This is a genomic window from Pseudoalteromonas sp. NS-SX12 (genome assembly GCF_057367955.1).
Window position 1 is genome coordinate 882672 of the sequence record NZ_CM170634.1, and the last position, 115343, is coordinate 998014.

113 protein-coding genes and 2 tRNA genes (2 of these 115 cut by a window edge) are annotated in these 115343 nt (G+C 40.9%); 60 read left to right on the plus strand and 55 right to left on the minus strand.

The features are described 5' to 3' along the window. The 3 genes from AC2IOM_RS04245 to AC2IOM_RS04255 form a co-directional block, all read right to left on the minus strand. Positions 1–122, minus strand: the beginning of a protein-coding gene (locus AC2IOM_RS04245; protein WP_486359210.1) for a YigZ family protein. 496 nt of this gene lie to the left of the window's left edge; the window shows 122 of its 618 coding nt (coding positions 1–122); the start codon lies at positions 120–122; the stop codon falls past the left edge of the window. A gap of 59 nt (positions 123–181) precedes the next feature. Then, positions 182–1504, minus strand: a complete 1323-nt coding sequence (gene pepQ, locus AC2IOM_RS04250; protein ID WP_105173022.1) for a Xaa-Pro dipeptidase — start codon at positions 1502–1504, stop codon at positions 182–184. 121 nt (positions 1505–1625) lie between these two features. Continuing rightward, complete coding sequence (locus tag AC2IOM_RS04255) at positions 1626–3518, minus strand: transglycosylase SLT domain-containing protein (RefSeq protein ID WP_486359211.1); 1893 nt, start codon at positions 3516–3518, stop codon at positions 1626–1628. 326 nt (positions 3519–3844) lie between these two features. Here AC2IOM_RS04255 and fadB point away from each other — a divergent pair, with 326 nt between their 5' ends. From fadB to tusA, 3 genes are all read left to right on the plus strand, one after another. Next, positions 3845–6007, plus strand: coding sequence for a fatty acid oxidation complex subunit alpha FadB (gene fadB / locus AC2IOM_RS04260; protein WP_486359212.1), 2163 nt, complete (start codon positions 3845–3847; stop codon positions 6005–6007). Between the two features lies 1 nt (position 6008). Then, positions 6009–7172 carry an acetyl-CoA C-acyltransferase FadA gene (gene fadA, locus AC2IOM_RS04265; RefSeq protein ID WP_105173025.1) on the plus strand — a complete coding sequence of 388 codons (1164 nt, stop codon included), beginning with the start codon at positions 6009–6011 and terminating at the stop codon, positions 7170–7172. Between the two features lie 140 nt (positions 7173–7312). After that, the gene (gene tusA, locus AC2IOM_RS04270; RefSeq protein ID WP_010561303.1) at positions 7313–7555 is read left to right on the plus strand and encodes a sulfurtransferase TusA; all 243 of its coding nucleotides are present in this window, start codon (positions 7313–7315) and stop codon (positions 7553–7555) included. A 58-nt stretch (positions 7556–7613) separates the two neighbouring features. Here the strand turns inward: tusA and AC2IOM_RS04275 are convergent, their stop codons facing one another. The 7 genes from AC2IOM_RS04275 to dnaA all read right to left on the minus strand — a co-directional run bounded on the left by AC2IOM_RS04275 (position 7614) and on the right by dnaA (position 17420). Next, positions 7614–8072, minus strand: coding sequence for an early set domain-containing protein (locus tag AC2IOM_RS04275; protein ID WP_021033062.1), 459 nt, complete (start codon positions 8070–8072; stop codon positions 7614–7616). A 174-nt stretch (positions 8073–8246) separates the two neighbouring features. Further along, positions 8247–10313: a glycine--tRNA ligase subunit beta gene (gene glyS, locus AC2IOM_RS04280; RefSeq protein WP_486359213.1), complete on the minus strand. Its 2067-nt coding sequence runs from the start codon at positions 10311–10313 to the stop codon at positions 8247–8249. Between the two features lie 2 nt (positions 10314–10315). Beyond that, positions 10316–11239, minus strand: coding sequence for a glycine--tRNA ligase subunit alpha (glyQ, locus tag AC2IOM_RS04285; RefSeq protein ID WP_010561306.1), 924 nt, complete (start codon positions 11237–11239; stop codon positions 10316–10318). 138 nt (positions 11240–11377) lie between these two features. After that, on the minus strand, positions 11378–13795 hold the full coding sequence (gene gyrB, locus AC2IOM_RS04290; RefSeq protein WP_138630195.1) for a DNA topoisomerase (ATP-hydrolyzing) subunit B: 2418 nt from the start codon (positions 13793–13795) through the stop codon (positions 11378–11380). 12 nt (positions 13796–13807) lie between these two features. Then, positions 13808–14902, minus strand: coding sequence for a DNA replication/repair protein RecF (gene recF, locus AC2IOM_RS04295; protein ID WP_100912348.1), 1095 nt, complete (start codon positions 14900–14902; stop codon positions 13808–13810). Between the two features lie 22 nt (positions 14903–14924). Then, positions 14925–16028 (minus strand): DNA polymerase III subunit beta, encoded by a 1104-nt coding sequence (dnaN, locus tag AC2IOM_RS04300; protein ID WP_486359214.1) that lies wholly within the window; start codon positions 16026–16028, stop codon positions 14925–14927. 12 nt (positions 16029–16040) lie between these two features. Beyond that, on the minus strand, positions 16041–17420 hold the full coding sequence (gene dnaA, locus AC2IOM_RS04305) for a chromosomal replication initiator protein DnaA (protein WP_040642370.1): 1380 nt from the start codon (positions 17418–17420) through the stop codon (positions 16041–16043). A gap of 546 nt (positions 17421–17966) precedes the next feature. Here dnaA and rpmH point away from each other — a divergent pair. The 5 genes from rpmH (at position 17967) to mnmE (ending at position 21975) form a co-directional block, all read left to right on the plus strand. Continuing rightward, on the plus strand, positions 17967–18101 hold the full coding sequence (rpmH, locus tag AC2IOM_RS04310) for a 50S ribosomal protein L34 (protein WP_010376846.1): 135 nt from the start codon (positions 17967–17969) through the stop codon (positions 18099–18101). 4 nt (positions 18102–18105) lie between these two features. Continuing rightward, on the plus strand, positions 18106–18534 hold the full coding sequence (gene rnpA / locus AC2IOM_RS04315; RefSeq protein ID WP_010561311.1) for a ribonuclease P protein component: 429 nt from the start codon (positions 18106–18108) through the stop codon (positions 18532–18534). 79 nt (positions 18535–18613) lie between these two features. Continuing rightward, the gene (yidD, locus tag AC2IOM_RS04320; protein ID WP_010561312.1) at positions 18614–18880 is read left to right on the plus strand and encodes a membrane protein insertion efficiency factor YidD; all 267 of its coding nucleotides are present in this window, start codon (positions 18614–18616) and stop codon (positions 18878–18880) included. Positions 18881–18888: 8 nt separating this feature from the next. Continuing rightward, positions 18889–20517 (plus strand): membrane protein insertase YidC, encoded by a 1629-nt coding sequence (gene yidC / locus AC2IOM_RS04325; protein WP_100914466.1) that lies wholly within the window; start codon positions 18889–18891, stop codon positions 20515–20517. A gap of 93 nt (positions 20518–20610) precedes the next feature. Further along, complete coding sequence (gene mnmE, locus AC2IOM_RS04330; RefSeq protein WP_010561314.1) at positions 20611–21975, plus strand: tRNA uridine-5-carboxymethylaminomethyl(34) synthesis GTPase MnmE; 1365 nt, start codon at positions 20611–20613, stop codon at positions 21973–21975. A gap of 49 nt (positions 21976–22024) precedes the next feature. Here mnmE and AC2IOM_RS04335 read toward each other — a convergent pair whose 3' ends face one another. From AC2IOM_RS04335 to AC2IOM_RS04370, 8 genes are all read right to left on the minus strand, one after another. Then, the gene (locus tag AC2IOM_RS04335) at positions 22025–22759 is read right to left on the minus strand and encodes a siderophore-interacting protein (protein ID WP_486359215.1); all 735 of its coding nucleotides are present in this window, start codon (positions 22757–22759) and stop codon (positions 22025–22027) included. Between the two features lie 13 nt (positions 22760–22772). Continuing rightward, positions 22773–24077, minus strand: a complete 1305-nt coding sequence (locus AC2IOM_RS04340; protein ID WP_486359216.1) for an NtaA/DmoA family FMN-dependent monooxygenase — start codon at positions 24075–24077, stop codon at positions 22773–22775. Beyond that, a complete protein-coding gene (locus tag AC2IOM_RS04345) occupies positions 24070–24900 on the minus strand; it encodes an ABC transporter ATP-binding protein (RefSeq protein ID WP_486359217.1) in 831 nt (276 codons plus the stop codon). Before AC2IOM_RS04345 ends, AC2IOM_RS04340 begins: the two co-directional genes overlap by 8 nt. A 20-nt stretch (positions 24901–24920) precedes the next feature. Further along, on the minus strand, positions 24921–25961 hold the full coding sequence (locus tag AC2IOM_RS04350) for a FecCD family ABC transporter permease (protein WP_486359218.1): 1041 nt from the start codon (positions 25959–25961) through the stop codon (positions 24921–24923). Continuing rightward, complete coding sequence (locus tag AC2IOM_RS04355) at positions 25958–26950, minus strand: FecCD family ABC transporter permease (protein ID WP_486359219.1); 993 nt, start codon at positions 26948–26950, stop codon at positions 25958–25960. Before AC2IOM_RS04355 ends, AC2IOM_RS04350 begins: the two co-directional genes overlap by 4 nt. Positions 26951–26963: 13 nt before the next feature. Next, the gene (fepB, locus tag AC2IOM_RS04360) at positions 26964–27920 is read right to left on the minus strand and encodes a Fe2+-enterobactin ABC transporter substrate-binding protein (RefSeq protein WP_486359220.1); all 957 of its coding nucleotides are present in this window, start codon (positions 27918–27920) and stop codon (positions 26964–26966) included. Between the two features lie 96 nt (positions 27921–28016). Further along, positions 28017–28907, minus strand: coding sequence for a helix-turn-helix transcriptional regulator (locus AC2IOM_RS04365; RefSeq protein ID WP_486359221.1), 891 nt, complete (start codon positions 28905–28907; stop codon positions 28017–28019). 3 nt (positions 28908–28910) lie between these two features. Continuing rightward, positions 28911–29168 (minus strand): hypothetical protein, encoded by a 258-nt coding sequence (locus AC2IOM_RS04370; protein WP_100914457.1) that lies wholly within the window; start codon positions 29166–29168, stop codon positions 28911–28913. A gap of 448 nt (positions 29169–29616) precedes the next feature. Here AC2IOM_RS04370 and AC2IOM_RS04375 point away from each other — a divergent pair, with 448 nt between their 5' ends. From AC2IOM_RS04375 to nadE, 16 genes are all read left to right on the plus strand, one after another. Further along, positions 29617–30051 (plus strand): flavodoxin domain-containing protein, encoded by a 435-nt coding sequence (locus AC2IOM_RS04375; RefSeq protein ID WP_105173034.1) that lies wholly within the window; start codon positions 29617–29619, stop codon positions 30049–30051. Positions 30052–30479: 428 nt separating this feature from the next. Next, positions 30480–32369 carry a tRNA uridine-5-carboxymethylaminomethyl(34) synthesis enzyme MnmG gene (gene mnmG / locus AC2IOM_RS04380; protein WP_486359222.1) on the plus strand — a complete coding sequence of 630 codons (1890 nt, stop codon included), beginning with the start codon at positions 30480–30482 and terminating at the stop codon, positions 32367–32369. Positions 32370–32399: 30 nt separating this feature from the next. Then, complete coding sequence (gene rsmG / locus AC2IOM_RS04385) at positions 32400–33020, plus strand: 16S rRNA (guanine(527)-N(7))-methyltransferase RsmG (protein ID WP_486359223.1); 621 nt, start codon at positions 32400–32402, stop codon at positions 33018–33020. A 16-nt stretch (positions 33021–33036) separates the two neighbouring features. Further along, positions 33037–33822, plus strand: a complete 786-nt coding sequence (locus AC2IOM_RS04390; protein ID WP_010561326.1) for a ParA family protein — start codon at positions 33037–33039, stop codon at positions 33820–33822. A gap of 16 nt (positions 33823–33838) precedes the next feature. Further along, a complete protein-coding gene (locus AC2IOM_RS04395; protein WP_486359224.1) occupies positions 33839–34747 on the plus strand; it encodes a ParB/RepB/Spo0J family partition protein in 909 nt (302 codons plus the stop codon). Positions 34748–34965: 218 nt separating this feature from the next. Then, positions 34966–35343, plus strand: a complete 378-nt coding sequence (locus AC2IOM_RS04400) for an ATP synthase subunit I (protein WP_010561328.1) — start codon at positions 34966–34968, stop codon at positions 35341–35343. 15 nt (positions 35344–35358) lie between these two features. Further along, positions 35359–36213 carry a F0F1 ATP synthase subunit A gene (atpB, locus tag AC2IOM_RS04405; RefSeq protein ID WP_486359225.1) on the plus strand — a complete coding sequence of 285 codons (855 nt, stop codon included), beginning with the start codon at positions 35359–35361 and terminating at the stop codon, positions 36211–36213. 49 nt (positions 36214–36262) lie between these two features. Next, positions 36263–36496 (plus strand): F0F1 ATP synthase subunit C, encoded by a 234-nt coding sequence (gene atpE, locus AC2IOM_RS04410; protein WP_010561330.1) that lies wholly within the window; start codon positions 36263–36265, stop codon positions 36494–36496. Between the two features lie 44 nt (positions 36497–36540). After that, the gene (gene atpF / locus AC2IOM_RS04415; protein ID WP_010561331.1) at positions 36541–37011 is read left to right on the plus strand and encodes a F0F1 ATP synthase subunit B; all 471 of its coding nucleotides are present in this window, start codon (positions 36541–36543) and stop codon (positions 37009–37011) included. Positions 37012–37026: 15 nt separating this feature from the next. Next, positions 37027–37560 (plus strand): F0F1 ATP synthase subunit delta, encoded by a 534-nt coding sequence (atpH, locus tag AC2IOM_RS04420; protein WP_010561332.1) that lies wholly within the window; start codon positions 37027–37029, stop codon positions 37558–37560. 14 nt (positions 37561–37574) lie between these two features. After that, positions 37575–39116, plus strand: coding sequence for a F0F1 ATP synthase subunit alpha (atpA, locus tag AC2IOM_RS04425; RefSeq protein ID WP_010561333.1), 1542 nt, complete (start codon positions 37575–37577; stop codon positions 39114–39116). 44 nt (positions 39117–39160) lie between these two features. Continuing rightward, complete coding sequence (atpG, locus tag AC2IOM_RS04430; RefSeq protein WP_010561334.1) at positions 39161–40021, plus strand: F0F1 ATP synthase subunit gamma; 861 nt, start codon at positions 39161–39163, stop codon at positions 40019–40021. Between the two features lie 30 nt (positions 40022–40051). Beyond that, on the plus strand, positions 40052–41437 hold the full coding sequence (atpD, locus tag AC2IOM_RS04435) for a F0F1 ATP synthase subunit beta (protein ID WP_105173039.1): 1386 nt from the start codon (positions 40052–40054) through the stop codon (positions 41435–41437). Positions 41438–41450: 13 nt separating this feature from the next. Next, positions 41451–41870 carry a F0F1 ATP synthase subunit epsilon gene (locus AC2IOM_RS04440; protein ID WP_105173040.1) on the plus strand — a complete coding sequence of 140 codons (420 nt, stop codon included), beginning with the start codon at positions 41451–41453 and terminating at the stop codon, positions 41868–41870. Between the two features lie 111 nt (positions 41871–41981). Next, positions 41982–42629: a YceH family protein gene (locus AC2IOM_RS04445; protein ID WP_486359226.1), complete on the plus strand. Its 648-nt coding sequence runs from the start codon at positions 41982–41984 to the stop codon at positions 42627–42629. Between the two features lie 15 nt (positions 42630–42644). After that, positions 42645–43475, plus strand: coding sequence for an ammonia-dependent NAD(+) synthetase (gene nadE, locus AC2IOM_RS04450; protein ID WP_486359227.1), 831 nt, complete (start codon positions 42645–42647; stop codon positions 43473–43475). 63 nt (positions 43476–43538) lie between these two features. Here nadE and AC2IOM_RS04455 read toward each other — a convergent pair whose 3' ends face one another. Further along, on the minus strand, positions 43539–46058 hold the full coding sequence (locus tag AC2IOM_RS04455) for a zinc-dependent metalloprotease (protein WP_486359228.1): 2520 nt from the start codon (positions 46056–46058) through the stop codon (positions 43539–43541). Between the two features lie 172 nt (positions 46059–46230). Here AC2IOM_RS04455 and AC2IOM_RS04460 point away from each other — a divergent pair, with 172 nt between their 5' ends. The 4 genes from AC2IOM_RS04460 (at position 46231) to AC2IOM_RS04475 (ending at position 51542) form a co-directional block, all read left to right on the plus strand. Further along, on the plus strand, positions 46231–48306 hold the full coding sequence (locus AC2IOM_RS04460) for a S9 family peptidase (protein WP_486359229.1): 2076 nt from the start codon (positions 46231–46233) through the stop codon (positions 48304–48306). A gap of 1 nt (position 48307) precedes the next feature. Then, on the plus strand, positions 48308–48898 hold the full coding sequence (locus AC2IOM_RS04465; RefSeq protein ID WP_486359230.1) for a DUF938 domain-containing protein: 591 nt from the start codon (positions 48308–48310) through the stop codon (positions 48896–48898). Positions 48899–49027: 129 nt separating this feature from the next. Then, on the plus strand, positions 49028–50332 hold the full coding sequence (locus tag AC2IOM_RS04470; protein ID WP_486359231.1) for an alpha/beta hydrolase: 1305 nt from the start codon (positions 49028–49030) through the stop codon (positions 50330–50332). Between the two features lie 124 nt (positions 50333–50456). Then, entirely contained in the window at positions 50457–51542 is a 1086-nt protein-coding gene (locus AC2IOM_RS04475) for a GGDEF domain-containing protein (RefSeq protein ID WP_486359232.1), read from the plus strand. Positions 51543–51571: 29 nt separating this feature from the next. Here AC2IOM_RS04475 and AC2IOM_RS04480 read toward each other — a convergent pair whose 3' ends face one another. The 6 genes from AC2IOM_RS04480 to AC2IOM_RS04505 all read right to left on the minus strand — a co-directional run bounded on the left by AC2IOM_RS04480 (position 51572) and on the right by AC2IOM_RS04505 (position 56386). Further along, the gene (locus AC2IOM_RS04480) at positions 51572–52066 is read right to left on the minus strand and encodes a YcxB family protein (protein ID WP_486359233.1); all 495 of its coding nucleotides are present in this window, start codon (positions 52064–52066) and stop codon (positions 51572–51574) included. Positions 52067–52072: 6 nt separating this feature from the next. Next, a complete protein-coding gene (locus AC2IOM_RS04485; protein WP_486359234.1) occupies positions 52073–52972 on the minus strand; it encodes a prenyltransferase in 900 nt (299 codons plus the stop codon). Positions 52973–52982: 10 nt separating this feature from the next. Then, positions 52983–53690, minus strand: a complete 708-nt coding sequence (locus AC2IOM_RS04490) for a substrate-binding periplasmic protein (RefSeq protein ID WP_486359235.1) — start codon at positions 53688–53690, stop codon at positions 52983–52985. A 149-nt stretch (positions 53691–53839) separates the two neighbouring features. Continuing rightward, on the minus strand, positions 53840–55111 hold the full coding sequence (locus AC2IOM_RS04495) for a hypothetical protein (protein WP_486359236.1): 1272 nt from the start codon (positions 55109–55111) through the stop codon (positions 53840–53842). Continuing rightward, a complete protein-coding gene (locus AC2IOM_RS04500; RefSeq protein ID WP_486359237.1) occupies positions 55098–55985 on the minus strand; it encodes an ABC transporter ATP-binding protein in 888 nt (295 codons plus the stop codon). The genes AC2IOM_RS04495 and AC2IOM_RS04500 overlap by 14 nt, the downstream gene beginning before the upstream one ends. Positions 55986–55987: 2 nt before the next feature. After that, positions 55988–56386 carry a GntR family transcriptional regulator gene (locus AC2IOM_RS04505; protein ID WP_100914439.1) on the minus strand — a complete coding sequence of 133 codons (399 nt, stop codon included), beginning with the start codon at positions 56384–56386 and terminating at the stop codon, positions 55988–55990. Between the two features lie 66 nt (positions 56387–56452). Here AC2IOM_RS04505 and AC2IOM_RS04510 point away from each other — a divergent pair, with 66 nt between their 5' ends. Beyond that, entirely contained in the window at positions 56453–56770 is a 318-nt protein-coding gene (locus tag AC2IOM_RS04510; protein ID WP_138630137.1) for a DUF4144 family protein, read from the plus strand. Positions 56771–56792: 22 nt separating this feature from the next. On the opposite strand, the gene AC2IOM_RS04515 is transcribed toward AC2IOM_RS04510, so the two are convergent. Further along, positions 56793–58781, minus strand: coding sequence for a winged helix-turn-helix domain-containing protein (locus AC2IOM_RS04515; protein ID WP_486359238.1), 1989 nt, complete (start codon positions 58779–58781; stop codon positions 56793–56795). Positions 58782–58945: 164 nt separating this feature from the next. On the opposite strand from AC2IOM_RS04515, the gene AC2IOM_RS04520 reads away from it, so the two are divergent. Next, complete coding sequence (locus AC2IOM_RS04520; RefSeq protein ID WP_486359239.1) at positions 58946–61180, plus strand: DUF5916 domain-containing protein; 2235 nt, start codon at positions 58946–58948, stop codon at positions 61178–61180. Positions 61181–61208: 28 nt separating this feature from the next. Here the strand turns inward: AC2IOM_RS04520 and AC2IOM_RS04525 are convergent, their stop codons facing one another. The 4 genes from AC2IOM_RS04525 to AC2IOM_RS04540 all read right to left on the minus strand — a co-directional run bounded on the left by AC2IOM_RS04525 (position 61209) and on the right by AC2IOM_RS04540 (position 64608). Then, complete coding sequence (locus AC2IOM_RS04525) at positions 61209–61382, minus strand: hypothetical protein (protein WP_010561356.1); 174 nt, start codon at positions 61380–61382, stop codon at positions 61209–61211. A 22-nt stretch (positions 61383–61404) separates the two neighbouring features. After that, positions 61405–61668, minus strand: a complete 264-nt coding sequence (locus AC2IOM_RS04530; RefSeq protein WP_010561357.1) for a hypothetical protein — start codon at positions 61666–61668, stop codon at positions 61405–61407. 107 nt (positions 61669–61775) lie between these two features. Beyond that, positions 61776–63656, minus strand: coding sequence for an ATP-binding protein (locus AC2IOM_RS04535; protein WP_486359240.1), 1881 nt, complete (start codon positions 63654–63656; stop codon positions 61776–61778). Beyond that, positions 63649–64608 carry an ABC transporter substrate-binding protein gene (locus AC2IOM_RS04540; RefSeq protein ID WP_486359241.1) on the minus strand — a complete coding sequence of 320 codons (960 nt, stop codon included), beginning with the start codon at positions 64606–64608 and terminating at the stop codon, positions 63649–63651. The genes AC2IOM_RS04535 and AC2IOM_RS04540 overlap by 8 nt, the downstream gene beginning before the upstream one ends. A 187-nt stretch (positions 64609–64795) precedes the next feature. On the opposite strand from AC2IOM_RS04540, the gene AC2IOM_RS04545 reads away from it, so the two are divergent. Further along, a complete protein-coding gene (locus AC2IOM_RS04545; protein WP_486359242.1) occupies positions 64796–65539 on the plus strand; it encodes a helix-turn-helix domain-containing protein in 744 nt (247 codons plus the stop codon). Positions 65540–65619: 80 nt separating this feature from the next. Here AC2IOM_RS04545 and AC2IOM_RS04550 read toward each other — a convergent pair whose 3' ends face one another. Beyond that, positions 65620–66033, minus strand: coding sequence for an MAPEG family protein (locus AC2IOM_RS04550; protein ID WP_486359243.1), 414 nt, complete (start codon positions 66031–66033; stop codon positions 65620–65622). Between the two features lie 99 nt (positions 66034–66132). Here AC2IOM_RS04550 and AC2IOM_RS04555 point away from each other — a divergent pair, with 99 nt between their 5' ends. After that, positions 66133–67125: a GlxA family transcriptional regulator gene (locus AC2IOM_RS04555; RefSeq protein ID WP_010561362.1), complete on the plus strand. Its 993-nt coding sequence runs from the start codon at positions 66133–66135 to the stop codon at positions 67123–67125. A 23-nt stretch (positions 67126–67148) separates the two neighbouring features. Here the strand turns inward: AC2IOM_RS04555 and AC2IOM_RS04560 are convergent, their stop codons facing one another. Continuing rightward, positions 67149–68423, minus strand: coding sequence for a Xaa-Pro dipeptidase (locus AC2IOM_RS04560; RefSeq protein ID WP_486359244.1), 1275 nt, complete (start codon positions 68421–68423; stop codon positions 67149–67151). A gap of 187 nt (positions 68424–68610) precedes the next feature. Here AC2IOM_RS04560 and AC2IOM_RS04565 point away from each other — a divergent pair, with 187 nt between their 5' ends. From AC2IOM_RS04565 to AC2IOM_RS04580, 4 genes are all read left to right on the plus strand, one after another. Beyond that, a complete protein-coding gene (locus AC2IOM_RS04565) occupies positions 68611–69759 on the plus strand; it encodes an efflux RND transporter periplasmic adaptor subunit (RefSeq protein WP_100914431.1) in 1149 nt (382 codons plus the stop codon). A gap of 9 nt (positions 69760–69768) precedes the next feature. Continuing rightward, complete coding sequence (locus tag AC2IOM_RS04570; protein WP_486359245.1) at positions 69769–72897, plus strand: efflux RND transporter permease subunit; 3129 nt, start codon at positions 69769–69771, stop codon at positions 72895–72897. Positions 72898–73075: 178 nt separating this feature from the next. Continuing rightward, positions 73076–74095 carry a GGDEF domain-containing protein gene (locus tag AC2IOM_RS04575; protein WP_486359246.1) on the plus strand — a complete coding sequence of 340 codons (1020 nt, stop codon included), beginning with the start codon at positions 73076–73078 and terminating at the stop codon, positions 74093–74095. A gap of 9 nt (positions 74096–74104) precedes the next feature. Beyond that, positions 74105–74305 (plus strand): hypothetical protein, encoded by a 201-nt coding sequence (locus AC2IOM_RS04580; RefSeq protein ID WP_010561367.1) that lies wholly within the window; start codon positions 74105–74107, stop codon positions 74303–74305. Between the two features lie 11 nt (positions 74306–74316). Here AC2IOM_RS04580 and AC2IOM_RS04585 read toward each other — a convergent pair whose 3' ends face one another. Continuing rightward, entirely contained in the window at positions 74317–75210 is an 894-nt protein-coding gene (locus AC2IOM_RS04585) for a sulfite exporter TauE/SafE family protein (protein WP_486359247.1), read from the minus strand. Positions 75211–75552: 342 nt separating this feature from the next. On the opposite strand from AC2IOM_RS04585, the gene folM reads away from it, so the two are divergent. From folM to folX, 3 genes are read left to right on the plus strand one after another with little or no spacing between them, the layout of a single operon-like run. After that, the gene (gene folM, locus AC2IOM_RS04590; protein ID WP_100914428.1) at positions 75553–76260 is read left to right on the plus strand and encodes a dihydromonapterin reductase; all 708 of its coding nucleotides are present in this window, start codon (positions 75553–75555) and stop codon (positions 76258–76260) included. A gap of 9 nt (positions 76261–76269) precedes the next feature. Continuing rightward, positions 76270–76824: a GTP cyclohydrolase I FolE gene (folE, locus tag AC2IOM_RS04595; RefSeq protein ID WP_010561370.1), complete on the plus strand. Its 555-nt coding sequence runs from the start codon at positions 76270–76272 to the stop codon at positions 76822–76824. Between the two features lie 2 nt (positions 76825–76826). Next, positions 76827–77189, plus strand: coding sequence for a dihydroneopterin triphosphate 2'-epimerase (folX, locus tag AC2IOM_RS04600; RefSeq protein ID WP_010561371.1), 363 nt, complete (start codon positions 76827–76829; stop codon positions 77187–77189). Here folX and AC2IOM_RS04605 read toward each other — a convergent pair. Beyond that, entirely contained in the window at positions 77186–77608 is a 423-nt protein-coding gene (locus AC2IOM_RS04605) for a YqaA family protein (RefSeq protein ID WP_010561372.1), read from the minus strand. The genes folX and AC2IOM_RS04605 overlap by 4 nt on opposite strands. A gap of 91 nt (positions 77609–77699) precedes the next feature. On the opposite strand from AC2IOM_RS04605, the gene AC2IOM_RS04610 reads away from it, so the two are divergent. Further along, positions 77700–78197: a TlpA family protein disulfide reductase gene (locus AC2IOM_RS04610; protein WP_486359248.1), complete on the plus strand. Its 498-nt coding sequence runs from the start codon at positions 77700–77702 to the stop codon at positions 78195–78197. Positions 78198–78315: 118 nt separating this feature from the next. Then, a complete protein-coding gene (locus tag AC2IOM_RS04615; RefSeq protein WP_010561374.1) occupies positions 78316–78765 on the plus strand; it encodes a c-type cytochrome in 450 nt (149 codons plus the stop codon). A 70-nt stretch (positions 78766–78835) separates the two neighbouring features. On the opposite strand, the gene AC2IOM_RS04620 is transcribed toward AC2IOM_RS04615, so the two are convergent. Continuing rightward, entirely contained in the window at positions 78836–79489 is a 654-nt protein-coding gene (locus AC2IOM_RS04620) for a cytochrome b/b6 domain-containing protein (protein ID WP_486359249.1), read from the minus strand. 219 nt (positions 79490–79708) lie between these two features. Between AC2IOM_RS04620 and AC2IOM_RS04625 the strand changes: the two genes are divergently transcribed. The 3 genes from AC2IOM_RS04625 to AC2IOM_RS04635 are packed head-to-tail and all read left to right on the plus strand — an operon-like array spanning position 79709 to position 81542. Further along, on the plus strand, positions 79709–80533 hold the full coding sequence (locus tag AC2IOM_RS04625) for a helix-turn-helix domain-containing protein (RefSeq protein ID WP_486359250.1): 825 nt from the start codon (positions 79709–79711) through the stop codon (positions 80531–80533). Positions 80534–80559: 26 nt separating this feature from the next. After that, positions 80560–81246 (plus strand): AzlC family ABC transporter permease, encoded by a 687-nt coding sequence (locus AC2IOM_RS04630; RefSeq protein ID WP_486359251.1) that lies wholly within the window; start codon positions 80560–80562, stop codon positions 81244–81246. Then, positions 81240–81542, plus strand: a complete 303-nt coding sequence (locus AC2IOM_RS04635) for an AzlD domain-containing protein (protein WP_010561378.1) — start codon at positions 81240–81242, stop codon at positions 81540–81542. The genes AC2IOM_RS04630 and AC2IOM_RS04635 overlap by 7 nt, the downstream gene beginning before the upstream one ends. 35 nt (positions 81543–81577) lie before the next feature. Here the strand turns inward: AC2IOM_RS04635 and AC2IOM_RS04640 are convergent, their stop codons facing one another. Next, on the minus strand, positions 81578–82729 hold the full coding sequence (locus tag AC2IOM_RS04640) for an iron-containing alcohol dehydrogenase (protein WP_486359252.1): 1152 nt from the start codon (positions 82727–82729) through the stop codon (positions 81578–81580). Positions 82730–82871: 142 nt separating this feature from the next. Here AC2IOM_RS04640 and AC2IOM_RS04645 point away from each other — a divergent pair, with 142 nt between their 5' ends. The 3 genes from AC2IOM_RS04645 to AC2IOM_RS04655 all read left to right on the plus strand — a co-directional run bounded on the left by AC2IOM_RS04645 (position 82872) and on the right by AC2IOM_RS04655 (position 84752). Continuing rightward, entirely contained in the window at positions 82872–83744 is an 873-nt protein-coding gene (locus AC2IOM_RS04645; protein ID WP_486359253.1) for a LysR family transcriptional regulator, read from the plus strand. Positions 83745–83827: 83 nt separating this feature from the next. Further along, positions 83828–84310, plus strand: a complete 483-nt coding sequence (locus tag AC2IOM_RS04650) for a glutathione peroxidase (RefSeq protein ID WP_054979349.1) — start codon at positions 83828–83830, stop codon at positions 84308–84310. 1 nt (position 84311) lies between these two features. Then, positions 84312–84752 carry a MarR family winged helix-turn-helix transcriptional regulator gene (locus AC2IOM_RS04655; RefSeq protein ID WP_486359254.1) on the plus strand — a complete coding sequence of 147 codons (441 nt, stop codon included), beginning with the start codon at positions 84312–84314 and terminating at the stop codon, positions 84750–84752. Positions 84753–85032: 280 nt separating this feature from the next. Here AC2IOM_RS04655 and AC2IOM_RS04660 read toward each other — a convergent pair whose 3' ends face one another. Next, positions 85033–85212 (minus strand): PA3496 family putative envelope integrity protein, encoded by a 180-nt coding sequence (locus tag AC2IOM_RS04660; protein ID WP_040641207.1) that lies wholly within the window; start codon positions 85210–85212, stop codon positions 85033–85035. Positions 85213–85490: 278 nt separating this feature from the next. Here AC2IOM_RS04660 and AC2IOM_RS04665 point away from each other — a divergent pair, with 278 nt between their 5' ends. Further along, a complete protein-coding gene (locus AC2IOM_RS04665) occupies positions 85491–86309 on the plus strand; it encodes a YggN family protein (protein WP_100914420.1) in 819 nt (272 codons plus the stop codon). Positions 86310–86381: 72 nt separating this feature from the next. On the opposite strand, the gene AC2IOM_RS04670 is transcribed toward AC2IOM_RS04665, so the two are convergent. Continuing rightward, positions 86382–87245 (minus strand): diacylglycerol/lipid kinase family protein, encoded by an 864-nt coding sequence (locus AC2IOM_RS04670; RefSeq protein ID WP_486359255.1) that lies wholly within the window; start codon positions 87243–87245, stop codon positions 86382–86384. Between the two features lie 221 nt (positions 87246–87466). Here AC2IOM_RS04670 and AC2IOM_RS04675 point away from each other — a divergent pair, with 221 nt between their 5' ends. The 3 genes from AC2IOM_RS04675 to AC2IOM_RS04685 all read left to right on the plus strand — a co-directional run bounded on the left by AC2IOM_RS04675 (position 87467) and on the right by AC2IOM_RS04685 (position 90297). Continuing rightward, positions 87467–87607, plus strand: coding sequence for a hypothetical protein (locus AC2IOM_RS04675; RefSeq protein WP_486359256.1), 141 nt, complete (start codon positions 87467–87469; stop codon positions 87605–87607). A 400-nt stretch (positions 87608–88007) separates the two neighbouring features. After that, positions 88008–89636, plus strand: a complete 1629-nt coding sequence (locus AC2IOM_RS04680) for a sensor histidine kinase (protein WP_010561386.1) — start codon at positions 88008–88010, stop codon at positions 89634–89636. After that, positions 89617–90297 carry a response regulator transcription factor gene (locus tag AC2IOM_RS04685; RefSeq protein ID WP_010561387.1) on the plus strand — a complete coding sequence of 227 codons (681 nt, stop codon included), beginning with the start codon at positions 89617–89619 and terminating at the stop codon, positions 90295–90297. The genes AC2IOM_RS04680 and AC2IOM_RS04685 overlap by 20 nt, the downstream gene beginning before the upstream one ends. Positions 90298–90382: 85 nt before the next feature. Here the strand turns inward: AC2IOM_RS04685 and AC2IOM_RS04690 are convergent, their stop codons facing one another. After that, on the minus strand, positions 90383–90676 hold the full coding sequence (locus AC2IOM_RS04690) for a DUF3718 domain-containing protein (RefSeq protein WP_486359257.1): 294 nt from the start codon (positions 90674–90676) through the stop codon (positions 90383–90385). A 292-nt stretch (positions 90677–90968) separates the two neighbouring features. Beyond that, on the minus strand, positions 90969–91262 hold the full coding sequence (locus AC2IOM_RS04695) for a DUF3718 domain-containing protein (protein WP_096035297.1): 294 nt from the start codon (positions 91260–91262) through the stop codon (positions 90969–90971). Between the two features lie 240 nt (positions 91263–91502). Between AC2IOM_RS04695 and AC2IOM_RS04700 the strand changes: the two genes are divergently transcribed. Then, positions 91503–91593 (plus strand) — tRNA-Ser (locus AC2IOM_RS04700). Positions 91594–91612: 19 nt separating this feature from the next. Next, positions 91613–91705, plus strand: a tRNA-Ser gene (locus AC2IOM_RS04705). A 291-nt stretch (positions 91706–91996) separates the two neighbouring features. Here AC2IOM_RS04705 and rraA read toward each other — a convergent pair. The 4 genes from rraA to AC2IOM_RS04725 all read right to left on the minus strand — a co-directional run bounded on the left by rraA (position 91997) and on the right by AC2IOM_RS04725 (position 94707). Next, positions 91997–92488: a ribonuclease E activity regulator RraA gene (gene rraA, locus AC2IOM_RS04710; protein WP_486359258.1), complete on the minus strand. Its 492-nt coding sequence runs from the start codon at positions 92486–92488 to the stop codon at positions 91997–91999. Positions 92489–92590: 102 nt separating this feature from the next. Continuing rightward, the gene (locus tag AC2IOM_RS04715; RefSeq protein ID WP_010561391.1) at positions 92591–92908 is read right to left on the minus strand and encodes a YbjQ family protein; all 318 of its coding nucleotides are present in this window, start codon (positions 92906–92908) and stop codon (positions 92591–92593) included. A gap of 144 nt (positions 92909–93052) precedes the next feature. Further along, a complete protein-coding gene (locus tag AC2IOM_RS04720; RefSeq protein WP_010561392.1) occupies positions 93053–93730 on the minus strand; it encodes a LipL32 family surface lipoprotein in 678 nt (225 codons plus the stop codon). Between the two features lie 98 nt (positions 93731–93828). Beyond that, entirely contained in the window at positions 93829–94707 is an 879-nt protein-coding gene (locus tag AC2IOM_RS04725) for a helix-turn-helix domain-containing protein (RefSeq protein WP_486359259.1), read from the minus strand. Positions 94708–94874: 167 nt separating this feature from the next. On the opposite strand from AC2IOM_RS04725, the gene exaC reads away from it, so the two are divergent. Continuing rightward, positions 94875–96395 (plus strand): acetaldehyde dehydrogenase ExaC, encoded by a 1521-nt coding sequence (gene exaC / locus AC2IOM_RS04730; protein ID WP_100914415.1) that lies wholly within the window; start codon positions 94875–94877, stop codon positions 96393–96395. A 210-nt stretch (positions 96396–96605) separates the two neighbouring features. After that, the gene (locus AC2IOM_RS04735; RefSeq protein WP_486359260.1) at positions 96606–97538 is read left to right on the plus strand and encodes a tetratricopeptide repeat protein; all 933 of its coding nucleotides are present in this window, start codon (positions 96606–96608) and stop codon (positions 97536–97538) included. A 9-nt stretch (positions 97539–97547) separates the two neighbouring features. Here the strand turns inward: AC2IOM_RS04735 and AC2IOM_RS04740 are convergent, their stop codons facing one another. The 5 genes from AC2IOM_RS04740 to AC2IOM_RS04760 form a co-directional block, all read right to left on the minus strand. After that, complete coding sequence (locus AC2IOM_RS04740; RefSeq protein WP_395389440.1) at positions 97548–98033, minus strand: hypothetical protein; 486 nt, start codon at positions 98031–98033, stop codon at positions 97548–97550. 185 nt (positions 98034–98218) lie between these two features. Then, positions 98219–100393: a cation:dicarboxylate symporter family transporter gene (locus AC2IOM_RS04745; RefSeq protein ID WP_486359261.1), complete on the minus strand. Its 2175-nt coding sequence runs from the start codon at positions 100391–100393 to the stop codon at positions 98219–98221. Between the two features lie 58 nt (positions 100394–100451). Further along, the gene (gene deoD, locus AC2IOM_RS04750) at positions 100452–101189 is read right to left on the minus strand and encodes a purine-nucleoside phosphorylase (RefSeq protein WP_010561398.1); all 738 of its coding nucleotides are present in this window, start codon (positions 101187–101189) and stop codon (positions 100452–100454) included. Continuing rightward, complete coding sequence (gene deoC / locus AC2IOM_RS04755) at positions 101189–101968, minus strand: deoxyribose-phosphate aldolase (protein WP_486359262.1); 780 nt, start codon at positions 101966–101968, stop codon at positions 101189–101191. Before deoC ends, deoD begins: the two co-directional genes overlap by 1 nt. A 405-nt stretch (positions 101969–102373) precedes the next feature. Then, positions 102374–103282, minus strand: a complete 909-nt coding sequence (locus tag AC2IOM_RS04760) for a DUF808 domain-containing protein (protein ID WP_486359263.1) — start codon at positions 103280–103282, stop codon at positions 102374–102376. 224 nt (positions 103283–103506) lie between these two features. Here AC2IOM_RS04760 and AC2IOM_RS04765 point away from each other — a divergent pair, with 224 nt between their 5' ends. After that, entirely contained in the window at positions 103507–104052 is a 546-nt protein-coding gene (locus AC2IOM_RS04765) for a COG3650 family protein (RefSeq protein ID WP_158683603.1), read from the plus strand. On the opposite strand, the gene AC2IOM_RS04770 is transcribed toward AC2IOM_RS04765, so the two are convergent. Next, on the minus strand, positions 104049–104396 hold the full coding sequence (locus AC2IOM_RS04770) for a thiol-disulfide oxidoreductase DCC family protein (RefSeq protein ID WP_100914407.1): 348 nt from the start codon (positions 104394–104396) through the stop codon (positions 104049–104051). The two genes, AC2IOM_RS04765 and AC2IOM_RS04770, sit on opposite strands and share 4 nt — an antisense overlap. A 128-nt stretch (positions 104397–104524) precedes the next feature. Between AC2IOM_RS04770 and AC2IOM_RS04775 the strand changes: the two genes are divergently transcribed. Next, complete coding sequence (locus AC2IOM_RS04775) at positions 104525–104824, plus strand: DUF6482 family protein (RefSeq protein WP_100914406.1); 300 nt, start codon at positions 104525–104527, stop codon at positions 104822–104824. Here AC2IOM_RS04775 and AC2IOM_RS04780 read toward each other — a convergent pair. Beyond that, positions 104805–105503: an acyl carrier protein phosphodiesterase gene (locus tag AC2IOM_RS04780; protein ID WP_442792817.1), complete on the minus strand. Its 699-nt coding sequence runs from the start codon at positions 105501–105503 to the stop codon at positions 104805–104807. The two genes, AC2IOM_RS04775 and AC2IOM_RS04780, sit on opposite strands and share 20 nt — an antisense overlap. A 123-nt stretch (positions 105504–105626) precedes the next feature. Here AC2IOM_RS04780 and AC2IOM_RS04785 point away from each other — a divergent pair, with 123 nt between their 5' ends. Together AC2IOM_RS04785 and AC2IOM_RS04790 are read left to right on the plus strand one after the other, a co-directional pair. Next, positions 105627–106172, plus strand: a complete 546-nt coding sequence (locus tag AC2IOM_RS04785; RefSeq protein ID WP_100914404.1) for a glutathione peroxidase — start codon at positions 105627–105629, stop codon at positions 106170–106172. Between the two features lie 179 nt (positions 106173–106351). Further along, positions 106352–109096, plus strand: a complete 2745-nt coding sequence (locus tag AC2IOM_RS04790) for a PKD domain-containing protein (RefSeq protein WP_486359264.1) — start codon at positions 106352–106354, stop codon at positions 109094–109096. 53 nt (positions 109097–109149) lie between these two features. Here AC2IOM_RS04790 and AC2IOM_RS04795 read toward each other — a convergent pair whose 3' ends face one another. From AC2IOM_RS04795 to AC2IOM_RS04810, 4 genes are all read right to left on the minus strand, one after another. After that, positions 109150–111966, minus strand: coding sequence for a TolB family protein (locus AC2IOM_RS04795; RefSeq protein WP_486359265.1), 2817 nt, complete (start codon positions 111964–111966; stop codon positions 109150–109152). A gap of 96 nt (positions 111967–112062) precedes the next feature. Beyond that, positions 112063–113571: a PH domain-containing protein gene (locus tag AC2IOM_RS04800; protein WP_486359266.1), complete on the minus strand. Its 1509-nt coding sequence runs from the start codon at positions 113569–113571 to the stop codon at positions 112063–112065. Continuing rightward, positions 113564–114088, minus strand: coding sequence for a PH domain-containing protein (locus AC2IOM_RS04805; protein ID WP_486359267.1), 525 nt, complete (start codon positions 114086–114088; stop codon positions 113564–113566). The genes AC2IOM_RS04800 and AC2IOM_RS04805 overlap by 8 nt, the downstream gene beginning before the upstream one ends. A 91-nt stretch (positions 114089–114179) precedes the next feature. After that, positions 114180–115031, minus strand: coding sequence for a D-hexose-6-phosphate mutarotase (locus tag AC2IOM_RS04810; protein WP_486359268.1), 852 nt, complete (start codon positions 115029–115031; stop codon positions 114180–114182). 186 nt (positions 115032–115217) lie between these two features. On the opposite strand from AC2IOM_RS04810, the gene AC2IOM_RS04815 reads away from it, so the two are divergent. Then, positions 115218–115343: the beginning of an endonuclease/exonuclease/phosphatase family protein gene (locus tag AC2IOM_RS04815; RefSeq protein ID WP_486359269.1), read on the plus strand. It continues 801 nt past the right edge of the window; the window shows 126 of its 927 coding nt (coding positions 1–126); its start codon is at positions 115218–115220; the stop codon falls past the right edge of the window.

Consider the following 115343-nt stretch of genomic DNA (forward strand, 5'->3'; position numbering starts at 1 on the left):
TTTATGAACGCTTTCGCATCTGCAATGCTTGGCGTATGCGCAATGTGCACAATAAACGTGCTTTTTTTTATTTCTTCACGATACAAGGTTCGTGTCGCTGGGTACTGGTATTCTTGAGTCATAATTTACAAAATAAAAAGGAGCCGAATGGCTCCTTAAAGTGTATCACTTGCTAATTAGATTAAGCTAAACCTAAATCGCGTGTCATATTTTCATTGCGGTCTTGGTGCACAATCACATTATCTTCAATGCGGATTCCACCAAATGGTTTAAATGCTTCAACTGTTTGCCAATTGATATACTGATTGTTATCTGTTTGCGCCAAATCTGCTAACAATGAATCAATAAAGTAAAGCCCAGGCTCAATGGTAAACACTTGGTTTGCTTCAATTAAGCGCGTACAACGTAAGAACGGATGACCTTCAGGTGGCGCTTGATGCGTACCGCGAGCATCTGCCATAAAACCACCCATATCATGAACTTGTAAACCTAAATGATGGCCTAAACCATGTGGGAAGAAGGTTTTCGTGATGCCTTTTTCAACAATAGCATCAGCCGATAAGTTAACAATATTAAAGTCACTTAGAACTTGCGCTACTCGCTGATGGCAGTCTAAATGAAGCTCACCATACTTGATGCCTGGCTTTAACCCTTCACATAAAGCTTGTTGATGCGCATTCATCGCACTCACTAACTCTGCAAACTGACCTTGCTGTTTAAAGTCATAAGTACGCGTAATATCAGCCGCATAACCGTTGAAGTTTGCACCTGCATCAATCAAAAATGATAAATGTTGATCGGGCTTCGCAATATCTAAGTGAGTGTAATGTAAAATCGCGCAGTTTTTGTTAAGGGCAACGATATTGCCATAAGGCATTTGGTTTTCAGTATGTTGCGTTGCAACAAGATACGCATGCTGAATATCGTACTCCGAACCACCTGCAAAAAATGCGTCGCGCGCCGCTGTATGGCCAAGTACTGCTAAACGGTTTGCTTCGCGTAAACATACTAGCTCGTAATCTGTTTTATAAGCACGGTGGTAGTGTAAGTAGTTTAAAACACCTTCAGGATTAATTGCGTTAAACCCTAATGCTTTCGCTACTTCAATGTATTCACCAATATAAGCAAACCTTTCTTTATCATAAGGCAGTAATTGCTCAACTTGTTCTGGAGATTTTAATAAACAAATATCAAAGTATTCAGCCCAGAAGTCACTTGGCTCATCTGGCACTTTATGCCAGAAATCTACAGGACGATAGAAAATCAATTTTGGCTTATCAACGCCGTTTACCACTAACCAGCAATGAGGATTATCAATCACAGGTAGCCAAGCTTTAAACTGCGGATTTACTTTAAATGGGTAATCCATATCATCTAAGAATTGGCGTTTTGCTTGACCTGAGTGAATGATCAGACCATCAAGTCCTTCACGCGCTAAAACATCTTTTGTACGTGACTGTAAGGTTGCAATATGCGCTGCATAAGTTGTTGAAAGTTTATCCATTATTAATCCAGTTCAGTGTGTTCTAAAAACAAGTGTATCATCTTGGCCCACCATTCTTAAGGGGTAGACAAAAATCGAAAACACTTACTCTGTAAATTAATTAGCAATATATTTGCCAAAACTACCTTTTAATTTTCATTGAAATGAGTTCATCAAATAGGTTTTCTTTATTGCCTGAGCGCGTTGCATACACTTGACGATAAGCGTACACATTTTTTACGTACTCACGTGTTTCACGATACGGTATTGCTTCAACCCATAGATCAAAATCTACCGCTTCTTGAGGTAACCAGCGTTTCACTTTGTGATAACCCGCGTTATACGAGGCTGTCGCAATCACCTCGTTACCTTTACTTTTTTTCTTTAAATACTTGAGATACTGCGTGCCCAAGCGAATATTAATATGAGGCTTTTTAAGTTGATTACGGCTGACGCTGCCTTTATTTACGTAGCGTGCGGTGCTTGGCAATAACTGCATTAAACCAATTGCCCCCGCGCTTGAATGAGCATCTGAGGCAAATGAGCTTTCACGTCGTGAAATCGCATAAGCCCATGTTTTATCAACCTTACTACGGCTACTAAAACGCTCAAACTGATCGCTGTAAGGCGTAGGAAAACGGTAATCAAGCATATTGTAAGCCTTTAGTTGGCTCATCACGCGAATAACACTATCATGCCACCCCATATCATTCGCTAAACTGGCTGCCGCTAGCTTTTCATCATCGGTAGAGCCTGCAATTAGCGAATTCCATTCACGGCGCGCTGAATAAAAACGATCTAATTCATACAATGCTTTTGCTCGTTTAAAACCAGGGCTTTCACTAACAAGTTTTTGCTTTTGAGGATCAACAACCACAGGTTGGTATTCAAGCGAAACCGCTAAATCTAACCGTGATGCCGCTAAAAAGCCGTAGTAATCGCGCTTTTGGGCCAACTCTTTCCACAACTGACTAGCTCGCTGTGCGTCACCAATCTTATGATATGCATATGCCAACCAGTAGCGATAACCGTTATTCAGTGTTTTACCCGTTGAATAGGCAATAACCCCTTGCCAGTCTTGCTCGCGCAACATATTACTAAGCTGCCATTGCATTAGCTTGCTATCGTGTCTTTCTGGCGCCACTTTATTTAAGTAAAACTTTGCTTCTTTATGTTTTCCCGACGCCAACGAAAGCGCAAAAATATAATACAACGACTGTTTTTGTTGCTCGGTATAATCGAACATGGCTTCAAGCTTTTGCCATGCACGAATAGCTAAATCACGGTCGCGCCACACCAAACGCTTAACGCCATAAAGTGCTATTTGGCCTTCCTTGTCGGTACGTTTTTTAAAGCGATAAAGCCCGGCGGCGGCGGATGGATCTCGTCTTACTGTTTTATACAAATCTGCCAAGTAACGCTCGTTCTTCGGCAGCAAACGACTCAGGTAAGCCAGCAAACTAGTATTGCCTTTCTCCGATACTTTGGTAATACGTTGCCACACCAGTTCTTGATTTAAATGCCCTGCTTTTTTCCATTTTGAAAAAAGTACATCACATTCTTTAGGCTGTGATTTAGCAACGCTCCAAAGCTCATCCACTTGGTTAAAAATGGCCTCTTTGGGTGCACCAAGTTGTAACTGATAGTTTAGGTAGGTGCATTGATACTCCGCTTTTCTGGTCGGACGGTAAGCGTCGATATAAAGTGCTTTTTTATTGCTTTTCTTTAAATTATCTAACCATGCGTAACGCACTTTCCACTCAAGTGGAGTGCCTTGATAGGTATCTAAAAACTTTTTAATTTCTTGCTGGTTAGCAAGCCATGGGGAATTAGCAAGATAAGTGGCCTCAGCATAAGGCGCTAGCGGATGTGACGACTGTTTTAACGCGCGATAAAAATCGCGCTTATCATTTTTCTTGGCGAGCTTTTCAAGTGCCAAGAAGTCTTTGTGCGCGGCTTTATCCGCGCTTGCGTTCAACGCTGAAGAAGAAAGTACCAAGCTAACAAGCGCTGTTAAAATCACCGATTTTTTCACTGTTTTGCTCTCTTTACCACAGAAATAAAAGGCGCTGTGGTTATCTATTTAAATAAATTTAAAAATGCGCTGCATAATTCTAGCGTTTACACTAACTGCAGTAATGCCATCTTAATCAATGCAAACCTAAACGTCAGCCTTTTAAGCTTAATCCCCTTATTGATACGACCACTGACAACACTTACGTTAATTTTTTTGTCCAGTTTTTAATCTTATGTAAAAAGCCAACTAAAATTTTAATTGCAATTTAATCGCAAAGAAGCGACACTGCGTAAAAACCAAACTCATCGTACCAGTTGTGGTGCGAGAAATTAGGGAGCAATAATATGCTATTTCAAAGCGAATCTTTTCAGGTTGCTTTTGTTAAAGACAACATTGCTGAGTTTAAGTTCTGTGTTCCAGGCTCAGTAAATAAGCTTTCTCAGCAAACTCTTAGCGACTGTGGCGCTGCATTAAAAGAGCTAGCTGCTAACAAAGACATTAAAGGTATGATTTTCACCAGTGACAAAGATCACTTTATTGTTGGTGCTGACATTTTTGAATTTTTACCTACCTTTAAAAAATCTGAAGAAGAACTAACTCAGTGGATTAAAAATGCTACTGACGTTTTCGACCTACTCGAAGATTTACCTTTCCCAACGATTTCAGCAATCAATGGCATGGCCCTTGGTGGTGGTTGTGAATGGGTACTTGCTACTGACTTCCGCGTAGCAAGTGAAGAATTAAAAATGGGCTTACCAGAGGTTAAACTAGGCATTATGCCAGGCTTTGGTGGTACTGTTCGCCTACCACGTATTATCGGTGCAGATAATGCGATGACGTGGATTACAACAGGTAAAGAACACCGTGCTAAACAAGCGCTTGCTGTGGGTGCTGTTGATGCCGTTGTAGCAAAAGACAAACTGATTGATTCAGCTATCAAAATGGTTGAACTAGCTGCAAACGGTAAACTTGATTGGCAAGCAAAACGCCAAGCGAAATTAGACCCGCTAGCAATGAACCAAATGGAGCAAGGCATGAGCTTTGCAACAGCGCAAGGCATGGTATTTGGTAAAACTAAAGGCCATTACCCTTCTCCGCTGATGGCTGTTGCAACAATTAAAGCTGCTGCAAACCATGGCCGCACTGAAGCAATGGCAATTGAGAATATGAACTTTGCTAAGCTGGCTAAAACCGATGAAGCAGCTGCGCAAGTGGGTATTTTCCTAGCAGACCAATTTATTAAGTCTAAAGCACGCAAACTTGCTAAAAACAGTTCAACTGATATCAAGCAAGCTGCTGTATTGGGTGCAGGTATTATGGGTGGTGGTATTGCATACCAGTCTGCTTATAAAGGCACACCAATCATTATGAAAGACATCAACCAAGCTGCCCTTGATCTTGGTATGCAAGAAGCATCAAAACTACTTGGCAATAAAGTTCAACGCGGTCATATGAAGCTTGAGCAAATGGTTGCAACTTTAGGCGCAATCAAACCAACGTTAAGCGATGACGATGTTAAAAAAGCCGACATCATTGTTGAAGCTGTTGTTGAAAATCCAAAGATTAAACAAGCGGTACTTTCTCAACTAGAAAAAGACATGCCAGAAGGCACAGTATTAACATCAAATACTTCAACAATTCGTATTGATGAATTAGCAAGTGCACTTGAAAAACCAGAAAACTTCTGTGGTATGCACTTCTTTAACCCTGTGCACCGTATGCCACTAGTTGAAATTATTCGCGGTGAAAAAACATCTGACGAAACCATCAATGCCGTTGTTGATTACGCATTAAAATTAGGAAAGTCGCCAATTGTTGTAAATGACTGCCCTGGTTTCTTTGTGAACCGTGTACTTTTCCCTTACTTTGCAGGCTTTAACCAATTAGTGGTTGAAGGTGCTGATTTTGCCAAAGCTGATAAAGTAATGGAAAACGTGTTTGGTTGGCCAATGGGCCCTGCTTACCTGCTTGATGTTGTTGGTCTTGATACAGCAAATCACTGTACAGGTGTGATGGCGGACGGTTTCCCTGAACGTATGGCTGAACAAGAAAAAGATCCTGTTGCTCTGCTTGTTAAAGAAGGTCGTTTTGGTCAGAAGAATGGTAAAGGTTTCTACCAATACGCACCAGACCGTAAAGGTAAGCCAAAGAAAGCAAAAGATGCGGATGCAATTGAGCTACTAAGCGCTATTTGCGATGCACCAAAAGAATTTAGCAAAGAAGAAATCATCGACCGTTGTATGATCCCAATGTTGAACGAAGTGCTTCTTTGTTTACAAGAAAACATTGTTGCTTCACCACAAGAAGCTGATATGGCGCTTATTTACGGCTTAGGTTTCCCTCCGTTCAGAGGTGGTGCTTTCCGTTATTTAGACCAAATTGGTTTAGCTAACTTTGTAGCAAAAGCAGACCAATACGCACACTTAGGTGCGATTTACCAAGTTTCTGATATCACGCGTCAGTGGGCAGAAGAAGGTCGTCAATTTTATTCAGTAGAGGGTGCATAATATGAAAACACCAGTAATTGTTGATTGTATTCGTACCCCTATGGGTCGTTCTAAAAACGGTGTTTTTAGAAACGTACGTGCCGAAGATTTAAGTGCACAATTAATGAAAGGGTTAGTTGAACGTAACCCTGCTTTAAATCCAGCTGATATTAATGATATCTATTGGGGTTGTGTACAACAAACGCTAGAACAAGGCTTTAACGTTGCACGTAACGCGCAGCTGTTAGCAGGTATTCCTCACAGCGTACCAGCTACTACGGTTAACCGTTTATGTGGTTCATCAATGCAAGCATTACATGATGCAGCACGCGCAATTATGACTGGCTGTGGTGATGTTTACCTAGTTGGTGGTGTTGAGCATATGGGTCACGTACCAATGAACCATGGCGTTGACTTTCATCCAGGTTTATCAAAGTCAGTAGCACAAGCAGCAGGCATGATGGGTTTAACTGCTGAATACTTAGGTAAGCAGCACGGCATCTCTCGTCAGCAACAAGATGAGTTTGCAGCACGCTCGCATGCACGCGCTCACGCAGCAACCGTTGAAGGTCGTTTCAAAAATGAAATCTACCCAATCACTGGCCACGATGCTGACGGTGCAATGATTTTAGTTGAAGACGATGAAGTTATTCGTCCTGAAACAACTGTAGAAGGCCTGTCACAGCTTCGCCCTGTGTTTGACCCAGCAAATGGTACTGTAACAGCTGGTACATCATCAGCGCTTTCAGATGGCGCATCTGCAATGCTTATTATGAGCGAAGAAAAAGCTAACGAACTTGGCTTAACTATTCGTGCAAAAGTAAAAGCCATGGGTGTTGCGGGTTGCGATCCATCAATTATGGGTTATGGCCCTGTTCCTGCTTCTAAAAAGGCATTAAAAGCAGCTGGCTTAACCATTGATGATATTGATGTAGCAGAACTTAACGAAGCATTTGCAGCACAAGCGTTACCTGTACTGAAAGACTTAGGTTTAACCGATGTGGTTGACGAAAAAGTTAACCTAAACGGTGGTGCTATTTCACTTGGTCACCCACTTGGTTGTTCAGGTACACGTATCAGCACAACGCTTATTAATCTTATGGAAGACAAAGACGCAAAATATGGTCTTGCAACCATGTGTATTGGTTTAGGCCAAGGCATCGCAACTATTTTTGAACGCCCGTAAGATTTAAACAAGAACCGATTTATTCTTGGTGATAAGGCGCTGTCTCGAAAGAGCAGCGCCTTTTTTATGCGGGACGGTTTACATCACACGCTTAGCCACCTACAATTCCGCCTCTACTTTTTAACAGGGCTAAATTTTCCATGACTGACTTTTCAAATGCAGATCACACGCTTGATGCAATTGGCTTACGTTGCCCTGAACCGGTGATGATGGTGCGTGGTGCAATTCGAAAAATGCAGCACGGTGAAACCTTAGTAGTGATTGCAGATGATCCATCAACAACTCGCGATATCCCGTCTTTTTGTCGCTTTATGGATCACACCTTATTGGCACAAGAAGTAGAAAATGAACCGTATAAATATTTAATAAAAAAAGGGCTTTAAACGCCCTTTTTTATTGCTCATAGGTAAGATGAGAGCTTGTTTAATTTAGCTCAGTCGCCTATTCGAAAATTTGGTTAATTGTCACCAGCGGCGTACTTTTGTTGCGGAAGTTTATTGATACTTCATACCAGCCAGCCTCATAAGGCGTAAAACTAAAATAGTTATACACACTGTCGCAGTTTGCTTGTACTGGAATACCAACTTCTAAAAACTTATCTAAGTCTTCATTTTTAAAGCCACAGTTATACCCTTGCGTCCAATTAGCGTCAGCTACTTTAAATTCGTATGCTTTACCAATTGAGCCAAACTTAACTTTTGTGCTGTAAACATTGGCTGTTTGCTGTGTTAATTGATAGGCTTTTTGCGCTTCCCATAAAGTAAAGTCACCACGTAGATATAGTGTGGTATCAACATTCCCCACATTACTTGTTTGATCTAATAGGCTATCGTCTGTGCTTGAGCAACCAACTAGTACTAAGCTAGCAAGTGCCATAATTGAAAGTGATGCTCTTTTCATTGTTGTTATCCGCGATTTTCTAAGCTTAATTACTATACTAAATATCGTATAATTTTATGCAAGCGGCTTTTGTACCTGTTGCGAATATTTCCGCTATAACTAAGCTAAATACAGAATAAGTAGCTTTAAAATAAAAAAGCCGGTGATTACACCGGCTTTTTCTGTGCGTTTTGCTTATTTTTGTAACAGTGAAATATCCGCTACTTGTAAGAATAAACTTCTTAACTGACTCAGCATTGTTAAACGATTTAGTTTCACAGCTTCGTCGTCAGCCATTACCATTACGTTATCAAAGAAGGTATCAACTACTTCACGTAAATCTGCAAGACTTGCCAAAATAGTTTGGTAATCATGTGCTGCAAATGCCGGAGCTAGTTCCACTTGGTAGTGCGCAATTTTCTCTGCTAATTGCTTTTCAGCGTCTTCAGCTAATAGGCTCTCATTAACAGTCTCTGCAAGTTCTGCTTCATTCTTAGCCAAGATATTCCCTACACGCTTATTAGCCGCTGCAAGCGCTTCTGCTGCGTCTAATTCACGGAAGTGAGATACCGCTTTAACGCGTTGATCAAAGTCCGCTGGCTTAGTTGGGCGACGAGCCAATACTGCTTGAATAATGTCAACACTAAAGCCTTCGTCTTGATACCAAGCACGGAAACGACCAAGCATAAAATCAATTACATCAGATTCAACATTGTCGTTGCTAAGCTTATCGCCAAATAGCGATTTTGCTTTTGCAATTAAATCTACTAAGTCTAGGTTATAGCCCTTTTCAACAATAATACGCAATACACCTAGTGATGCACGGCGTAGCGCAAATGGGTCTGAACCTTTTGGAGCTTGACCAATACCGAAGATACCCACAATCGTATCGAGCTTATCAGCCATTGCTACAGCAGCGGATACACCTGTGCTTGGTAACTCGTCACCTGCAAAACGCGGCATGTATTGCTCGTAAAGTGCTTTCGCCACTTCCGCATCTTCACCGTCGTGCGTTGCATAGTGCATACCCATAACACCTTGTGTATCGGTAAATTCAAATACCATAGATGTCATAAGGTCACATTTTGCCAGTAAACCTGCACGCTTAGATTTTTCTACGTCTGCTTCGATTTGCTCAGCAATGTAACCAGCAAGCTCAGTAATGCGGTCAGTTTTATCTTTAATGGTACCAAGCTGTTTTTGGAAAATAGCTTGGTCTAACTCTGGTAAACGATCGATTAGCGGACGCTTACGGTCAGTATTAAAGAAAAACTCAGCATCCGCTAAACGAGGACGAACAACCTTTTCATTACCTTCAATTACGTAACGAGGCTCTTTTGACTCAATGTTCGAAACAAAGATAAAGTTAGGCAATAACTTTTTGTTTTCGTCGTAAACTGGGAAGTATTTCTGGTCACCTTTCATGGTGTACACAAGTGCTTCTGAAGGTACTTTTAAGAACTCTTCTTCAAACTTAGCGGTCAGTACAACTGGCCATTCAACCAGCGAAGTTACTTCTTCAACTAAGTCATCTTCTAGGTCCGCAATACCACCTACAGCTTGCGCAGCTTTTTGTGCGTCGGCAAGAATAATCGCTTTACGTGCTTCGTAATCAGCCATTACTTTACCGCGCTCTTCTAAAATCGCAGGATATTGCTCGGCAGATTCAATGGTGAACTCTTGTTCACCCATAAAGCGGTGACCACGAATAGTTCTATCTGATGCGACACCTAAAATCTCACCCGCAACTAACTCGTTACCCATTAACATTGTTAATGTTTTAACTGGGCGAATAAATTGCGTTGTTTTATTACCCCAACGCATTGGCTTGGCGATCGGTAATTTAGCAAGCGCTTGCGCTGCAAGCTCAACGATAATTTCGCTAGTCGCTTTACCTTTTACTTCTTGTTTGAATAAAAGCCACTCGCCTTTTTCTGTTTTTAAACGGTCAGCTTGCTCAACGGTAATACCATTACCGCGCGCCCAACCTTGGGCTGCTTTTGTCGCATTTCCGTCTTCATCGAATGCAACTGAAATTGCTGGGCCACGTTTTTCAACTACTTTGTCAGATTGAGACTCAGCAAGTGCCGCTACTTTTAGCGCTAAACGACGCGGTGCAGCGAACCACTTTACGCCTGCATGACTTAACTCAGCAGCTTTTAATTCTGCTTCAAAATTTGATGCAAAGCTTTCAGCTAGCGTACGAAGCTGTGTTGGTGGTAGTTCTTCAGTGCCTAATTCAATTAAAAATTCTTTTGCCATGATTACTTTTCCTCACCACTTTTTTTACACATTGGGAAACCTAACGCTTCACGCGATGCGTAATACGCTTCAGCAGTTGCTTTAGTAAGGTTGCGAATACGAAGAATATAGCGTTGACGTTCTGTCACTGAAATTGCTTTACGTGCATCTAATAAGTTAAATGCGTGCGCCGCTTTCAAGATGCGCTCGTATGCCGGAAGTGGTAACGGTGTTTCTAGCGCTAATAATTCTTGTGATTCTTTTTCACATTGATCAAAGAAACTAAACAAGAAATCAACGTCAGCGTGTTCAAAATTATAAGTCGATTGTTCAACTTCGTTTTGATGGAAAATATCACCATAAGTAACCTTGCTACCATCTGGCGCATGGTTCCAAACTAGGTCATATACTGAATCTACTTCTTGAATGTACATCGCTAAGCGCTCAATGCCGTAAGTGATTTCACCTGTTACAGGCTTACACTCAAGGCCACCTACTTGCTGGAAATAAGTAAACTGAGTCACTTCCATACCATTTAACCACACTTCCCAACCAAGACCCCAAGCACCTAGCGTTGGGTTTTCCCAGTTGTCTTCTACGAAGCGAATATCGTGAACTAATGGGTCAACACCTAATACTTCTAAAGAGCCTAAATAAAGCTCCTGAATGTTATCTGGCGACGGTTTTAACGCTACTTGAAACTGGTAGTAATGTTGAAGGCGGTTCGGGTTTTCACCATAGCGACCATCAGTTGGACGACGTGACGGTTGAACGTATGCGGTAGACATTGGCTCTGGGCCAAGTGCACGCAAACATGTCATTGGATGCGATGTACCCGCACCTACTTCCATATCGAGTGGCTGAACGATAGTACAGCCGTTTTGTGCCCAGTAATCCTGTAATGCTAGGATCATTCCCTGGAAGGTTTTGATATCGTATTTTTGCATTGGCTTTAGCTGATATTTTAATCTGAAAAATTACGCCACAGTATACCGCGGCAGCAAACAGGTTTTAAGCGATTTGTTGATTTACGGCCAATAAAAAAGGGCCATTTAGGCCCTTTTATGAAAAATATTCACTATATTCTAAACATCTAAGTTCACAACTTTAAGCGCGTTTTGTTCGATAAACTCACGACGCGGCTCAACTTGGTCACCCATTAACGTCGAGAATAATTGGTCAGCTGCAATCGCATCTTCAATAGTTACTTTCAACATACGGCGTACTTCAGGGTCCATTGTAGTTTCCCAAAGCTGATCTGGGTTCATCTCACCAAGACCTTTGTATCGTTGAATGTATAAACCACGTTTAGATTCAGCAATTAACCAGTTAAGCGCTTCAACAAAGCTTGAAACCTGTAAGGTCTTTTCGCCGCGTTGAATATAGCCACCTTCTTCAATTAGGTTGCCAATTTGCTCACCCGTTTTCGCAATTGCTAAATAATCGCGAGACGTTAGGAATTCGTAATTCAGTACATGCTCACGGTCTACACCGTGCTGACGAATTACAATATTTGGATAGAACAAGTTACGCTCTTCATCTTTCTTCACTTGTGCCGTGAATAAAGTAGCGTCGGTATCTTTTTCCGTTAAGTAAGCAACAAGATTATCCGTCCACTCACGCACGTGCGCTTCGTTCGCTAAATCTGCTTCATTAATTTTAGCTGAGTAAACTAATGAGTTAAGCACACTTAATGGATACTTACGTGTTAGACGCGTGATAATTGTTTCGGTCGCTTGATAATCTTTAACTAACGACTCTAACGCCGTATCTTTAATTGCAGGCGCATCTTCATTAACGTATAGCGAAGAGTTATCTAACGCCAATGTTGTTAAGTATTCAATCAACGCTGGATCATCTTTGATGTAACGCTCTTGCTTGCCTTTTTTCACTTTATAAAGTGGTGGCTGAGCAATATATACGTAACCACGCTCAACAATTTCAGGCATTTGACGATAGAAGAAGGTCAATAGTAACGTACGAATGTGCGAACCATCGACGTCGGCATCGGTCATGATAATAATACTGTGATAACGTAGTTTTTCAGGGTTATATTCATCGCGGCCAATACCACAACCTAATGCTGTGATTAGCGTTGCAACTTCCTGCGAAGATAGCATTTTATCAAAACGTGCTTTTTCAACGTTTAGAATTTTACCTTTCAGCGGTAGAATCGCCTGATTCTTACGGTTACGACCTTGCTTAGCCGAACCGCCCGCTGAATCACCCTCCACTATATATAGTTCAGAAAGTGCTGGGTCTTTTTCTTGACAGTCCGCTAATTTACCTGGTAAACCTGCTAGGTCCATTGCACCTTTACGACGTGTCATTTCACGCGCTTTACGTGCCGCTTCACGCGCACGTGCCGCATCAATAATCTTAGTAACTACAATTTTCGCATCTTGTGGGTTTTCTAATAAGTATTCACTTAATTTTTCACCCATAGCTTGCTCTACAGCCGATTTAACTTCACTTGATACAAGCTTGTCTTTCGTCTGAGATGAGAATTTTGGATCAGGTACTTTAACAGAGATAACCGCAGTTAAACCTTCACGGGCATCGTCACCTGAAGCACTGCTTTTCTCTTTCTTATTAAAGCCTTCTTTTTCCATATACGTATTTAATGTACGCGTTAAGGCGCTTCTAAAGCCCGCTAAGTGCGTACCACCATCACGTTGTGGAATGTTATTTGTGAAGCAGTAAATACCTTCTTGGAAACCATCGTTCCACTGCATTGCTACTTCTACACTAATACCGTCTTCTTCACGTGTTGAAGTGAAGTGGAAAACATTTTGGTTAACCGGTGTTTTATTGGTATTTAGAAATTCAACAAACGCTTGAATACCACCTTCATATTTAAAGTGGTCTTTCTTCTCATCACGCTCATCAGCAAGAATGATACTTACACCTGAGTTTAGGAATGAAAGTTCACGTAAACGCTTTGCAAGAATATCGTAATGGAAGTTTACATCACTGAATGTTTCTGAGCTTGGCCAAAAACGAATTTCAGTACCATTGGTCTCTGATTCACCCACTACTGCTAATGGCGCAGCAGGTTCACCCATATTATAAATTTGCTCGTGAATTTTACCTTCACGGCGAATGGTTAGTTTTAGCTTTTCAGAAAGTGCATTTACTACTGAAACACCTACACCGTGTAAACCACCCGATACTTTATATGAGTTGTCATCGAATTTACCACCAGCGTGAAGTACCGTCATAATAACTTCAGCTGCAGATACACCTTCTTCTTCGTGAATTTCTGTCGGAATACCACGACCATTATCGCGTACCGATACAGAACCATCAGAGTGGATAGTTACATAAACATCATCACAGAAGCCTGCTAATGCTTCATCAATTGAGTTATCAACGACTTCAAACACCATATGATGAAGACCCGTTCCATCATCCGTGTCACCTATGTACATCCCAGGACGCTTTCTTACTGCATCCAGTCCTTTTAGTACTTTAATACTCGACGAATCGTAATTTTCAGACATGGTTTCTTCCAATTAACTTGTTATTAGTTTGCCATGTTTCACGTGGAACACTTTCATATTTTTATTTAGAGGTTCCACCACAGCTGAAATACTGTCGTAATCAATAGCGCTTATAAACAGCTGTGAATTTGAATGAGCGAGTAACTCACTTACAGCTTGTTTTGTTTCACTGCTTAATTCAGACGGTAAATCATCAATTAAAAAAAGTGATTGTTTATCTGTTTCACTTTCAATCAGGCTATTTTGACAAATCTTTAGCGCATACATTAAAAGCTTCAACTGCCCCCGTGACAAAAAATTATCAACTGCGATACCGTCAATTAAAAAGTTGATATCGGCTTTATGAGGGCCTTTACTGGTGTAACCCAGCTTTGCATCTCTTTCGAAGTTTTTACTCAGTTGCTCAGCTAAATCATCTTCAGCTTTCCAACCTGGAGAAAAATCAAAAGTAAGACTTTTAAATAATTCAATCTGACTAGCTATCTTATCAAAAAACAGGTTAGATAACCTAGTTATATATGTGGTTCTAAGTGTATTTATCTTTGTCGCGATTGTTACAAATTCTTTATCCCAGAACTGAATTTGTTGCTCAAATCCATGTGGTTTTTGCTTTAACAGCGCATTGCGTTGTTTCAATAATTTATTAAAACGATACCAATGATAATAAAACTCTTGTTCCACGTGGAACAATCCTAAATCTAAAAAGCGGCGACGCTCTTTTGGACCACCAAAAAACAGCTCAAAACTTTCTGGGGTAATCACTTGCACAGGAAGCACCTCTGCAAGCTGTGCCATACGTTCACAGCGCTTTCCATGCACTTTTGCCAGCGTATCACCAGAGCGTTCTTTTTGCAGCCCCACAGGGATTTGTAGGCTGTTAAATTGCTTTTTACCATGCAGTACCATGGCATTTTTTTGATGTTGAATTACAGCTTTAAATTTAGAAGTGCGGAAGGATTTACCGTGAGACAGAAAATAAATGGCTTCAAGTAAACTACTTTTACCGCTGCCATTCTCTCCAATAATCACATTAACTTCAGGAGAGGGTTCAAAGCTTAGCGCTTCAATATTACGAAAATTTGAAACATTAAAGGTAACTAAGCTCATTTAATTATACTTACTACAACCACTATAAACGCATCGGCATTACAACGTACATGGCGCCTTCGTCGCCCTGTCCTTCAATTAATGCACTGCTGTTTGAATCAAGTAAGGTAAATAAAACGTCGTCGGTTTTAATGGTATTTAATACTTCTAATAAGTACGACACATTAAAACCAATTTCTAAATCAGGGCCTTGGTACATTACTTCTACGGTTTCTTCCGCCTGTTCTTGCTCAGGGTTATTGGCAGAAATCGTTAACTCGCCTGAAGTAAGGTTTAACCTTACACCGCGGAATTTTTCGTTTGAAAGAATCGATACTCGGGCAAATGCGCTGCGTAACCACTCACGATTAGCAACAATTTGTTTGTCGCCGCCACGTGGTAATACGCGACGATAATCAGGGAAACGGCCATCAACTAATTTAGATGTAAAGATAAATGCTTGGTCGATAATACGAACATGATTAGCGCCTAACTGAATTTCAACAACTTCATCGTCAGCAACCAATAAGCGCATAATTTCTTGTACGCCTTTACGTGGAATAATCACCTGACGTTGCGTATTAAGTGATGCTTCTAATGGTTTTTGCGCTAATGCTAAACGGTGACCATCGGTTGCAACCGTTTTAACTACATCATTTTCGATTTCCAGTGACATACCATTCAGATAATACCTAACATCTTGATTTGCCATAGAAAAACTTGTACTTTCAAGTAGCTTTCTAAGTTCTAAACGCGTTAGGTTAAGGGTTACTTCGCTGTCCCAGTTTTCTAAATTAGGAAAGTCTTCCGCCGCTAATGTCGCTAATGAAAAACGACTTTTGCCAGACGTAAGTAACACTTGTGCATCTTGAATCGTTAGCGTGATATCAGAACCATCAGGCAAGCTCTTACAAATGTCCAATAGCTTTTTAGCCGGTAATGTAAGCTTACAGTCTGCTACTGGTTCAGCTAATACCACACTTGCTACAAGTTCTATTTCAAGATCGGTACCTGTGAAATAAAGCACACCTTCTTTTACCTCTAACAACACATTAGATAGAATCGGTAACGTATGTTTGCGCTCAATCGCCCCTGAAACCTGCATTAAAGGTTGTAAAAATTGCTCGCGCGAAATAGTAATTTTCATGCTGTACTCGTCCTAAGATGACAAAGTTCTAATCAAGTTTTGATAATCTTCTTTTACTTCGTGAGATTCTTCACGAAGTGACTTCACTTTTCTACATGCATGTAGCACGGTTGTATGATCTCGTCCGCCAAACGCATCGCCGATTTCAGGCAAACTGTGATTGGTTAATTCTTTTGATAATGCCATTGCGACTTGGCGTGGCCTTGCAACTGAACGACTGCGACGTTTTGATAATAAGTCAGAAACGCGAATACGGTAGTACTCTGCTACTGTTCTTTGAATATTATCGATCGTTACTAGTTTATCTTGTAACGCTAGTAAATCACGCAGCGCTTCTTTTACAAAGTCGATAGTAATTGGCCTACCGGTAAAGTTAGCATTGGCAATTACGCGGTTTAATGCCCCTTCTAGTTCACGTACGTTAGAACGCAAACGCTTGGCAATAAAAAATGCTACTTCTTCAGGTAATTTAATTTGGCTTTGCTGCGCCTTCTTCATCAAGATGGCAACGCGCGTTTCAAGCTCTGGCGGCTCAATCGCAATGGTTAAACCCCAGCCAAATCGCGATTTAAGGCGATCCTCTACCCCTTCAATTTCTTTTGGATAGCGGTCTGAGGTTAAAATAATTTGTTGGTTACCTTCTAATAATGCATTAAAGGTATGAAAGAATTCTTCTTGTGAACGTTCTTTATTAGCAAAAAACTGAATATCATCGATAAGTAATGCATCAACGCTACGGTAGTAACGTTTAAATTCTTCAATCGCATTATTTTGCAGCGCTTTTACCATATCTTGTACAAAACGCTCAGAATGCATATAAACAATTTTTGCATTCTCTTTTTTATCTAAGATGCCATTACCCACAGCATGTAATAAGTGGGTTTTACCTAAACCTGTGCCACCATATATAAAAACAGGGTTAAAAGCCGAACCAGGGTTATCTGCAACCTGTGTAGCCGCAGCTTTTGCTAGTTGGTTCGATTTACCTTCAACAAAGCTATCAAAGGTATAGTTTTCTTTGATATTTGATTTAGGCATGTTTTTAGGTGCAGGCTCAACAGGCGCTTTGTTTTCTTTTTTAACGGGCGCTTCAACTGCTGCTTTTTCTTGCGCTGGTGTTTGTGGTGCTGCGGGTTTGCTAATATTAACCGTACTGCCAACTTCAAAACGCAATTCCGGCGCTTCGTCACCACAAATCTCAATTAATAACTCGTTAATACGGTTTAGGTATTTTTCACGCACCCAATCAAGCACAAAGCGGTTAGGCGCATAAATAGTGAGGGTATCTTCAGTGCTTTCTGCCTGTAGCGGACGCACCCACATACTAAATTGTTGTGATGGCAGTTCATCTTGTAAAACGTAAAGACAGCTTTGCCAAACCGACAAATACACGGCAACCCCCAATAATATTCCCGCTCACCAAAATAGGGCAGAAATTAAGCATCAAATCCAAGTTAAGACTGCCATTATGAAGCTAGTTTATCCACAACATCAACATTGATTTTTATATTTTTTATGATCTGACACAGGTAAATATATAACTTATTATTTTTAAATGCTTTTTAGTTAAAAAATAATGTGGATAAATTATTAATAAAAAGCTTGATCAAAATGATTAAAGTAGATCTATAAAAGTTTTCCAAAGAAAAGTCGCAATTTTTACACTATCATTGTGGAAAACTTTATTTTAAAATTGATCCTCGCTGGATCAACAGAGAAATACAGTACGATCTCTCCTTATATAAAGGTAAATGTAACTACCTTGTTAAGATTAGAACGGCTTTTATTCAATGCCTATAATTAACGCGACTATTGTGTGTTTTTTATTGACTTTGTGTATGCTTCTCTATAACATCTCGCGCTCGCAATGGCACCTGTGCCAGGATCGCGACCTGCATAGGATGTTTTAACTTTTAACCGATCGGATGGAATATAGTTATGAAAAGAACTTTTCAACCTAGCGTTCTTAAGCGTAAACGTACTCACGGTTTCCGTGCACGTATGGCGACTAAAAATGGTCGTAAAGTTTTAGCACGTCGTCGTGCTAAGGGCCGTAAGGTTCTTTCTGCTTAATATAGTGGAAGACTTTCGCTTTGGTAGGGAGTTACGTCTGTTAACTCCCTCACACTACTCCCGCATCTTCAATGAGCCTGCACGCGCAGCAAATCAACACTTTACTCTTTTAGCAAAACGAAATGATTTAGACCATCCACGTCTTGGTTTAACCATAGCTAAAAAACGCGTTAAAAAAGCGGTACAACGTAATCGCATTAAACGCCTTGCCCGTGAAAATTTCCGCTTAAACCGCCATCAACTCGACAATATTGATATTGTTTTAATGGTTAAAACTGGCGTTGATGAATTATCTAACGAAGAGTTACATAAGCAATTAACTAAGCTTTGGCGTAAAATTAATGAGCGTTGCCAACCTGGCTATAAGCCAAAACCACGCCCTAATCACTGGCAAAAAAACAAAAACGCAAAAAAACCGAATAACAAAGCCTAATAAACCTGTTGTTGCATAGCAAAACTAGGCAAATTTAGGTAAAGTTAGCTCACCTTTTAATCAGGCACTTTTTCATTAAATGCACTTTTTATTTGCTCTGCCGAGTAATCTGATGATCTTAATTATTAAGGTGTATCAAAAACTACTCAGTCCACTGCTTGGCCAAAACTGTCGTTTTACCCCGACATGCTCAAGTTATGCGATAGATGCAATAAAAATACATGGATTTGTAAAAGGGAGTTGGTTCGCAGCGAAACGCATTATAAAATGTCACCCTTTGCATCCAGGTGGGGATGATCCCGTGCCTGATAAACAAAATTCACTTAAACAACACCGCGAGAAATAAGAGCTGTTATGGAATCACAACGCACGTTTTTATTTATCGGTTTTCTTTTGGTAAGTTTTCTTTTATTCCAACAATGGAATATGGATAACAACCCACAAGTAAATACCGAGACAAGTGCTACAACGCAAACATCTACAAACCAGTCTGCCAACAATGACTTTGTTCCACAGTCATCAACTGGCGACTTACCTGTAGCGAACGTCGCAAACTCACGTCAAATTATTGATGTAACAACCGATGTATTTTCTGTAAAACTTGATACCTTTGGTGGCGATATCATCGAAACCAAGCTATTAAACTTCAAAGAAAAAATCGATAGCGATAACCCATTTATGTTGCTTGGCGTGTTAGACGGCAATCAATATTTCTCACAAAGTGGCTTAATTGGTTTACACGGACCAGATGCATCATCTGACGGTCGCCCAACATACCAAGCAGCACAAACAAGTTACCAGTTAAAAGGTGATGAGCTACGTGTACCACTTACATTTGTTAAAGACGGTGTTAGCTATACCAAAACATATATTTTCACAGCGGGTCGTTACGATGTTGCCGTTGAATATCAAATTGCTAACAACACAGCTGAAACAAAGCAAGTTCAGTTATTTACGCAAATTAAGCGTTCGATCACCGAAAAAGGTGGCATGATTGACCAAACATATTTAGGTACAGCTTACGGTACAGCAGAAGAGCCTTACGAAAAGTACAGCTTTGATGACATTAAAGAGCGTGACCTAAATATTAACACTACAGCGGGTTATATCAGCTTTATCCAGCACTACTTTGTAAGTGCATGGGTGCCAAACCAAGAGCAACAAAACAACATCTACACTAAGGCTCGCAGCGATAATTCAGTTATTATCGGTTTAAAAGGCCCACTAGAAAACGTTGCAGCAAATAGCACGCATACAATTAGCTCTACTTATTATATGGGTCCTAAAGATTCTGCTACGCTTGAAGCGTTACAAACAGACTTAGACCTAACCGTAGACTACGGCTGGTTGTGGTTTATTTCACAACCTCTACACTCATTACTAATGTGGTTATACGGCTTAATTGGTAGCCTTGGTTTAGCAATCATCGCGATTACAGTTATCGTGAAAATGGTGCTTTACCCACTTACTAAAGCCCAGTACACCTCAATGGCTAAAATGCGTAACCTTCAGCCAAAAATTATGGCGCTGAAAGATCGTTACGGCGATGACCGTCAGAAGATGGGTCAAGCAATGATGGAAATGTACCGCAAAGAAAAAGTTAACCCTATGGGCGGCTGTTTCCCACTATTGCTACAAATGCCAATCTTCCTAGGTTTATTCTATGTTTTCATGGAATCGGTAGAAATTCGTCACACTGAATTCTTATACCTAAATGACTTAGCAGCGATGGACCCATACTTCATCTTACCAATTCTATTTGGTGCAAGTATGTTCCTTATGCAAAAGCTACAGCCAATGACGGTTACAGATCCAATGCAGCAGAAAATGATGACTTGGATGCCGGTAATGTTCTCAGTATTCTTTATCTGGTTCCCATCAGGTCTTGTAATGTACTGGTTAGTATCTAACTTAATTTCAATTGCTCAGATGCTATACATCTACAAAGGCATGGAAAAGAAAGGTATCTCGGTTAAATCATAAACCGAACTAAATAAATGAAAGGCGACACAGTGTGTCGCCTTTTTTATGCGTGCCAGTTACAATATAAATAACTAAAGCTATCAACTCATCTCTATGTTCAATCAAGATACCATCGTTGCTCAAGCAACGGCGCCCGGCAAAGGCGGTGTAGGCATTATTCGCGTTTCTGGCAAATTATCACAACAGGTTGCCGAAAAAGTCTTAGGCAAATGCCCAAAACCTCGCTATGCCGATTATCTATCATTTAATACCTTGCAAGGCGAACAACTCGATCAAGGTATTGCGCTGTACTTTAAAGGCCCTAATTCTTTTACTGGTGAAGACGTACTTGAGCTTCAAGGTCATGGTGGCCCAGTAATTATTGATATGCTGCTGCGCGAAATCACGCAAATTGACGGTGTGCGTTTAGCTAAACCCGGTGAATTCAGTGAGCGTGCATTTTTAAACGACAAGATGGATTTAACCCAAGCTGAGGCGATTGCTGATTTAATTAATGCAAACTCAGAGCAAGCAGCTAAAAGTGCCCTACACTCGCTTCAAGGTCAATTTTCTAAACATATCGACACGCTAGTAGAACAAGTTATTCACCTGCGTATGTATGTTGAAGCTGCCATTGATTTTCCCGATGAAGAAATCGACTTTTTATCTGATGGTAAAGTAGCGAACGATCTAAATGCGATTATTGAACAACTTGATAACGTAACCGCACAAGCCAAACAAGGTGCGATTATGCGTGAAGGTATGCGCGTAGTAATTGCTGGCCGCCCTAACGCTGGTAAATCAAGCCTGCTTAATGCCCTTGCTGGCCGTGAAGCAGCCATTGTTACAGATATTGCCGGTACTACCCGTGACGTACTACGTGAACACATCGATATTGACGGTATGCCACTGCATATTATCGACACTGCAGGTCTGCGTGAAAGCCCAGATGTAGTTGAACAAATTGGTATTGAGCGCGCTTGGCAAGAAATTAATCAAGCCGATCGCGTATTGTTTATGGTTGATAGCACCGAAACAAACGAAACCGATCCTGCAAAAATTTGGCCTGAATTTGCTGAGAAATTACCACAAGGTATGGGCATTAGCGTTATTCGAAATAAAGCCGATCTATCCGGTGAAAACATCAAAATTGATGACTCTGCTAACACGCCAGTGCTGAGCGTGAGCGCTAACAGTGGCGAAGGCGTTGAACTGGTTAAATCACACCTTAAACAAATCATGGGTTTCCAAGGCGCTACTGAAGGCAGCTTTATGGCACGCCGCCGTCACCTTGATGCATTAGAAAGTGCAGCGTATCACCTAGCAACAGGCAAAGATCAGTTAGAAATGCATATTGCCGGTGAAATATTGGCAGAAGAGCTGCGTTTAACCCAACAATATCTCAACGAGATCACCGGTGAATTTACCTCAGATGACTTGCTTGGCAAAATCTTCAGCTCGTTCTGTATTGGTAAATAAATAGCGTCAAAATGTTAAAAGGCCAGCAATTGCTGGCCTTTATATTGTTCTAACTAAGCTCTTGGTGCGCTGCCACTTCACCTTTTTGCCAATAAACACTAAAACGCTGATCGTACTTATTAAATTGAGCACTTTGCTTAATACATTTACGCACAATTTTAATCATGCTTCCCTCACCTGCAACCCACATAAGCCCGTCTCGCATCATGGTTTGCTGTGCTTGCAATGCGATTACTAACTTATGTATTAAATCAAAGTTAAACACATCAACTTTTGCAGTTAAATGGTTGTTTAAGTACTCGGTGCTGCCATTAAGCAAATAAACATGTGTTTTAACAATGCTAGCAGACTCTTCTATTCGCCTTGCAATAGCGGGCAACGCTGTATTATCACCAATCAATATTTGATGCGCGTAGCTGTTATCGGTGGTAATCGATGATCTGGGTCCAGCAACAATTAAGCTATCTCCCAACTTTGTATTGCAAGCCCAATTACTTGCAACACCGCCAGAATGCTTTTCAAAATCTATGGTTAACCGGTTAGTAATATGAGAGAAATAACGCGGCGTGTAATTTCGCATAATGGTTTCACCGTTAATCTCGTCAAAAACAAGCTTTACATGATCATCAAAGTTAGGTGACACAAAATTATTTAGTGATTCTCCACTAAATACAATTCGTATAAATTGCTCACCAATATGCTGAATATCCTCTACAAAAACATCGCGAAAAAGCACGTCAAGAAATACCCGCTCACCATTACTTACAACGTCTTCCAACTGCATTACTACTCCTTAATTATTTTGCACGTAGATGAGATAAAAAAGTGTCGCTGTCATAACTGTTATGAAAGACACCTCGATTAATAAGCTCTGGTACCAATTTATCGAGCGCTAAATTTAACGAACTGGTAGCGCCTCCGGGTAATAAAATAACGCCATCTATCGCGCCATCATTAAACCAATCCGCTATTTCGTCTGCTGCTTGTGATACGGTACCGATAATTTGCCAATGAGATGATGCAGCCACTTCAGGCGATTTAAGCAGTTCATCTACCGTGATCGGTTGCTGCTCTATTTTGTTACGTAACAACTGTGCATGTGTACGACTGCGAGGTGCAACTGATACTGGCTGTAACATTGCTGCACTTATCACGGCATCGCTCGCCAGTGTCGATACATCAATTCCTGTTGCTTGCTTAATAAAACCAATACGTTTACTTAAGCTTTTACTTGATTGTGTCTCGCTATAAAGCTGTTTAGCCTGAGCCTCAGATTCTGCTAAAAACAAACTTACTCCCGATAGCACACGAATATCTGACTCATCACGTCCAAGCTTGTTCGCTCTTTGCCTTAGCTCATTCCTGAGCGAAATAGCGACTTGTTTATTTGGTGTTGCAGCGAATATGGCATGAGCCACTGTTGCAGCAAATTCTTTACCTGTATCCGATGCGCCCGCTTGTACAATAGGCAAGGTTTCATCTTTAAATGCAGGTATTGAAAGCGGTCCCGCCACCTTAAAGTAATTACCATTGTGGTTTATCGGCTGAATTTGCCTACTGTTCGCGTACTGGCCTGTATCACGATTGAAACACAGTGAATGATTGGGAAAGCTTTGCCATAATGATTTTACAATTTCTGTGAATTCTGCCGCTTGTGTATACTTTTCGTCTGCTGGTGGCATCACCTCAAGACCAAAGTTTTGCTGACCATCCAATGCAGTAACAATATTCCACGCGATGCGCCCTTTGCTGATCCAATTTAAAGACTGTAGTTGACGAGCAACATGAAATGGCTGATTAAATGTAGTGGAAGCGGTCGTTATCAGACCAATGCGCTGCGTATGAGTCGCAACCGCGGTTAATAATAACGTCGGATCAAGGCCACTAAATCCCGGTGAGTTTTCTAGCTCAGCATAATCAACAAATAACGAATCTGGTCGAAACACAAAATCGAGTTTGAGTGCTTCTGCACGCTTTGCTAAATCAATGTAATAGTCGATATCGTAAAAGGCTTCGATTTGTGAATCGGATTGCCGCCAACTTGAACCAGAAACCCAAGTAGGCGCCAATGACAGCCCGATGATCATTGATTTATTAGTCATTTCCCAACTCCATACTAAGTTTTGATGTACTGTGTAACGGCACGATCAAAGGGGATTGTGTAGTTTTATCAAAATGCACATGAGCTTTAATGCCGAATACGTCTTGCAACAGCTCGCTTGTAATAACGTCTGTTGGCGACCCAGTTACAACTATTTTTCCGGCTTTCATCACAATTAAATGCTCAGCAAAGCGCGCAGCCTGATTTAAATCGTGCAGCACCATTACTATGGTGTGCTTATGCATATGATTAAGGGTTTGGCACAGCGCTAACACATCTAGCTGATGTGAAATATCAAGAAAAGAGGTAGGCTCATCCATCAAAATAGTCGCCGCAGATTGCGCTAATACCATTGCAATCCATGCACGCTGGCGCTGACCACCAGAAACACTATTGAGCTGTTTATCAGCAATATCGAGTAAATCGGTTTGCCGCAGCGCATGAGTAATAGCTAATTGGTCTTGCTCACTGTTGTTCTGAAACCAGTTTTGATAGGCATAACGCCCCCGTGATACAAGCTCTTTAATTGTTATCCCTGCGGGCGAATGCGGGTTTTGTGGTAAAAAAGCAAGTCGCTTCGCCCGTGTTTTAGGCTTTAATTGCGCCAAGTTTTCTTCTTCAAAAATCACCATGCCGTTATGCGGTGTGGTTACATTTGCCAGTAAGTTAAGTAATGTCGACTTACCACACCCATTTGGGCCAACAATCATAGTAACTTTGCTGGCGGGAATGGTGATATTTAAGTTTTTAATAATAGGTGTATTGCCGTAGTTAAACGACAAGTTAGCCGCTACAAATTTATCTGCTAAGTTAAAATCGATCATCTCGCTAACACTTCTCTTAATTAATGCTGTTTGCGCGTTAGCAACATCAGTAAGTACACCCCACCAAATACACCAACAACCCGACCAACAGGTAAAACATAAAAATCCGCTAGCAATAAGCCAATTAAATCGGATAACACAAGTAACAAAGCACCAATCAGTGCACTGGTAAAAATGGGTAGCGTGCGTTTAGCAAGCAACAGACGTTTTGCAATATGAGCAGAAGCTAAGGCAATAAATGCAATTGGCCCGACAGAGCCAGTCGCTAGCGCAGCTAAAATAATCGCGATCAGCAATAAACAGTTATTGGTAACACGTACGTTTACACCCAAACAATGAGCGGTTTGCATGCCCATTTCAATCAAGCTTGCTGCACGGGAAAAATACACCGCAATCGGAAGTAATATAAACACCGCGAACATCGGCATTAAGGCGTGAAACCAAGTACGTGCAGAGAGTGAGCCAGCTAACCAAATATTTGCATGAGCGGTATTGTCTAAATTCCCTTTAACCAATAACAAACCATTAATTGCGCTTAATGTTGCACCAACACCAATACCAATTAACACCAACTGATTGCGATCAAAACCATGATCTTTTTTTGCCAATAGAAAAACCAATAACGCAACGCTCAACCCACCCAAAACAGAAAACAGAGCAATACCAAGTAAGTTATGTTCAAAGAAAACAAAGTGAGTAATCGCGCCAGTCGCGGCCCCAGTGGTGAACCCAATAATATCAGGTGAGCCAAGCGGATTTTTTGATAACGATTGAAAAATAGCGCCCGAAATAGCGAGTGCGCCGCCGGCGAAACATGCTGTTAAAGCGCGGGGTAAGCGAATATCGAACACTATTTTCTCAACAAAAGGAGAATTAGATTGATTCAACAGCACCTGCAAAAGAGTTGCAAAATCAAGTGTCATTTTGCCTTGCATCAAATGCAGCAGCATGGCGCAACATAACAAAACGATTAACCCAAAACACAATAGCCAATCGCGTGGCACAATTAGCCAAGACATGTTTGCTAACTTAAAAGTAAGCTCTTTATTAATCGCTGTCATAGCTTAGCCAAAGTGCGATTGCGCACCAATAAAACGAAGAATGGGCCACCAATTAGCGATAACATAATACCCACGCTTACTTCAGCAGGGTAAACAAGCACACGTCCAAGAATATCGGCGAGCAACGTTAACAATGCTCCCAGTATTATTGTTACCAAAAGCAGTTTATTAATATTGTTGCCGACAAAATATCGCGCTATATGAGGCGCACATAAGCCAATAAATGACAAGGGGCCAGCGGCTGCCGTTGCAGAGCCGCTAAGTAATACAATCACTGCAAAAGTTGCTAACACGGTTTGTTTAACGTCAACACCATTGGCAACAGCTGTTTCGTTACCCAACATCAACATATCAATGTCTTTTGCAATGCGAAACGCAATTACTAAACAGACTAACGTGAGTATTAAAGTAAGCACTAAGGTGCTGTAACCACGCCCAGCTAACGAACCAACTACCCAATGACGATACTGATCAAAAACAGATAAATCGCTATTTACAGTGATGATTTGTGTTACTGAAAAAAACATCGCTGTGAGTGCAACACCAGCCAAAATCAATTTAAGTTTATCGCCATTGGTTTGCTGCCTGATGGCAAATATATACACTAGGTATGACGCCACGCCTGCACCTAGCATTGCCGCAATGTAACGAATAAAAATTGAGTGACTTTGTAACACCGCAATAACCAGTGCAACCGCTAAACTGGCACCAGCATTTATGCCTAGTAATCCAGGTTCTGCTAATGGATTACGCGTAAGTACCTGAATGAATAATCCGGCAACCGCAAGTCCTGCCCCTACCGTTAATGCCAGGAAAGTGCGTGGAATACGCAAGTGGAAAACCAATAAATGATCGGTATTTGATGCATCAAAGGCTAACAAGGTATTCACCATATTTGCGATCGTAACGGTCTGATTGCCAACACATAAGCTGATCACAACAAGCAACAAGGCTGGCATCAGCCAAACAACTGATAACTTAATTTTCATAACCGTTTTTTAATCAGAGAGGTTTAGTCGCAAAGTCGCGTTTAATTTGCTGTATAACTTCAAGTGCACTGTAATAGTCGATGCGAAAAGAGTTCGCGCCTAATGCATATACTTGTTTGTTTTTAATTGAATTGAGGTTTTGTAACACGGGATCATTCAATACTCGTGGTACCGCGGAAGAATCGACTCGTAGTAAAAAGGTGGTATCACCCTTTAATTGACTCAATTTTTCATACTCTGCGCGAACAAAATCACCTGTGGCTTTTGTTCCTGAGTGCCAATGTGCATTAGGCTCTTCCAGTTTAAAACCAAGAGATGCTAAAAGCTGACCGTGTGCACTTTTTACCGTCGCAATGGGATTGGTAATACCCGGCCCGTTGTAGCTAATGATATTGGCCTGCCCTGATGGGATCGTTATTTCATTCTTTGCTTGAGTTAATACACGTTCAAACTGCTGTATTACAGCATAGGTTTGAGATTCTACTCCTAACCCTTGTGCTAATTGCTGCGCCAATTGTTGCCAAGTAAGCACGCCATAATCTACCGTTATTACTGGCGCAATCATTTTAAGTTCATCAATATGAGCGAGCGCTGAGTCAGCGCCATTTACTGATACAATAATTAGGTCGGGTTGCTGTAAAAATGCGGCTTCTAAGTCAACTTGTCCTGCGGGCCAAAGTGGCGCTACTTTCTTTGCTTGAGCAACATTTTGCCATTGCACAAAGAAATTGGCCGTTGCAGTTTGAGCACTCGCAATCACTGGTGCATCCATCGCTAATAAAGTGCCGGTAACAGTAACCGAAGTGGATAAAATACGTTTTGGCTTTGCAACTATCTCAGTTGTTGAGCCATCCGCATTAACAAAATAGCGAGGAAATTCAGCTGCAAATACAATATTACAAAACTGACCAAAGACTAGAGAACCAATAAAAAGATAACGGAATAAACGTACACAACGACTGAGAAACATAGCATTATTTTAAATGATAATTATTCTCATATTTTTACAAATAATTCTGCTTACAACATTCTTTTAAATGGCAAAAACATTCGTAAGTGTGCCAACTTATACTTTCTTTTTAACCGATTTAGGTGAAACACCAAAATAACGTTTAAACGCTGTTGAAAAGCTATTAGGTGTTGAATAACCTGCAACTTCAGAGGCTTTACTCACATTTCCTTGCCCATTTTTAAGCATTTCATAGGCCATTTCGAGTTTAGCCTGCACAACAAAGTCTGAAATTGTAACGCCAAAGGCTAACTTAAAATGTCTTTGCAAGGTTGTTTTAGATAAATGAAATTGCGCTGCGATAAGATCGTTAGTAAGTGGTGTTGCTAAGTTTTCAAATACCCAGCGCTTTACTTGTTGCATTTTAAGGTAGCTATCACTTGAAAGAGTACGATGCATCGCTTCATTATGATTATTACGCTTCAAGTAAGATAAGCCTTCTAATAGCAGCTCAATAGCGCGACTTTCTAAATAAAGCCCCGTTAGATCCGCGCTAATCGCTGGTGGGTCGATCATTTGATTCACTATGGCAATAGCATGATCGGATAACGGCCAATGACAATGAGCTAAATGCGGTAAATAGTCGTTTAATGCCAACCCTGAATGATCAAGCCATGCGGCACTAAAACCAATAGTTATACGCTTGGTGTAACAGTTTAAATGAGAATTCCGTGTAAATTGATCTGCTTGATTTAGGTAAACAGCCGCAGCACACACTTTAGCGTTATCTCGATTATCAAGTTCTAGATGATGAGGACCAAAATGTAGCGACAAACGCCCTTCTAATACAATAAACAATCGCAATCCAGCATCAATCGATGCAAACCAGGTGCAATCATGTTGCTCATGTTGTGCACCAAAATGAAAACTTAAACCAGGCCGTAAGTTATAGTTTTCATAAGGCCTCATAACCAATGGCTTTGCTGCGCTGGATTTAAAATGACCCATACTTTACTTATTATTCCGTACTTGAAAACTACTTTGACCTAGCTTTTTTAATAATAATGCAAGGCGATCTAAGCGCCATGATCTTAGCTCATCTACTCTTGCCTGACGAATGGTATAGCCCTTTCCTGTTTGCGTATTAATCGCAAATAAGTGATACTTATTGGCCTCCAGGTTTGATTCTTGCGCTATAAAATCTGTCATAGAGCCAGTTTCAACCAAACGAACAAACTCACCTTCTTTGATCCGATAAAAATCAATCACTACATACCACCAATATAGATATTACATATTGCCATTTTGTCACAAAGCGATCGAAAAAACAGATCAAACTCCGTATAGCCATGCTAAAAGATCGACATTTTTTAGAATATTTGGATCTTAAAACCAATTAGTTAGATCTAATAAAAAAGCCGATCTCGCGCTGCATTGGATAGATCTATCCACAACGTGATTAAACTTGATGTTTTAATCAATGCTAAATGAATTTATATAGCCTTTACTAAAGAGTAATAAAGAGGTTAGCAACGAGTTTTACACAGATTGATCGCAAATTTATCAAAACATTCTAAATAATAAAAAACATTAAATAACAATAACCTAAAAAAATACGCTGATTAAACAAACAAACTATTTCTATCCACTGTGAATAAGATCTTTTAACCAAGCTATTTATACCTTAAGATCGAGAAAAATACCTGATCAACTCATCATGAAAAATCTAAGCATTATTGTTGGTAGCCAAATGGGTTCGGCGGAATATGTCGCTGAACAGATCCAAGAGGCGTTAGTAGAACATGACATTCATGCCACTGTGCACGAGCATCCTGTGCTTTCAGAGATCAAAGATAATGCTTGGTTAATATGCACTTCAACCCATGGTGCTGGTGAGTTACCAGATAACATTCAAAGCTTTGCGTCTGATTTAGCTGAAGTAGAACAACTTACACATCTAACATATGCGGTGATAGGTTTAGGCGATTCTAGCTATGATCAGTTTAATCAGGCAGCGAAAGACCTAGATCAACACCTTGCTAGTAAAGGCGCTGTAAAGCTTGTTGATCGCTTAGAAGTTGACGCCCAATCGGAAGAATTACCTGAAGATATTGCACTGGCCTGGCTTCCACAGTTGTTAGCCAAGTTATAATCACCGCACTAGGCAATTGATCATATAAAAAGGTTATTCACAATTTTTAATATATTTAGATCGAAATGTGGATAACCCTTGATCTAACCTTGTATTTATAGATGATTATGCATTGGATAGAATTTTCACTTGATCGAGATGTTGATAACTAGGCAAGTTGATCAGTGCTTTTAAAGTACTTGATCCGATCATATCAACACCAATTGATCTAACTTAACTTACTGAAAGTAAAGTTTTAGTTAGAGTTATCAACAGAAACAGGGCTACTATATAATAGAAATAACAAGATCTTTCTAAAGATCATTTATTTTATATTAGATCAGTTCTTTAGATCGTGTTCATTATTTAATCGTTTCACTTCTTAGAATTTCTAGGTAGAATACGCATCCTTTCAAAATCTAACTCGGATATTACGCAGGATCCTTTACATGCTATTTCATGAACAATTTGACGTTATTGTTGTTGGTGGTGGACATGCTGGTACAGAAGCAGCACTCGCTTCTTCACGCATGGGAATGAAAACATTACTGTTGACTCATAATATTGATACTTTAGGTCAAATGTCATGTAATCCTGCGATCGGTGGGATCGGTAAAGGCCATTTGGTTAAAGAAATCGATGCACTTGGTGGCGCTATGGCACAAGCGATCGATAAAGGTGGCATTCAATTTAGAACGCTTAATTCTTCTAAAGGCCCAGCGGTACGTGCTACACGAGCACAAGCTGACAGAAAGCTTTACAAAGAAGCAATTCAGCAAACCTTGCAAAACCAAGAAAACCTCACCATTTTCCAACAATCGTGCGATGATCTCATCGTTGATGGCGATACCGTAAAAGGTGTTGTGACACAAATGGGGCTTAAATTTGAAGCGCCAAGCGTGGTTTTAACTGTTGGCACTTTCTTAGGTGGTACAATTCACATTGGTATGGAAAACTTTAGCGGTGGTCGTGCAGGTGATCCACCCTCAATTGCCCTTGCTAAACGCTTACGTGAATTGCCATTCCGTGTTGATCGTTTAAAAACAGGTACGCCGCCACGTATTGATGCACGTACTGTTGATTTTTCAGTAATGCAGCCTCAACCAGGTGATACGCCAACACCTGTATTCTCATTTATGGGTAAACAATCGGATCACCCAACGCAGATCCCGTGCTATATCACTTACACTAATGAAAAAACGCATGACGTTATTCGCAATAATCTTGATCGTTCACCAATGTATGCTGGTGTAATTGAAGGCATCGGCCCACGTTATTGCCCATCGATTGAGGATAAGATCATGCGTTTTGCAGACAAAGACAAGCACCAGATCTTTGTTGAGCCTGAAGGCCTTACTACACATGAATTATATCCAAATGGCATTTCGACAAGTTTACCGTTTGATGTGCAAATGCAGATCGTAAGATCGATTAAAGGCTTTGAAAATGCCCATATTTGCCGCCCAGGTTATGCAATTGAATATGATTTCTTCGATCCACGTGATTTAAAGCAGTCTTTAGAAACTAAGTTTATCAGCGGCTTATTCTTTGCTGGTCAAATTAACGGTACTACTGGTTATGAAGAAGCAGGTGCTCAGGGCTTAATTGCAGGTATGAATGCTGCGTTACAAGTACAAGGCAAAGATGCTTGGACACCACGCCGTGATGAAGCATACACAGGTGTACTGATTGATGACTTAGCAACGCTTGGTACAAAAGAACCGTACCGCATGTTCACAAGCCGTGCTGAATACCGTTTATTATTACGTGAAGACAATGCCGATCTACGCTTAACAGCGAAAGGCCGTGAACTTGGTTTAGTTGACGATGCTCGTTGGCAGGCATTCAACGAAAAGATCGAAGTGATGGAGCTTGAGTCTCAACGCTTAAAAGATACGTGGATCCATAAAGATCACCCGGCACTTGAAAATGTTAATGCCTTACTGAAAATGCCATTAACGCGTGAAGCAAGTCTTGCTGATCTGGTTAAGCGCCCTGAAGTAAATTACAACGATCTGGTTGCGATTGACGGCTTAGCACCTGAAACAAATAATGCACAAGCTCACGAACAAGTTGAGATTCAAATTAAGTACGCAGGTTATATTGCACGTCAGCAAGACGAAATTGATAAGCAATTGCGCCATGAAAATACCTTATTGCCAGCTGATTTTGATTACAGCAAGGTATCGGGTTTATCAAATGAGGTTGTTGCCAAGTTAACTGATGTACGTCCAACCACTATCGGCCAAGCATCACGAATTTCAGGTATAACACCTGCGGCAATTTCGCTATTATTAGTGTACTTAAAAAAACAAGGTTTATTACGCAAATCAGCTTAGTGCTGATTTGCTGCTTTCTGGGTTCATTACGTGATTCGCAATAAATTAGATGCCTTATTGGCAAAAACATCCATTTCATTATCTGAAACGCAAAAACTGCAACTGGTTAGTTATGTTGAAATGCTTGATAAGTGGAATAAAGCTTACAACTTAACTTCTGTTCGTGATCCACAAGAAATGGTGGTTAAACACATTCTTGATTCACTGGTTGTGGCACCGCATTTAGACGGCAATCACTATATTGATGTTGGTACGGGCCCTGGCTTACCTGGTGTAGTATTAGCAATTGCTCATCCTGATAAACAATTTGTGTTATTAGATAGCCTTGGCAAACGCATTCGTTTTTTAAATCAAGTTAAGCTAAATTTAAAGCTTAAAAATATTACTCCGGTGCAATCTCGCGTTGAAGAATATCAACCAGAACAACCATTTGATGGCGTTTTAAGTCGTGCCTTTGCATCTTTGCAAGATATGGTAGACTGGTGTCAGCACTTAGTGGATCACTCTGGTCGTTTTATTGCGCTAAAAGGGCAATTTCCTGAACAAGAAATTGACCAATTACCGGCCTCGATTGAATACCAAGATAAAGTAGTATTAACAGTGCCTGAGCTGGATGCCGAAAGGCATTTAATAATTCTAAAAAAGAACTAATTTGTTAGGGGACACCGTGGCTAGAATCATTGCAATTGCAAACCAAAAAGGTGGGGTTGGCAAAACCACCACTGCGGTAAATTTAGCAGCGTCAATGGCTGCTACTAAGCGTAAAGTGCTGTTAATCGACCTCGATCCACAAGGTAATGCGACTATGGGTAGCGGCGTCGACAAATACGATGAAATTGCCACTACTTACGATCTGCTTGTTGAAGAAAAACCTTTCGATGAAGTTGTTATTAAAGAAACCTCTGGCGAATATCACTTAATCGCAGCAAACGGCGACGTAACTGCTGCTGAAGTGAAGCTTATGGAGATGTATGCGCGAGAAATTCGCTTGCGCAACGCGCTTGAAAAAATAGCCGACCAGTACGAGTTTATCTTTATTGACTGCCCTCCTTCGTTAAACATGTTAACGGTAAATGCAATGGCCGCAGCAGACTCGGTACTTGTGCCGATGCAATGCGAGTATTTTGCATTAGAAGGTTTAACTGCGCTGATGGATACCATTACGCAGCTTGCTAAATTAGTAAATCCAAAATTAGAAATTGAAGGCATCTTGCGAACCATGTACGATCCGCGTAATCGTCTAGCAAATGACGTGTCTGACCAATTAAAACAACATTTTGGTGAAAAAGTATACCGCACGGTAATCCCTCGTAATGTACGCTTAGCTGAAGCGCCAAGTTTTGGTGCGCCTGCAATGTACTACGATCGCGCATCAAGTGGTGCTAAAGCATATCTTGCATTAGCCGGCGAAATGCTGCGTCGTAAAGAGAAAAAAAGTCAGGCCGTTGCTTAATTTCTGAGGAATATGAATGTCTCCTAAAAAACGTGGTTTAGGGCGCGGCTTGGATGCCCTGTTAACATCTGCAAAACCAAAAGCGCAAGATGTTCAAGATCAATCAGTCGCGCAAACTGACGGTGTTAATGAATCTGCAAAAGCGACGCCGCCAAGTGAGCTACAAAAACTTCCGATTGAATTCTTACATCCAGGAAAATATCAGCCGCGTAAAGACATGTCAGAAGAGGCACTTGAAGAGCTGGCCTCTTCAATCCGCGCACAAGGGGTGATTCAGCCAATTGTGGTGCGTCCAATTGCACATAATAGCTACGAGATTATTGCCGGTGAACGTCGCTGGCGTGCGGCGCAACTTGCTAAATTAGAAGTTGTTCCTTGTTTAATCAAAGAAGTGCCTGACGAAGCGGCTGTTGCCATTGCATTAATTGAAAATATTCAACGTGAAGACTTAAATGCGATGGAAGAAGCGGTTGCTCTTGACCGTTTATTGAACGAATTTGAACTGACACATCAACAAGTTGCTGATGCTGTTGGTAAATCACGTACAACCGTAACTAATTTGCTGCGTTTAAATAATCTCAATGAAGATGTTAAACGTTTACTCGAGCACGGCGACATTGAAATGGGTCATGCCCGCTGTTTATTAGCACTTGATGGTGAAGACCAGTCAGCCACAGCGCGTATCGTAGTTGCAAAAGGGCTTACCGTGCGTGAAACGGAAAAACTAGTGCGTTCAGTGCTTGAACCAAAACCAGAAGCACAGCCTAAAGAAAAAGATCCAGATGTATTGCAGTTAGAACAGCAACTTGCTCAAAACTTAGGGGCTAAAGTTGAAATTAACTACAATCAGAAAGGAAAAGGTAAACTGGTTATTTCGTATACCTCTCTTGATGAACTTGACGGTATTTTAGAGAAAATTAATTAACGTTATATTAATTTTCGATATACATTTCATTAATATTAACTAATAGTCTAAAAATACCTTAAATTTTGCATAAAAATCACGGTTTAAAGCCTGTTTATGCACCTTCCAAAAGCCTATAAATAAACGGCTTTCAAGTTGCAAATCTGGCAAAAATAAGTATAATTTTGCCAGTTTTTTGTACCCTGTTTCATTGTGCATCGTGAAGGTTGATTATTTTTGTGGCAAATTCTTTAGCAAAACCTTTACGAACCAAAGCACTGAAGTTTATTTATTTGCAGGGCGTAGTAGCACTTGTGAGTGCGTTAGTAGTTTGGCTTGGTTGGGGAGTGTTAGCGGGTAAATCGGCGTTAATTGGCGGATTTGTCGCGTTGCTTCCCAATTTTGTATATACCCTTTATGCGTTTCGCTTTGCAGGGGCCAGACAAGTACAACAAGTATATTCCTCGATTAAACGAGGAGCTGGATTAAAGTATTTATTAACCATTTTGCTATTCGCACTGGTACTTAAGTCGTCAACAGTGGTGTTGTTACCATTTTTCTCGGTTTATGTGTTGGTGATGATTGTGAGCTGGTTTGCACCGATTTTTTTTCATTAACTTTTGGGATAAAACATGGCTGAAGAAGTAACTCTATCGAGTCACATTCAGCACCACTTAACAAATGCTAAGATGTGTTCGACCGAATCTGGTCTTGCCTTCAACAAAGCATGTGCTGACAGTGGTTTCTGGACGTGGCATATCGATACCCTTGCTTGGTCTATCGGATTAGGGATCTTATTTTTATGGATCTTCCGAAGCGCAGCAAACAAAGCAACTACCGGTGTACCGGGTAAGTTTCAATGTTTCATTGAGATGATTGTGGAGTTTGTTGGTGACAATGTACGTGATACTTACCACGGTAAGAGCGCGTTAATTGCACCACTTGCACTGACCATCTTTGTTTGGGTTTTCTTAATGAACCTAATGGACTTAATTCCTGTTGACTTCTTACCTGCGTTTGCTGGCTTTGTTGGCGAATCAGCGTTTGGTATGGATCCACACGATGTCTACATGAAGATAGTACCAACCACAGATATCAACCTAACTGCTGCATTAGCGCTAGGTGTATTCTTGCTGATGATTGGTTACTCAGTAAAAATTAAAGGCATCAAAGGTTTCCTTGCTGAACTTACGCTTCACCCATTCAGCACTAAGAACAAAATCGGTATGTTGTTCTTAATTCCGTGTAACCTTCTTTTAGAAACAATTGCGTTAGTTGCTAAGCCGTTTTCACTAGCACTACGTTTATTCGGTAACCTGTATGCAGGTGAGCTTATCTTCATCCTAATCGGTGCAGTTGGCTTAATGCAGTTACCATTACACTTTATTTGGGCAGTTTTCCATATCTTAGTTATCGTTCTTCAAGCATTCGTATTTATGATGCTGACGATTGTTTACCTAAGCATGGCAAGCTCAGACAACCACTAATTTATACACTTTTTTAATTTAACTTTTAATTTACATTTTGGAGATAAAAATGGAACTAATGATTGGTCTTAAGTACATCGCTGTGGCTCTACTTATCGGTTTCGGTGCTATCGGTACTGCAATCGGCTTCGGTAACATGGGTGGTAAATTCCTAGAAGCATGTGCACGTCAGCCTGAACTAGCGCCTTCACTACAAGTTAAAATGTTCATCCTAGCTGGTCTTATCGATGCGGTAGCAATGATCGGTGTAGGTATCGCAATGGTATTGTTGTTCGTACTTTAATTTTATTAATCGTTGAACAGCAAACTATTTAAGGAGGAGCGGTCGTGAACTTAACTGCCACTCTAATTGGTGAATTAATTGCGTTTACGGTTTTCGTACTTTTCTGTATGAAATATGTATGGCCACCGCTAAACGGCGCAATTGAAGCTCGCCAGAAAAAAATTGAAGAAGGTTTAGCTGCTACAGACAGAGCTGAAAAAGACTTAGAGCTTGCTCAGCAGAAAGCAGCTGACCAGCTTAAAGAAGCGAAAGCGCAAGCAGCTGACATTATTGAACAAGCTAAAAAGCGTGCGACACAAATCGTTGATGACGAGACATCTCGTGGTCAAGAGGAGCGTCAAGCTATCATTGCTCAAGGTCACTCAGAAGTAGAAGCTGAGCGTAACCGTGCTAAAGAAGAACTACGTAAACAAGTTGCTACTCTAGCAGTTGTTGGCGCAGAGAAAATTTTAGAGCGCGAGATCAATGAAGCGGCACATAGCGACATCGTTGAAAAACTTGTTGCGCAGCTTTAATAGGAGGGTATGAGCATGTCTGAATTGACTACCATCGCTCGCCCATACGCGAAAGCGGCTTTTGACCTAGCGGTTGAAAAAGGTGCTGTAGAAAGTTGGAATGAAATGCTGTTCTTCGCTGGCGCATTAGCTAGCGATGAGCAGGTTAAAGCCTTACTTTCAAGCATCCCATCTGCAAAAGAGCAAGCTGATGTAATCATCAAGCTTGGTGCTGAGCAGATCAACGAACTGGGTCAGAATCTTATCAAGCTAATGGCCGAAAATGAGCGTTTAGCCGCTATTCCTGCTGTTGCTAAGTTATATGCTGAGTTTAAATCAGAATATGACAAAGAAATCGACGTTGACGTGGTTTCTGCAACTGAGCTTTCTGCAGAGCAGAAAGCTACTCTTAGCGCAGCATTGGAAAAACGCTTCGCACGCAAAGTTAAGCTGAATTGTAGTGTTGATGCTAACACTATGGGCGGTCTAGTGATTAAAGCTGGCGATACTGTGATTGATGGAACAGTACGCGGCAAGCTAAATCGTCTTTCAACAACACTACAATCGTAATTGGGAAGAAGAGCATGCAACTTAATTCCACTGAAATTTCAGAACTAATCAAAAAACGTATTGAGCAGTTCGAAGTTGTAAGTGAAGCACGTAACGAAGGTACGATTGTATCTGTTACTGACGGTATCATCCGCATTCACGGTCTAGCTGACTGTATGCAAGGTGAGATGATCGAGCTTCCAGGCAACCGTTATGCTATCGCACTAAACCTTGAGCGCGACTCAGTAGGTGCAGTAGTAATGGGTCCATACGCAGACCTTAAAGAAGGCGTAAAAGTACAAGCAACAGGTCGTATCCTTGAAGTACCAGTTGGCCCTAAACTACTTGGTCGTGTTGTTAACACACTAGGTGAGCCAATTGATGGTAAAGGCGCTGTTGAAGCTGCAGGTTTCGAACCTGTAGAAAAGATTGCACCAGGTGTAATCGAGCGTCAATCAGTAGACGAGCCAGTACAAACTGGTTATAAGTCTATCGATGCGATGATTCCAGTAGGTCGTGGTCAGCGTGAGCTAGTAATCGGTGACCGTCAGACTGGTAAAACTGCACTAGCAATCGATGCTATCATCAACCAAAAAGACACAGGCGTTAAGTGTGTGTACGTAGCGGTTGGTCAAAAAGCATCTACAATTGCTAACGTAGTACGTAAGTTAGAAGAGCACGGTGCACTTGAAAACACTATCGTTGTTGTTGCATCTGCTTCTGAATCAGCTGCGCTACAATTCCTAGCGCCATTTGCTGGTTGTACTATGGGTGAATACTTCCGTGACCGCGGTGAAGATGCATTAATCGTATATGATGACCTGTCTAAGCAAGCTGTTGCTTACCGTCAGATCTCACTACTACTTAAGCGTCCACCAGGCCGTGAAGCATACCCAGGTGACGTATTCTACCTTCACTCACGTCTTCTAGAGCGTGCATCACGTGTAAACGCTGATTACGTTGAGAAGTACACTAACGGTGAAGTGAAAGGTAAGACAGGTTCATTAACTGCACTTCCAATCATTGAGACTCAAGGTGGTGACGTATCTGCGTTCGTACCGACAAACGTTATCTCAATCACGGATGGTCAGATCTTCCTAGAAACTGACCTATTCAACGCAGGTATCCGTCCAGCGGTTAACGCTGGTATCTCGGTATCTCGTGTAGGTGGTGCAGCACAAACTAAGATCGTTAAGAAACTAGGTGGTGGTATCCGTCTAGCGCTAGCACAGTATCGTGAACTAGCAGCGTTCTCACAGTTTGCGTCAGACCTTGACGATGCAACTCGTGCTCAATTAGAGCATGGTGAGCGTGTTACTGAGCTAATGAAGCAAAAGCAGTACGCTCCAATGTCTGTTGCTGAAATGTCTCTGTCATTATTCGCTGCTGAAAAAGGTTATCTAAAAGACATCGAAATCAACAAAGTACTTGATTTCGAAGCTGCGTTAATCTCTTTCGCTAACAGTGAATATTCAGCGCTTATGACTGAAATCAACGAAACGGGTAACTACAACGCCGAGATCGAAGCTCAACTTAAAGAGCTTTTAGAGAAGTGTAAATCTACACAAACTTGGTAAGTTATTAATGGTGACTTCGGTCACCACTGATTCGGAGATAAGTCATGGCCGGCGGAAAAGAGATAAAATCACAGATCGGGAGTATTAAAAATACTCAGAAGATCACCAGCGCAATGGAGATGGTTGCCGCTTCTAAAATGAAGAAGGCACAAGATCGCGTGGCATCAAGCCGCCCATACGCTGAAAATATACGCAAAGTGATCGGTCGTGTTGCTCAGGCTAACTTAGACTTTAAACACCCGTTTTTAGAAGAACGTGATGTAAAGAAAGTTGGTTACATTATTGTTTCTACTGACCGCGGTCTATGTGGCGGCTTAAACTCAAACGAGTTTAAGAAAGTTGCACTAGACGTTAAAGCGTGGAAAGAAAAAGGCGTTGACGCTGAATTTGCTGCCCTAGGTAGCAAAGCAGCAGGCTTTTTCCAGCGTTTTGGCGGTGAGCTATTAGCAAGCAGAGCAGGGCTTGGTGATGCTCCTTCAATTCAGGACGTAATTGGTCCTGTAAAAGTTATGCTTGATGCATACTCTGAAGGAAAAATTGACCGCTTGTTTGTTGTTTACAACAACTTTGTAAACACTATGAAGCAAGAGCCAGTGATCGATCAGTTATTACCTTTGCCTAAAGCTGACGAAGAAGTTTCTAGCCACTCTTGGGATTACTTATATGAGCCAAACCCAGAGGCAATTTTAGAAACTCTTATTAAACGCTTTATCGAGTCTCAGGTATATCAGAGTGTTGTTGAAAACGCTGCATCTGAACAAGCTGCACGTATGGTTGCGATGAAAGCCGCAACAGACAACGCAGGTGACTTAATTGATGAGTTACAACTGGTATACAACAAAGCACGACAAGCCGCGATTACACAAGAAATTAGTGAAATCGTGTCAGGTTCAGCAGCCGTTTAACGGTTGGCAAAGTTAACGAGAGGAATAGACATGAGTTTAGGTAAGGTCGTCCAAATTATCGGCGCCGTTGTGGACATCGAGTTTCCACAAGACAACGTGCCAGCCGTATATGACGCACTAAAAGTAACAAGCGGTGAGCTTGCTGGTTTGACTTTAGAAGTTCAACAGCAGCTTGGCGGCGGTGTGGTACGTGGTATCGCACTAGGTACTACTGACGGTTTACGTCGTGGTACTGAAGTAGACACAACTGGCGAGCCTATCAAGGTTCCAGTTGGTACAGCGACACTAGGTCGTATCATGAACGTACTTGGTGACCCAATTGATGAAGCGGGTCCAATCGGTGAAGAAGAGCGTTACTCTATCCACCGTGAAGCACCAAGCTACGAAGATCAGAGCAGCTCAGTTGAACTTTTAGAGACTGGTATCAAGGTAATCGACCTTGTATGTCCATTCGCTAAAGGTGGTAAAGTTGGTCTTTTCGGTGGTGCGGGTGTTGGTAAAACAGTAAACATGATGGAACTTATCCGTAACATCGCAATCGAGCACAGCGGTTACTCAGTATTCGCAGGTGTTGGTGAGCGTACTCGTGAGGGTAATGACTTCTACCATGAAATGAACGAATCAAACGTACTTGATAAAGTATCGCTTGTTTACGGTCAGATGAACGAGCCACCGGGTAACCGTCTACGTGTTGCTCTTACAGGTCTTACAATGGCTGAGAAGTTCCGTGACGAAGGTCGCGACGTACTTTTCTTCGTTGATAACATCTACCGTTACACACTAGCGGGTACAGAAGTATCAGCACTTCTAGGTCGTATGCCATCAGCGGTAGGTTACCAGCCTACACTAGCTGAAGAAATGGGTGTACTTCAGGAGCGTATCGCATCAACTAAGACTGGTTCAATCACGTCTATCCAAGCAGTATATGTACCTGCGGATGACTTAACGGATCCATCGCCAGCGACTACGTTCGCTCACTTAGATGCGACAGTTGTACTTTCTCGTGATATCGCGTCACTAGGTATTTACCCAGCGATCGATCCACTTGATTCATCATCTCGTCAGCTTGACCCATTAGTAATTGGTCAAGAGCACTATGACATTGCACGTGGCGTTCAAACAGTTCTTCAGCGTTATAAAGAACTTAAAGACATCATCGCAATCCTAGGTATGGACGAGCTATCTGATGAAGATAAGCAAGTTGTATCACGTGCTCGTAAGATCCAGCGTTTCCTATCTCAGCCATTCTTCGTAGCTGAGGTATTCACAGGTGCACCTGGTAAATACGTATCACTGAAAGATACTCTTGAGGGCTTCAAAGGCATCCTAGGTGGTGACTATGACGATCTTCCAGAGCAAGCGTTCTACATGGTTGGTTCAATCGACGAAGCGATCGAAAAAGCCAAAGACATGTAATTAGGGGGCTGTTATGGCAATGACTATACATCTTGACGTAGTAAGCGCAGAAGAGACAATTTTCTCTGGTCGCGTTGAATCACTTCAAGTATCAGGTAGTGAAGGTGAGCTAGGTATTTTACACGGCCACGCACCACTACTAACACCCCTAAAGCCTGGTATGGTTAACTTTGTTAAGCAACACGGTGAAGAAGAAATGATTTACATCGCGGGTGGTACATTAGAAGTACAACCAGGCACTGTAACCGTTCTTGCTGATGTTGCAACACGTGCAGAAGACCTAGATGAAGCAACTGCATTAGAAGCGAAGCGTCAAGCTGAAGAGCACATGGCGAACGCATCTGCTGCAGACTTCAACTATGCTGAAGCGGCGATTGAGCTTTCAAAAGCGATTGCACAAATCAAAGTACTTCAGTCTATGCGCAAGAAGTAACCAAAACCTTACATGGTTTAGTAAAAAACCCGCCAATTGGCGGGTTTTTTGTTTTTTCATTTTCTAAATTGAGGTATATAAGAATCACAACTTGTTACTCAAGGAAGTAAGATGGAACTCAATTTAACGCCAGTTGAACAACGCATTATTGGCTGCTTACTAGAAAAACAACAAACCACGCCAGATCAGTACCCTCTTTCGCTCAATAGCCTGACTAACGCCTGTAATCAAAAATCAAATCGTGAGCCTGTAATGGCTTTGTCGGAATCTGACGTACAAGAAGGCTTAGATTCACTTGTTGCAAAACGCTTAGTGACAGTTGATGAAGGGTTGTCGGGTCGCGTGAGTAAATATGCCCATCGCTTTTGTAATACAGAGTTCGGTTCAATAAAGCTAACCGATCAGCAAAAGGCGATTGTTTGCTTAATGTTGGTACGCGGTGCACAAACGCCTGGCGAGCTTAGAACGCGTTCTAACCGTTTAGCCGAGTTTAGCAATGTGACTGAAGTAGAAAGTGCCCTTAACGCATTAGCGGAACAAGAATATGTTGTGAAGTTGGAACGCGAACCTGGTAAACGCGAATCGCGTTTTATGCATTTATTTGGTGATGTCGATATTTCTGAACTAACGGCAGTGAATTCGAATGCGCAATCGACGGTTGTGGCTAGCCATCAAAGTGATGAAATGGCACAATTAAGATTAGAAGTCGCTCAATTACGCAGCGAACTTGCAGAGATAAAATCACATCTAGGTTTATAACATTGGAGATAAACAGTGCGCGCTGAAATCATGGCTGAAATGAAGGTACTCCCCTCAATCGATCCACAAGCAGAAATTACACGTCGAATTGCTTTTATTAAATCTAAGCTGGTGGAGTCAGGTACACGCAGTTTAGTGCTTGGTATCTCTGGTGGTGTTGACTCATCAACGTGTGGCAAACTGTGTCAGTTAGCCATTGATGAGCTTAATAACGAGCAAGCTACAGATAAATATCAGTTTATTGCAATGCGTTTACCTTATGGTGTGCAAGCAGATGAAGATGAAGCGCAGCTGGCGGTAGATTTTATTCAGCCATCAAAGCGTGTCACTGTAAATATTAAGCCTGCAACCGATGGTATGCATACCGAGGCTCTTGCTGCGCTTGAAACAGCAGGAATTGAGCCACCAGCTCAAAGTGCAATTGATTTTACCAAAGGCAACGTAAAGGCACGTCAGCGCATGATAGCGCAATATGAAATTGCCGGATTAACGCAAGGTTTAGTGGTTGGCACAGATCACAGTGCTGAAAACATTACCGGTTTTTATACTAAGTTTGGTGATGGTGCATGTGACTTAGCGCCGTTGTTTGGTTTGTCTAAGCGTCAAGTTCGCTTGTTAGCTAAAACACTTGGTGCACCAGAATTACTGGTAACCAAAACGCCAACTGCTGATTTAGAGTGTGATCGCCCAGGCCTTGCTGATGAAGATGCACTTGGCGTGAGCTACGATCAGATTGATGACTTCTTAGAAGGAGAAGAAGTATCGAATGAAGTTGAGGAAAAACTGATTGCGATTTATAAGCGTACCCAGCATAAGCGTCAGCCAATCCCAACAGTTTATGATTAATCTTTATAATTTATAAAGGAAAGGCGCTCAAAATGAGCGCCTTTTTGTTTTACCGAGAGAGCGTTACGCTTTTAATGCTTTCTCAATTAGCATATCAATATAGGCTTTTTGTGCTTTAGCAGCATCTGAAGCGCCCCAAGATAGGCTTGCACCTTGAATATCTTGTAGTTGCTTAAATGCGGCTGCTTTTGCCAAGTTGTCGTGCTTTGATGGCTTGTTGATACCCGCAATCTTAATTAACGACTGAACATACTCAGTTTGTACGTTGTGGCTTACTGATGACGCTGACTTTGCATCAACAAAAACGGCAGCGGTTAAGTCATTTAAGAAGCTGTTCACATCGTATTCGTTACCGTATTTTGTGGTATCCGAAATACGCGTCATTACATTTGGGTGTAATAGCTGAGCTAATACATTCTTTTGCATGCGAAGTACCATAGCGTGGTACTTAGGATCTTCGTTTTTACCATAATGACTAAAGCCGCGACGCTGGTGTTGCATCTTGTTAAGCAGAGGTTCCATTGCTGATAGTGTATCTGGTGCAAATACTAAATCAGTTAGTACGTTCATCGCCTCTTTTTGTTTCGCAAGTGGCACTGGCGTGTAAGGCTGTGTATTGCTACCTACATTGTCACGCTCTACGTAAACACCACCAATGTAACGCGATACAACGCCTGCTTGAGCGCGGTATTGACCAAATAGCATATTTGCTTTGATCAGCAGCTCTTGATACGACTCACCGTCATTTAGCGCTGTTTGCTCAAGTTTACCGAATGTTTGGTTTACTAATTCCATACGATCTTTAGCATACGCCACAGCGTTTGATGACATATCGCCAATCATTACGCGTGGATCTATATGACGACCTGGTGCGCGCATATCATCGGCATCATTACCAAATGCTAATCCGTGTTCGCTAGAACGTTTTAAAATTGATTCTAAACGCGCCGCTTCTGCCGCTGCATCAGTTAAACCTTGTGAGTAACCATACTCAATTGCCCAATCATCGTAAGGACCCGGCTTATCTTGGAAGTAATCGCCTTGGCTCATGCCTTTTGGTGCAATGTTCGCAGGCGTGTAGTCCATTACTGAACCGGTTAAAATACCTTGCGTTTTAGCTTTGTCATGAACTTCTTTTTCATCCCACAAAATAGACGCTTTCATATTGTGGTTAAGACCCAGCGTATGACCAACTTCGTGAAGAATAAGCATCTTTAAGCCTTGCTCTAAAATTTCTTTCTTCTCGATATCGGTTGTTGCTAGCGAGTTAGCTAACATCATGCCCTGTTGTAATTCATGGCCCTGGCTGCAATGTAACCCTTCTTGGCTTGCGATCTCATGGTTATGAGCGCTTGATGACGCCGCTTGGCTGTATAAGCTGTCCATCATCCAACGGTTTTTCATAAACACGTATTCAAGCATGATGTCAGAGCCTAAAATTTGGCCTGTTAGCGGGTTAGCAAGTGATGGACCGTAACCGCCAAATGGAGGACGTGGTGAAGAAGTCCAACGTAATACGTTGTAGTTAATGTCGCCTGCATCCCAATCAGCATCGTCCGGCTGTACTTTTACTTCAATAGCGTTTTTAAAACCCGCTTTTTCAAATGCTAAGTTCCATGCTAATACACCCTCTTTTACTGTTTCGCGCCATTCAACAGGTGTGGTGTTTTCAATCCACCACGTAATTGGCTCAACAGGCTCAGAAATCGCGGCATTAGGGTCTTTTTTAACGAGATTCCAACGGTTAATGTAATCTTGATATGGCGCCCAGTCGCTAGTCGTCATGTCGTCAAATTGCTGACCAAAATAGCCAACGCGTGAATCATCTTTACGTGGTTGGTAATCGTTTTGTGGCAATTCAATAAATGAGTGCTGCACTTTAATTGATACCGTGCGCGGATCCGTTACTGACTGTGTACCGCGAACGCTTGGGTTAGCATTTTTAAATACATAATCAACAACAATATCTAAATTATTGGTGTAGTTGCGGTTACTAAGAATACGCGATTTTTTGTCGTCTAGCTTACCTGGGTTAAAACGCTTGCTAGCGTTTTTATCATTTGCGCGTTTCCAAGGAGATACCTTATGCAGTGCTTCGCTTTTAAATAACTTATCTACTTTAAGCGCAAACTTGCCTTCTTCTTCTTTTTCAATTTTTAAGCTTGCTAATACAGCTTCACTGATATTTGCATCGCTTGCTTTAGCAATTGCATTATTAGGATCAAACTTATAGCGTGGTGTTTTGCTTATAATATCAATGCGGTCGAAGTGACGGCGGAACTCAATTAATTTGGTTTCGCGGTAAGAGCCACGTACGTGGCCTGCATCAATTACACCGTCAACCGTATGTGCAAAGTAAACGTAAGGCTTATTTAAGTTTGCCTCACTAATCACCATCATGGTTTCGCCGGTTTTCTTATCTTGATAAAGATTAAATAACCCTTCAGAAGCTGTTTTTTTCTCAAGCATTTCTGCAAGTGTTTTATCTTTCTTTTCGTCTTTTTTCTTGTCGTCTTTTGCCATTGCTGCGCCGCTGGTGGCGAAGCTTAGTGCTACAGCAAGTGTAAGTAGCTTTAATTTCATTGTGTTTCCCTTGGTACCTTCAAAGTGAAATTTTTTGTTTTTATCAATAAATGAGTCTACCCAAAGCAAAAATGGATTTAAAACGTAAAAAGTAACTTAATGTTAACGATGCTTAATTTTGCTAAACTGCGGCTATTACTAACGCTAATATTTTGGGTTTATTGCTCACTCCATGACAACTTTACGTTTAGACCGTACAGCTAATGCACCAATTGCGACTAAAACAGCAAAAACACTTCGTTCACACAATCAAGAACGCATAGACAACTACTACTGGATGCGCGATGACGCACGCGCTGACCAAGCCGTGCTTGATCACTTAATCGCTGAAAATAACTATTGCGATGCAGTATTAAAACCAAGTGAAACACTGCAAACCGAATTGTTTGAAGAGCTTAAAGGGCGCATTGAAAAAGATGACAGCACAGTACCAGTAAAAGACGGCAAGTATTGGTATCACAGCGAAGTAACTGGTGACGAAGAATATGCGCGTCATTACCGAGCCACCAGTGCGACTGGCGACAATAAAACCCTTTTATTAGATGTTAATGTGCTTGCTAGTGAACATGAGTTTTACGACTTAGGTGAAATTGGCATTAGCCCAAATGATGAATTACTCGCGTATTCAGAAGATACCGATAGCCGCCGCATTTACACTGTACGTTTTAAGCATATTGATTCAAATACCTATTTAGATGATGTACTTGAAAATACAGAAGGCCAAATTATTTGGGCTAATGATAATAAAACGGTATTTTATGTAAGGAAGGACTTACAAACTTTGCTGGGCTATCAAGTCTACCGTCATGTGTTGGGTACATCACAAAATGATGATGTGCTGGTTTATGAAGAAGATGATCACAGTTTTTACATGGGGCTTGGCAAAAGCCGTGACGATAGCCTGCTGATGATAGATCTTGCCGCTACCGAAACTACCGATTGCTTAGTGCTAGATGCTAACAATCCACTTGGCGAGTTTAAACGCTTAATTCCCCGTGAAGAAAACCATATTTACGATATTGATAAGCTGGGCGACGAATACGTTATTTATTCCAACTGGCAGGCGAAGAACTTTTGTATTTTTACTGCTACCGCGCAAACTATTCAAGACAAATCACTGTGGCAATCATTTGTTGCGCACCGTACTAATGTACTGGTGGAAGGTGTTGAATTATTTACTCAGTTTAAAGTCGTGACAGAGCGCGAATTGGGCCAAATTCGTTTTGTTATCTACCCAAATAACGGTGAGCACTTTGCCCTTGCCTTTGACGACCCATGCTTTTTTGCAGGAATTGGTGATAACCCAGAGCCAGACACCAACACTGCACGTATTTTCTATTCAAGTTTAACTACGCCAAGTAGCTTATTTGAGTTTGATCTAAACACCGGTGAAAAACGTTTGCTTAAGCAACAAAAAGTACTGGGTGATTTTGATGCAGCTAATTATCAAGCTGAGCGCTTGATGATCACTAGCCGCGATGGTGTCGATATTCCAGTATCCTTGGTTTACCGCAAAGACATGTTTAAGCAAGATGGCACAAATCCGCTGTACCAATATGGTTATGGCGCTTATGGCATTACCATCGACCCTAACTTTTCGGCGCATAATCTAAGCTTGCTCGATAGAGGGTTTGTTTATGCTATCTCGCATGTTCGAGGCTCTGAAATGCTTGGCCGCGAATGGTACGAGCAAGGTAAAATGCAACATAAGCAAAATAGTTTTAATGATTTTATCGATGTAACAAGAGCGCTGGTTGAAAGTGGCTACGGTGCTAAAGATAAAGTATTTGCTTCGGGCGGCAGTGCTGGTGGTTTATTAATGGGCGCTGTAGTTAACCAAGCGCCAGAGCTTTATTTAGGTATTGATTGCACCGTTCCTTTCTTAGATGTGTTAACCACCATGTTAGATGAAAGTATTCCACTTACGACTAATGAATATGATGAGTGGGGCAATCCAAATGAACGCGATGCCTATGAATGGATTAAAGCGTATTCGCCATACGATAATATTAGCGCGCAAGACTACCCGAATATTTTAGTAACTACCGGCTTTCATGACTCGCAAGTTCAGTATTGGGAACCGATGAAATGGGTTGCTAAGTTACGTGAGTACAAAACAGATAATAACCTACTGTTATTTAAAACCGATATGGACAGTGGTCACGGTGGCGCATCTGGGCGTTTTAAAAGCTTAAAAGAGCGTGCGCTAGTGCTCGCTTTCTTCCTTTCGTTACTTTCAGAGAAATAGTATGCAACCCTACTCTAAAGCCTGTGAGAATAATAAAGATCCGATTTTATCCATTCTTAAATCGGCATTTTCTAATGCAACCAGTGTTTTAGAGATAGGTTCAGGCAGTGGGCAACACGCGGTGTATTTTGCCCCTGCACTTGCTCACCTTAGTTGGCAAACCAGCGATGTGTTAGCAAATCATCAAGGTATGATGGCATGGCTTGATGCCTTTCCATCACCTAACTTATTGCCGCCGCTAGCACTTGATATTGCAGAGCCTTGGCAAATAGCACAATACGATGGCATATTTACCGCCAATACTTTGCATATTGTTAGCCCTCAACTTGTAGAAGCGTTTTTTGATAAAGTGAATCGCTATTTAGCGCAAAATGGCACGCTGTGTATTTATGGACCATTTAACTACCATGGTGAGTTTACATCACCGTCAAATGCAGAGTTTGACCAATGGTTAAAAGTGAAAGACAACACCCGCGGTATTCGAGATTTTGAATGGATCTGCCAACTAGCAGCAAAAGCGTGTCTTGAATTGATTACCGATCACGAAATGCCAGCAAACAACCGTTTGCTAGAGTTTATTAAGCGTTATTAACGTTTCCCATAAAGCGTATTCCCACGCATTGTTTACATTCGTATAAGTTATTAGATAATTTTAGATCAGCTTATGTTGTAAATTGAGGTAGTATTTTGTTATTCCAATAAAAACCTAAAGGTTGGTTTGATGAGTAACGTATTTAAAACATTAGGCATTTTACTATTTTTAAGTGCAAGTAGCTTTGCAAATTGCTTGTCTCAAAGTGCAGACGTTAAGTTAATCAACCACTCAATTAGTGAGGGTAGCTATCGGTTTTTAGCTAAATCCGATGTTGCTAAAGTACTTGATTTATCCGACCTTAATTTCGAAGGTTATTTAGTGCAATCCGAGCAGCAAATAACAGCGCTCAACCCCCGTGCAAATGTACCTTGCCCTGTTAATAACTATGTTTTAAACCAGCAAAATATCAGCGCACCAACCATTACTGATTTAGTAAAGCCGTATCAGTTAACGCACGCAAATAGCGATAAAGTGGTGCTGCTAATCCACGGTTTAACCGATTCGTCGTATAGTTTTCACGATTTATCCGCGTTTTACCACCAGCAAGGATTCAATGTGCGTACTGTATTGCTGCCAGGTCACGGCACTGCAGCGGAGCATTTACTTTATGTTGATTACAATGATTGGCGCGCACTGAGTGCATTTGCGATTGAGCAATCACTTAATGATTTTGAGCAGGTATATTTAGGCGGCTTCTCAACAGGAGCCGGTCTTATTTTAGATTATATGCTTACGCGAAAGTCTCTGAGCCCAAAACTGTCTGGTGTAATGCTGTTTGCGCCAGCGACAAAGGCTAAAAATTCAATGTCGTGGCTTGCGCAGTATATTGATTATGTGCCTTTTTTAAATTGGCTTGATAAAGACGCAGATGTTGATTTTGCCAAGTATGAATCGTTCCCGATTAATGCTGGTGCACAAGTGCATCATTTAATGAGTGATGTATATCCTCTGACAAAACATCATATTACGCACAACGTACCTATGTTTGTTGCTGTGCCCGAGCATGATATGACGATTGATACTGCCGCAACACTTGATTTATTGGTTCAGTGGCAACGTAAAACCCCTACACCACTCACTTTGGTTTATTACGGCGAACGTGATAACGCAAATCAGCTGAGTGCATTTGAAAATGTAAAGTTAGTAACACCGCAATGCATGCCAAAGTGTGATGACCAACTACAAATGGCTCATACCGCAATTCCTAATGCGCCAAGCAATATCCATTATGGTGAGCATGCAGTATATCGAAACTGCGGCCATTACTTAGCAGACGTAAAAAAATACAATGCTTGCAAAGTAACGCCCAATATTCCAGCTTCAGAAAAAACACCGCTTGCTGGGGAAAAGCATACGCTTTTTCAACGTTTAAGCTACAACCCTTATTATTCTGAATTAACTAACGAACTCGCACTGTTTTTAGCTAAATAAGGTTATGCGGCTTGGTATTGCGCAAGATTAGCTTTTTACCAAGTCTGCATTAAACTTAGTGCTAGCTGTTCAGTACTCGAATGTACTTAGTTAATTTCTAAAACAATAAATATAAATATAAAAGATGCAGCAAAATAACTCTCACACAACCGATCTATGGCGAAGCTTTATTGAAGTAGATGGCTTACACAGCGCTGAACTAAAACGCCGAGTTTTTTCGTTTTTGGCAATGTCTGGTATCGCTTTGGTAGTGTTTTCGGGGCTATTGTTAGCGAATTTTCAAACCTACCCGTGGCTTTTGAGCATTACTTTATTGGGCGCACTTATTGCCGTATTTATTAATGTGGTGATTTACTTTAGCACTCGACAACTTAAATATTGCAGTATTGGCATTGCGCTAACGGTATTGCTACTAAGTATTTTATTGGTTTACACAGGCGGAAAGGAAAACACTGCGCTTTATTGGATTATGTTTTATCCGGTTGTGGTGTTTACTATGCTAGGCGTGCGTTTTGGTTTGTTGTTAACAGCGCTTGCGATCGGCGCGATTGCGTTTCAGTTATATGGACCAGATTTTGGCCAAGCAAATTATGGCCACGTTGAAAAATCGCGATTTTTATCGGGCTTTTCGCTCGTGGTATTTTTTGCTTTTATTAGTGAATATTTTCGCGATAAAAGTCATCAAGCCATAACTAATATTACCTATAATCAAAAACAAAAAGCGAATACCGATGCATTAACGGGTTTGCCAAATCGTCGATTTATTGATGCGATTTTCTTAACCAAAATGGAAAAAACTACCGCGGAGTTTTTACCTATGGCGGTGATTATGTGTGATATCGACCGCTTTAAAGACGTAAATGATAACTATGGTCACGATATTGGTGATAAAGCACTGATGCACATAGCTAAATTAATGCAAAATCAATTGCGTTATTCGGATGTAGTAGCGCGCTACGGCGGTGAAGAATTTATTATCTGCTTGCCCCACGCATCGATGCGTCAAGCTGTGCAAATCGCAGAAAAACTAAGAAAGAATATTGAAGATCATCCGGTTAATTTGGAAAGTGGCGATAATTTAGCGCTAACTGCCAGTTTTGGTGTGGCAGAAGTACATTCAGTGGTTGCCTTTTACAATGCGGTAAAACAAGCTGACGAGGCGTTATATAGCGCCAAACGAAGTGGTCGCAACCGTGTCGCGACGCTTTAGCACCAATGGATAACACAGCAAGTGCTGTGTTATCGCGTTATCTTCACCTTATAAACTGCAATCTGCTTTTCAATATAGCTTTCGCTATCTGCTGGCATAAACGCTTTTGAAAGATAAGTTTGTTGGCCTTTGTAATTAACAAAAAGCATACCTTTTGGTGTGTGAATGATTTCTTTGATCTGATCCCATTCAAGCAGTGATTCGGTATAGGGGTTTTTACTTTCAATACCATCTTCATTCAGGGTGATTGTGACAGTCGAGTTCGATGCCCTGCTCCACATCTGACGTGTAAGCCACCAAGGACGGCGATAGTAGAAACTGATAAATTCTAGAATGCCTAAACCAACCATAATGTAAGGCGCTACGCCACCAATCTCAGTAAAGATAATAAGCCCCATTCCAATGCCAATAAAACTGCCTGCAAAGCCGTATTTTGGTGTTTGGTGAGGACTGTGTGGCAGTGATTCGTCAAAACACTCTTCAAGGTATGCTTTGTCGAGCGTGAATTGGTAACTAATGGTCATTGGTATTTAACTTTTACTCATAAATAAAGCGAGAGATAACATTAATGGCGTAAGGTTTGCCGCAGCAGCTACCATGCCCATCGCAGGTAAATGCTGTGCTATGTTATCGCCTAAACGGAACAAGTATACCAAGGAAAGCAAACAAAGTACGAGAGGCAGTAACGCGATTAACGCAAGCTTAGGCAGAAGACCAATCATTACTAAACACACTAAGCCAGCAAATGCCGAAATCAATGACAACGCAAATATCCAGCAAGCAACGTTAACGCCATAGTAAATAGCGATATGTTTGCGGCCAACGCTTTTGTCGGCGACTATGTCGGGTAGTTGGTTTATTAACAGTAGGTTATTGGTGATTAAAAACGGCACTAAACTAATCGCGACTAATGAGTAACTAATAATACCCGTTTGCACTAAAAATGCGCCAACAGGCATTAGAATAGCAAAGCCGATACCCGGTGCAATAAAACATAGCCAAGGGTGTTTGTTAAGCACTTTGGTATAACTCACTACTATCAAGAGGCCAAGTAAACCAATTGGAACTAGCGTAGCGCCAATGCGAAAAATAAAAAATAAACCGATTAATATTACCGCAATTACAGAGCCAACAGCATACCGCTTAACTATGGGGGCGAGAGCTGGGTTTTGTTTTAATAAACCGCTGCCACCGCTAAAAGGAGTTGGTGTGGTATTTAAATCTAAACCACTTTGAAAATCTTGATATTCATTGATGGTATTCACGGCAATTGCAGCGAGTATTGCACCAAGCACGCTTAGTAGTGCATTGAACATATCAATAGGTATGCCTTGATAAGCACAGTATGCGAGTCCAACTAAACACGACAGCGGCGCTAACGTTAAAAATGGTGGGCGAATGGCGGGTAGCGCAGCTATGTATTTGTTCATGTGCTCACTCCTAGTTCAGCTTGTATTCTTCCTTAAGTGCCATATGCTGGCTTTTCAGTTTATTTAAACTGGTTTGAAATGCCTGCACTATTTCATCGGGTGTGTCTTTACTAAAGGCAATGTAATCATCAACGACTTTCAATAGTAGAATACGCTGAAATAATTCGCTGCCAAGTTTTCTTTGTTTTATGGCGGCGTTTAACCCTGAGCGTGAAATCGCTAATAAGTCGACACGCTCAGCTTTAAACAAGGCTAGCGCATCATCCATACTTTTAGCAGCAAGAATTTGTTGATGTGGAAAATCCGTTTCGTAGATAAGACTTTGCGTTACGTCATTTCGAATAACCGCAATAGACTTATCATAAACTTGCGAAATATCGGTAATAAATAAACCAGTATTCGGTTGCGCAATAATGTAATACTCTGCTGTAAATAACGGCCCTACCCATTTAAATTTTGCTGCACGATCAGCTGTTTTAGACATGGCAAATAATGCCGTATTTGGTTTATTGCTAATTTCTTTATAGCCACGTGCCCAAGGCACAACTAGTATAGGTTGCTCGGTGATACCTTGGTCGTGCCAAATGAGTTTTAATAAATCGACCGACAAGCCGATTAATTGGTCGTTGTAATAGTAACTTGAAGGTGGATAAAGCTCAGTGTAGTAAGTGATTGGATGCGTTTTTTCAGCAGCCGCAAGGTGTTGCGCTAAAAGCAAACAGCCCGCAACAAAAGCTAAACTAATTTTTATATTTAAAAATCGAAAGAACTGCACTGTACTACATAATTACTACTTTTGTTTTACTCTAGCTTATTGAATTACATAGAACAATGCATTTTATTCATTCATCTTTGACCTAGTACAAGTTAATTGATAATTCTTTCAAGTGGTTGGCGCATAACCAATTGTTGCGTGAAATACCGCATTGGAATAGTAATCAAGGCAACCAAAATACAAATCAAATAAATACTAAGCTGTTCACTGGTGTAATGTACTAGCCCAAACACGCCAACCTCGAGCACGCAAATAACGGCAAAAAGAGCGATATTCTTTAAATTTATACAGCCTGAAAAGTATACGATTAATAAAGGCGCAAACGCTAAAAACATTGTTGTTGCAAATACGGTTAAAAAGGCGATTTTCACTGCTTCTTGCGCATCTTGCCTAAATAAAGTGATGGCAACTATTGCAGCAAAAATAAATACTGTATTACGCAATACCACTTTATCAAATGCGTAAATAATGTGTTTGATCAACTGACTGGTGCAGTCAAAGCAGTGAGCAATTGCTTTTATTTGATGTTTAAGCTGGTTGAACTCTTGGTAAACTGGAAACTGACACCCGAGCACGAGCGATAACAACATAAAGTTTATAAGTACTTCGTTATCTGTGGTCGCAAATAAAAAGCCAAAAATCGCTGCAAAATAGCCACCTAAATAACCAATTTTTGTTTGTGGGTAACATACTGCCCAGGCGATATCTTTGTTAAATGACTTTTTAAATTTAGCGGTAAACGTAGCTAATTTTTGGTTCCACCAAATGACCGATTGGCGGTCAGTTGGTACCAGAGTTTTACTGAGTTTAGTTCTGCCAGTCGGTGACTGAAAGGCGCTATAGATTGCGTAGCAAGCTGTTACAAATATGATTATTTGGGTTATTTCATGCGTTGCTTCAAACATCATTAAAATTAATAGCGATGAGCTAAACACGTTACGCAAAATATTGTGTACAACTGAGCCACTCGAATTTACTAGTAGTCCAATAATTGCAAAGCTAACCGGTATTAAAATGTAATGGAGTGAAAGCTCACTGCTTAATGTAATAAACGAACTCATTAGTAATGAGCCTATCACCGCTAAAATTAGTGCGCTTTTTAATATTGAGAAACGGTAAAGCGTATTTACAGCCCATAGGTAATGCGTTTTTAGTTTTACCAATCCAATACCTAGTAAAAAGCCAAAAAAGAGTGATGGTAAACAGGTGACAAGCAAATAGGTTTTTACATAGCGAAAGGTGCTTGGGTCGAGTGATTTTTGTAGCCATAACGCATTAAATACAACTGAAAGCACAAGCATAAATGGCAGTGTTACTGTGCCACTGCGCATTAAAATCCACGCGTTTGATTTAAACAAACTCATTTGCCACCTCCAAATACCAGTCTTCTAAGTTGATTGGCTGAATCGTGGCATCAATATCGTAAAAGGCACACCACTCGTCTATCGGCTTTTTCAATGGTGCAATAATGCAAGTATTGGTAGTGTCACCAAATTGTTGAATTCTGCTAATCGACGTGTCTTTTTCCAGCAGGTTAACTTTTGATTTATTAGTAAAGCTAAGTTTGGCAATGCTTGCCTTGAGCGCATCGAGCTCGTAGTAGTGGCGGATCACACCAAATTGCAGTACCGCAACGCGATTGGCAATGCGTTCTAAGTCAGACACAATATGAGTTGAGAAAATCACCGTAGTACCGTGTTCACAGCACAAATCGATCACTTCTTTTAAAAAAGCGCGGCGCATATTGGGATCAAGGTGTGCAACAGGCTCGTCTAAGATCAGCAGTTCAGGGCGGATTGATAATGCCTGCACCACGTCTAGCATTTGTTTTTGGCCGCCAGAAAGCTTGCCAATTACCTGATCATGGCTGATGCGCCAGCGCTTTAGCAAGGTTTCGCAATAGGCTTTATCCCATGATGGAAAAAACTGACTAATGTAATCAATGTATTGCGCTACTTTCATCCATTCAAATGCAGAACTGGTTTGCGCTACATAGCCAATTTTTTGTTTTTTACTTTGTGGTAATTCATGCCATTCATAACCCCATAGTTTAATTGTGCCGTGATCTAATTGGCGCAGGCCCATAATCGATTCTAATAGAGTGCTTTTACCGGCGGCATTTTTTCCAAGTAAGCCAACAATATCGCCTTCGTTAACTTGCCAATTCAGTTTATCGATTACGCGTAAGCTTTTGTATGATTTGATGGCCTTTTCAATGGTGATAATCGGTTGAGTCATAGTTACGTCCTGTTGCTTAGCGCAGAAAGTGCATCTTGTACTAGGGTTATAATCGCGTCGTCAGAAAGCTTTTGCTGCTTGGCTAACGTTACAAATTGATCGCGCTGAGTGAGCAGCGCATCACTGTAATTACTAATGTTGTGTTGCTCGGCAACCAACATGCCAATGCCTTTTCGCTTTTCCAGCACGCCTTGTTGTTCTAATTGCGAGTATGCTTTAGAAATAGTCATTGGGTTTACTTGTAAGCTAGATGCCATTACACGTACCGAAGGCAGCTGTTGCCCCGGTTGTAACAATCCCGCACGAATGCCCTGCTTGGTTTGTTCCATCACCTGACGATAAAGCGCACTCGATGCTTGGGTGTTTATGGTGTAAATTGCATGAATTAAATCTATGCTCATAGTGTATTAGTAATTTATAGGTGTATTAATACACTAATACAGTTTAAAATTAAGTCAATAAATAAAATGAAATTAATAGCAACGCTCAACTACCCTGTAGTGATCCATTATTGCGGTGACGATGAATTGGAATATGTTGAAAGCCAGCATCAGATGCGGGATTTACTGGGCAGTTTAGTGATAAATGACGGTGTGATTGATAGCAGTGGAAATTACCATCGTGTTATCAGCAATAGCGAGCTTTTACAGGTAAATTCATTCAACTTAGAAGAATTTACGCTGTTACTGCAAAAGCATGCTTTTGCTTTAGCAAATTGCTGCATTACTAAAATGCACTTTGCCAGTTTTGCAGAGGGCTTTGCTTTTGTTAAACAGAGCGGCTAAGCCTAGTTAACCTGAACTCGAGTTAGTTAATTTGTTCTGGCGATAAGCGCTTAATATCACCTTCGATCGCTTCCATGCGTGCGATAGTGAGTTGCTCGTACGGATCAATATCAAAATGCCAAATTAAATTACCTTGTTTTACCAGTGTAATGTCGCTTGGGTTAGTAAGGTCGAGACGCCAAATTTTATCTTGCTTTGACCATGATGATTGCCAATACAGTGCATTGTTTTTAATGCGAATATTGTGCAATAAATTCGTTTGCTCGCGGCTAAGTTTTGCGAGATTTTCACCGCTTTCAGTTAAATCTATTTTGCTAATTAATTGATTGTCTTGTAGTACTAACCAACGGCTATTACTGCTATCGAAATAGGCAAACTGTGCATTTAAATCAATACTTTTAAGCATTCTGCCTTGTAAATCATAGAGCTGTATTTTGGTGCCATCAAAGGCGTAAACCGTTTGCATATCATACCAGCCGGCATTTTTTATGGTGCTATTTAGCTCAGTGGTAAACTGCAAAATCAGGCTTTTGCGATCATATAGCGCTAAATCCATATCGCGGTTCGACAGCAGCATGCTTAAATCCGGACGCCATTCTAAAAACTTAACGTATTCATAGCCCTTGTGATTAGAAAGGCGCGTTACCTTGTTGTCGGCATGCAAATACACTTCGCACACGCCGCTGCGGCGCGACATAAATGCGGTTTCACCTAAACTATTACTGACAGGTAAATAATCGATGCTTGAGGTTGAGAAAATCGGCAAGTTGTCTTTATCTCGAATATTCACCTGCCAGCTTTCAATTGCGGTGTAGATATCACCGTTTTTATCAATTGAAGCACTGGTGAAAAGACCTTGAGCGGTGTTGTAAATAGGATAGCTTTGGCCATCGCGGTGCGTTGCTATTAAATTATGGCGCTGACTTTCATCGTTACTGACAATGGCACCGTTATTTGGATTATAGGCCACAAGCCAAACTGGAAATGGCCAGCTAAGCGCTTCTTTGCCATCGAGTGACACCAGCTTGCTGGTGTGGTCAATATAATTAAATAGAAAATAAACGCGATTATCCCATGCCGAAATAGCCCCTTTATATTCAGCTTGAGCAGGGCGCTCAAGTGGCATCGCAATGAGTTCTTCGGTACCAATGCGGTACAAGTAGGGCACTAATACACCTTGCTGTAAGATGCTTAAAATAAGCTCGTCATTTGATTTCCAAACAGGCGGTTTTGCCGATTCACACACGATGCCGTTAGCGCGGTGGCTGGTGGCACCTTGCGGTGAAATAATTGAAAGCTCACATTTATCTTCAATAAATTGCCAATACGCTAATAGCTTTCCTTTGTGTTGCCAAGCGGGAAAACCAACACGATGAGCAAAGGTACGATTGAATAACTGTTGGCCCTGCTTATCGGTAATGGTGAGCGTTTTGATATCTTTAATGTACGCCATTAAATCGTGTTCGCGATGTACGCTTACATCAAATTCTAACCCTAAATCGTAGCTCACATCATGAAGTTCATAATGCGGAATTTCAAACTCGCTTTCTTGGCTATTAAAAAACGCCCAAACGCTAAAACATACGACTAAAATCGGCAGCACCGCTAATAGTGGGTGAAACTTTCGACTACTGCGTTCTATAGTTTTTACTTGCGCTGGCGCATTACTCACAAGCTCAACATCGGCAATAAAACAGTAACCCTTTTTCGGCACTGTTTTTATAAAGCGAGGATTGCGTGAGCTATCACTTAGTAGTTTTCGCAGTTTAGTTAACAGTTGATACAGGCTGTTTTGTTCAACTATGGTGTTTGGCCATAGCGCGGTTTGAATCTGTTCTTTTGAGATAACTTGCTGCGCATTATTTATTAGCATGGCAAGTAACTGAGACACTTGAGGCTCAAGTTTTTCTATTTGACCTGTTTGCCATAGGCAAAGCTCATCTTTAGATGCATTAAACTCAAACTCTGCAAATCTAAATGTACCTTGTCTTGGGGTATGAGCGTTTTCCATAGCGGTTTAAACAGGCCTTTTATAGTTTTAATAACAAAAATACGGTTTTGCAGATTAAAGTCAATAAATATAAGACTTCTAGCAGCTTTATTAAGAAAAAAATCAGCTTTTTAAGCAGCTTTTTCTGCTGATATGTAATGCAAATAAACCGCATATGAGCCGTTATGAAAAATCCGTTAATTTACTCTTTTACACTTGTGAGCTTTGCCACACTGGCCGAGCAATCGGCAATCACATTAGATGGTCAGCTCGCTGAAAATATATGGCAGGATGCCACTCAATATCAAACCTTTTATCAGGTAGTGCCAGCCACCTTGTCAGAACATAAAAGCAAAGTGGAAGGGCGAGTCTACAGCGATGAAAAAGGCATGTATATCGGCATGATTAATTATCAGCTAAAGGAGCAGCGTAAAAAGCAATACAACTTGCAAGATGCGTTTATGCAAGCTGATTTTAATCGTTTTGTTATCGATTTCTCAGGCGATGGCAGTGGCGCGTATTTGTTTGCGGTAACGCTGGGTGGCGGTATTCAAGATGCGGTACTGACGCCGCAATTAGCAACCGACTATGATTGGGATGGCGCTTGGCAATCTGCATTTTATGAAGCGGATGATTTTTGGTCGATAGAAGCGTTTATTCCATGGCATGCAGTGTCGTTTCGTCATAAACAAGACGACAACGGCTACTCTCAAGTGGGTGTATCGCTTCAGCTTTATGATTTAGCGAAAAACTATATTTATGGCTCGCAGCCACAAACCACCGGCAATAGCGATTTTTACATTGAAATGCCAAAAGTCCAGGTGAAAATACCACAGAGTCAGCAGTGGGCATTTGTGCCTTATGCCAGCTATTCAAACGATTTTGTGGCGAATGATGGCGATGCAAACTTAGGGTTTGATTTAGTCTATAAGCCGAATCACCACCAAAAGTTAAGTGTTGCGGTGAATCCTGATTTTGGTCAGGTCGATAGTGACGAGGTGGTGCTGAATTATTCTGCAGTGGAAACATTGCGCACTGATAAGCGTCCGTTTTTTACTCAAGATATTAGTGTGTTTAGCATTCCGTCTGAGCGCAATACAAAGCTTATTCACACCCGTCGTATTGGTGCGGGCAGTGATGATAACAGTGAATTAATTACACCAATTGATGTGGCTGCGCGCTTTGTCCATCAAGGCGAAAACTTGCAGTTGGCGGGTTTTGCTGTAGCGGAAGATAATTTAGCCTCAGACGCGGGCAAAGACTTTTATGCAGGACGCATTAATTACACCCAGCAAACGGCGCAGCAAAATTGGCAAACCGGTGTGTTGGCAACTAAAACCAAGCGACCATGGTTAGATAGAGATGCCTACAGTTATGCTTGGGATAGTCAGTATCAAAGTGATACCTGGTCAGGTCAGGTTGCATTAATGCATACGGATATAAGCGAGCAGGGAGTTAGCACACAAGGTACTGGTATATCGCTAAATGCAAAGTACCAATTTAATGTAAACACATCAATTTCAGCTAATTACTTAAGACTTGATGATAGTTTTGATAATAACGACTTAGGATACAGCGAACGTAATAATTGGCGTGCCAGTGAAATCAACTTTAGCCATGCTATTAACACTGACAATAAGTGGTTTAATCGTGTATTGCAAAAGGCCAGTATTAATTATCAAACCGATGATAATGGCTTAAAGCTAACCAGTAATCCGCAATATTTAGTGAATCTAAATCTAGAAAATGGCGGCCAATTTGAAACCATAATTAATTACTACGCAGGAGCATGGCACGACAACTTAGGTTATGGCACAGACGCAGTTTATGTTGCTGATAATTGGACTTCTCGCGTGATGTACATTAGCCCTTATACAGGTATGTTTAGCTGGGCAGCGAGTTACCAAAATGATCAAGAGGGATTAAATGGCCGAGCTGATCAGTACGCTGTTGATTTAACGCTAATGCCTCACCCAAATTGGCGCATTGCATTTAACAATTACTTCCGTACGGGTGATGGCTGGTTGGTAGCAAATCAACAAAATGTGATTACCGAATACGACCGTGATTACTATGCAAACCATATTAAAATTTCAGGTTTAATTTTAGATAATCTTGAATTTAGTTCGACCTTTCAGTGGGCGAGTTTGAAGGCGCAAAGTAAGCAGGTTTATCGTGTTTCGCAAAATGGTTTGCAAGCCGACACTCGCGATACCAGCTTTGATGATTCGCGTTTCAACTTGCAACTAAAACTGCGCTATAAAATGGGCGCATATTCAGACATTTATTTGGTTTATGGGCGTGGTGGTAACGAATTAATTGAACGCGATTTAACTAATAACCGCTTTGCAACATTAGAGCGCAATTGGCAGCAGCCCGATCAAGAGTTTGTTACATTTAAAGTACGCTATCTGTTTTAGCTAACACCAAAGCAAAAACCTAACTGCCCTAGGTTTTTGCTTTTTTCTTGCCTTTTACAAGCTTTATCCAAAACGCTAGCTCAAACAACACACCTAATATAATTACCAAAAAAGTACCGCTTTGAAACGAAACGGTATAAAAGAAAATGGCCGTGATAAGCAGAGCCGCTAAAATTAGGTAGTGAGTGACAGTTGAAAACATATCGATTCCTTAAGTTGTTTTTTTACGCGTTGGCTTTAAATAGCAACTGATTTTGGCCTGCTGACTTTAAATAAAAGCGAATTTCTTGGCCTAATCGAGTTGTTACCTGGCTGATAATAAAATCACCCATTTTTTCAAGCTTAGCTAAGTAGTTAGTGCGATTTTTAAATGACTGCTTAATTAAGGTTTGCTTTTGTCCGTTGATATAAAGCTTTGCATCCTGCTGATCATTTTTTGTTAAGCGTATTTGCTGTCCAGCTAACACTAATTTATATGTTTTAAGCATAATGCCTCCTTAATTCGTTAAGGCTAGACTAAGCAAAAACTAAAAATGATGAGCTTAAAAGTGTTTAAAGGCGATATTCGGTGATAACTGGATTTATTTAACTTGAGTTATGGGCGATTTGCCCATTGATTGATCATATTGAGTAAGTCTTTTTCAACCAAAGGTTTAGATAAAAAGTCATTCATACCAGCGGCTAAGCATTTATCTTTGGTTTCACTCTGATTGCTGGCTGTTAATGCAATAATGGGGGTATTAGTATCAAATTGGCGTATTTGCTTAGTGGCATCAAAGCCATCTAATTCAGGCATTAGGCAGTCCATTAAAATAATATCAAATTGATGCTCTTTTGCTTTCGCCACGGCTTCAAGACCATTATTTGCTGTTGTGACAGTATGTTCAGCAAGCATCGCTTTTGCTATATGTTGGTTTAGTGGTACATCGTCTACCAGTAAAATAGCGGCATCGACGACTTTTTCAATATTGTGTGCGGTATCTAGGTTTAGCTCTGGTTTTTCAACTTCATCGCACGGTAAGGTCACAACAAAACGTGATCCTTGACCAAGTTTACTGGCAACTTCAATTGCGCCATTCATTTGTTTTACTAGCGCATTACAAATGGCTAAACCGAGTCCAGTGCCGCCATATTTGCGGGTTGTACTGGCATCTGCTTGAACAAACTTAGTGAATAAGGAATCAATTTGCGCTTCGCTTAAACCTATGCCGGTATCAACAATCGTGATGGTGAGTAAATATTTGCCTTGTCCCGTTGCGGTTAACTCTACCGACACCGACACAGTGCCTTGCTCAGTGAATTTAATCGCATTACTAATTAAGTTGATTAATACCTGTTTTACGCGCACATCATCAAGTGCCACATAAGATGTTTGATTAGTATAATTTGCGATAATACTAACGTCTTTTTCCATCGCCGATGCATTAAACATATCAACAACGTTTTTTAGCATTTGGTTGATTTCACACGGCACAGGGTGAAGCACAAGTTTGCCTGCTTCGATTTTCGAGATATCTAAAATATCATTAATGGTTGCGAGCAATTGCTGCCCCGAGCTGGTGATCACATCAAGTTGTTGCTGTTGTTGTTCGGTCATTGATGTTTTGGCAAGCAGTGTTGCTGTGCCGAGTACACCGTTTAGCGGCGTGCGAATTTCGTGACTCATTACGGCGAGGAAATCTGACTTAGCTTGCGCGGCCAATTGGCTCTTTTCGGTTTCTTTCTTTAATTCGGCCTGCTTGGTTAGCAAATTATCGAGTAAGTCGTTGTATGCATTGACTAGTTCGCCAATTTCATCGCTGTGTTGAACCGATACTTTTTTTGGTTTACGAGACTTAATGCCCGCACGGATAGAGTTCAACAATTGATATAGCGGCACAATTGCTTGGGAACGAATTACATAAATACTCAGGGCCATGGTGATTGAAAAGCCAAGTAGGGCGGCGAAGAAAATATATTGGTTAGACAGCGCGATATAGTTGCCTAATTGTTTGGTGTTTATAACCAAAATAACAATGAGATCTTCAAGTGCGCGGCGGTCTTCCGATACCGCTTCAAAGCTGGCTAAATAAATAAGCTGGTTATCAAAATAAAAGTAATCGGGTGCTTGGTTAAAGTTTAGGTTATCGAGTAGTTGGCTAAAGCGAAAATGAGAAGAGGTAAACGATTCACCAATTAATTCAGCTTGGTTGCTTGCTAAAATAACCCCCGAATCTGCTTTGGCAATAAGTACATGATCTACTGCATCGTTTGCACCGATTGCACTTGTAACGCGTTTAAAGTTTGCGGTGCTAATGCGATTGGCTGTGGCAACAACAATGCTTTCAATAATTAACTCGGCTTCATGCTTCATCATTGCTTTAGAAAGCTGGGTTGCATTGTGTTTATTAAACAATACTAACCCCGCCAACACGGTGATATAGATAATACTGAGCAGTAAAGTTATTCGCTTTCCGAGCGTTAAGCCTTCAGTCACTTAATTTCCCTATAGATAAAAACTGCGAGAGCGCTTTGCACTCAAAATTTATACTATTTGTTTCATTTAGCACAGTACACACTTGCTGCATGTTTTGCGATAAGCCTTTTGGCGAGAGTATCTCTCGCTGCTCATTTGCGGATAACACCTTTAAATCCTGAAAAGCTGCGGCAAATTCATCTGCGCTAATACCTTCGCGTTTAGCCATAATATTGTTTGCTTCAATAGGGTGCTGTTTCGCGTAATCAAGCGCTGCTTGCCATGCGTTATGAAAGCGTTTTATCCAATCTGGGTTTTGTTCAACTAGCTCGCTTGAAACCGTTACCACATCTAAAATCGTTTTAGGTATTTCACGCGAATCAAACACCTTTTGTAACTCAAATTCATTTAATAGTAAGTTGGAATAAGGAGGATAGGTTACGTAGGCGTCGATAATATCTTTATCAAATGCATCTGGCGCATCAAGCTGCTCAATGTTTAGCATTTCAATGTCATTAAGTGCTAAGTCGTGCTTCGCCAGAGCTTGATGCAAAAAGAATGAACCTAGCGAACCAAGCTCAACACCTACACGTTTACTTTTAATTTGGCTAAATTCGCTAATGTCCGACTTTGCTAAAATCATATCACCGCCGTTTGAATAATCCGTTACTAATACAATTGATATCGGCTTTTTTTGCTGCGCAGCTAATGATACAGCTTCAATCATGGTACTGGTCATGGCATTTGCTTTACCTTGTCGGAAAAAGCGTTTTACTTCAGCCAATGACGGTGCTTCAATGATTTCTATATCTAATCCCGCTTGTTTAAATAGCCCTTTTTCATTCGCTAAATATAAAAACTCGTAACCTGGCCATGGATTGATTGCCAGTTTGATTTTTGGATTATGAGGCTGAGAGCATGAGCTTAATAGCAAGCTTGTAAAAATAACTAGTATTAGATGGATTGGTTTCATTATTTGTCTTCACCTAACGCTTTTTTATTTAGTATAGAAAACCTTATGGTAAGTGGTATAAATCAAAGTAAAAATATGAAATTCTTCAATATTCTAAAATATTCAGCTGTTTATTTTCCAATGACTAGCCAAGAATAAGTGTGTTTGCTGGTCAGCGACGGACAATTAACGAATTAAGGAATATACAATGACATTAGGCGAAAAGTTAAAACAATTAAGACAAGAAAAAGGGTTAAGCCAACCTGAATTAGCAGCTGAAGCCGGTATTGAACAATCGTATTTATCAAAGTTAGAAAATGATAAATCGCTACCATCGAATGACATTTTGCGGAAAATACTCGCTGCGTTTCAGGTGTCACTGAATGACTTTGTAACAGACGAATTAGTGCAACAAGACATTTCACGGCTAAAGCAAATACCCGATATAGAGCAGCTTATTGCGCAAAAATCACAAAATCAATTTATGCAAAGGCGCAATTTTTTATTGGCTGCTAGCATAAGCATCGTGCTGGCCGCGACCTTGTTTTTTATTGGTTACAGCAAACTTATTTTTAATGAGTATGTTTACCACTATGAATCGATTGGTGTGGTGAAAGACGATGAGCCAGCGGATATATTTTCGCGTTGGGAAAGGTATTATTTAAATACAGGTGAGGAGTTGTCGGCATTACAAAGGCAGAAAAAACAAAAATCCTTAAGCTTAGAAATGGCAAAGCGTCGCGTTACGTTAGTGCAAATGACACCAGAATATAAAGGCCCAAGCTTTACTGAGACTGTCGCAGGGGGCAGACGTGTTTATAAGCTTGATAACTTAATGAGTAAAAAGATTCGCCGCCCAATTAATTCATGGTTGCAAGTGCTTGGCGTACTGCTATTTGCATCAGGCATTATGGGTTTTGTATTAGAAAGGCGATTATTTAAACTGAACTAGGGTTAATCAAGCTCGGGAAAATAAAGTAAACCGATCATGTTAAAGCACTTAATGGCCAATTAAGTGCTTTACGTTTTAGCTTAGAGCAACTGAGTTAATAAAAACGTCAGCCACATTGCCATAAGTAATAGTGCACTTAAGCCAAAGGCATATGTACGCCTTTTTAAATTGCGTGCAGAGATATGCTCAAAGGCATGCCAAAACCGTAGCGCAACATAACTCCAAGCAGCAATCATCCAAATGAGTGTTTCAATGGAATGAAACGATAAAAAGCCTAATAGAATAATAAACAAAATTGGCTGTTGAAACTGATTGTCATAACTGCGCCCTGCTAACAGAATATCTTGCGGCATTTCGCGATAATCGAGATTTTGTACGATTTTATAATTGAGCTGTTTTTTACGCACTGCAACAATGCGCTTTGTTGCGGCACGGATCAGTAAACTAAAGGTCAGTACTAGCAGTGCCAAAATAGGGCCGTATATCCAAATCATGTGTCTTTTTCTCCTAAAGTAAACACGATAAGACCTAGTGTATTGCTAAAAAGCTTGCTATAACGTGTCTTAACTGACTAAAAAAGGTTAATTAAAGACATGCATAAAATTGGTATATTGGTTAATCAAGGAGTGATGGCGACCGCAGTTACAGGTGTAATTGATGTACTCAATGTGGCGAATGGTGTTTACAAAAAACGCACTGGCGCAAATGCAGATGCCTTTAGTTGGCAACTAATTGGTGTTGATAAAAAGTACGTAGAATCGAGCCAAGGATTAGTGTTTAAAGCGGATGTATGGCTTGAAGAAACCAGTGAATTTGATGTGGTGATTTGGCCTGGCAGCCAATACCGCAGCGATCAGGATCTCTGGCAGCTATGCAAAAGCCTAAAGCCGTTTCATCCGCATATTGTTAAGCTCGCAGAAAATGCCGAATTGGTAATGTCGGGATGCACCGCTGTACCGCTACTAGCTCACACAGGCTTACTGGCTGATAAAAAAATTACCGCTAGCTGGTGGCTAGATAGTTTTTTTCAGCGTCATATAAAGGGTTGTAAACTCGATACGAGTGAAATGTTGCGACTTGATGGTAAGTTTTTAACTTGTGGTGCAACTTCGAGCTTCTTGTTATTAACTTGGTATTTAGTGCGTCATTATTTAGGTAAAGATATTGCCGACACAGTTGCTCGTTATCTATTGATAGATACTGAGCAGGTAAAACAAAGCGCATTTTTTGCGTTAAATGATTTACCTGAGCATCAAGATGCGGAAATGCGAAAGCTAGAGCAGTGGATCTGCGATCACCTGGATAGCAGTATCGATGTATCAACTATGGCGTATAAGCTTAATATTAGTGAGCGCACATTAACTCGTCGATTCAAAAAGCTGTTAGGCGTTGCGCCCATGCAGTATGTGCAAATTGCACGCATTGAACGCGCGTGTGGTTTGTTAAAAACTACCAATAAAACGGCACAGCAAATTGCGTTGGGTTTAGGTTATCAAGATGATGCTGCGTTTCGTAAATTATTTATTAAACATAAAGGCGTTGGTATGGGCGAGTACCGCAGAAATAAAGAGTTTTTTGAATTGTAAAAAAAGGGGCAAGTGCCCCTTTTTTATTTCATTAAATTAACTTCAACTTTGCCGTCTTTTATAACAAGATCAACCTGCTCCATTGTACTGATGTTCTCAAGAGGATTGCCTTTTACCGCAATCACATCGGCAAACTTCCCAGCGTCTAATGAACCAAGAGAGTTTTGTTGTTTAAGTAACGTTGCCGCATTAATGGTTGCCGCCTGTAGCGCTTGTAGCTCAGTCATGCCAAATTTCACCATGCGGCTAAATTGGTGACCGTTGTCACCGTGAGGATATACACCTGCATCAGATGCAAACACCATATTCACCCCCGCTTTCACCGCTTTAGTGAAACTCGCACGCTGACGCGAACCTACTTTACGTTCTTTATTCAAACTTTCTTCTAAAATACCGGCTTTTTTGCCCTCGCTAAGAATATATTCAGTATTGTAAATATCCATCGAGAAGTAAGTGCCTTTTTCAAGCGCTAACTGGATTGCCTCATCATCCACAAAGCTGACATGCTCAACCGAGTTAACACCTGCTTTAATTGCCGATTTAATACCGTCAGTACCATGGGCGTGTGCTGCTACCGTTAGGCCGCGTAAATGAGCTTCATCAACAATCGCTGTCATTTCTTCTTGTGAATACTGTTGTGCACCCACTTTGGTGCCTTTTGATAGCACGCCACCGGTAGCGCAAAATTTAATAACATCAGCGCCGTATTTGATGTTTTCACGCACTTTTGCTCGCACTGCCCAAGGGCCGTCGGCAACACCTTGACTCGTCACTGCATGTTCATGGGTTAATAAATTATTGTCACAGTGGCCGCCAGTAACGCCTAGGCTTGGCCCAGCCGCAAAAATACGAGGGCCGGGTACATCGCCATCTTTAATTGCATCTTTTAGCGCGATATCGGCGTAACCTGGTGCGCCTAGGTTACGTACCGATGTAAAACCAGCCTCTAATGTACGTTTTGCATTACGCACTCCGGTAATTGCAGAACGTTGCGTAGTGCGTTGCAGGCGTTTGTAGCCGTGTACTTGGGCGTCACTTGTTAAATGCACATGCATATCAAAAAGCCCTGGCAATAATGTGTAGCCTTTTAGTTCCATTACTTTGGCATCAGGTGCGTAAGCTTTACGATTGCTTTTGCTAAGGCTCATAATTTTATTATCTTCAATGACCAGTGTGGCCGGTTTAATTAATTTGCCTGTGTTGATATCGAGTGCCGCATCGGCATTTAACACGAGGTGCTCTGCCATTGCCGAAAAACTACTGAGTGTTGCTAACGCAACAAGTGTACGTTTAAACATAATTACAAACTCCTGCTGATTTTTATTTGTTATCCCATAGCTGTTAGCAATAGTGAAGAAAAACTCGATAATTAACCAAGTTAAAAATCCACATGGTAAAAATAAACGTAACATCATGGATATAGGCTAAAATTATCTGCAAAATTGGGTTATATTTAGCGTGCATAAATTCAACAGGAAGTCATAAATGAAAGCGTTACTCGTCAAAATTTTAGTACCAATCGGTATTTTTATTATCGGAGCTTTAGGTTTTAGTTTAATCAAAGCAAGTGCCGCCGATGATGGCGAGAAAAAGCCTGTTGATACCCGTCCGACGGTAAGTGTTTCAACATTAAAAGCGGTTGAGCATCAAGTTGTATTAACCAGTTTCGGCGAGGTAAAGCCACTTGAAACAACGCGTTTAGCGGCGCAAGTTTCAGGCGAAGTGATGTCTTGGCATAAGAACTTTGTTGCGGGTGGTTTAGTAAAACGTGGTGAAGTGTTATTTACCATTGAAAAAGATAATTATCAGGCTGCGTTGTTGCAAGCCGAAGCTGCACTTACTAGCGCGCAAGCAGCGTTAATTGAAGAGCAAGCAAAAGCCCAAGTTGCGGAAGATGAAGCCAAACGCTTTCCGAATAAACCACGCACCGATTTATTCTTAAGAAAACCACAAGTGCTTAGCGCACAAGCACAAGTGAAATCAGCGCAAGCTGCATTAATGCGTGCACAACGTGACCTTGCTGATTGCGAAGTAAAAGCCCCTTACGATGCACTAATTATTTCGCGTGATATTGGCGTGGGCCAATTTGTTAACAAGGGCACTCAAGTGGCTCAGTTAAACAACATTGAAACCGCTGAAATCATTGTACCGATTGCTGGTTTTGATAGTTTATTTTTGCCTTCACCGCTTGCTGAAACACCTGTAAATATTTCTTATAAAGGCGTTAACGGCTTCGCTCGCCAAGGTAAAATTGCGCGTGACTTAGGGATAATTGATAGTGCAACGCGAATGAGCCATATCGTGGTTCAGGTTGACGATCCATATAATCTTAAAAGCCAAGGTAGCGACTTAAAATTTGGTAAATATGTCGAAGTGTCGTTTAGCGGTCAGCAACTATCGCAAGTATTTAAATTGCCACAAGAGCTCGTGAATAACCGTACTGTATGGGTTGTTGATAACGAGCAAAAGCTGCAAGCCAAAGAAGTAAATATATTGCGTAGTGAAGGGGCATTCTTTTTGATTGATAAAGGCCTTACTAATGATGAGAAGCTGGTACTAACACTGCCTGAATACCCGCAGCAGGGCATGGCGGTAAAGCTAGCAGCAAGTAAATCAAGCGAAGCGCTAAAGTAAGGGCAAACCATGAAACATAATCAACAAACAGGGTTAATAGCCTTTTTTGCCAATAACTCAGTTGCCGCCAACTTAATGATGTTTTTCATTATTTTGATGGGCATTGTGAGCTACGCAACGATTCAGCGACAAATGTTTCCCAGCATTGAAATTAATTATATTACGGTTAATGCCAACTACCCAGGCGCCTCGCCACAAGAAATTGAAGAAGGCATTTTAATCAAGATTGAAGAGTCGATTAAAGACATTACTGAAATTGAAAAAAGCATTTCGCGCGCGTTTCGTAATGGCGGTAGTGTAAGCCTAGAAATCGACCCTGATAAAAACTTGGCTGAAGTACTCGATAAAGTAAAACTGAGAGTGGATGGCATTGCCACTTTCCCTGCTGGAATGGAGCCTGTTACCGTTTCGCAGATAGAATTTCAGCAAGATGTTATCAATATGGCGTTAGTTGGGGATTTACCGCTCACTCAGCTAAAACCAATTGCACGCCAAGTTGAGACGGAATTGCTGCAATTAAAAAATGTGTCACTGGTTAACTTAAGCACGCCAGACGATGAAATAGCGGTTGAAATTCAACCCGATCAGCTGCGTAAATATAATCTCACCTTAAGCCAAGTAAGTGATGCTATTCGTCGCTATTCTGCCAACATTTCAGCAGGCCAACTGAAAACCGACTCGGGCATTATTTCTGTGCGTGTGGAAAATCAGTTTTATAAAGGCAATGAATTCCGTCAGATCCCCGTGAAGGTGGGCAGCAATGGCGCAAAAGTATTGCTCGGTGATATTGCGGAAATTAAAGACCAATTTGTTGAAGGTGAACGCTATTTCCAAATGTCGGGTGCCAATGCGATTTCTTTGTCGGTAAAAGCAACGAAAGATCAGAATATGATTCCAGTCGCGGAATCGGTAAACCGCTATATTGAAGAGCGTAATAAAACACTGCCACCGGGCGTGCAGCTTGAAAGCATTGTTGATATGACATACTACCTCAATGCGCGTCTCGATATGATGCTGAAAAACCTATTTCAAGGTGCGATTTTAGTAGCCTTAATGCTAACCCTATTCTTACGCTTTAAATTGGCGCTTTGGGTGATGGTGGGTCTGCCAGTGTGCTTCTTGGGTGCCATGATGATGATGCCGATGGTCGGCGTAAGCATTAATATTGTATCGCTTTTCGCCTTTATTATGGTGCTCGGTATTGTGGTGGATGATGCCATTGTAATTGGCGAAAGTGCCTATAGTGAAATTGAACGGTCCGGCCCCGGCGTAACAAGTGTGGTGCGTGGTGCGCAGCGGGTAGCGACCCCTGCGACTTTTGGTGTACTAACCACCATTGCGGTATTTGCGCCGTTTACGCTATCAAGTGGACCTGAAAGTGCGTTTTTTGTCAGTATCGCTGCAGTCTCTATTTTGTGTTTAATCTTTAGCTTGATTGAATCTAAGCTTATTTTACCCGCTCACTTGGCGCACACCCATTTTAGTGAAGTAAATACAGATGGCTTTAGAGCCAAGTTTAACAAGCGATTTTTTGGCTTTGTAAATGGCCCTTATCAGCGTTTTGTTATTAAGTGTGTGGAGTGGCGCTACGCTGTATTTGCTGTTTTTGTTGCGCTACTAATGATTAGTGTTGGTTTGCTTGCAGGTAACTATGTGCGCGTTGTACCAACGCCAAAAGTACCACATGACTTCCCAACAATTCGTATTGAAATGAACGATAACGTTTCAGATATGCAAACGATTTCAGCGCTGCAAACAATTGAAGCTGTGATCACTCAAATAGATAAAGAAACCCAAGCAAATACCGGACAAACCATGATCCGCGACATGTTGGTGTTTAACCAAGGTCGTACCGAAGGCCAACTTGTTGTTCCTTTGGTTGATGAAGAGTTACGACCATACAATACATTTGAGTTATCGCGTCGTTGGCGTGAAGCATTACCCGAAATTCCGGGGCTTAAATCAATTAATATTCAAGATGATGTAAACGGTGGCGGTAATGATGGCGAATTTGGTTATCTGTTATTTGGCACAGATATCGACACTTTAAATGCCGCAGGTCGTCAATTTATTGCCATGCTGCAACAACAAAAAGGCTTGTTTGATATTAGCTCGACAATCGACCCTGCCAGCAAAGAAGTGCAAATCAGCTTAAAGCCTGTTGCGTATGATCTGGGGCTTAATCTTGCCAATATTGCTAATCAGGTAGGCGCAAGTTTTTATGGTGGCGAAGCGCAGCGAGTTATTCGTAATGGCGAAGAAGTGCGGGTAATGGTGCGTTATCCTAAATTAACACGCGAAGCGTACTCGTCACTTAAATATACCGTTATCACAACACCTAGCGGCAAAGAAGTTATGCTAGGTGATGTTGTTGATTTAGTTGAAAAGCCGGGTATTAGTTATATTCGCCGTGAAGGCGGTTATCGTAGTGTGTATATTTGGGGCGCGATTGATGAAGAAGTGGTTGAGCCTGACGCCGTTGTTAAATCGGTTAAAGACGAGTTATTACCACAACTTAAAGAGCAGTTCCCAACAGTAAAATCTGAACTTGGTGGTTCAATTGAAGAGCAGCAAGCGCAGGCCAATGAGCAGAAACTGTTTTTCGTAGCAGGTATGTTTATTGTTTATATTTTGCTGGCAGTGCCACTGAAGAGTTATTTCCAGCCGTTAATTATTATGTCGGTGATTCCATTTAGTATGGTGGGAGCAATTTGGGGGCATTTCTCGTTTGGTTTAGATATTTCATTGATGTCGACCTTTGGCCTCATTGCTGCAGCTGGGGTGGTTATTAATGACTCCCTAGTTATGACCGATTTTGTTAACCAAATGCGAGCGCAAGGCGCATCGATAAAAGAGGCGGTAACAAAAGCAGGGTGTGCACGTTTTCGCGCAATTACACTGACCTCAATCACCACGTTTGTTGGGGTATTGCCAATTATGTTTGAAACTAGCTTACAAGCGCGCTTTGTTATCCCAATGGCGGTTGCTCTTGGCTTCTCGGTGCTATTTGCCACATTGGTAACACTAGTGCTAGTGCCATGTATGTACCTTATCTTACAAGATCTTGGTAATGGGTTTGTTTGGTTATGGAATAAAATCACCAACCTTTTCGGAAGGAAAACCAGCTTGCAAAATTAACTGAAAAAGCCCTATTTATTAGGGCTTTTTTAATTGCTTTAAATCGCTATAAATCTGAATAGTTTTTAGCAATTCAATTTTCCTCGACTACACTTTTTAAGAACACTTATATTGCGGCTAAAAATCGTACACGAATTATAGCTACGGAACGCATAAGGATTATAAAGTGGAGTTTCGTTTGAAAAATACCTTATCTCACTCAGCGGAGTGTTTACGCAAAGCTGTGCCGTTAATGGTTAAGTACAATATTGCGGTTACGCCCGCAAATTATGCGCTTTGGTATAGCTATGTATCTGGTAACCATCCCAAGTTAAATCAAAAGCTGGATTCTGCGTTAAGAACCTTTGGTACTTGCCCGCCTGCATTGTCACGGGATTTATTTGAAGAGTTTTTATCAGACAAAGATCTTGAGCTGTTTGATTCTGTTGCTGAAGACATTAATGCGGTTGTTGCAGAGGTTGAAAAAAACGTTGGGCAAACCTTAAATTCAGCCAGTGATTTTAGTGAAATTTTGAATTCATGTAATCAAGAACTGAGCGACTTTTCAAAAGAAGACGCATCAGAACGAGACATTTTAGAGTTAGTTAATAAGCTGTCGGAAGAATCAAAAAGCATGCAGCATACAACCGAGCGTTTTCAGCAGCAATTACGTGCTGCATATCAAGAGATATCCAAACTGCGCAGTGAGCTCAATGAATCGAAAAGAGCGGCATCGAAAGATGGTTTAACAGGCCTTAATAATCGTAAGTCATTCGATGAAGATCTCGACTTATTGTGTAACAGTCACCACAGTGTTTTAAAGCTCTATTTAACCATTGTGGATATTGATAATTTTAAACAATTTAACGATGATTTCGGTCATCAAAAAGGCGACCTAGTACTAAAGGTGGTTGCTGAAAGATTAAAAAAACACGCCAATGAACTTAATGCTGCGTATCGCTATGGTGGTGAAGAGTTTTGTATTTTGAGCCAGTTTAAAGACAAGCGCTCAGCGGTTAATTATTTAGAAAAAATTCGTGTCGATATTGAACGTTTGGCGTTAAAAGACAATAAAACAGGCAAATCATTGCGCAGTATTTCAGCCAGTTTTGGTGTAGCCGAGTTTGATGGTGAATCGTGTGAAATGCTTCTCGAGCGTGCAGATAAAGCACTGTATAAAGCGAAAGAATCAGGTAGAAACTGCATTATTGTTGCTTAAGGAACAGCGATGACAACATTAATTGAAATGTTAGCAATGCAAAGAGCGCAAAGCGAAGGACGTCTTAAAGTGACGGCTGATGATATTATGTGGGCGCAAGCCAACATAGATTGTTTTGAAGCGTTGCGCGATTGTATGGGATTAGATGTTGCCGATAATGACGTACTATTTGACGACCAAATACACAGTTCTGAACGTTTACCTGAGTAACCTGAAGTGTTTTATAAATTGCCAATTATTTCATACAAGGTAAAGGCAACTTCAAGACCAATGAGCAGTAGCAAAAAGCTTAGTAACACGGATTTAGGTACTTTTGCGCAGCAGTATGCTCCCAGAGGTGCGCCTATTACAACAACCGGAATCGCCGCCAATACATATTGAGATATTGGCGCGGTTATCGCGTTTAAATATAAGAAATTTATACCACTAGCAAATACTGATGTTACCGCCATAACGATGACTGACGTGGCAGTCGCGACCTTTAAATCAGCTTTAAAATGCAGCATTAGCAAGGCAAAAATAGCGATATCTGCCCCTGAGCCAATTAAGCCGCTGACGATACCTCCTAACAACGCCACAAATACCACTAAGGCATTTTTCTTTTTACAGCTTAAGTCTATATCTAACTGCTGTTTTCCTTTCCAATGAGCACGAAGCAGGGTGATGGCAAAGACCAATAAAAAAACGCTAAACAGTGATTTTGTGACTAATCTAGGCAAAAGATCAGCAATAAACAACAAGCTGATAGCGACGCCGGGTAATGCGCCAAAAAGCGCAAGCAATACAACTGAACGGTAATATTTGATGCCGCTAAATATAATGGTGAGACTGGCAGCGGTCATTCCAAAGCTCTGAATAGCGAGTGAAAATACCTTTGCAGTAGCAGGTTCAATGGCTAGCACTTTAGTCATGACTGGAAAAGCAACAGCACCGCCGCCAAGCGCTGTACCGCCAGCCACAAATGACCCGAATGCCATAGTAATCGCAATACTAATTTGCGACATAAAATTAGCCAAGGCACTGTTAATTCCTTGCATGAATAGCCAGCAAATATAAGTGCTAGCTAAAAATAAAAGGGGAATGTATTGACGGTAGCTTCGGTTTTTAAAATTCATGGACAGCGCTATCATTTTTTGTTGTTTACAAAATAGCAAAGTATTTGATGCAAAGAAAAGGTAAATAATTAAAGCGTTACCTTGGCGTGTGCTATAGGCTGACTTACATAGAATATGGCACGCAGCTTTTGCTTTTTATAAAACCCTATCAAGCTGCTGCAAAAATGAATTTACTGAAGCAAGCAGCCTATAAATGGCATGTTATAGATCTAAGCGTCGTGAAAAACAGTATAAATCTCGGTGTAATTTAGTTTAATTTGCTTAACCACTTAATAAATCAAGAAGTTAGGTTTATAGTTAAATTAGAAACAAAAAACCTCAACGATAATTTATTAAAACTATATGGCAACAATATTAATTACCGGCGCAGCGCAGCGTATTGGCCTTGATTTAGCAAAGCATTTTTTAAATAAAGGCGACAAACTGATTATTACTTATCGCACTAAACATGCGTCAGTAAATGAGTTGTTGGAGCTCGGCGCTATTTGTTTAGCATGTGACTTTGAGCAAAGTGATGCCGTAGAAAAGTTGGTAGAACAAGTTAAAAGCCACACTAACGAACTCAGTGCGATTATTCATAATGCATCAAGTTGGGATTGCGAAAGCAAGAACCCTGACTTTAATAGTTTATTTGATAACATGATGAATATTCATGCAAAAGTGCCTTATTTGTTAAACTTAGCACTTACGCCTTTATTACAAAATAGCAGCGACGAACACAGTGATATTATCCATATTACTGATTACGTTGTTGAAAAAGGTAGCCCAAAGCATATTGCTTATGCCGCAAGTAAAGCGGCGCTTGATAATTTAACGCGTTCTTTTTCTGCCAAGTTAGCGCCAAAAGTGAAAGTAAATTCGATTGCGCCGTCATTAATTATTTTTAATGACCACGATGATGATGCTTACCGTGCAAAAACCCTGAAAAAATCGATTATGGCGTTAGAACCCGGCACAGCAGAAGTTATTAATGGTATCGAAATGATTCTAAACAGCAATTATATGACAGGACGTACATTGCAACTCGATGGTGGTCGCCACCTAAAATAGGACAGAACAATGGAAAAGAAACTAGCTGAAAACTACCGACAAATTATTGAAGCGGTTGGCGAGAACCCAGAGCGCGAAGGCCTGCTTGATACGCCAAAACGAGCTGCCAAGGCAATGGAGTACCTAACAAAAGGTTATCGCCAAACGCTTGACGAAATTACCAACAATGCAGTGTTTACCTCAGATGCCGACGACATGGTGTTGATACAAGATATTGAGCTGTATTCTATGTGTGAGCATCATTTATTACCTTTTGTTGGTCGTTGTCATATTGCCTATATTCCCGATGGTAAAGTACTTGGTTTATCAAAGTTTGCGCGTATTGTTGATATGTTTGCACGCCGCTTTCAAATTCAAGAACAGCTTACGCATCAAATTGCTGAAGCGGTGCAACAAGTTACCAACGCGAAAGGTGTGGGTGTTATTGTTGAGGCCAAACACATGTGCATGATGATGCGCGGTGTAGAGAAACAAAACTCTAAAATGCGTACGTCTGTAATGTTGGGTAATTTCCGTGAAGATCCAAAAACACGCAATGAATTCTTGCAGTTAGTTAAGGGGTAACTATGCTCAATGCGATTATAAATATAACGAATTTACGCCTGCGCACTTACATTGGCTTTAACCCTGAAGAGCGTGAAAAAAAGCAAGATGTAGTGATTAATATTGAAGTGCATTATCCGGCCGATATGGCCTGTGTTACCGATCAAGTAGACCAAGCGGTAAACTATAAAGACATCACCAAAGCAGTGATTGAGCTGGTGGAAAACGGCCACTTTTTGTTGCTTGAAAAATTGGTAGCTGATGTACTGGAAGAGTGTCATCGCCATTCAAGTGTGACATTTGCCAAAGTGTCTATCGATAAGCCACATGCATTGCGCTTTGCAGATTCGGTATCGCTTACGCTTGCATGGCAAAAGCCAAGCTAAAAAAACTGTAGCGCCATAGCGATAACTATGGCGTATCGCAGTGCTTTTCCAATAGCTACAAGCAATACGAAAATAGAAAACGGCACCCGCATAATGCCAGCAACAAAGGTTAGTGGATCGCCCACAATGGGCAGCCAAGCTAATAATAAACTGGCTCTGCCGTAACGATTAAAGCTTTGCTGTGCTTTTTCTAGTTGCTGCTCAGATACTGCAAACCACTTTCTATCTTTAAAGCGATTAAGCTCCTTTCCTAACCACCAATTAACGCAGCTACCTAAAGTGTTACCCAATGTTGCACTAAACCACAGCAAAGCAATGTTGTATTGTTGCTGAGTGAGATAAGCAAGCATGCCTTCAGAGGCTGTGGGAAGTAGTGTTGCAGCAATAAATGCGGTAAAAAATAGTGATAGGTAGCTCAAACAAGGACTTAAATATTACTCAGTGATAGCTTGACGCATGATGCTAAATTTTTAACACTGAGTCCAGCGTAAATAATTATATGGAATATAAATGAAATACCTATTACCTCTGATGTTGCTAGGAACGCTAGCAGGTTGTGCGCAAACGCCAAAAAATCAAACCACCTACCAGAAACCCAATTACGAAACCTATATTGCTCAAGGTGAATCTTTTCCTATCTCACAATTTAACGATATGAAAGGTGAGACGGTTGAATTAGCCGAAGACAAGCGCAAGTTAGTGTTACTTTTCGCCACTTGGTGTAGTGATTCACAGCGTTTTGTTAAACAGTTAATGGCATCGCCACTTATCGCAGACCCTGATCTACAGATCATTGGGATTGGTCGAGAAGAAGATACGCAAAGCTTAGTGAACTTTTCAGAAAAGTTTGCAACTAACTTCACCATGGTGGCTGATCCAGAACGTAAAATTTATAGTCAATTTGCCAACGCGGGTGTGCCACGTATTATTTTGTTAGATAAGCAAAATCGCGTGGTTTCGACCTTGATTGGTGAAGCGCCAAACACCATTGAAAAAGTGCTTTGGTAACAAAAGAATACACCATTTAAATCTTATAACGCGTAAATTCGCGGATTGGTCGTTTCCAGTTGCAGCATTGAATGGGATGCTGTAATAATTGGTAAGTTAATAATATTAGGGGCAAACTATGAAATTAAGAACATTAGTTCTTGCAGCTGCAATTGCTGCACCAGCACTTGCAAACGCTAACCCTGCATTCAAAGAAGCAGAGGATGCTATCGAATACCGTCAACAAGCGTTTCAGTTAATTCGTACGCAAATCGCAAATATGGGCGATATGTTGAAAGGTAAAGTTGAATTTAACGCGGAAACTTTCCAAATGCGTGCTAATAATGCTGCGGCATTATCGAAAATGCCTTGGGAAGCGTTTTACGCGGGCACAGATAAAGGCGATACGTCTGCACTAGCAGCTGTATGGTCAGACAATGAAACGTTTATGCAAAAAGCAAATGCGTTCGCTGATTATGCGGATAAACTAGCAGTTGCTGCACAGTCAGGTGACCCAAAAGTAATTAAACCTGCATTTGGCGCCTGGGCAAAAGGTTGTAAAGATTGTCACAAGTCTTTCAAAGATTAATTGCTTAAGTTAATCGCAAAAAAAGGTCAGCATATGCTGACCTTTTTTAATGTGGTTACTTGGTGTTAGTTTAGCCTATCAATGTACTAATTGACTCAGCGCCCCAAACGTAGAGAATAGCAGTCGCAAGCACTGTAAAAATCGCAAAACCTAGCCATCCACTTTTCATTTTGACACTTTGTTCATAACTTTCTGCTGTTTTGCCTGTAATCATAGGCGGCACAAGTGCTTTGCCTTTTAGTTTATAAATAACTATAGCTGCAATATGCAATGCGATAGCAATCAAGATTAAGTCAAAAATTTTGTGGTGTAAGCTGCCAGCAAGCGACGATAGGTCACTGCTTACCATAGCCACTAACGGGCCATCATACATTATATCGTCTGTGGTCATTAAACCCGTAACGGCTTGCGAAATAAGTAATATAAGAAACGCGATCACCATATAACTACCAGCTGCGTTGTGCCCTGGTTTAGCTTGTTGCTGCCCTCTGAACGCTGCAATAGTGCTTTTGGGTGAATGCAGTAATGCCGATAACTTTGCAGTATCACTGCCGATAATGCCCCAAATAATACGTGTTGCTAATAGTGCTAATAGTGTGAAGCCTGCGACAAAGTGCACTTCCATAAGGCTGTTTTCAGCCGAATAGTAAAGTGTTGCAACTAATGCGACCATGCTCCAATGGAAAAAACGGATAAATCCATCCCATACTTGTGTTTTTTGCATTTTGGCCCCTAAAGCGTGTTATAAAAATAAATCAATATGTAAGGTCGTTAGACCCAAATTGAAGTATTACTATGTTGCCATAAATCAGATAAATACGGTAAGCAAATACGTTAAACATCATAAAAAATGCTATTGAGCAATTTTGTACAATTTAAAAAAAACGGCTTGGCTATACTGATTGTGTAAACATTTTGCTCCCTTTATTTTTGAGAAGCGTTCATGGAAAAAACAGTCTTTCAATATCATCAGGATTTAAATGGACTCGAAGTACTTAAAGCGCAGTATAAGCAGCAGAATTTCGCACGCCATAGCCATGAAGGCTATACCATAGGGCTAATTGAAAATGGTGCACAGCGGTTTTTTCGCAGTGGTGCAAATCATGTTGCGCCAGCAAGCAGTATTATCTTAGTTAATGCAGACCAAGTGCATAATGGCCAAACTGCGACTGAGCATGGCTGGGGTTACCGTGCTATGTATCCAACCCCAGAGTTATTTGAAGGGCTAACGGATGATATTGGTAAAGCAAAACTAGGCGCGCCCTATTTTGAACAAGCGGTAGTGTTCGACCCCGTGTTAGCACAGCAAATGGCGTTAACCTTCGATTTATTAGCGACTGAGAAAAGTGTATTGGCAAAGCAGTCAGCATTGTATCAATTATTAATTAATTTAATTGCTCGCCACAATAAAAGTGCTTTTAATTTAAAAGGGCTATCACGCAAACCACAACTAAACACTGCGCTTGATTATTTGCGCGATTATTATTTCGATAATATAAGTTTGACCGAACTTGCCGCGATTGCTCATATGAGTCCGTTTCACTTTATTCGACAGTTTAAGGCTGAAACAGGTATGACACCGCATGTTTATCAAACGCAATTTCGTATAAATCGTGCCAAGCAAATGCTACGCTCGGGGCTTGCGATTAATGAAGTGGCATTATCTGTTGGTTTTTATGACCAAAGTCACTTTCATCGATATTTTAAGAAGAATATGGGGTTAACCCCTAAACAGTACAGCAAGGCAGTACTTTACCAAGCCTCATAAATTACTGGTCAATCAACGAGAATTAAATGAAAACAGCAATTGCTAAAGGGTTTTGGGATATGCTTCCACTCAATCTAGCGGTGATCCCATGGGGTATTTTATGCGGCTCACTGGCAGTGCAATCGGGTTTTAGTCCGCTTGAGGCACAGCTAATGTCACTATTGGTGTTTGCCGGGTCTGCGCAACTGGTTGCTATAGAATTAATTGCTGGAAACGCTTCACTTATCACCATTTTAGTCACTACTTTTATTATAAGCGCTCGCCACTTTTTGTATGGCTTAAGTGTGCGCCATCGTTTAATTGATAAGCCGCTTAAGTGGCGTTTAGGCTTGGGGTTTTTACTAACGGATGAGCTTTTTGCTTTTTCACATCACCATAGGGCATATCAAGGGAAAGTTAGGCTAGTTTACGCCTTAATTGCGGGCGGCAGCTTTTATATCGCTTGGAATATTTGGACGCTCATAGGTGTTGTAGCAGGGGCATTGCTGCCGGACCTTACTCAGCTTGGGTTAGACTTTGCGATCGCCTCAATTTTTATCGCTTTAGTGATCCCAAGCATCAACAATTGGCCAGTTTTAATAGCGTGTTTAACCTCAGCTATCAGTATTGTTATTTTTAAACTGTGGCAATTTGAACTTGGACTTATTTTCGCAGCGCTGCTGGGCATGAGTGTGGGTTATGTGCTTGAAAGCAGACGAGGTGCAAAATGCTAGAGATTATTTTTTTGATGGCATGCGTCACGTTCACAACGCGTTTTTTATTTTTATCTAAGCGTTTACCCTTTAGCATTGGGCCTAAAATGCAGCGTTTTTTAAGTTTTAGCGCGCCCTGTGTACTTACCGCGATTTGGGTACCGATTGTATTTGTGCAAAAGGGGGAGTTGGCTATTTCGCTCGATAATCCGTATTTAATAGCAGCAGGTGTTGCCGTTTTACTGGCATATCGCTTTAAGAATTTATATGTCACTACCGTGGTGAGTTTAGTGGTGTTCTTTTTACTGAAACTCTAACTGCTTTAAAGCAGTTAGAGTTTAGAAGCGGGTGCTTAAACCGACGCCTTTAATACTGCGCGGCTTATATCAAGTGTTACTTGTTGGCTTTCACCCAGCTCAGTCATACCGTGACGTTCAAGTTGTTCAACGACGGCATCAGCTACTTTTTCATCTAACTGGTAATCGCTTAAACGTGTTGGCATGTGTACCGAGTGGAAAAACGCCTCGGTTTTTTCAATCGCTTGGTCAATGGCTAAGTTTTTATCTTGCTCTGTAATACCCCAAACACGTTCAGCATACTGCAATAACTTCGCTTCTTTCTGTTGGCGCATAGCATTCATCATACGTGGCAGCACAATGGCGAGAGTTTGCGCGTGATCTAAACCGTATAATGCAGTTACCTCATGGCCAAGCATATGTGTAGACCAGTCTTGTGGTACACCTGCGCCAATTAGCCCGTTTAGTGCCATAGTTGCCGACCACATTAGGTTTTCACGAACCATCATGTTATCTGGCTCTGCGAACACACGTGGGCCATCTTCAATTAGCGTATGCAATAAACCTTCAGCAAAGCGATCTTGCACTTTAGCGCCATGGTCAAATGTTAAGTATTGCTCCATAACGTGCACAAATGCGTCAACGACACCGTTCGCTAATTGTCTTTCAGGTAATGTTTTTGTTACTTGTGCATCAAGTACAGCAAACTTTGGTTGTACTTTTTCACTTGCAAACGGCAGTTTGTCGTTGGTGTCGAGCTTAGACACAACTGAATAGCTATTTGATTCCGAGCCTGTCGCGGGCAAGGTAAGTACAACACCAATTGGCAGGGCGTCTGTTACTTCTGCTGCTTTTGCTAAAATATCCCATGGTTCACCATCGAACTTGGCCGCAGCAGCAATAAACTTAGTGCCATCGATAACGGAGCCACCGCCTACCGCAAGTAAGTAATCGATGTTGTGCTCTTTGATTTGCGCAACGGCACGCATTGCGGTTTCATAACTCGGGTTTGGCTCAATACCCGAAAACTCAAAAACTTGGTGTTCACTTAGGGCATCGGTTACCTGCTGGTAAATACCATTTTGTTTGATACTGCCACCGCCATAAATAACCAGTACTTTTGCTGACTGTGGGATCTCGTGTTGAATACTCGCGATTTGGCCTTGGCCAAAAATAATTTTAGTTGGATTTACAAAACTAAATTCCATTGTATTGCCTCAATTAGGTACGGTAATTAAAGCCAGTCTAACGTTTTTCTGAGTTGGGATAATCCCCACTGTTGACAAATCACTTTTGCATGTATGCAATAATAGGCGTGTTCTAATTTCTATTTTTGCATAGGTGCTTAGTATGAACTGGCAAGGGATCAACGAGTTTTTGGCTGTAGTGGACTGTGGTAGCTTTACTCAAGCTGCTAAAGTGCTTGATGTGTCAACATCACATATTAGCCGTAGCGTATCGCAATTAGAGTCGAGATTGGGTGTTGCGCTTTTAAAACGAACAACGCGTTCGCTTAATTTAACTGAAGCTGGGCAGCAATATGCGGCCTCATTACACTCGATTCAATCTGCAATGGAAGAGGCTAACCTAGCGCTGCAAGGTGAACAACAAGAGCCGAAGGGCAAGATTAAAATTTCGTGTGCTGGCGATTTTGCCTCAAAGCAAATTGCACCTAAGCTCGCGCAGTTTTGTCAGCGTTATTCACAAGTGTCGATTACCATGGATTTTAATAACCGCAATGTAGATTTGATTGCCGAAGGCGTTGATTTAGCGATTCGATTTGGCCGAATGGCTGACTCTAATTTAATTGCGCGGCCACTTTCAACACGTGTTATGACTTTAGTTGCATCGCCTGAGTACTTAGCAAGGTTTCCTGCACCAAGCCACCCAGAGCAATTGATAGAGCATAATTGTTTAATCGCGGTGACTAACCGTTGGCGCTTTAATATGGGCGACAATATTAAAGAGTTTAAGGTGGCTGGGCGTTGGCGCAGCAATAATGGAGAAGCGCTGCTGCAAGCGTGTCTATCAGGCTTAGGCATTGCTCATCTAGCGTATGATATTGTTGGTGACTATATTGAAAGTGGTAAATTAGTAAGCTTATTAGACTCATATCAAGTTGCAGATAACGCTTCTTGGCTGGTTTACCCTAACCGTGATCTAATGCCATTAAGAGTACGTTTATTAATAGATTTTTTAATTGAAGAGTTTAAATCGAGATGACCGCGATTTATTTCAATTTTTGAACTATTATTGTGCGATTATATCGTGCGCGATATATTTGGCTGCAATAGAGGAGAAAGCTAATGGCACCATTTTATCAATTTAGTATTAACAGTTTGCAAGGTCAGAATATCGACTTTGCAGATTTTGCAGGCAAAGTCGTATTAGTCGTAAATACAGCGAGTAAGTGTGGATTAACACCACAATATGAAGGTCTTCAAGCGTTACACAAAAAGTATAGCGACCAAGGTTTAGTTATTATTGGTTGCCCGTGTAACCAGTTTGGCCAACAAGAACCAGGCTCGCCGGAACAAATTCAGGGTGAATGTTTAATTAACTATGGCGTTGATTTCACTATGACAGAGAAAATCGATGTAAATGGTGAAAATAGCCACCCACTTTATAAGTATTTACGCACTGAATTGTCGGGTATTTTAGGCAATAAAATTAAGTGGAACTTTACTAAGTTTTTAATTGGCCGAGATGGCAAACCAGTTAAGCGTTTTGCGCCAACAACAAAACCTGACGCACTTGCTAGCTATATCGAAAAAGCGCTGGCGCAATAGTATGGCAAGTAAGCCCGAGCAACTGTTAGAAAATCAACTTTGCTTTCCAATTTATGCGGCGTCACGTCTAGTGACGCGGCTTTACCAGCCTGAGTTAGACAAATACAAACTAACTTATCCACAGTATGTTATTTTACTGATTTTATGGCAGCAAGATGGCGTTACTGTGGGGGAAATTGGGCAGCAGGCGATTTTAAACAATAATACATTAACGCCTATTTTAAAGCGTATGGCCGACAACAATTTAATTGAGCGCAGGCGTGATGATTGGGATGAGCGAAAAGTACGTATTTATTTAACTAATTACGGTAACTCGCTACAGCAATCGCTTTCGTGCCTACCTTCACAACTGGTAGATAAAGTAGGGTTAGATCTTGATAAAGCGGCCCAACTAAAAGCATTGCTCGGTGATTTAATGTTGCAGTTAAACGAACACAGTTAACCTAAATTTAGGTGAATTCGTTCAGATTAACTAAAGCGTTTTGTTCTTGGTTGTTGCTTATTGACTTAGTCCGCTGGCCTACAAGACAACGCCGCGATCAAAAAGCTTTGAATTTGAACAGAATTTAGACCACAAAGGTCAACACGTTCTACTTCTATGGATTAATGTGTATTGGCTGATTTTTATGTGACTAAGTTTGGAATTAGGGGTGTGAAATACCCGCCACATAAAACATCAACAGTGGCTAATTATTGTTTTTAAACAATGGCGCGAAATGCTGTTATAGCTCATCCCAGTAATTGTGGGTGTCATCCATGCCAATGGATTTTCGTAATCGCTTTCTTTCTAAAATATCTTCTAAACGCTTTTTAACTTCGCGTTTATGTTCGTTTTCTTGGTTGTTTTCTAAATCGCTATTTAGCGGCTCTTGATTGTTTATGTTTTGGTAATTGTCTTTCATGATCACCCTCAACATTAAATGGTTAAGCACTCATAAACAGTAATAACCATTATTGTATTTTGCGCAAGTAAATATATTTCAAATAACTTAGTCAAATACACAAATCATATGGTTAAATTTACTATTTTTTAGTTTTTACATGCTTTTTAGAAGCTCTTAAAGGCACGTTAAAATAGTTATCTATATGTATTTTATATGTTTTTTAAATTTGGCACTGACCTTGATATAGCTATATCAACGAGAGAAAAAATTAAAACGCAAAAGATACGGGAATCACTATGAAACAATTACTTTTAACAACAGCAGTGGCAGCGTGTATTGGCTTATCAACAAATGCAGTAGCACATCAAGATGGTCACGACAGCAATATGAGCTTTTCGTCGGATAGCTGCAATTTAGAATTTAACAACACCCTATCAATTACACCTGATACGGTTAATATCAAAGCCGCTTCAGGTGAAGTGGTTATTGACCAAGATGGTAACTTGCAGATTAATGGCGAAGCTCAGTCACTCTCTGCAGCGGATCAAACATTACTTGCCCGTTACTCTAGCGATGTGCGCGGTCAGGTTCCACAAGTGGCTGAGATTGCTATGGAAGGTGTCGCGTTAGCAGGTGTTGCGCTAAGTGAAGTGGGCAATGCATTTGGCTTAAAAAATATGGCTACAATGGAACAAATGATGTCAGAGATTGGCGATGAAATTCACGCTGCATTTTATGACGGTGGCACATTCATTATGGATCAAGGCCGTTTCGATAACATAGGCGACACATTTGATAGTAAGTTCGACCAGCAGATGGAACAAGCAATGGAAGAAATGATTATGGAATCCATTGGCAGCTTGCTGATTACTTTAGGTAGCGAAATGTTAAGTTCTGGCGGTGATATGAGCGAGTTTGAGCAGCGCATGGAACGTATGGGCGAGCAAATTGAAGAAAAAGTTGAGCTACAAGCGAAGAATATTGAGCAAAGAGCCGACCAAATGTGTTTTGACTTTAAAGACCTAGCAATGCAAGAGGATGAGTTACAAGCGCGTATTCCGGCACTTGCAAATTACGATGTATTTAAAGTGGAAACTAAAAAGTCATCAATCTAAATTAAGGATATTGAATTTAGATTAAAGCGTCAGTCATCAATGTGAAGGAGCCTAGGCTCCTTTTTTATGGTGTTAAATTATTTTTATCGTTAACGCGCTTTTAGCTACTTCAATCACCACAGGTGTGTAGCCTGCAGATTCTCCATCTGCTTGCACAGGCAAGTTTGGGGTTAAGACTTCAAGTTGTGTAAATGCGTGTTCCTTCACTTCTGGTAGCGAAATATGTTTACCGTAATAGAGCTTAGGTAAAGCCCAGAGCTTTTTGGCTAAATGCGTTTTTTCTACACTGTAACGCATTAAATGCGACGAGTTTAACTCTGCATTGGGCGCAATTTTCATACCGCCGCCAAAGTATTTGCCATTAGCAAACACCGTAAGAAAGTTTTTATAATGCGTTTCTTTACCTTGCTGCTTTAATGATAAGAGCGACTCCTTAAAGAATAAAAGACAAGCAAGGGTATGATATAAATAGCTGAAACGCGCTAACCAGCCTTTATTTCCTTTGGTGCGCTCTACAATTTCAGCGTCAAAGCCTACGCCGGCACTATTAATAAAATAACGCGCATTAACTTTTCCTAAATCAATTGTCATTACTCGGTCGCTTTGTACTAACTGCTTTAGTTGTTGTTTGCTATAGGCAAAATTGCGCATAAAGTCGTTACCTGTACCGCACGGCAAAACGGTAATCGGTTTGTTGCTGTGAGCCATGCAATTGGCTAGCAAATGTAGCGTGCCATCACCACCCAGCATGACCACTTCAGTGTACTCTGCCAAATGTTGTTTAAAGAAAAGTTGGTTATCAGCTAATACTGCTGAGGTTGTAAAAATATAGTAGCTATGTTGTTGCTGCTTTAAGGTGGTAACAAGCCAATTTAACCAATATTTTTTTTGTTTATTTGGTAGTGGGTTTAAAACAATTAGATAATGTTTATTCATGAAATGGTGATTAATAAAACGCTAAGCACAAGCTTGCCCGTTTAAGGCTTTTAGGTCAAATAGATAGGATTGGGTTTTGCACATTTATGCAGTTTATATGCAACTATAGCTATTTTAATTTCGCATTAGAAAAACTCATGTCAAAATGGTAATTTTATTGATTGGATTTTAACCATGTTTAAACGCAAAATAGCACCTAGTTAAACAACAGGAGCAATCACATGACTAAACAAGCGTTAAATCAAGGTGGCCAATCTCAAGGTCAACTAACTCTTTCTAATAAAGGTAAAAAAAGCTTATTGGCTAAATTAAACCGCTATGGCAAAAAACTCGCATTAGCAGGCGCAGTTGCATATAAATAAATGATGATTTATTTGCGACCGTTCGCACCTGTTTAAAAGGCTGTAATTTTATAAATTACAGCCTTTTTTAATTTAATAATCTAATGCTTTTTTAAGTAAGTTATGTTGTTTAACTAATTTTTAAATATGACTTAGGAAAGTTTAATTAATTCAACAGGCTTAATTTAGCTGTTGTCATTACTATATGTCTCGCGTTCCTGTATTACCGTCGGCTTTAATTGACGCAAGAATATTTCAGTCGATGGTATTTTCAGGGGACAGGAACGCAATCCCAATATTGTTGTTGTGAGAGTTAATAGGTAGGTGAATTATTAACTCTTTTTACTTCTAACAATATAGTAAACTCGCAGATTTACGGCTAACTTAGTATTTATGCACTAGTTAGTTGGTAACCCATTGAATGGAAAAGCAGTTGAATCACCTTCCTTATCAAATCCAAAGTCGCCTTACTCATAAATTACTTATCGCGTTAGTGATCATTTCACTGTTCAGCTCAGCGATGGCAGGTCTTTACTTTGATAGTTCAAACCGCTTTAAAGACAATGCACAAAAATCAGAACTTGTTCATAAAATTCTTAACCAGTATTCAAATATTGCCCTTTACACTTTCGAAAAGCTTGTTGCGATCGGTGAAATGTCGCGCAATGGCATCGTGCTTGCGCCTGAGTTACGCGAAGAAAATGAGCAAAAGTTGCGTACAGCAATTGTTGAAGTACGTAATTCCCTGTTAAAAAAAGTAGCTTTGGCACCTGAGGTCAGCACGCAAAATGAACTCGCATTGTTAGACCGAGTAACACAAAAAGTTGAGCGCATTATTACGACTTCGCAAGAAATCAGGTCGCTGATTACACGTGGTGAATTATCTGAAGCGCAAAGCCTGTATCGTTTATTGCAGCAACAGGGCGTACATGCTGAGTTTAATGCCTTAATAAGTGAGGCCGTAAAGCAAGAAAATTTACAGGCTGAAGCGATCCGTGATAACAGTAAAATCATGTCTGAGCGCAATAACCGCTACTTGGCAATTGCACTCGGGCTATTAAGTTTGTTTATGATGCTGACCATTTGGTTTTTTTGGCAGCGTATTTCAAAGGCAACAAAACAACTTCAGTTTGCAGCTAGCCAGTTTACAGCCGGTAAACTAGAACACCGTATTCCAAAACTAAAAGACACCGAATTTGCCAAGCTTGCAGATGCCTTAAACTTTATGGCAAGTGAGCTAAAAACCAAACAAACAGAATTGGGTGAGGCTAAACTTCAGCTAGAAGAAAAAGTACAAGAGCGGACAAAAGCCTTGGCTTTGAGTAACGAAAAATTGGCCTATGTCGATAAGCAGCGTCGCCAATTTTTAGCTGATATTTCTCATGAATTACGCACGCCTCTTACAATAATTCGCGGTGAATCAGAGATCTTGTTACGCAGTCATTCAGAGAATGTTGATGATTACCTAGAAACCCTTGTTGCAGTTGTTGATCAAGTAAGTCACACCACTGCATTGATCGATGATTTGATGCTAGTTGCGCGGTCGAGCGCAGGGGAGTTAAGGCTTTCTTGTAGCGAGGTGAATCTATCAAAGTTGATTCAGGATTTGTGTTATGTGTACCGTCGTAAAGCGCAAGAGCGTAAACAAGATATAGTATTTGATATTAGCGAAGAGATCAGTCTTGAGCTTGATGAACGTAGAATTCGCCAAGTACTAATGATTTTGTTAGAAAATGCACTTAGCTACTCGACTGAACATGCGATTACAGAAGTAAAAGTATTGTGTCGTCAGCAAGTGGTTATTATTAAAATAATTGACGCTGGTCAGGGTGTTACTAAGCAAGAGTTGGAAAATATTTTTGAACGCTTTTATCGTAGCAACCGTTCAAACACTCCGGGTTCGGGGTTAGGTCTGCCTGTTGCAAAGGCAATAGTTGATGCGCATGGCGGTCATATTAGTTTAAAATCAAATGCTTCAGGTGTAGGCTCTGTGGCGACTATACTATTACCATTAAATGGTGAGGAACGTAATGAGAATTTTATTAGTTGAAGACGATGATCGCGTAGCGAGTTTTTTAGAGCGCGGATTGCGTGCTGAAGGGTACTTTGTGGTGCGTGCCAGCGACGGTAAAGAAGGATTAGATCTGGCGCTTGAAGGCGACTTTAATCTGATTTTGCTCGATATAATGCTTCCGGGTTTAAACGGCTTAGAAGTGTGTCAGGCATTACGCATTAAAAACTTTGAGATTCCAATCATTATGCTGACCGCCATGGATGCTTCTCAGGATATTGTGCATGGCTTACGTTTAGGTGCAGATGATTACGTAACTAAGCCTTTTGCCTATGAAGAACTTTTGGCGCGAATTGAAGCGGTTACGCGTCGCAAGCCATCGCAAAAAGCACGTTCGAATACACTAACGTTTGAAGAGTTGAGATTTGATCGTGACAGCTACATTGTAACCTTGGCAGATAAAGAAATTTCGCTAACGGTTAAAGAGATGGCGATACTTGAACTGCTAATGACAAACCCTGGCAAGTACCTTAGCCGCGAGCGCATTTTAAGCAATGTTTGGGGTATGGAAATGGATCCAATGACCAATGTTGTTGATGTTTATATTGGTAAGTTACGTAAAAAGCTAATGCTGTCAGATCAAGACGAGAGCATGATAGAAACTAAGCGAGGCATAGGCTACCGATTGGTTTGTGCATAATTGCCAAGGTCGCAGGGCTTTAAAAATCAAAAAGGGCGAGTTTACTTGAGTAAACTCGCCCTTTTGACTTCAGGTAATTGGTTTATTAGCGCTTAGCAATATAGTCTGTGTTATCGCTAAATTGTTTCGCTACTTTTGCGTTTTTGATGTCTTGCGCAAACGCTTCAAGTGATTTGCCGTTACATAAAATATTTTCAGCAGCCTTACGTACGTTTTTGTTTTCCTGCTTAAGTAAGCGACGTAATTTACCATCTTGCTCATTTGCTGCTGCGGCGCAGATTTTTGACGATAAGCTATTATCTGATGGTGTTACTTTAGCGGCTGCGTTGAAAGATAAAATGCTTGCTACTGCGATAGTTGCTGTAATTAATTTATTCATGTCTCATTCCTCATGGCGGTGAAGTTAAATCGTTTTGTTGGGTTCTATATTACGAATTTTTAAAAGGTCGAGTTTGGCAAGATGATTAGCGGTAATGTTTGGTGATTGATGGTAAATATGCGTGATAAGTGAGATTTGGCAAAAAGCTATCGTTGAAAGTCAGTTTTAGTAGATAAAAATTTCATCTATTTTTTGGTGTATCGAAAGTAGAAAATCCTAACAGTGTTTAAACACAGAAAAGGGCGAGTTTACTTGAGTAAACTCGCCCTTTTGACTTCAGGTAATTGGTTTATTAGCGCTTAGCAATGAAGTCTGTGTTATCGCTAAATTGTTTCGCTACTTTCGCGTTTTTGATGTCTTGCGCAAACGCTTCAAGTGATTTGCCGTTACATAAAATATTTTCAGCAGCCTTACGTACGTTTTTGTTTTCCTGCTTAAGTAAGCGACGTAATTTACCATCTTGCTCATTTGCCGCTGCGGCGCAGATTTTTGACGATAGGCTATTATCTGATGGTGTTACTTTAGCGGCTGCGTTGAAAGATAAAATGCTTGCTGCTGCGATAGTTGCTGTAATTAGTTTATTCATGTCTCATTCCTCATGGCGGTGAAGTTAAATCGTTTTGTTGGGTTCTATATTACGAATATTTAAAAGGTTGAGTTCGGCAAGATGATTAGCGGTAATGTTTGGGGATTGATGGTAAATATTGATGATAAAGGTGTGAAAATTGCTTTTTTTAATAAAAATGTTAATTTTTTGATGTTTATTTGAGCAAACAAACTTTTTGCTATTTACAGTTTAAGGTTGGCTGAGTATTATTTTGCGCATGGAGAGATGGCTGAGTGGTTGAAAGCACCGGTCTTGAAAACCGGCATAGGTTAATAGCCTATCTAGGGTTCAAATCCCTATCTCTCCGCCATTTTAAATGTATTTGCGCTGGAGAGGTGGCCGAGTGGCCGAAGGCGCTCCCCTGCTAAGGGAGTATAGGGTTTGTAGCCCTATCGAGGGTTCGAATCCCTCCTTCTCCGCCATGTATAAAGCAAAAAACCCTGCAACTTGTTGCGGGGTTTTTTGCTTTATGGCTTGTGAAGCGAGGCTTTGGTTCGAACCCTGAGTTCGAAGTTCTTTATTTTAAGAATAGTCAGGAACAATTTGAGCCGCGGACGCGCCATGCAGTGGGCGAGTGCAGGATGCACGAGCGCTAATCCCGACTACCCTCCATTGCACAAAACAAATTAAAGCCTCACATAAATAGTTTGCGGGGTTTTTTGCTTTATGGCTTGTGAAGCGAGGCTTTGGTTCGAACCCTTAGTTCGAAGCCCTTACTCCAATTCAATCAGTTGTGATTTACTTACTAATAATCCATTGCGATCGCCATAAATCCAATCGCCATTATGAATAGTGACGTCTAAAAAGCTGACGGCTCTTACTTGCTCGCCTAAACCTCGTTTTTGTGTTTTTCGTGGTACGCAGCCTCTAGCCATAATTGCTAAAGACATCTGTTCTAAAATTTCAACATCACGCACACAGCCGTTTACAATAATGCCTTGCCAATTATTTTCGATGGCGAACTTGGCAAGATTATCGCCTAAAAAAGCAAATTGTTGAGCGTTATTGGCGTCGACGACTAATACCTTACCGTCACCGTTGCTTCTGAGTAACTCACCAACCTTGGAGTTATCATTTGGACATTGGATGGTGATTGCTTGGCCTGCGAACGTAGAAATATTACCAAAGTGAAGTAACCCTGCGCTAGCTACTTGAAGTTGGTCAGAATATTCGTCGTATAGGTCGGGAGTGGTGAAGTGTGTCATAAGCAGTGCCATTTATTTTGTAGTAAATAAATTAAAGCACTGCTTGGCATGTGTAAAAAATTTATCTCGTTAATAACTGATATTTCTAGCTGAAATAACTCATTATCTAGAGATTTTGACAGCTGTGCCGTAAGCGAGGATCTCCGACATGCCTGCGGCAACAGCGCTTGTGGTAAAGCGTACATTAATCACGGCGTCTGCACCTAAGCGCTGGGCTTCTTCTGTCATTCGTGCTTGAGCGACTGAGCGGGCATCTGTCATCATTTCCGTGTAGCCTCTAATCTCGCCACCAACGATAGTTTTAAGACTTGCCATAATGTCACGGCCTACGTGTTTAGAGCGTACAACATTACCTGTTACTAAGCCTAGAGATTGCGTAATTTGATAGTTAGCGACTTGTTCGGTATTGGTAATAATCATTTTCTTACTCCTGTTTTGCTTGTGGCTAGAGTAAGGGGAATACGGAATTAAGAAAGAGGAAGAATGATAGAAGGGTAACAAACAGGATAAAAGGAAAGTGAGCTCGACTTATACCGATTGGTATAGGGTCGAGCTCGAAACTAATTAACCTTCGTTTACTAGGTTATGTAGTTCATCTAAAGAAGCTGCAATTTTAACGCCTGGTACGTTTGTACCAACAGTAGCTTCAAAAGAACCTTCAATCGCTGAGCGGAATGAAGTGAAAGAGATGCGATATACACCACGAACAAGTGCTTTTGTTGGGTTGTTGATATCTGAAGTTTGACGCAGTAGAGAGTTGTAGCTCTGACCACCTGGATTCTGAGGTAGTTCGCTGCTGTCGTCATTGTAAGTCAGAGTTTGTAGTGACTTACCGCCGTTTTTGATTTTCGCTGGGTCGATGATATCCATGCGATCTAACACAATGTAAGTATCGAAATATGTTTTAGAATCATTTTCGAAGTTATTTGTGTAGTTTACGTTTACGAAGTCGCTATCAGAAGGCGTTGATGTTGCTGGTGAAACCATAGATACACCAATTTCATCTACTGCCGCTGGTACCCAAGCGTATAGGTAGTAAGCGTCTTTGTTCTTGTATTTACCTTCTGGTTTTACAGATGCGTCAACATAACCAAAGTAGTTAGTGTAGTTAGCATATGGTAGACGTGCTTCAACACCCGCAACACCTTGTGTTACAGAGCTTTTAAGAGCGGGACCAGTACCAGACATACATGCAGTTAGAGCTAGAGCTGAAGAAGCAGCAAGAAGTGCTTTTTTTAACATTGAAATTTCCTTTTCATTCCGTGTTATAAAATCGCGGGCTATGATACAGGGCTGCGGTGTTTTTTCAATCTATTTAAGTAATTAATAGATGAAAAAATTTAAACTGTTTGGTTTTGGTAGGTTCTTGGGCTGCAGCCAAATGTTTTTTTAAATCGGCGGCTAAAGTAGCTTAATTCGCTAAATCCGTAGTCATAGCATACCTGAGTAACCGCAGTTCCTTGTTTAAGTTTTGCCGCAGCCGCTGTTAGCTTTTGTTCAACAATAAAGGCTTGTGGTGTGCAGCCTAATTGGCGCTTAAATTCTAAAAATAACTTACTGCGTCCCATACCTGCACTTTTACATAGCATTTCAATTGAGATTGGCTTAGTTAAATTTTGTTTTATAAAGCTAATGGCCGATTGCAATCCGTTATGGCCAATTTTGTGATTACAATGCTGCAATACCAATTCGCGCGAGCGATCTTGCAGCATGCGTACGAGCAACTCACTAATACCAAGGTCGATCAGCACCTCTCGGTCTTGCTGGTTTTCGCTAAAGGTGTCAACTAATCGTTGATAAAGCTGTTGAGTAAACGGATTATTGCTCAACTGCAGAGTGGCGCTTTGCTCATTGTAATAGGCTTGCTCTAGGCGCATTCTCTCTGCTACTTCCTGCACTTTTTTACTGTCAACTTCAATGGTTAGGCATGATGTTGGGGCGTTTAAATGTGCCTCAGGAAAATCAATTTCAACGTGTTCACCTCCGGCAATTATAAAGCTTTGTCCCGGTAAAAATTCTTGTCCTCGTTGCAGGCTGTGATGATGCATTACTTTTTTACCGGTATGCATAGCGCAAAACATTAACTGTTCAGCATGAAATGGAATGCGCTCACAAGCTTGATAGGTATCGTAAATACACAGTTGTACATGGTCGCTATTAAATGCAGCTCGATTATCAATTAAGGTGCTAACTTTACTGCGTTTTTCCTGTAACAACATACCTGTTCCTCCAAACTTGTAGAGATCCATAATGGCTAAATTGTGCACTCTCAGTCAAGTTATTTGGATGCAGAGTCAAGCAACAATTATTTTGAAGTACTAGTCTGAGGGAGCACATATTCAAGTTGAAGAAAGCTTCTAATAACAACACACATAAAGGAAACAAAATGATTTACGCAAATCCAGGGCATGCAGATGCCAAAGTACAGTTTAATGAACAGTATGAAAACTATATTGGTGGCGAGTGGGTTGCTCCTGTTGACGGCAAGTATTTTGATAATACAACACCGGTAACAGGAGAAGTCATTTGTCGTATACCTCGCTCTAACGGTAAAGATATTGAATTAGCCCTCGATGCAGCGCATAAGGCAAAAGATGCATGGGCACAAACATCAGTAACAGAACGTAGTAACTTGCTACTAAAAATAGCCGACCGTATTGAGCAGAATCTTGAAATGTTGGCAGTTGCAGAAACATGGGATAATGGTAAAGCAGTACGCGAAACACTTGCTGCTGACCTACCACTGTGTGTTGATCACTTCCGCTACTATGCTGGCTGTATTCGCGCGCAAGAAGGCTCAATTGGTGAAATAGATAATGGTACGGTGGCGTATCACTTTCATGAGCCTTTAGGCGTTGTTGGTCAAATTATCCCATGGAACTTTCCATTATTAATGGCAGCTTGGAAATTAGCGCCAGCACTTGTGGCAGGCAATTGCGTTATCTTAAAACCAGCTGAGCAAACTCCTGTATCAATTCTTAAGCTGATGGAAGTCATCGGTGATTTACTGCCAGCAGGCGTATTGAATGTGGTTAATGGTTTTGGTGCGGAAGCAGGGCAAGCACTTGCAACCAGTACACGTATTGCAAAAATTGCGTTTACGGGATCGACGCCAGTTGGTGCGCATATTTTAAAATGCGCCGCAGAAAATATCATTCCATCCACCGTTGAACTTGGCGGTAAGTCACCGAATATATACTTTTCAGACATTATGCAGCAAGATGAAGAATATATTAGCAAGTGTGTTGAAGGAGCTGTATTGGCGTTTTTCAACCAAGGTGAAGTGTGTACATGCCCATCTCGTCTCTTGGTGCAGGAAGACATTTATGATGAGTTTATTGCGCGTGTTATTGATCGCACTAAACAAATTAAGCGCGGTAATCCGCTTGATACCGAAACTATGGTTGGTGCGCAAGCATCGCAAGAACAGTTTGATAAAATACTTAGTTACCTAGCAATTGGTAAAGACGAAGGTGCAGAGCTCTTAACCGGTGGTGGTGTTGAGCAAGTATCTGAAGAGCTAGGCGGCGGTTATTATATTCAACCAACCTTGTTTAAAGGTAACAACCAAATGCGCATTTTCCGTGATGAGATTTTTGGTCCTGTTGTCAGTGTTGCAACTTTTAAAGACGAAGCTGAGGCGCTAGCAATTGCTAACGACACTGAGTTTGGTTTAGGTGCAGGACTTTGGACTAAAAATATGAACCTTGCGTATCGCATGGGGCGTGGAATTGAAGCAGGACGTGTTTGGACTAACTGTTATCATCATTACCCAGCGCATGCGGCATTTGGTGGTTACAAAAAATCAGGTGTAGGTCGTGAAACTCATAAAATGATGCTTGAACACTATCAAAATACTAAAAACTTGTTAGTAAGCTATAGCGATAGTCCTTTAGGTTTCTTTTAATTCCCCTTTAATTATTCCTAAGCAATAAGGGCTCTCATTTGAGGGCCTTTTTTATTTTATTAGGCAAAGAGTATTAAGTATCGCTGTTAAAATTTTGTAAATACATGTTCTTTATACAGTTGTTAGTTGTAAGAAAATATTTTATTGGTTGTTTTGTTTGCCTAGTTACAGTAAAACAGAACGTAAATTAACCAAATCAACGGACTGTACATGCTATTTTTTAATATAAAAAACCAAGCATTTGAACACCCGCAATATATTCAATGTAGTCAATGTCACCAAGTCGCGGTTACAGCACATACACAATTAAAGTTTGTTCGTTTTGGCTTAATTCCCTTATTTCCATTTGCGTTAGAGCGCGCTTCGTATTGCGCCAATTGCAGCGCTAAAAATGAGCCTGAAAATAGTCAATATTCGAAAGTGCCGATATTTCACGTATTAACCAAATTTATTGGTACTGTATTAATCATATTGATGTTGAACTGGCTTTGGCTGCAGCATACTCAGGCTCGCAATGTTGAAATAAACATCGTTAACCAACCGCAGATAAATGATTTCTTTTTTATTGATTACAGTAAGTTTTTAAAAGAGGAATACTATCAAAAGCGAGTTGTCGCGGCTAAGGTGGTTGCAACTGAAAATGATACTGTCACCTTAAAGCTAAGTCGCTATAACTACAGTCGTGAGCGCGACCTTAAACTATCGGCGCGCAGTGATAATTTTGTACAAAAGGGTTACTTTTTTAGTGACAATCAGACTTTTAGCCAGCAACAAATAAAAGATTTTTACGACGATAACACCATCTATGCAGCTTACCGACCTAAAGATTTAAAACTGTTCGGTGGTTTTGTTGTAATGCCGAGCAATCCAAAGCCTTTATATGCAGGCTTCAAATTGAATAAAGCAAATCAAGAGGGCATTGCCGCCTATCAGGAGAAGGATTTTTTGACAGCGTTTGAATATTTTAGTGAAGCAGCAGAGCAAGGCGATAGTTGGGGACAGTATAATCTGGCGAAAATGTATTTAGCCGGTGAAGGAACAGATAAAAACAGGGTACAAGCTGGGCACTGGTTAACGTTGTCGGCTAAGCAAGGACATAGCAAAGCGCAGCAGCTGTGTGATGAGAAAGGTTTGTGTCAATAATCGAGTAGATTAGCTAGCGCGCTCTAAATCTTCAATACACGCTTTACACAAATCGAGATAGCTGTGGATATTGTTTTTTGTCCAAAGTTGTCTGATCTGTGTGTCTTGTTGCAAAATAAAGCTATTAAACTCTTCAAAAGCAACAGGGGTGTAATTGGCTACATAATGTTTGAAGGCTTGTTGCACCGACTTATGGCCTAATGCTGAGTCGCTAATCACACTTTCAGATGCTTCGACAAGTAATCCACTAAAGCGTAACAGTTCAACTTTAGGTGAGCCTAAACGCTGTACTTTAATAAAGCGTTCGCGCAGTAGTTTTTGTTCTTCTTTCGCCAGCTCAATAACGATTTCACTTAGGTATTTTGTTTCGCGGTTAGCCCCATCAAGTGAACTGGATAGCTGCCTCGCTTGGCGCTTAAAGTTCTCACCTCGCACATAGAGAAAAATCATGGCGAATACTGCAAGGGCAATGCTACCCATAATGGTAATATTCATGGCTATCCTAAACGCGTTTTATTGTTGTTATATCAATTTTACTTATTATGCGACTTCTCTAACGAGCTAAATGGTTCTTAACTCGGTTAACAATATTTTTGTAGATTACCTACATGTTGCCTTAGTTAAAAGCCATTTATCTGTCGCAATAATTGCTCATAAAATCAGTGCAATTGATATATAAACTAGTCTTTAATATCTGATTTTTCAAGAATTATATCATCAAGAACAGACCAGCGACGCACATAGGGTTTACTGCCTTTACCTAAAATCCAGTAGTCGTAGACCTCTTGCACTCTGCCACTAGCACGGCGAATATCGAGCCACGAGTTAAGGTAATTTGCCAAGTCATCGTGACGTTTAGCAACCGCAAATCCGGTCGGGTATTTCGCTTTTGAACCCTCGGGAACGACAACGCCAAAGTCTGGATAAAACATGGTCCAAGCAAAGCCTGCTTCAGCGCTAATTAACAAGGCATCGTACTTATCTGGGTTGGCAAAAAAATCACGATAGCTAGCAATATTGGTAAGCGTGTAATGTTTGTTGCGTTCAAATTCTTTACCGAGTAACGCTTGGTATTCTATGGTGGCAAAGTTAAGGGATTCATGAGCTTGCAGCGCTTCTAAGGTTTGAAATTCTTTACTGCGATGGTCAAGGGTCACTAAGGCAAGCTTGAGCTCAAGCACCGGATCGGTAAACAAGACCTTTTCAATATCATCTAGGTTAATTTCCAGCCCCGACATGGCAATATCAAAGTACCCTTTGTTGAGGTATTCCACCAGTTGTGGCTTTTTAAATGGGATAAACTCCACTTGCACGCCCAAGTCTTCGGCAAGTTTATGTGCCAAGCTAATATCAAAGCCAACGAGTTCATCATTGTGATTAAAGTAGCTAAACGGTACGTTGTCGGCAATGTAACCAACGCGCAGTAAATTACGTTTTTTAATTACACTTATATTGGTAAGCGATAACTTGCCATCTTCATATGCCTTTGGCACATGATTTAGTACATGCTCAGGTACTTTGTCACTTACCACCATGTTGGCAATAATATCATCCGCGGCATGTGAGCTTTTCAATAGTTGTGAGTTAACTGTGTAGGCCGCGAGCATGCAGGCGGGTAATAACCCCCCAATTAATGAAAAATATAAAATGCTTTTTGCACGCTTATAACTCAGTTGCTTGCGCACATAGAAAATACTTAAAAAAGTGACAGCTACGATATAGACCACAGTAGTTGGAGATACAAATTTGGCGCTGATCACTGACATTGCCAAATACAGCTGATAGGTATCGGCTGGCACGCGCACGGTTTCCAACATGTAAGGAATTGCGATATGTACATTGGCAAAGTAGCTGAACAATGCACTGATGGTAATATTTGGTACGTCAGCAAGGGTTGCTTCGTGGCCGGTAAGCCATGCCGCAAATAATACAAAAATGAGCGTGGTAAGCTTACCTAAGCTCGGGAACGTAAAGGCAATTGGCACCAGCACTTCGGCAATGTGATCTGAATTGGCATCGGCAATATTGTTTTTATGCATATAGCTTTTAATGCCTTCGGTGATCACGGGTAAGGTAATAAATACATTACCTGTGGTAAATGCAGCAATTAACGCATTGCGTGCAACATCAATTAGCTCATGATATTTCACCGGTGTAAGCGCCGCGACCAACATAGGTAGCAAAACAAACATCAGAAACAGGCCAAGTAAAATTACCAGCACAAGATACACTTGCAATGTACTAAGTTGGTCAACACTCATAGTGCCTGCTGAACTTGCGGTAATAGCAAAAATACCAATCGGAAAAATCTTAACGATTTTCTTTGAAATAACAGAAAGCCCTTCACCAACAACATCTAATATATTGAGTAAACTGCTTTTACGCACATTGCCCATTAACGCCATGCCCAGAGCAATACAAAAAATAACTAACGCGGGCACATTGCCTTCAGCCATTGATGCAAAAGGGTTAGAGGGGATATAACGAGCTACAAAATCGATTTCTTGCTTGGCGGAAATTAGCGCGGTAGAAAAGAAAGTACCGGCATCGTGTTTAGGTAATGTAAAAGCAAAACACCAAATAACAAATAAGCCAATCCCCCATAACGACAGCATGACGGTTGCCGCTTTAAGTAAAATAGAGCGTACTTGATCGGGTTCGAACTTACCAAGACCAACAACCAGCGAAACCACAATATACGGGAAAATTGTAATTTGCATTAGCTTAATAAAGCCATTGCCAACTGGCTGTAAAAACGCCAACCGTTCACCAAAAATAAGACCGAAAATGACACCGCCAATTAGTGCCCACAGCATGAGGTTTTTAGTCGCAAAAAAGTCGATAAGTTTCTTCATTGATCCACAAATAAGTAAGGGCTTAGGGTCACTTGACCCTTGTAAGCCCTGTATTTAATCATAAATTGGCGGTTGTTTGTAACGCCAAGGTAATCATTTCAGCAAAGGAAGTTTGTCTTTCTTCACTACTTAGGTGAGTATCGTGCGTAATATGATCCGAAACCGTTAAAATGGTTAACGCATTTGCACCGAACTCTGCGGCAACACCGTAAAGGCCCGCGGCTTCCATTTCGACACCTAAAATGCCCATTTTATCCATTAGCTCGAACATTTCTGGTTGCGGTGTATAGAATAGGTCAGATGAAAACACATTGCCTACTTTCACTGGTAACTGTGTTTTACTCGCTTGTGCTAAACAAACATTCAGCAAGTTAAAATCAGCAATTGCGGCAAAGTCGTGGCCTTTAAAGCGCATGCGATTAACTTTTGAGTCAGTACAGGCACCCATAGCAATAACGATGTCTCGTAGTGCTACTTGATTCGATACCGCGCCACAACTGCCTACGCGGATCAGGTTCTTTACACCATATTCTGTGATCAGTTCTTTTGCATAAATTGAGCAGCTTGGTATGCCCATGCCAGAGCCCATAACCGAAATTCGCTTACCTTGAAAATAGCCGGTGTAGCCGAGCATATTACGTACATCGTTGACTAACACAGCATCATCAAGAAAATGCTCGGCAATATATTTGGCACGCAGCGGATCGCCCGGCAGTAAAATGGTTTCGGCAAAGTCATTTTGTTTTGCATTGAGGTGCGGTGTAGCTGCAAATTCAATTTGATCAAATGAGACCATTAATAGTCTCCTTGTGTTGAATCTGTTGAGGTATTGATTTGCAATACGGTTTTTACATTACCTAATAAGCCTGATGCACCAAAACGGAAGTTTGCAGGGTTAACCCAATCAAGATCAAAAATACTGGCGGCAAGTTCAATGTATTGTTTGGCATCCGCCACTGTGCGTACACCGCCCGCGGCTTTAAAGCCAACTTGTTTGCCACTTGCTTTAATTGTTTCTAACATGATTTTTGCCGCATTTAATGTGGCATTTACGGGCACTTTACCCGTACTTGTTTTAATAAAATCGGCGCCTGCATCAATTGCAATGCGTGATGCGCTCGAAATAAGCTCGTCGCTTTTTAGTTCGCCAGATTCAATGATCACTTTTAATAAAACAGTGTCGCCACAGGCTACTTTGCATTGTTTTACAAGTTCAAATCCAAGCGCTTCGTCGCCGTCAATAAGTGCGCGGTAAGGAAATACAACATCCACTTCATCGGCACCTAAGCTTACAGCTTGCTTAGTCTCTGACACGGCTTTATCAATGTTTTTGTCGCCATGTGGAAAGTTGGTTACAGTTGCAATTTTTACATCTGAATTGAGCTGTTTGTTAGCAAATTCAATGTATTGTGGGTAAATGCAAATGGCTGCAGTATGGCCAGCGCTATTGTTTGCTTGCTGGCAAAGGGCACGGATTTCGTTTTCGCTTTCCGAGCCAGTTAAGCTGGTTAAGTCCATGCACTGTAGGGTAATTTTTGCCGCGGCTGTTAAATCTAATTGGGTGTTTAAGGTCATACTTTTCTCCAAATGTAATACCAATTCTGTAAAGTATGTAATCAGGGGTAGCGCTGGATAAATGAAATGGTAACAGGGCGGAATTTTTTATGTAGTTGTTCTACAATGATAAATTCTAACGCAGTTAGCATGATATTTAGTCCGCTAGGATGATCAGCTACTTAAGTGAATTGGTATAAAAGTAATCCCAGAACAATTGAGGAGGGAGAGTTACACTCTCGATCAATAAGCTCACTCATATGCTCTAAGAACATGAGTGGACTTGGTTCCTTGAAGACTTATGGTTGTAACGATCTCCTGATCTTAGCACCATAATTTAAATCCATTTATACCAAGCGCTATTGTCAGCTATTTTGTTGCTAACAGCTAGCGCTAATTAAGTGTTAAATGATCTAGTTCATCTTTTTATGCGTTGCGAAGTTGCTTCTTCGCTTTACTAATCAAAAGAGTAGCGACCACTACAATTGTACCGGCGACAAAACCAATAATGGCATTAAATAATGTAGGTAATAAAAAGCTTAGGTCGGTATTAAGCAACTGATTGATTGCTAAAGTGAGATCATCTACAACATGATGTAAAAAGTCACTGCCATGAACAAGAATACCGCCACCAACTAAAAACATTGCAAGCGTGCCGACAATTGCCAGTAATTTCATTAAATACGGAGCGAAAGAAAGCAGCCCGCGGCCAATGGTCTGTTGCCAAGCATGAGGTTGTTCTATTAATAACAGTCCTGCGTCGTCAATTTTCACAATTAACGCTACTAAGCCATACACGCCTATTGTCATAAGTATTGCGATAACGCTCAATACCGATAGCTGTGAGGTAAAGCTTTCGTTTGCAACCGTGCCTAATGAAATAACAATAATTTCGGCAGAGAGAATAAAATCGGTGCGAATTGCGCCTTTGATTTTTTGTTGCTCGTAATGTTTGTCGTGAATATCTATCTGCTGCTCTTTTTGCTCGGCATGTTTACCATGAAGCCAAGGCGCAAGTACTTTTTCACAGCCTTCATAACACAAAAATAAGCCGCCAAGCATTAATAGCGGTGTTATTAAAAACGGTGCAAAAGCTGAGATAAGCAACGCTAATGGCACTAATATTAACTTATTTACAAAGGAACCTTTGGCAACCGCCCACACAACGGGTAACTCGCGATCGGCTTTTACGCCAGAAACCTGTTGTGCATTTAAGGCAAGGTCGTCACCTAATACACCTGCAGTTTTTTTTGCTGCTACCTTGCTCATTACCGCAATATCGTCGAGCAAAGTCGCGATATCATCTATGAGGGTGAGTAAGCTTGCTCCTGCCATTTTTTATTCCTTCAATTATAATTCACGCAGAGTTAATCCAACTTCTGTTAAATATATTGGTATAACTATTTTACAACTATAGTGTTTTTCTCTGTAAAAGGAATCAAGATGTTAAGACATGTTTTTTTGCTTTTGAGCCTGATGATGCTCTGTGCATGTAATTCAGTTGGGTCTGTGTCAAAGAGTGAAAGGCACAAACTGAATCATCAAGAAAGGCTGTCACCATGATGTTTGAGTGCGAAAATGATTTGAGCTTTGTCTCACGATTAGAAGGGCAAACTTTATGGGCGTTTTTTCCTCAGCAAACGCTTGCACTTGAGCCAACCAGAACGGCATCGGGGGCGAAATACCAAAAAGCAGCGGATTACGTTTGGTTAAAGGGTGACAATGCGATGGTGAATTACCAGCAAACACTTTATAAAAACTGTGTTAACAACCGCCAAGAAGCTATTTGGCAAGACGCAAAATTTCGTGGTGTTAGCTTTCGCGCAGTTGGCAATGAGCCGGGTTGGTTAATTGAAATAACACCAAATGTTCACGTTAAATATCTTTCTAACTATGGCCAGTTTGAGACTGTCTTACCTTATAAAAAACCGATTGAAACCGAACAAAGCAGCATGTTTGAACTAACTAAAAACCAAAACACGCTATTATTTGAAATTATTAATAAACCATGTACCGATTCTATGTCTGGTCAAAAATTTGCTTCCAGCGTACGCGGTCAGTTTAACGGCAAAGCGTTCTCAGGTTGCGGTCGGGCGTTGTTTTAAAGTTGGCACTGTTCACAGCCATAACGTTTTTCATAACGACGTTCAGCCCAAATATTATAAAAATGATTCACCAGCCAATAAATACCGGGAATTGAAAAACAATAACTGACCCATCCAATCGGGTGTGAGCGCCACAGTTTAAAGTTTGCGTTCAACCCGATAAGCCATGCGCCTTTTTCGTCTCGCAAGTGTAATACCTTCAGCATATTCGTTCGCTGTTGCCGAGCAAAGTTTTGCGAGTGGACATCTTTAAATTCAAACCGCTCGCCAGATAGCTTGCGCCAAAGTGCAATTTCTTTGCTGCAAAGCGGGCATTGTGCATCGTAGTAAACAGTGTTCTTCATATTTTAACTCCTTTAATAGACCGTAAAGATCAACACGCTCTATTAATACGTAGTGACTTTGAAAAAGTTTGAACGAATATTGCAGTTTTTCCGTATTGCTTAAAAAGTCACCCAACAAGGTAATTGTTATGCGTAAAGATGAGTTTAAAAATCAAATAGAAAGACATTTACTTACCCCAACCATTTTTGGTTATGCAGATGCAAATCATTATTTAGTTGGCGCAGAAGATGAAGACGGAAATTTTTATTCCCTTTCTGATGAGCAAGATAAAATCATGGTTTTTAACTCGATGTTTGAAGCTGAAACGTGTTTAAAGTCGCTAGGGTTTACCAGTGCAAGTCTGCATTTTCAAACAGCGTATGATGAGATGATTGGTAACGACAAAAGCAGCGATACTCGCATTACAATCAGTTTAGGCGAGCAATAAGCTCGTCTCGCTTGCTTAGAGCAAACAAAGTGGTGTCGTGGTAAAGCAATTGAAAGTTTGACTCTATGCGATCAGAGTTAACATTGTACCAATCCACTAATATTTCGAGTGGAACTGTATTTCTGAATCGTTTCCCTGTGTTATGCAGGGCGAGTTTAATACCTTGCTGATGGCTGTAACTAGCAAACCAGTTTTCGTTAATAATGCGCGACGTTTTGATTTGGTATTTTTCGGGTAAAGTTGCACCATACAGAGCAAGCTCAGCGTGCAGAACTTGATAGAAGGAGGTGCACAAATTTTGATACTGAGCCTCTAGCTGTTTTGCCAGTAAATGATCAAATAAAATATCCAGCCCGACCCCGGCGTAACGACGTATTTCTTTAAACTCACTTTTAAATTGTTGGCACACAGGATGAGCATCTGTAAAGCTATCGATGCCACGATGTAAACGTATTCCTAGCTCTAACTCTACAGGTAAAAAACTAAGCTGACTGCCTTTCACAAAGTCGCCGAGTAAGTTGCCAGTTAAGCTAGTCGATGTTAAGTGAGCCAAGTGTAAATGTGCAAAATAATTCAAATTTTGTTCGATCTTAAAAGTAAAAATAACCGTATACTCAATGTCTGACGATCCTTGTCGCTCTAATGTTCGGTTTGAGCATGTTTTTATTAAAGCGCTCAATGTAGAGCTTAGTAATATAAGCGAACATCGAGCAACAATGACAAAAGCGAGCCTTGCGGCAGCTGCAAAAACGAACTAGAAAGGTCATCAGACCCTAGTATATTAAAATAACTGGAATCACTTATGAAACGTTTAAAAAATATTGTGTTAACTTCTTTGCTCGCGCCATCTCTGTTTGCATTTTCAGTTTCGGCTACTGAGTGTAACGACTTTACCAACCAAGATGTTCGTAAATTACGCTCTAAAGAAAGCATCAACTTATGCCAGTTTAAAGATAAGCCATTACTGATTGTAAATACTGCAAGTAACTGCGGCTTTACACCTCAATTTGAGCAACTTGAAGCGCTTCATAAAGAATATAAAGAACAAGGTTTAGTTGTGTTGGGTTTTCCATCTGATAGCTTTTTTCAAGAAGAAAATGATGAAAAAGACACCGCCGAAATGTGCTTTATCAATTACGGTGTGACGTTCAATATGATGGCAACGAGTGATGTGAAAGGCAGTGATGCTAATCCCATATTTAAACATTTAGCAGATAAAACTCGTTCGCCAAGTTGGAACTTTAATAAGTACTTAGTAAGTAAAGACCGTCAAACAATCACGCATTTTGGCTCACGAGTAAAACCGCAAAGTGATGAATTAAAGCAAGCAATAGAAAAAGCACTTTGATTACGCTTTTAAACAATTGATGCTGTGCATATGGTTTTAGTCTGACACTATATTTGGTACAGTTTGAACACGTTGCGTCATATGTTGGCGCAGCGGAAATACCTTTAAACATGTAAAAGGAATTACATGCAGGCCATAAACATTGGGTGTTTGTGATTCCTCAGCAATAAGGATATTCAATGAAATCTACACATTCTTCTTTTAGATTTTTAGCCTGCAGTACTGCGCTATCCGTTTTTCTTTACGGATGTGGCGGGGGCTCGTCTGATAAAGATACATCGCCCAATCCCGATCAAGGTAATCGCGTGCCAACCGTTACTATTAATGGTGATAACAGCGCACAAGAAGCGAGCGTTGTAACACTTAATGCCGCAGCTAGCGATAGCGATGGCTCGATCAGCAAATATGCTTGGTCTATTACATCGGGTGAAAATGTCACTTTAAACAATAGCGATCAAGCTTCGGTCGATCTCACTTTGCCAGATGTAGATGGCGACACACAGATCACCATTAGCGTAACGGTAACTGATAATGATGGTGCAACCGCACGCGATGAACACACACTTACTATTGTCGATAACGCAGATAACCAAGCGCCGAGTGTGGTAATTAATGGGGTTACTGAGGTTGATGAGCAAAGCGAGCTTAACCTTACCGCCAACGCCAGCGATAACGATGGCGAAATTGTCAGTTATTTTTGGCAACTAATAAGTGGTGAAGGAGTCACGTTAAGCGATACCGATAAAGCACAAGTAAAAGTCACCACAGCAGATATCGATGAAGATCAGCAAGTTACTATTGCCGTTATGGTAACCGATGATGGTGGTGCGATTGCAATGACGCAGCATCACTTGCTAGTAAAAGCCAGCGTGCAAACGCAAGTATTTACTTTGAAAGGTCGCGTTAATAATGGCGCTAATTCAACCGTAAATTTAACGGTTGGCGATCAAGTTTTTACAGCAACTACCAATGACAGTGGCGAATTCAGTTTGCCCGTTGAACTCGATGAAAGCTATAACTCGCAATTGGCTAAGTTATCAGCACCCAGTAATTCGGTATTTTTCCCGGAGTTTAATTTCGTTTCGCAATTGCTGACATTAGGCGAGTTAAAGCAACGTGCTGGCAGCGATAATATATTAACTGATGATGAGTACTTTGCCGTTAGCGTCGGTCATATATCAACGACTCTATATTACATGCTTGATGACAAAGAGAGTAATACGACCACAGAGCAGCTAGAAAAAAACTACGGAAGAGTTTATACCGAGGTGCTAACAATGCGCGCAGGTGTGCTGCATATGTTACTTAACGGTAATCAAGGTGAAGCCTACCCCTTACCTACAGGCGTTACAACACTAGAACAATTGTTTGAAAATGATGAATTAATTCGTGAGTTTGAACAGCGTATGTCTGATACCTATCCGGAAAGTATGGCTCACGGTCAAGTTCTGCGCTCTGAAACAATTGCTTACCCTGTAATTAATGAAACTAAGCAATTAGTTTTTTCACCACAGCTACCTTCTATGAGCGACGGTCGTCATTTTACGCTAAACCCAGATGGTACGGGCAGTACAGTACTAGAGAATGGTAGTAGTAGCGAACTTACCTGGCTTATTGATGAGCTAGGCAATTTAACCCTAGAATATACATCGCCCATTACCTTGGTACATAGTGAAATAGTGATACATGAAATGCAGTTATTAACGACTGAATTTTACGCTTTTTTTCAGCGTGGGAACACAATCGAAGGGGTTGTAGCTGAAAGGTTTCGTATAGTCGACAAAGATGGAAATGTCGTTGATGATAATTACGGAAGTTTACGCCACGGCGGGTTTACTGAAAAGCGAAATGCAACCAAGTTATCCGAAGCAGATTTCTTAGGGACGTGGTTAATCGGTGATGTGTTCACTCCAGAAAATGCTATTTTGTCTGAGCCAGCAGTCGCTAATCTAATGGCGGACGGTTCTGCAAGCATTGAAGTGCCAAGTGCTGATTTTTATACTAATAATGCTAAATGGCAGGTGGCTGATGGTAATTTAGAGGTAACTTCTGGTAGTGGCGATAATGAGACTCGCTTTACTTACTATATTCTAAACAAAAACGAAATCGGTTATGCGTTTGTCGCAGATGTAACTAGCGGCGGCCAACAATTTGCACGTAATGGCATTATGTTGAAACAGCAAACTGCTACAGGTTTTAGCGAAAATGACATTGTAGGCCATTTTAAAGAGGTGACAGGGTATCGTCTTTATGGGCATGAAAACTTAGTTATCTATGATGATCTGATTGCGCGAGAGGATATCGACGAGGATGATAGAGTTGCCCGTATAGATGAAGACGGTGTTTTGCGATTGGAAACGTATTTAGATAAAGATACTTCTATGCGATGTCGTTCAAGCGACAACGGGCGTTGCTACCTGTCGCAGCAAATGTCTTATCGTTTATTTGCTAAAGACACAAATAAGTATGTTGTCTTGCGTACAATTGTACTGTACGACATTAATGGTGATCCTGGTTACGGCTTTAGTAATATTACTCGCTTAGAAAAACAAGACGGCATCAATATTACGCAGTTTGATTATGGCATGTTGCACAGTTTGCGTTTAAGGGAGCATTTACCAAACGGTCAAGAAAATGATTATGACTTCAGTGAGTCATATGTCAGTGATGGGGATGGGGAAAACGAACCTAGATATTCACTAAGCGTTAGCTATGCAAATGGTGAGTATGAAGACACACCATTCTATCTTGATAATGGTATTGCTTATTTCACATTAGCGGGCAAATCGATGCAAATGTCGCTTGAGCAGTTTGAGCGAGATACACTGACTGTTTGTTTGCATGAAGCGGGCGGTGCATGTACCGACGCAGGTAAAAAGCAGTTAGATATGCGTTGGAATGCCGCAGAAATGCCGGCACAATAATTAAAAAAGAGAGGCTTAGTTAAGCCTCTCTTTTTTTACTTTTTAGTCGGTTGCTACAGGCTATACCATAGACCAATCCAGCCCCGTACCTCATCTTGAATGGTATCGCCTTCAATTTTGGCAATACCAAAATCAATATTAATATCATTTAATACAGAAGGTGCAACGGCAAAGTCGAATTGGCTATTTAACTTAATTCCGTAGCTAGTGGCGAGTTCGCTGTTATTGAGCTCATGCTGCGATACATAAAGCCAAGGTGTATTTTGCTTAAACGCAAACCCAGCTCCAAAGCGCTGATAATCATCACTCAATGCGGTATAAAACGGTAGTTCGTTAATGAGTGAGCGATCAGCTTGTGCTTCTGGCTTAATTAAACTGGACGCGAAGCCACCAATATTCATTAGCATGTCATCACGTTGTTTTGTTTGGTAATCAACGTAAAGTGGCATATTCCAAGCTTTACCGAATAGCGCTACGTTTGCATCAAAGCCTTGCCAACTGCCATGTGAGCTATCACCACTGTAGATACGTGCAGACGCAGTTTGACCAATCGCAAATATTTGCCAATCACGTTGCCAAATTTGATTCGCGCCGAGAGCAAGCCATTGGTTATGGCTATCATCAATATCTTTGTAGCCATACGCAAGATGACTATTCAATTTAAATGCCCCGTTGCGATAAGGGTAACTGGCCTGCAGATAGGCTCCGGTAGCGTCTTCCTCAGCAGCTAAGACATCAGGGTGTTGATATTGATTTGCGGCTTTAAGTTTATAATCAAATGCGTGTGCTAAAAATTGCCATTTATCGAGTTGATATTTCACGTCTAAATAAGCACCGTTTAAAGCATTTTTATTGTCGATTGCGCCACCAAATTGCCAGCTCAACTTATTGAGTAGATCTTTACCTTTTACACCCACGTGTAACAGTGCAGTACTGGCACTATTGTATTGCTCAGCAAGTGTAAACGACATTGTTTGATTTGATGGCGAATAATCGCGCTGTGCGCCAGCCGTTTGCTGATAAATTTTCGCTGGCGGTAAGCTTGGCTGCTCTGCTTTATCGGTTGCGGCTTTTGGTGATAATGCGCGCTCTGTTACTTCAGTTACACTTGCATTGTCACTTAATTGGTAAATATCAGGGCCTTCAGAATTAACCGCTAAATACAGTAAACCATGCTGTTTGCTTGGCATTGGGTATTGCATAACTTGCTGCCCAGCGCTGAGCTGTTCTAACTTATCTGATGCAAAGGTATAGCGATAAAGATTAGTTTGACCATTTACCCCTGCAACATAGTAAATGCTTTCGCCATTTTCGCTCCATTTAGGATATGATAAAAATTGGTAGCCCTTTGGCATTGGCACACTTACATCGTTATTTGATGTTAAATCTTTTACCCATAGCGCCCAATTTTGGTTGAGCTCAGTTTTAAGATAAGCCAGCTTGTTATTTTTGTATTGCGGGAAGTCGTAGACGGTTTGCAGAGACGGTTGGGTTAAATCGCTCATTTCACCCGACGTTAAATCAATTTTTACCAGCTGTGAGTAGCCATATTCAACGCGCTCGGCATAAGCAGTATTGTTGTCAGCTAAGGTAAAGCGGCGCACATTAGCAAACTGAGTAAGTTGTTTGGTTTCACCAGTTTCGCTGTTCCAGCTAAAAAGATCTTGGTGCAGTGTATTCATTTCGTTGTTAGCAACGCTAAATGCACCGTATACAAGCGTGCTATTATCACGCCAAACTGGGTTTAAAATACCTTTGCGATTAATAGAGTTAAGGGTGTCTTTTGTTTCTTTTTTGAAGCTGGTGGGTTTGCTATTTGCAATGTCTTTTGCGTCGTCTTCTAGCAGCTCTTTTTGCGCTTCTTCAAACTCTTTAATGGCATCAGCATTTTCTTCTGTTGCATATATGGTGAGCTTGGTATTGCCGTCTTTGTCTTTACTAACAATGGCAATTTTGTCTTCATCTGGTGACAGGCTCGGCGCCGTTTGAATGTAATTGAGATCAAACCAGCGTTTCGTTTCAAGTGCGGTTTGATTTGCTTCTTGTGTTAGTGCTTTATGGGTATATTCCGCAACAAAACGGCGATACAGTTTACTTGGCTTTTCAAGAAATACGCCGGTAAACGCACTATCAAAGTCACGTTTTTTAACCGCTTGCATACGTGTCCATACTGCATCTAATTGCTCTTTGCTGTAGTTATGTTCAAGCCATTGTAAAAAACGCACACCAACGAGATACGCCATAGAACCTGCCATATAGCCACCATCCTCTTCGCTTAGTTGGCTATAACTTGGCAAACTTCCTTCTTTAGCAAATTGCGTGATGAGTGATTCAACATAGTTATCGTGTAAACGGCCGCGGCCAGTCATTTGCGATTCAAGTAACGTTGCATAGCCTTCAGCAGCCCAGCGCGGTGTTGGGTTGTGAGCAATATCATAGGCACTTGAGAAGTTACGTAGCTTTTGACGCCACTCACTGCGTGTTGGCTGTGCTAAATGCACTAAGTGCACATATTCATGTAATACGAGTAGTTGCTGCCAGCCTGAACTATTTGAAATAACCGTATCTGACTGGGGAGGGGTGGCAAAAAATGCCATCATAGGGTCAACACTGCTTGGAATAGCAAAACCGTTTGACTGGTTATAAGGGTCGAAAACAATCACATCAACTTGTTTTTCTAATACACGATTTTGCTGCTCTTTTACTTTTTCGCGAACAACCTCGAGTTCGTTGGCAGCTGATGTAGCCCAGCTTTGGTAAGCTTTCGGGAAATGAACTTTAAAGTTCTCAGTTTCAATGGTTTGCCAGTTATCGTTGGCTGAGGTTGCAAAGCTTGCGGCAACCATCAATGAGAGTAGCGACTTTTTCATATTATTTGTTCCTTTAATTTTATGCGAGCTAGCTTACTGCACGCATAAAACTAAAAAAAATAATAGTGATAAGCGGTTAATCTAAATTATTGGTGGTTACATCCAGCGTGTTTTTGATGTTTCGGCTAGCAATATAAGTCTGTTCATAACCTCAGTGACTAAGCTTTCGGGTAAATACGGTACGCTAACCCCTCCGCTTGCTAACTGAAAGCGCAATGAGCTAAGCTGTTGTTTGCGCATTGGTGGTGTTTGTGTAGTAGCGATTTGTTGAATTTTAAAGCCTTTAAACACTTTATAACTTACGCCAATCAGCCCTTTTCGCGTGAATACTTGCTCTCCGTCAAAGTAAAAGCCAAAGCGCTTGTAGCGCAAAAAACTCAAAATCATACCCAGTAATAATGGTGCAATTAATACTGGCCACGCGCCATCAAGTAGCGGTTTAAATAAAAAGGCACTAATGATGGAAATAGGCAGAAGCCAATAAAGTACGAAAGTCTTGTAAAAGTAGTTAATGGCGATTGGCTGAAATGGCACATTGGTAATGTCTAACTGTTTATCCCAGCATAAATTCATTACATCGTTCACTTGGCTCTTTGTCAGTACAGGCACAATTAACGACTGTCCTTTTTTTACCGTATTTGCATGGCTGTTATTAATTTGTTTGCAGTTAATGGTGTAGCGTTTAAGCAGTTTTGCAATCCAGTTTTGTTTGACTTCAATTGACTGAATTTTACTAACGCTTAGCGACATTTGATGGCGTTCAAATAATCCTGAAATACGCTTTATTTTGTTGTTTTCTAAGCTAAGTTCATAGTTGTAAAAGCGAATAACTGCGCCCAGTACCGATGCGAATACAAACAGGGCAATACCGCTTAGAATAATGGTGGCACCCGCGGCCATCTCTGCATATTCATTATTGGTCACAAGATTATTAAAAAACTGTGTAAGCGGCGCGGCAAAGTCTTGTTTAATATAGTCAGTAATTTGCTCAGTGAAAGGCGCAAGTGCTGCCAATACTAAAAACATCATGCCAGACATTAAGCCAAACTTTGCCACTTCAAAATTCGCTAATGTTAAATCGGGCGACTGCGCAGCTTGTTGTGATTCGCCTTGTTGCTCGGTTTGTTCTGGCTTGGCTTGGTAATTAAATATTTGATCGCGCAACGTATTTGCGTAGTGATCCGATACCCCCGGTAACACAACTTCTTGCTGGGCTGAGCCTGCAGCATCAAAGTGACAGTTCACCGCTGAAAATGGTGAAAAGTAAAATGGTATTGCTAAATTAACGTTTTGTACTTTGGCAAAGTTAAGCGTGACGCGCTCTTTTTTAAATACACCTTTACGCAAAATAATTTCGTGCTCGGTAACTTTATAGCGAAAATTAAAGTAATAAAGAGTCGCGTAAGTCACTAAAATCAATGCTAATACGCTGGCACCTGAAGCAAACCAAAACAGTTTATTCTCAACTTGGGTGACCCAAATAGCAAAGGCTGGCGCAATATTAATGAGTCCGTCTTTCACAAAACGCACGATAAAGTGCAGCACAAAATAAATAATCGCAATTGGCGACAGCTTTTGCCAAGTGGCTGTACTGTTATTACTCATCGTCGTGACGCTCACTTGCGGTGTTTGCCAAGATAAACTGTCTTAGTTTACTGGCGCGCTCTTGGCTTAGACCATGAATTTCGAGATCAGCGCCAGCACCGCCAGCGGTAAACAGTTTTAACGTGGCGAGTTTGAGCTTGCGTTCAATAGGATTACGGTGGGTTTCAATATGTTGAACACGATTAAAAGGTATGGCGATGGTGCGCTGCCAAAATACTCCGCGTTTTAATAGTAGATCGTGTTCTCTCAGTGCGATAGATGTCATTGCGACGCTACGCTTGGTAAACCAAGCGACGTATAAGTTTATCAATACTAATGCACCTGCAACCAATGTGGTTATGATATTTTCAACTGGCGATAAAAAATAAAGAAAGATCACAACAGCGATACTTGCAGGTATTAAAAATACAAAGGTGCCAATTAGTGCTTCTTTGCTTGCCAGTTTATCCAGAGGTTTAAAATCTGCTTGGGTAAAGTCAGGTAGTGTTTGTTCGGAAATTTGATGGTTGCTAAACACGTGATGTCTCTTTGTTTTTATAATCTTTGCCTATTAAAGCAAAAAACTCAGCAAATGCTGAGTTTTTATGATTTTCGGCAATATAGCGTGATTAAAGCCAGCGCACAGTATGAATTAACGAATGGCTTTCGTCAGGTTGCAATGTCACTTTGTCATCCATCACGTTAGCGGCTTCTAAACACAGCATGGTATGGAACTCGTCATCGCGAAAGTTACTTAGGCGCTTTGATTTTTCAATCCACGGATTCCACAGCACACACGAACTTGAATTTTCACGGCCAACTTCAATAATACCGTCTGGTGTATTAATGGTTTGAACCAAAGGAGTGTTTTGATAAACCATATCGGTTTCGCGGGCAAAATTGACAATGTCGTTTTGTGCAAATGGGCCTTCACCAAACTCAATATAGTTAGCACCTTGCAGGCCATCGACTGTGGTGTTTTCAATTTCAGCGGTAGGGAAATAGGTATGCAGTGCTTGTGTTAACTCAAATGCAGCATTGCCAGTATTCGTGTTTACCAGCGCAATGTGCAAACTATCGCTTAGCGTGAATACGACTTTTAAGCTTGATTGATGTGGCCAGTATTCTGGATTTACTTGGCCCATCGGCAATGAAAAACTCACAACAATGTTATTGTCGTTTTCTATCACTTCTTCTGCGCGCCAAAGCATAGTGCGGGCAAATCCGTGTTGCGGCCAACCGTCATTAGCACTCATGCCAAACCAAGGCCAACAAATAGGAATACCACCGCGAACGCCTTTGCCGACTTGATAGTCTTCATCTTGCGATACCCAAATTAAAGGCTTTTTGCCTTTTGGCGTAAATTCGGTAAGTTGCGCGCCTTGGAGAAAAATTTTAGCGCTGCAAAAGCTCGATTCAACTGATAGGTACTCTAGTCCTGAATCAGTATGCTTAACGGTAACAGAAGGTGATAAATTCATAAGGCATCCTTGTAAAAGGGAACTCAATTTAATGCAGAAAACAAGATAACCAATGCGTGATCAATTAGCAAACCAGTAAATTTCATATAGTTCTAGGTAAACTAACGTCATCTTATCGCAAACTTCATGTGATTTAGTTATTTGCCTTGATATACTGAAATTCTTTTTCACAATATGAACACACACATGAAAAAATCTCTTATTGCACTTGCAGCAATGGCAGCATTACTAGGCTGTCAGCAACAAGAACAGGTGTCATCGCCGAGTGTTGTAGCAAGTGATACTACTAATTTAAAATTAGTGAGCTGGAAT

Bases quoted from the DNA above. Each gene is read 5' to 3' on its own strand.
- mnmE (WP_010561314.1), top strand. From the start codon at position 20,611: ATGTTCAATCAAGATACCATCGTTGCTCAAGCAACGGCGCCCGGCAAA.
- AC2IOM_RS04735 (WP_486359260.1), top strand. From the start codon at position 96,606: ATGCTATTTTTTAATATAAAAAACCAAGCATTTGAACACCCGCAATAT.
- atpA (WP_010561333.1), top strand. From the start codon at position 37,575: ATGCAACTTAATTCCACTGAAATTTCAGAACTAATCAAAAAACGTATT.
- AC2IOM_RS04810 (WP_486359268.1), bottom strand. From the start codon at position 115,031: ATGAATTTATCACCTTCTGTTACCGTTAAGCATACTGATTCAGGACTA.
- AC2IOM_RS04620 (WP_486359249.1), bottom strand. From the start codon at position 79,489: ATGCAAAAAACACAAGTATGGGATGGATTTATCCGTTTTTTCCATTGG.
- recF (WP_100912348.1), bottom strand. From the start codon at position 14,902: ATGAGCTTAGTTACCTTTAATGTTTCAAATTTTCGTAATATTGAAGCG.
- AC2IOM_RS04495 (WP_486359236.1), bottom strand. From the start codon at position 55,111: ATGAGTTTGTTTAAATCAAACGCGTGGATTTTAATGCGCAGTGGCACA.
- exaC (WP_100914415.1), top strand. From the start codon at position 94,875: ATGATTTACGCAAATCCAGGGCATGCAGATGCCAAAGTACAGTTTAAT.
- AC2IOM_RS04615 (WP_010561374.1), top strand. From the start codon at position 78,316: ATGAAATTAAGAACATTAGTTCTTGCAGCTGCAATTGCTGCACCAGCA.
- AC2IOM_RS04530 (WP_010561357.1), bottom strand. From the start codon at position 61,668: ATGCTTAAAACATATAAATTAGTGTTAGCTGGACAGCAAATACGCTTA.
- AC2IOM_RS04525 (WP_010561356.1), bottom strand. From the start codon at position 61,382: ATGTTTTCAACTGTCACTCACTACCTAATTTTAGCGGCTCTGCTTATC.
- AC2IOM_RS04610 (WP_486359248.1), top strand. From the start codon at position 77,700: ATGAAATACCTATTACCTCTGATGTTGCTAGGAACGCTAGCAGGTTGT.
- AC2IOM_RS04645 (WP_486359253.1), top strand. From the start codon at position 82,872: ATGAACTGGCAAGGGATCAACGAGTTTTTGGCTGTAGTGGACTGTGGT.
- AC2IOM_RS04395 (WP_486359224.1), top strand. From the start codon at position 33,839: ATGTCTCCTAAAAAACGTGGTTTAGGGCGCGGCTTGGATGCCCTGTTA.
- AC2IOM_RS04550 (WP_486359243.1), bottom strand. From the start codon at position 66,033: ATGATTTGGATATACGGCCCTATTTTGGCACTGCTAGTACTGACCTTT.
- yidC (WP_100914466.1), top strand. From the start codon at position 18,889: ATGGAATCACAACGCACGTTTTTATTTATCGGTTTTCTTTTGGTAAGT.
- AC2IOM_RS04485 (WP_486359234.1), bottom strand. From the start codon at position 52,972: ATGAACAAATACATAGCTGCGCTACCCGCCATTCGCCCACCATTTTTA.
- AC2IOM_RS04650 (WP_054979349.1), top strand. From the start codon at position 83,828: ATGGCACCATTTTATCAATTTAGTATTAACAGTTTGCAAGGTCAGAAT.
- AC2IOM_RS04555 (WP_010561362.1), top strand. From the start codon at position 66,133: ATGCATAAAATTGGTATATTGGTTAATCAAGGAGTGATGGCGACCGCA.
- AC2IOM_RS04440 (WP_105173040.1), top strand. From the start codon at position 41,451: ATGGCAATGACTATACATCTTGACGTAGTAAGCGCAGAAGAGACAATT.
- pepQ (WP_105173022.1), bottom strand. From the start codon at position 1,504: ATGGATAAACTTTCAACAACTTATGCAGCGCATATTGCAACCTTACAG.
- mnmG (WP_486359222.1), top strand. From the start codon at position 30,480: ATGCTATTTCATGAACAATTTGACGTTATTGTTGTTGGTGGTGGACAT.
- atpH (WP_010561332.1), top strand. From the start codon at position 37,027: ATGTCTGAATTGACTACCATCGCTCGCCCATACGCGAAAGCGGCTTTT.
- AC2IOM_RS04570 (WP_486359245.1), top strand. From the start codon at position 69,769: ATGAAACATAATCAACAAACAGGGTTAATAGCCTTTTTTGCCAATAAC.
- AC2IOM_RS04460 (WP_486359229.1), top strand. From the start codon at position 46,231: ATGACAACTTTACGTTTAGACCGTACAGCTAATGCACCAATTGCGACT.
- fepB (WP_486359220.1), bottom strand. From the start codon at position 27,920: ATGTTTCTCAGTCGTTGTGTACGTTTATTCCGTTATCTTTTTATTGGT.
- AC2IOM_RS04375 (WP_105173034.1), top strand. From the start codon at position 29,617: ATGAAAAATCTAAGCATTATTGTTGGTAGCCAAATGGGTTCGGCGGAA.
- AC2IOM_RS04775 (WP_100914406.1), top strand. From the start codon at position 104,525: ATGCGTAAAGATGAGTTTAAAAATCAAATAGAAAGACATTTACTTACC.
- AC2IOM_RS04770 (WP_100914407.1), bottom strand. From the start codon at position 104,396: ATGAAGAACACTGTTTACTACGATGCACAATGCCCGCTTTGCAGCAAA.
- folM (WP_100914428.1), top strand. From the start codon at position 75,553: ATGGCAACAATATTAATTACCGGCGCAGCGCAGCGTATTGGCCTTGAT.
- dnaN (WP_486359214.1), bottom strand. From the start codon at position 16,028: ATGAAAATTACTATTTCGCGCGAGCAATTTTTACAACCTTTAATGCAG.
- deoD (WP_010561398.1), bottom strand. From the start codon at position 101,189: ATGGTCTCATTTGATCAAATTGAATTTGCAGCTACACCGCACCTCAAT.
- AC2IOM_RS04765 (WP_158683603.1), top strand. From the start codon at position 103,507: ATGATGTTTGAGTGCGAAAATGATTTGAGCTTTGTCTCACGATTAGAA.
- atpB (WP_486359225.1), top strand. From the start codon at position 35,359: ATGGCTGAAGAAGTAACTCTATCGAGTCACATTCAGCACCACTTAACA.
- AC2IOM_RS04560 (WP_486359244.1), bottom strand. From the start codon at position 68,423: ATGTTTAAACGTACACTTGTTGCGTTAGCAACACTCAGTAGTTTTTCG.
- AC2IOM_RS04760 (WP_486359263.1), bottom strand. From the start codon at position 103,282: ATGGCAGGAGCAAGCTTACTCACCCTCATAGATGATATCGCGACTTTG.
- AC2IOM_RS04510 (WP_138630137.1), top strand. From the start codon at position 56,453: ATGAAATTAATAGCAACGCTCAACTACCCTGTAGTGATCCATTATTGC.
- rraA (WP_486359258.1), bottom strand. From the start codon at position 92,488: ATGACACACTTCACCACTCCCGACCTATACGACGAATATTCTGACCAA.
- AC2IOM_RS04355 (WP_486359219.1), bottom strand. From the start codon at position 26,950: ATGAAAATTAAGTTATCAGTTGTTTGGCTGATGCCAGCCTTGTTGCTT.
- AC2IOM_RS04745 (WP_486359261.1), bottom strand. From the start codon at position 100,393: ATGAAGAAACTTATCGACTTTTTTGCGACTAAAAACCTCATGCTGTGG.
- AC2IOM_RS04715 (WP_010561391.1), bottom strand. From the start codon at position 92,908: ATGATTATTACCAATACCGAACAAGTCGCTAACTATCAAATTACGCAA.
- AC2IOM_RS04690 (WP_486359257.1), bottom strand. From the start codon at position 90,676: ATGAATAAATTAATTACAGCAACTATCGCAGTAGCAAGCATTTTATCT.
- atpG (WP_010561334.1), top strand. From the start codon at position 39,161: ATGGCCGGCGGAAAAGAGATAAAATCACAGATCGGGAGTATTAAAAAT.
- AC2IOM_RS04680 (WP_010561386.1), top strand. From the start codon at position 88,008: ATGGAAAAGCAGTTGAATCACCTTCCTTATCAAATCCAAAGTCGCCTT.
- AC2IOM_RS04785 (WP_100914404.1), top strand. From the start codon at position 105,627: ATGAAACGTTTAAAAAATATTGTGTTAACTTCTTTGCTCGCGCCATCT.
- AC2IOM_RS04365 (WP_486359221.1), bottom strand. From the start codon at position 28,907: ATGGGTCATTTTAAATCCAGCGCAGCAAAGCCATTGGTTATGAGGCCT.
- AC2IOM_RS04655 (WP_486359254.1), top strand. From the start codon at position 84,312: ATGGCAAGTAAGCCCGAGCAACTGTTAGAAAATCAACTTTGCTTTCCA.
- AC2IOM_RS04725 (WP_486359259.1), bottom strand. From the start codon at position 94,707: ATGTTGTTACAGGAAAAACGCAGTAAAGTTAGCACCTTAATTGATAAT.
- AC2IOM_RS04720 (WP_010561392.1), bottom strand. From the start codon at position 93,730: ATGTTAAAAAAAGCACTTCTTGCTGCTTCTTCAGCTCTAGCTCTAACT.
- folX (WP_010561371.1), top strand. From the start codon at position 76,827: ATGCTCAATGCGATTATAAATATAACGAATTTACGCCTGCGCACTTAC.
- AC2IOM_RS04795 (WP_486359265.1), bottom strand. From the start codon at position 111,966: ATGAAAAAGTCGCTACTCTCATTGATGGTTGCCGCAAGCTTTGCAACC.
- AC2IOM_RS04540 (WP_486359241.1), bottom strand. From the start codon at position 64,608: ATGAAACCAATCCATCTAATACTAGTTATTTTTACAAGCTTGCTATTA.
- AC2IOM_RS04480 (WP_486359233.1), bottom strand. From the start codon at position 52,066: ATGACCATTAGTTACCAATTCACGCTCGACAAAGCATACCTTGAAGAG.
- AC2IOM_RS04630 (WP_486359251.1), top strand. From the start codon at position 80,560: ATGAAAACAGCAATTGCTAAAGGGTTTTGGGATATGCTTCCACTCAAT.
- AC2IOM_RS04670 (WP_486359255.1), bottom strand. From the start codon at position 87,245: ATGAATAAACATTATCTAATTGTTTTAAACCCACTACCAAATAAACAA.
- AC2IOM_RS04625 (WP_486359250.1), top strand. From the start codon at position 79,709: ATGGAAAAAACAGTCTTTCAATATCATCAGGATTTAAATGGACTCGAA.
- AC2IOM_RS04740 (WP_395389440.1), bottom strand. From the start codon at position 98,033: ATGAATATTACCATTATGGGTAGCATTGCCCTTGCAGTATTCGCCATG.
- AC2IOM_RS04515 (WP_486359238.1), bottom strand. From the start codon at position 58,781: ATGGAAAACGCTCATACCCCAAGACAAGGTACATTTAGATTTGCAGAG.
- AC2IOM_RS04660 (WP_040641207.1), bottom strand. From the start codon at position 85,212: ATGAAAGACAATTACCAAAACATAAACAATCAAGAGCCGCTAAATAGC.
- glyQ (WP_010561306.1), bottom strand. From the start codon at position 11,239: ATGCAAAAATACGATATCAAAACCTTCCAGGGAATGATCCTAGCATTA.
- AC2IOM_RS04675 (WP_486359256.1), top strand. From the start codon at position 87,467: ATGACTAAACAAGCGTTAAATCAAGGTGGCCAATCTCAAGGTCAACTA.
- AC2IOM_RS04565 (WP_100914431.1), top strand. From the start codon at position 68,611: ATGAAAGCGTTACTCGTCAAAATTTTAGTACCAATCGGTATTTTTATT.
- AC2IOM_RS04640 (WP_486359252.1), bottom strand. From the start codon at position 82,729: ATGGAATTTAGTTTTGTAAATCCAACTAAAATTATTTTTGGCCAAGGC.
- AC2IOM_RS04685 (WP_010561387.1), top strand. From the start codon at position 89,617: ATGAGAATTTTATTAGTTGAAGACGATGATCGCGTAGCGAGTTTTTTA.
- gyrB (WP_138630195.1), bottom strand. From the start codon at position 13,795: ATGTCTGAAAATTACGATTCGTCGAGTATTAAAGTACTAAAAGGACTG.
- AC2IOM_RS04340 (WP_486359216.1), bottom strand. From the start codon at position 24,077: ATGACTAATAAATCAATGATCATCGGGCTGTCATTGGCGCCTACTTGG.
- atpD (WP_105173039.1), top strand. From the start codon at position 40,052: ATGAGTTTAGGTAAGGTCGTCCAAATTATCGGCGCCGTTGTGGACATC.
- folE (WP_010561370.1), top strand. From the start codon at position 76,270: ATGGAAAAGAAACTAGCTGAAAACTACCGACAAATTATTGAAGCGGTT.
- AC2IOM_RS04500 (WP_486359237.1), bottom strand. From the start codon at position 55,985: ATGACTCAACCGATTATCACCATTGAAAAGGCCATCAAATCATACAAA.
- AC2IOM_RS04695 (WP_096035297.1), bottom strand. From the start codon at position 91,262: ATGAATAAACTAATTACAGCAACTATCGCAGCAGCAAGCATTTTATCT.
- AC2IOM_RS04545 (WP_486359242.1), top strand. From the start codon at position 64,796: ATGACATTAGGCGAAAAGTTAAAACAATTAAGACAAGAAAAAGGGTTA.
- AC2IOM_RS04275 (WP_021033062.1), bottom strand. From the start codon at position 8,072: ATGAAAAGAGCATCACTTTCAATTATGGCACTTGCTAGCTTAGTACTA.
- AC2IOM_RS04470 (WP_486359231.1), top strand. From the start codon at position 49,028: ATGAGTAACGTATTTAAAACATTAGGCATTTTACTATTTTTAAGTGCA.
- AC2IOM_RS04445 (WP_486359226.1), top strand. From the start codon at position 41,982: ATGGAACTCAATTTAACGCCAGTTGAACAACGCATTATTGGCTGCTTA.
- AC2IOM_RS04585 (WP_486359247.1), bottom strand. From the start codon at position 75,210: ATGAATTTTAAAAACCGAAGCTACCGTCAATACATTCCCCTTTTATTT.
- AC2IOM_RS04335 (WP_486359215.1), bottom strand. From the start codon at position 22,759: ATGCAGTTGGAAGACGTTGTAAGTAATGGTGAGCGGGTATTTCTTGAC.
- AC2IOM_RS04665 (WP_100914420.1), top strand. From the start codon at position 85,491: ATGAAACAATTACTTTTAACAACAGCAGTGGCAGCGTGTATTGGCTTA.
- deoC (WP_486359262.1), bottom strand. From the start codon at position 101,968: ATGACCTTAAACACCCAATTAGATTTAACAGCCGCGGCAAAAATTACC.
- AC2IOM_RS04475 (WP_486359232.1), top strand. From the start codon at position 50,457: ATGCAGCAAAATAACTCTCACACAACCGATCTATGGCGAAGCTTTATT.
- AC2IOM_RS04505 (WP_100914439.1), bottom strand. From the start codon at position 56,386: ATGAGCATAGATTTAATTCATGCAATTTACACCATAAACACCCAAGCA.
- AC2IOM_RS04455 (WP_486359228.1), bottom strand. From the start codon at position 46,058: ATGAAATTAAAGCTACTTACACTTGCTGTAGCACTAAGCTTCGCCACC.
- AC2IOM_RS04345 (WP_486359217.1), bottom strand. From the start codon at position 24,900: ATGATCGATTTTAACTTAGCAGATAAATTTGTAGCGGCTAACTTGTCG.
- rpmH (WP_010376846.1), top strand. From the start codon at position 17,967: ATGAAAAGAACTTTTCAACCTAGCGTTCTTAAGCGTAAACGTACTCAC.
- fadA (WP_105173025.1), top strand. From the start codon at position 6,009: ATGAAAACACCAGTAATTGTTGATTGTATTCGTACCCCTATGGGTCGT.
- AC2IOM_RS04790 (WP_486359264.1), top strand. From the start codon at position 106,352: ATGAAATCTACACATTCTTCTTTTAGATTTTTAGCCTGCAGTACTGCG.
- AC2IOM_RS04580 (WP_010561367.1), top strand. From the start codon at position 74,105: ATGACAACATTAATTGAAATGTTAGCAATGCAAAGAGCGCAAAGCGAA.
- yidD (WP_010561312.1), top strand. From the start codon at position 18,614: ATGCACTTTTTATTTGCTCTGCCGAGTAATCTGATGATCTTAATTATT.
- AC2IOM_RS04520 (WP_486359239.1), top strand. From the start codon at position 58,946: ATGAAAAATCCGTTAATTTACTCTTTTACACTTGTGAGCTTTGCCACA.
- AC2IOM_RS04350 (WP_486359218.1), bottom strand. From the start codon at position 25,961: ATGACAGCGATTAATAAAGAGCTTACTTTTAAGTTAGCAAACATGTCT.
- AC2IOM_RS04635 (WP_010561378.1), top strand. From the start codon at position 81,240: ATGCTAGAGATTATTTTTTTGATGGCATGCGTCACGTTCACAACGCGT.
- atpE (WP_010561330.1), top strand. From the start codon at position 36,263: ATGGAACTAATGATTGGTCTTAAGTACATCGCTGTGGCTCTACTTATC.
- AC2IOM_RS04465 (WP_486359230.1), top strand. From the start codon at position 48,308: ATGCAACCCTACTCTAAAGCCTGTGAGAATAATAAAGATCCGATTTTA.
- glyS (WP_486359213.1), bottom strand. From the start codon at position 10,313: ATGGCAAAAGAATTTTTAATTGAATTAGGCACTGAAGAACTACCACCA.
- AC2IOM_RS04800 (WP_486359266.1), bottom strand. From the start codon at position 113,571: ATGAGTAATAACAGTACAGCCACTTGGCAAAAGCTGTCGCCAATTGCG.
- fadB (WP_486359212.1), top strand. From the start codon at position 3,845: ATGCTATTTCAAAGCGAATCTTTTCAGGTTGCTTTTGTTAAAGACAAC.
- tusA (WP_010561303.1), top strand. From the start codon at position 7,313: ATGACTGACTTTTCAAATGCAGATCACACGCTTGATGCAATTGGCTTA.